Here is a 115,343-nt window from a genome sequence, read left to right as displayed (position 1 = left end):
TTTTGTACTCTTTATCAAATAGATTATTCACGTAGCCGGTAAATAAATACTTGTCATTGTGCGTGGCAAATGAAATCCTTGCATTTGCCAAGGTGTAAGCCTCTTGATTCAAGTGACCACGTGCTTCAGATTGTGGATCAATAAAGTAATACTGTTTGGCTTGGTAGCGAGCATCTGCACCAATAATCACCTTACCGTAGCGTACAGGGATACGATAATCCGCAGCAAGCTGTGCCGTTACATGCGGCGCACGTACTAATGATCTACCACTCAAATCTGCCCCGCCGTTCACTACCTGTAAACTATCATAATCTGCATCTAACAAGCCTAGGCTGGCATTGACATGCAAATTCTCTAGCGGCAATGCCTCCACCTCAAACTCTGCACCGTTTACAGTGGCTTTTTTCGCATTCTGCAAATAAGAAACTGTAGTTCCTGCATTAGCGTTAAAGCCAACAACATTCACCTGTACATCTTTATAGTTGTAATGGAACAAGCTGGTATTGAAGTTTAAACGCCCACCTAGCCACTCTGATTTGTAACCAAGCTCATAAGCATCTAACTGCTCCGGCTTTACCGTATTGACCGCGGCTAGATTAGTGGCAGCAGTATTAAAGCCGCCAGACTTCTCGCCATGCGAGTACTTTGCATATACACGGTCGTGCGGAGTGATCTTATACTCTGGAGTAATATCGTAAGTAATCGCGTTCCAGGTCTTGGAGTTTTTAGCGCTAAACGTGCCTGAGCCTGCTGGACCTGCTGATGCATATCCACCAGTATAGGTGCTCCACCACTGTGCCAGATTGCTCCATGAGCCTGTGCCGGTCGAGCCTTTTCTATTTAGCTCATATTCCTTGGTTTCACGCGTCCATCTCAAACCTAAGGTCGCATTGAGCTGCTCGGTAAAGTTATAAGTATTACTGCCGAACAAGGCAAAGCTCTCTGCATTATGCGTTAAGTCTGATTTGTTATAAGTTGCACCCGGTGGCGCACCAGCCAATCCCGGCACGGTGGCAGATGGTAATTTAGCACCTTGCGTACTAAAATTCACATTCTCATTAAAGTAGTGAGCACCCGCCAACCAGTTCCAACGGTCTTCTTTCGGTGATGCTAACCTAAACTCTTGTGAAAACTGATGGCTCTTGCCATCGGTATGCGATCTGGAAATCTCAAGTGGCGTAAAGTCGTTATCGGTCAATATTTCAGACTGAAAATCTTCATAGCCGGTGATAGAGGTTAGCGCCAAACGACCCAGCTGCCATTTCAAATTCAAGCTCACGCCATTTTGCGTGTTATCACTATAATCAGGCGCATTGGTGCTGACATGCGTAATGTTTTTACTTGGCGCGTAGCCGTTGCGCAGCACACCATTAGCTGCATAACTTCTGGTAGTGGTAATCGCGCCATCCGTTTCATATTTACGGTAATGCACGTTTAGCAGCGCCTCTACATCAGGCGTTAAAATAGCCAGCAACTGCCCACGAATCGCCCCTTCTGATAAGCCGCCATCATTACTGCCGGTAAACTGGTTTTTCAAACGACCATCTTGGTCTTCTTGTAAAAACGACACGCGGCCAGCTAAGCGCTCATCAATAATCACGCCGCCTACGCCCCCTTGTACGATTCTGTCGTTATAGCTGCCATAATCCACTTTCACATAATTATCTTTGGTATCGGTATTAAACGATGGTTTTTTTGAAACGACACTCACCGCACCGCCAGTCGTGTTTTTACCCCATAACGTGCCTTGTGGGCCGCGTAGCACCTCTACACGCTCGATATCAAATAAGGGAAAGCCTGTAGCACTGGCATTACTGATATAGACTTCATCCAAATAGAACCCGACCGGGTTTGATAAATCATATTGCTGCTGGCCTGCCCCTACACCGCGAATCCACCAACGTGGTCGCCCATGCTGCTGTGTTGCAGCTGACGCATTGGGCACATAATTCAGCACCTCACTGGCTGAGCGCCCCACCCCTTGATCAAGCAAATCTTTACCGCCTAAAGCTGTAATCGCTGTTTTTACTTCCTGCACACTCTCCTCACGCTTTTGTGAAGTCACCGTCACAGAAGGTAGCGCTACACCTTCTGCTTTGGACTTATCTTCAGACTGGGCGGATACAACCTCCTCAGCATAAGACAGATTGGCATTAAGGACCGTAGCCGCACTAATTGCTAATGCTAGTGATACATTTTTTACCAGCGGCTTTAACTGGAAAATAGCCTGACGCGGATGGGCGCCTTTAATTTCTTTACTTCTCATTGAATACTCTCTTTAACTGTGATTAAAATTTTCATGGCATATATGCCTTAACAGTTATAGAGAGTGCAGAATATGTGCCAAGTCTAAATCACAGAACAACCTGTTGATTTAATTGAACATAAATAGCAACCAACCAATTGGCACATGATTATTCTTGTTGTATATGCAGCAACAATTAAAACAGTTGCTTGTTAATAAACAGCCGATATTGATGGTTTATGGCTCAAGCTCATATGAAAAAAATGGCTGAAAAATCTATAAAAAAAGCGGTGCATCCGAAGACGCACCGCACACATATCAGGAGAACCGCTTTGCTTAATACTGCATTAGCGTACGCTGCGCCAACGCAGCAGATATTGACGTAGATGAGACAGACTAGCGTTCATCAGTAAACCGGTCAAACCGATACTGACCACAGCCACAATCACAATATCCATTCTTGATGACTCCTGCGCCATCAGCATCAACCCACCAACACCAGGGCCGGTAGAAAATAGCAGCTCAGAGCCTACGGTAGAGACCCAGGCAAAAGCTAATGCATGCATAAACCCGGTCATGATTGATGGCGTGGCAGCAGGCAATAAAACATGTACTAACAACTGCAAACGGTTAAATTTAAGCACCGATGCTACTTCTACATACTTACGCTCTATGCCTCGCATGCCCTCAAACGTATTCAGCACGATGGGATAAAATGCCGCAAGACTGACAATCAGGATTTTAGAAAACAGATCATTGCCAAACCATAAGGCGATTAACGGGATTAATCCCAGCAACGGTACCTGTCGCAAAGTATGATACAGCGGTCCGATTAATTTATTGGCAAATGGCGACACGGCCATTAAACCACCCACCATCAGGCCGAAAAATCCGCCTATGAGCAACCCAATTACAGTAGTCTGTAAAGTTGCCACGAGATTAATCAACAACTCTCCGCTTTGAATCAGCTCGACAAAACCGCCGCCGATTTGGCGTAAAGGCACAAAAATATAGGTATAAGCATCCCCCTGCCGCGACATAAACTCCCACATCACGGCTACTGTAGTCGGCAGTAGCAGCCCTCTCAAATGCGTAATCCTCGATGAAAACTGATTAATTATACTCATCATTACCTCTGCTAATTAGTTAGCTTTGTTTCCAGCGGCCAAGATGCGTCTCTACAGAGCGCAAACTGCGGTCTAGCAAAAAGCCGATCACCCCAGTGACCAACACCCCCACCAAAACAATATCTATTCTGAACATCTGCCTACCCATTTCCATCATTTGCCCTATGCCGCTGTCTGCCGCTATCAACTCCGCTGCCACCAGCACCATCCAAGAACGCCCCAGCGCCAGACGCAGCCCTGTCAGTATCGGTGGTACCGTCGCAGGCAGAATAACCTGCCGAACTAAGCTTACGTGGGATAGTTGATACACTTTAGACACTTCGAAATAACTGCTTGGAATGTTTTTAACCGCATCATAGGTGGCAAGTGTAATTGGGAAAAAGGCTGCTTTAGCCACCACCACAATCTTGAACGTCTCTTCCACCCCAAAAATCATAACCAACATAGGGATAAAAGCGATAGTTGGCACCTGTCGTAAGGCATTAAAGGTAGGTGCAAAAAATGCATCTATAGGCTTAAACAGCCCCATCAATACACCGAATACTAAGCCTAGCAATGAGCCGATAGCGAAGCCCAACACCAGACGATACAAGCTGTCATGCAGATGTGATTGCAGCTCACCATTACCCCAAAGCTCGTGCGCAGTTTGATACACACCAGCGGGTGAAACTAAAATCTGCTCCGGAAATATGCCTGCACTGCATACCCATGCCCATGCAAGCAACAGCACAGCAGGCGACACAAAAAACAATGCATTAGTATGCAGACTATTCGCTATATTCCTTATCCTTGTCATGGCTAAGCCCCTCTAAACGCAGGTTTCCTCGGTTGCCAGTAACCTTCAAGCTTAAGCTCCTTGATTGCTGCATTTAAAAAGCGCGCATCAAACAATTGCTTGGTATTAATATCCTTGCGAATAAGGTTGGCCTGTCGGCTATATTGAGCAACATTGGCATAGTGATCTAGCACTAGGTCATCAAACAGTGGGCTCCAGCGTAGCTTCCATGATACGGAGTCATCTGAATATTCACGTCTGAATACGTTTTCAGGCTGGCCATTTTGATTCGCAATCTTCAAATACTCATCCAGATGTGCTTCTTGCGAGGTCCAGTACACTGCTCTCACGTAAGCAGTAGCAATAATCTGCGTGATAGCAGGGTTTTGCGCAATAAAGTCTTTGGCGCCCCATAACTCAGCTCGCATTTTCCAATCTTGTGCCGCGCTCTTGGTGGACCAAATAATCTTGCCTACTTTTTTATCCTCCAGCTGATAGGCATCGCTCAACGTAACAAAGGCATCTACATTGCCGGCAGCTAAAGCAGCGGCGCCAGCACCCGGATTTAAGTTAGATATTTTGAAATCTGAAAATTTGAACCCGCTTGCTGCCACATAGCGGGCAAACGCTATTTCCCAAGGGCGGCCGCGGTGCAAAGCAATGCGTTTACCTTTTAGGTCAGCCAGCGATTTTGCACTGGAATTAGGCGGCACCACCAGATACACATTATTACCTCGCCCACCTGGCACCACAATGCGCGTTTCTATTCCGCCAGAGTTAAGGATAATCGATGGCAAATCGCCATAACCAGCAAAGTCTATACTCTTATTAGCAAAACCTTCGTTAATGGTCACACCCACAGATTGGGCAGTAACTGGCACCCAGGTAAGGGTTACGCCTTGCTTTTTAAGCTCTTCTTTTAGCCAGCCCTGCTCCTCCACGATAGCAGCCGTGCCGTTAAAACCTATCTTGCCATTAACGTTGTAGGCTACGGTTGCAATCCTGACCTCTTTAGCAGGGTCTGCATTGGCATCGGTGAACAGGCCAAACATAAATGCCAAGCCCACCAACAACCACGCAATAACAGGGGTTCTATTTTTAATACTGAAATTCATTTTGTTCTCACATTCAAATACAAAAATTAGCCAGAGACTCTTAATACCAAGCCTATCAGGCAATAATCGCCTAGCGCTTGCTGATCACAGCATCGTAAGGTCTGGTATCAATCCAATCATTCACATTGAATGGCTTAGGAATAAATTCCCAACGGTGCAGAAAATTCACAAAATCCTGCAATCCATCAATAGACGTCTGTGCAAAATCGGTTTGCAGACGCAGATGTGCATCTGCGCCATACGCTACACTTACCCAATATTCACTACTGTTGGTTTCTTTAGCCAAGAAGCGACGTGTTTCATCAGGGTGTACATGTGCCCAATCTTCAGCGCGAAGCACCTGTTCCACGATACGCTCAGCCGCATCAAAATGATTTTCAATTAGATGAGTATCCACACTCAAAGTACGTGGTGTACCATTATTGGAACGAATCAACGGCTCAGGATGCGCTCCAGTATCAATGACCGTCACAAGATTTAGCTGACTCGCTAGTGCTACTGCGCTTGCCCCTTTGAGAAAAATGGCATCCACCTCACCACGTAGCAAACCTATTAATTCGTCGTTACGGCTGCCTGACTGGCTGCCGAAGATGTAGCTACCATCCGCACTTTTTTTAGCTGGCGCGTCGCTGTAGCCAATGCCAATCTCGTAATCCACAATCTCAACATCGCTTACCGCCAAGCCGTCTAAACTAAGTGCATTTTCTAATCCGCGTAACGCTTGTGCACGAACAAAATCAATCTGTACATTTACCCACCTAGGCAAACCAAACTTTCTACCTTTTAAATCTTTAACATTGCGTATACCAGAACTAGGCGTAGTTAAAATCAGCTGAGCCTCATCTGCCCATGACAGACCAATTACCTTGGTTTCGCGACCAATAGCACGTGCCCATATCGCTGGGATATTACCGCCATGCCGGACTGAATTAGCTAAAGTATGGTCAAAGTGCGATTCGCGTACTGATTGATTATTTGACTCACGCAATGATTCAATCTTGGTAGATTTCGCGCGAAAACTCTCCTCTAACCAGCCTTTTTGCACGGCTATGCCTAATCCTGTTGGCACAGGGCAACGTGTATACCAAAGTGTGTCTAATGCTGTACTCATGATTTCTCCCTAAATATTTAATGCGTGGACACACGCAAAACTTGATTAGGATTGAGCACGCTTCATGCCAACAAATAAAATATATACGAATCAATAACATATATAACAAAAACTTAATTTACGAGCCAATCTGCTGATTACACCGCAGAGCATATGCGGCAACAGCAACAGTGCTGTTGCCTAAGCAGCAGCCTAAGCATGCACACGGATCCAAATACATATGCTGCCAATTCAACAGCAATCATTTATCGACTGTTGCTTAAGCAACAAATAAAAGGCTTAAAAATACACATAAATTACTTAACTATATGTTTATAAACATAAGTTTATTTTGGCATGGCGTTTGCAGTATAGATTCAGAGCCATTCGTGGCAATTGTTTATTGGTATGGAGAATTTAAGGCATGACAACATATAACGTGGCTATAGACTTTAGCAAAAGCGCAGCACCTTTTAACAAGGTGAATATAGCAACAGATTCCCCTGCTGCACTTCATCCTCATAAAAACCTGATCACCACCAAAACTAATAAAACGATAAATAAAGAGTCTTTATTGATTCAGGACGTAGTAAAAAGCTACCAACTGCAAAATACGACGCTTAAAGTGCTTGATGGCATTAACCTTGAGATTATTCCAGGTGAGTTTTTATCTATCGTTGGTACCAGCGGTTGCGGAAAATCTACCTTACTTAGGTTAATCGCTGGTCTAGACACACAGTACGCAGGGTCCATTATCTATCAGGGCAAACTGATAACAGGCACAGACCTAAGCCGCGGCATTGTGTTTCAGGAGCATCGCTTATTCCCATGGATGACTGTGGAAGAAAATATAGACTTAGCTTTTTCTGCCACGGATGTACCTAAACATGAGCGTAAGCTGCGTGTTCAGCAGCAGATTAACGTGGTTGGCTTAACCGGCTTTGAAAAAGCCTACCCCCATCAGATTTCTGGCGGTATGTCACAGCGTGTGGCTATTGCCAGAGCATTGGTGCTAAAGCCCAAACTGTTGCTGTTGGATGAGCCATTTGGCGCATTGGACGCACTGACTAGGCTGAAGCTGCAGCAGGAGCTGCAACGTCTGTGGGAACAAGAGGGCCTCACCACCATATTAGTCACGCATGACGTTGAAGAAGCCATATTTTTGGGTGACCGTATTGTGGTCATGGAGTCCCACCCTGGCCGCATCAAGCGTATCGTCCCTGTACCACTTCCTCGCCCACGCGACCGCTCTTCGTATTTATTCCAAAATATCAAGACTGATGTCATGTCTGACTTCTCGATGACAGGGGTGGAGTAATGCTGGCTGCAAATCATCACCCTTGGCAGAAGGATTAATATGTCTACATTAACCAGATCTTCAGTCGCATTTGCCAGTGCTGACATAGAGGCAACGACCGCCTATGACACTGAAACAATAATGTATCCGCACCTCACTGCATACGACTTTAAACCAGATGCTGTAATTGAGCATACGGCCATTAATAAGCGCCATCTATTGGCATTAGGCGCACTCGCGGCGCTCTTGCATGGCGTAGCTGTGATTGCCTATCTGAACTACCAGGCAACACCGGCAGTGCAGCAACCAAAGCTGAATAAGGTGGAGATTGAATTTATCAAAGCCAAGCCACCAGAAGTGATTGAGCCGCCTAAGCCACCGCCTCCACCGCCCAAGATGGTTAAACCGGTAACACCACAAGTAGCAAAACCTGCGCCTGCATTACGCACAGCAGTCGCTCAGGAAAACGTACCAGCCGAGGCTATCACTATTCCAGAGAACCGTCAGGCACCAGTCACTGCGGCACCAATAGTGGCGGCCCCGCCTGCACCAGAAGTCCCAACGGTAAAGGCAGAAGAGCCAATTACTGAGGCAACAGGCAACGCTGCTTATTTAAATAACCCACCGCCAGAATACCCTGCGTTTGCACAGCGCCAGGGCTGGGAAGGCAAAGTTCTGCTACGCGTGCATGTGCTGGCAAACGGCAAGCCGGACAAGGTGGAAATAAAACAATCCAGCGGTCGCAAGACTTTGGATGAATCGGCAAGCAATGCCGTTAGAAACTGGATATTCATACCATCCAAACGTGGTAGCACTGCCATTGATGGCTGGGCGACCGTCCCTATTGAATTCAAACTAGCTAAATAAAGGTAATCTTACTATGTATAATTTTTCTGACACTTCTACCTCCATTGTTGTACAAGCCGTGCTATTAACACTGATTGCAGGGTCTTTTGTCACGTGGACTTTAATCTTGGCCAAATCTTTACAGGTATGGTTAATCCGCAAGCAAAATGTTAAATACAGAGCAGCATTTTGGAGTGCGCGTAATTTCCAATCAGCCGCAGACCTGAAAGACCACAACGGCCCTGCCTACCGGGTGGCTACTGTAGGTTTTAATGTATTAAAAGATATTGACTCCAACACTGCCAATGACTTACAACATTTTGGCGATAGACAAGATGTACTGGAGCGCGCATTACGCCAGCAAATTCAGAAAGAGCGCGTCACCAGAGAGAGCGGTCTAGTAGTGCTAGCGAGCATAGGCAGCACAGCACCATTCGTTGGTCTGTTCGGCACGGTGTGGGGCATCATGCATGCACTCTCTGCCATCGGAAAAACCGGCTCTGCCAGCTTGGATGTAGTGGCGGGCCCAATAGGTGAGGCATTGATTGCAACTGCAGTAGGCATTGCAGTTGCCGTGCCCGCAGTATTGGCTTATAACTTTTTCTTACGCAGATTAAAAACCAGCAGCAATAATCTGGATGACTTTGCAGAAGACTTAATTACTTTGTCACGCAAGGCAACTTTCAGAAAAAATAATGACGCAACCGCTAACCAAGGCGAAAAAGCGGTGGTACACAACCTGAAAGGAGCGGTAGCATAATGGCTTTTTCCTCCCAAAGTGATGGTGATGACGTGTTAAGCGAAATCAACGTCACTCCATTAGTGGATGTGATGTTGGTGCTGCTGGTAGTATTTATTGTGACTGCACCATTGCTCAATAATGCAATCACCGTTAATTTACCCAAAGCGAGTGCAACCAAACTAGCTGACTCCAGCACACCGGTCACTATTAGTGTGAATGCAGAAGGCAACGTTTACATTGATAAACAGGCTGTGGCGCTAGCAGCACTGGAGCCAGAGTTAAAATCAAGATACAACAGCAATCCGGACCAAACTTATCATTTGAATTCAGACGAGTCTGTTAAATATGGTTCAGTTGCAAAAGTCATGGCAGCGATTGAACGCTCTGGTATCACAAAGCTTGCAGTAATCACTCAAGCAAACTAGCCCAACAATACTAACAATCCACAAAAAAATAAAAGCCCATGCATTTCTGCATGGGCTTTTTTCTATGTTGAGTACATTTAAAGTTTAAGCAGCAAGTGCTTGTGCCGTTTTGCTTTCTAGTAGATTAAGCGCCTGATTAACCGCGGTATTAACACGCGCTTCAATCGCCTCGCTATGTAAACGGTAATCGATAAACTCATTATCACGCGCATAAATGGCAGTAGGTGCCGTGGTCACACCAAAAAAGCTAACCAATGGTCTTAACTGATACTCCAGCACCAACGCATGCTGGTCGGTGCCACCAGTAGCAGCCAACACTGCAACCTTACCAACTAATAACTTTGGATCAAGTAGATCAAAAAAATGTTTCAATAGTCCGGTATAGGATGCTTTGTACACAGGGGTGCCAATGATAATTAAATCAGCCTCAGCAATCGCTGCATAAGCATCAAACAACACTTTAGGGAAATCATTATAAGTAACGGTACTGCCTAGCTCTGGTGCAAATTGTGCAATATCAATCAGTGTATGTTTAGCATGTACTTTTTGCGTTACGTTGTTAAGAATATTTTCTACCAATGCTTTGGTACGAGACGGCGCGCTGAGGCTGCCGGAGATAGCAACAACTTTCATTTTTTAATCCTTTGCGAAAAAAGCGTCAATTAAGTAAAACTTACCTATTAACACCAGCACGATTCATGCCTGCAATTAATGGCTAAAAATAGCGTTTATACTAGAATTCTTGGTTAAAAAAGAACACCTCTGCTTGTTATCAAGCAGAGGTGTTGCAAAGTGAACAACACGTTAGCTAACTATTGAATCACGCCAAACTGTTTCAGCAAGGTACGTAATATGTTTCTACTAATACCTAGCACCCGTGCGGTTTGCACCTGATTTTGGCGGCAATATGCATAAGCAGATAACACTAACTTGCGATTTACCGTTTCATATAAATGCTCAGGCTCAGATTGAATAATTTCGTTAAGCGCTTTATCCAAGGTGCACACTTCATTGCTTGCATATTGAAAAGCGTTGCCCGCAAACGCGCCAGACGCTGAACCTGCTGCCGCCTGTATCGCTGGCAAATTTAAATCGCGCGGACGTAGCTCATTACCATCACTCACCAATAACGCACGATGAATAACATTTTCAAGCTCACGAATATTGCCAGGCCATGGGTAGTCATGCAGCAGCTTGATGGTTTCGGATGCTAATGTCGGCTGTTTTGTATGCAGGCGATTTTTGTAGATGGACAGAAAGTGCTCGGTCAACGGCAAAATATCACCAACTCTATTACGCAAAGGCGCAATCTGAATCGGCACTACATTAATCCGATAGTACAAATCTTCCCTAAAGCGGCCGGCTTTGACTGCATCTTCCAAATTGACATTGGTCGCAGCTACCAGCCGCACATCAATAGGCGTGGCTTTTCTAGAGCCGACACGTACAATCTCTCGCTGCTGAATAACGCGCAATAATTTAACTTGTGTAGATAGTGGTAAATCACCAATCTCATCCAAGAACAAAGTTCCGCCATTAGCACTTTCAAACCACCCCTGCTTGCTGGATACAGCACCGGTAAACGATCCCTTCTCATGCCCAAACAACTCACTCTCTACCAAAGACTCAGAAAATGCACCGCAATTAATCGCGGCGAATGGGCCATGTTTACGCGGGCTTAATGCGTGCAAGTGGCGCGCCACTAGCTCTTTACCCGTGCCGGTCTCGCCCATAATAAAAGCAGTAACATCACTAGGGGCAACCCGTTCGATCAATGACAGCAACTTGCTTGACTCTGGGTCTTCAAACACCAACGCACTTGCCCTAATTGAAAGGCTAACCTGATTGAGATTTTTAAAGGTGATAACAGGCGGGCCGCTTCTTGCCTTATATTCAGCCTCACCATATTCGTTAAATTCTATATGCCCCATAAAGTACCCCTAATGCAATTTAGGCTGGATAATATAACGGCATATATATAACTTTTAATATTTAAAACTTATATATTAAAAACTAACAATTATAAAGAACTGCGAATCTGTTTATCCTAGCCATGCTCAGACAATACTGCCCATGCACACTAATTTTTATCTTCATCAAGCTTATGACTCATTTATTTTACAGCGGGCCGGATAAGAGTAATATTCGAATCCATATCATCAGATAATATGGTTCTGCCAATAGTAAATGCGCTGCACATTTTTCTCAGCGCCAGCCTGATTGACCATTTAACAACAGCATCAGCTTTATACTTACTCACCCACATTTATACTTAGGACAACTCCATGAAAACAAAAAATACCTTAATTAAAAGTTTTGCCCTCACCGCTCTAGTATTCAGCATGAGTAATGTTTATGCAGAGGATGCAACTGAAAGTGATAAACCAGTCACTGAACAAATTGTGAACACCCTCACCAAACTATCAGGTGGGCCACACAAAGGCTATCGCGCCAACCACGCCAAGGGCATTGTGGCGCAAGGTGAATTTGTACCGGCAAAATCGGCAGCTAGCCTCAGCAGTGCCGCGCACCTGCAAACCAAAGCCAGCCCTGTCACTGTGCGTTTTTCCGATGCGACAGGCTTGCCAACCATCCCGGATGCCGATGGTAACTCTTTCCCTAAAGGCATCGCCATTCGCTTTCAACTTGCAGATGCAAGCTATACCGATATTGTAAGTATTTCTACCAATGGCTTTCCGGCAGCCACGCCTGAAGACTTTTTAGGGCTACTCAACGCCATTGCAGCAAGTGGCGCGGGCGCTGCCAAACCAACACCAATAGAACAATTTTTAGGCTCGCATCCTGCAGCGCTCAGCTTTGTACAAATGCCCAAACCAGCACCGGTGAGCTTTGCCACAGAAGCTTATTACGGGGTAAACGCATTTGCATTTACCAATGCCCAAGGCGAAACCCAATATGGGCGCTACCGCATCACCCCTATCAACGGTACAGAGTTTCTAAGTAAAGAGCAGTCTACAAATGCCGCCCCCAACTATTTGGTGGACGAATTGCCACTACGTTTAAGCAAAGCACCAGCTAAGTTCAAAATCAGCGTGCAGTTAGCGGCTAAAGACGATGAGGTGAATGATCCAACCGTGGTGTGGCCAGAAAATAGAAAGCTGGTAGAACTGGGTACACTCACGCTGAAAAATATAGATGCCAATGGCGTAGCATTTGAAAAAGCCACCATGTTCAGCCCGCTCAATTTAGTGGACGGCATCGCCGCCTCTGATGACCAGATACTATTAGCACGCCCAGGAGCATATGCAGTGAGCTTTGGCAGACGATTCGGTCAGTAGTATTGCGCTAAAACTGAGGGTTTAATTAAATGAATAAATAAACCCTCAGTTACTTAACTTTGCTTATGCATAACGCCACTGAAATAAGATCTATTTCTGATAAAAGTTAAATCGGTTACGCCCTTGCGCTTTGGAATCATATAAAGCGATATCCGCTTCTTTTAACAGCTCTTTAATACCGACAGGATTTTCCGGGTCGTAAACCGAAACTCCTATGCTTAAATGTATCGTTATTTCTTTATCTAACACTAACCAGGGGCTGGCAAACACCTCGGTGAGCTTATGTGCAATAGAGTGCACATTTTCTAAAACTTTAAACTCTTTCAATAGCACAATAAACTCATCGCCACCGACTCGGCTCACAGTATCGGTATCACGTAGCGTAGCCTTGATACCATTAGCCACGGTTTTAATCACCTCATCTCCAAAATCATGGCCATAGGTATCATTGATTTTCTTGAAATAATCGATATCAATAATTAAAACCGCCATCATTTTGTGCGAGCGGTTACAGGAGTGATAGGCAATATCCATGCGATCCTGTAGCAGTCTACGATTCGGCAGGTGGGTCAAACTATCCAGCATGGCCTGTTCAGACAGCCTACGCATGGCGTGAATCATGCGATAAACCGCCGCGCCACAGAACAGGCTAAATAAAAATCCAAGCAACTGGTAAACAATAAACTGATCGGTAAAGGCGTTGGAGTGGTTTTTAATCGCCCACTCCCATTTGCCATTGGGCACGACACTGGTCTGCTTATAGGTGTTTTTATCTGCAAACAATTGCGGATCACCATAAAACACCGTTTTACTGCCATATGAACGAATCGCGAATTGGTGATTTTTGGGCGTATTTTTAAATGCCGCCGACAAAAACTCATCGGTATTGATCACCGTAGACATGATGCCCCAATACTCGTCATCCAAATATATCGGGTAGCGGTAAATAAAACCCCGGCCACCTTGCAATAAATCAACCGGGCCATCAAACACCCCTTCGCGGCTGTCCACCGCCTGTTTCACCTTGGGCCATTGTTTGGGTATATCGCGGAAATCCTTACCAATGATTTGTGAATTACTCTCTTCCGGGTACACGTAAGTAATTTTGTAGCCTACGGCCACACCCAGATTACGCACATGTTTGGAGCGCTGCCATAAATCTTTGAGAATAAATTTAATTTTCTCTGGGCGCAGATCATCGCGGTAAGCCGAAATAAAGCTCGCCATGCCATTAGAAATAAACAGCAGTGAATTTAACTCACGATCCACCTCAGTCCACAGCAGGTTGCCATAAACAGAGGACTTCAGCGTTTCATCTGCCTTTAACTTTTGCTTTTGCAGATTGAGAAAATGATTAAGAAAAAGGAATACCACCAGCGTAGTGACTACAGCGGCTACGAGGCACTTGAGATTCCATTTCTTATCTGAACTCATTAATTTCATCTGTATCAATGGCTTATATATGCAATAGCATTAGCAACAATGGCGTGTAAGGAACGCTTGGGGGCTGACAATCTTTCATCTGAGGCTAGACTCAGATTTGATTGGATATTTACTGACATATTAGCATCACTAAAGAATTGTTTAACGAATTGTTGCCTGTTCCCGGCTAAAACGCATCTGGGCACACTCAAACCATTATTGTCACAGGATTAAGTTAGGTTGGGCTATTGTTCATTTAAATGAAAAGTAATTTGTCATCTAACCATCTAGTGCACAACATTTCATCTCCGTATAGTGGGAACCGTTCCAGCAACAAACAAATTAAACACTAAAACATTATTAAAAAAGGAAATGAAAATGAACAAACCATACGTACGTCTAGACCGCGACAACGCAGTAGTATTACTAGTAGATCACCAAGCAGGCCTGTTATCTTTAGTACGCGATATTGAGCCAGATCGCTTTAAGAACAATGTATTGGCATTGGCAGATTCTGCTAAGTACTTTCAGTTGCCAACCATCTTAACGACTAGCTTTGAGAATGGTCCTAACGGTCCGTTGATGCCTGAGTTAAAAGAGATGTTCCCTGATGCGCCTTATATTGCACGTCCTGGCCAAATCAATGCGTGGGATAACGAGGACTTCGTGAAGGCGATTAAAGCCACAGGTAAGAAGCAGATCATCATTGCCGGCGTGGTGACCGAGGTGTGTGTAGCATTCCCAGCACTGGCTGCGATTGAAGAGGGTTTTGAGGTGTTTGTGGTGGCGGATGCTTCTGGCACATTTAATGAAATGACGCGTGATGCGGCATGGCGCCGTATGGAAGCTGCCGGTGTTCAGTTCATGACTTGGTTTGGGGTGGCTTGTGAGTTACATCGTGATTGGCGTCGTGATATTGAGGGCTTGGCGACTTTGTTATCTAACCATATCCCTGATTACCGTAATCTCATCACTTCTTTTAACGCGCAAAGCACTAAGAAATAGTTATTAAAATCAGAAGGGGAATACCCCCTTCTGCCCCGCTTGTTATTTATCTCAATTAACTCGCCATTAAACCAGCATCTTAGAATTTTTAAATCATGAACAACATAATCAAAACTTCTGGCGCGGTACCAATTAGATTAACTGCAGCAATGATGGCTGGTGTCATCACTTTTCCGGCCATGGCCGCAGATTACAGTGTTGTTGATCACCAGCAGCATGAAACCCAGTTCGTTCATCCCCATGAATCAATCCTTGCAGAAGACGTACCGTTTGGCGCACCAAACGCTAAACCACCACCTTATACTATCTTGCGCTACACAGAGCGCTATTCTTATCTGGCAGACCCTGCAAAACGTAACGACCCATTTGATGCATTTAAATACATCCCGTTAGACCCTGAAAATACTGAAAGCTACCTTTCTTTCGGCGGAGAAATCAGAGAGCGCTACGAGCAGTCTCACAATCAAGCCTTTGGTATTAAGGGCGCAGACAGTGACCATTATGGCTTACAAAGAATCATGCTGCATGCGGACGTGCATGCAAATGAACGCCTACGGTTCTTTGTGCAAGGAATCTCCAGTGTGCAGTTTGGCGGCGAGCAAAAGTTAGACGTGAACCAGAACCCGCTAGACTTACAGCAAGCCTTTGTTGACTATACCTTTGGCGACCCAAGCCCAAATGGGAACAGGCAAACCATTCGTGCAGGCAGGTTCTCCATGAGTTACGGCTCTGGCAGACTGATTGCCACCCGAGCGGGGCCAAATACGCAACTTAAATTCGATGGTTTACAGTTTATTCATTCTAACGAGGGCAATAAGAAACTATACGGATTTATTACCCGCCCAGTAAAAGAAGATAGATACGAAGCAGATAAGCCAAATCAAGCACAGACCTTTAGTGGTATCTATGCCAGCACACCATTAAGCGCCACATCTGGCGCCAGTGTAGACGCTTACTACCTCAACTACCGTAATGAAGAAGCCGCTTATGTAGGTGCCAAGGGTACGGAGAATCGGCATACCTTAGGCCTTCGCTGGTTTGGCAAGAACGGCCAATGGGATTACGACTGGGAAGCCGTGGCTCAACTAGGCGAGGTGGGGGACAAAGAGATTCGCGCCTGGACATTCGCCAGCGACACCGGTTACACCTTTAAAGACCTTGCCTGGCATCCACGCTTGGGTGTCAAAGCCGATATCGCAAGTGGTGATAGCAATAAAAAAGACGGCAAATTAGAAACCTTCAATCCATTATTCTTTAAAGCTAACTACTTCAATGATGCCGCGTTTTTTCGCCCAGCCAACTTGGCGGACATTCACGCCTCGCTACAAATGCAGCCCAGAGAAGACCTGACCATCACATTTGGCAGTGACTTTATCTGGAAACACAGCAAGCAAGATGCAATTTACGCAACCACTGGGCGTGTACTGTTACCAGCTGCAGATGCATCCAAATATGTAGGCACCGCATTAGAGGCCGCAGCACAATGGAAAATTAACCGGCATGTGGTCGCTACCGCATCCTATGTGCATATGTACACAGGAACGCAGGTGGACAAAGCTGGTGGCGGTGATATTGATTACCTCGCTACTTGGGTTAGTTTTATTTGGTAGCTTCTTACAAAATTAGCACTATTTCGCGCTAAGGCATGTAATAGATTGAGAATGTTACGTTTAGTTAAGTAGTGCTGGCTTAGCAGCTATCACCCGCAGTGAATACCACTGCGGCACCGCCGTTCCAGCCCAACATTGCTGTCATGCTATACTCGCTGCAAACTTTTAATAGATAGCGTTTAGCAAAAGCAATGATTCAATATAACCCTAAAGACTGGATTATTTTTATCTTCCGTTTTCACGAATCGGATACCTTTAGGCGGCTTATCCCCATGATGATATTCATAGGACTTTACGCCGGTGGCATTGCCTACCTAGAGTTAGAGTTGTGGCAACTATCCGATAAAAGTCATGTGAAGAATATCCCGCTCATGCACACCACGGTTGGTTTTGTACTGTCACTATTATTGGCTTACCGAACCAACACCGCCTACGAGCGCTGGTGGGAAGGCAGAAAAGCATGGGGCGCGTTAGTCAACAACAGCCGCAATTTGGCGCTAAAGCTCTCCGCTTATCTTTCGGAGGAAAGTGACCGCAACTTCTTTAGAAAAGCCATCCCGATCTATGCATCTGTGCTCTCTAAACATTTAGCCAATGAAGAAGTCAGCCTAACACTGTTTGAAGGCTTAGATTTAACCATAAACCATCACACCCACAGCCCTAACCAAGTGGCTAAAATCCTGTTCCAAAAAGCCAATGAGCTCTACACCACAGGGAAAATAACCGGTGACCAGCTCTACCTCATTAAAGACGAACTTGATTCATTTACCGGCGTTTGCGGTGTCTGCGAACGCATTAAAAACACGCCGATCCCCTACTCTTATAGCGCGTTTATTAAAAAATTCATCTTCTTTTACGTGATGACACTACCATTTGGATATGTATTAAGCTTGGGCTATTACGTGATTCCGATTGTCGTGTTTATTTTCTATGTGCTTGCTAGCTTAGAACTGATTGCCGAGGAAATTGAAGACCCATTTGGTAATGACGATAACGATTTACCTACCAAGAAGATTGCAGAAAATATTAAAAAACACGTGGAAGAACTGCTGTAACGACCAATTGTTAACGTTCAAGCACCATGTCTAGCCTTCTTAGCTACAAGGCTTTGGCAGGAATCACTAGATTAGAGTGAGCTTAATTCTATAAATCTAGGTACGAATATACCCAATAATAAATGGTAATAACACGGCGCTCAATACGCCATTTAAGCCCATTGCCATACTCGCATACGTGCCAGCTTCATCATTAACGCTAAACGCACGGGTAATGCCTAAACCATGTGCCCCCACACCAATCGCAGTGCCGCGCATCCACCAATGTTTGATATTGAGCGCGTTAAAAATATACGGCGCTAAAATAGAACCCAACATCCCTGTAATCACCGTAAACACCGCCGTGAGGGTGGGTGAGACATGAATGCGCTCGGCAATACCCATAGCAATGGGCGCGGTGACAGATTTTGCATACATGCTGCCAACTATCGTACTACCAGCACCCATGCTTTTCGCGATAACCACCCCTACAAAAATCGACACCGCACTGCCAATGGTTAATGCTAGTGTAATGGGGAATAACTTACCTTTTAAATCATTAAAGCCTCGATAAATGGGCACGGCTAATGCCACCGTTGCTGTACCCAATAGAAAATGCACAAACTGCGCGCCTTCAAAGTATTTTTGGTAAGGCATGTTCATCAAGGAAATAATGCAAGTAATCAGCAACACCGAAATGGCGACAGGGCTAAATACAGGGTGGCGATTCACTTTAACGTAAATCATGTAACCTAGCTGGTAAGTCGCTAACGTGAGCACCAGCGCAAATAATGGATCGCCCGAAAGATACACCCAAATTTCAGAGATTGGTAAGCGGTTATTCGTCATGGGTCGCTTTCCAGAAAAGCTTAAGCACCAATGCGGTGACGGCAATAGTCAGCACCACGCTCACTAACAACGCCAAAGTGACCGCTAATCCATGCGTTTTGAGGTCGGGTAAAAACAACACAACGCCCACAGATGCAGGCACAAAGAGTAAACCCAAGTGTTGACGGAAAGTATCAGCCACCATCCCCAACGGCTGGTTAACCTCGCCTTTAATGACCAAAAAGCTGAGTAATAACAGCAAGCCAATCACTGGCCCCGGAATATCAGGAATAAAGAATCTGGAGATTAACTCGCCCATCCCTTGCCAGATTAAGATTTGTACTAGACCGTCTATCATTGTGGAGTTTTTCTTAAAAACAATTTTAGGTCGATTGTAATGGGTAACTGCTTTTTTTCAATTACTTATATAAAAAACAGCCTACCATCTTATTAAGATTGATCAAACATTCTTACGAGACATACTGAACGGCCATGACGCTGAGAAGAACATGATCCATGCGATAAGGAGCAGTTCTTTATTTGGCTACTTTTGAACAAGCTAAAGAAGAATGTCACTGAAGGGCGAAAGTGAATGGTGAATATCTAATGTTAAGCGTGAGCATATAGATGCCCACGCTAGTTGGCTTAATGACAATTTTGGATTTAATCAAGCAAGTCCAAACGTTTTTCTTAATCCTTTCTCAACTGGGGCAGCTGGCATAAAACGACGCAATTTAGCCAAAAGTGACGCTTCGCCTTTAGGCGTATGACGCATCTTCCATGCACCTAAAGAAGCTTTAACTATTGTGTCTGCGACTTGATTTGGCATCGGCGCCTTTTGTACGTTGTTTTGAATTGCTTTCGAAACGATACTTAGCTCTTTACTGTAGTCAGAAATTCTCTCTACAGTTTGTGGCGCATTTAAATCCAAATTAGTTTTAGTAAAAGATGGTTCGATCAATGAAACGCGGATGCCAAACTGGCGTACTTCGTGGTCTAGAGACTCAGATAGTCCTTCAATGGCATGCTTAGAAGCCGAATAGAGCGCCATGTAAGGCGCAGGTAGAAAACCCAACACTGAACTGACGTTGACAATTCGGCCTGAACGCTGATGACGCATATGTGGCAACACGGCCTTAATTGTGCGCAATAGTCCGAAAAAGTTAGTGTCGAACAGTGACTGTGCTTCCGCCATCGATGTTTCCTCAGCGGCTCCTAGCAGGGTTACGCCTGCACTATTCACCAGTACATCGATACGCTTAGCTTGAGAAATAATCGTTTCGATTCCTCTGGTTATCGATGCTTCGTCTCGTACATCCATTTCGATAAGCACGACACCGGGAATAGCTTGAGATTTACTCAGGTTACGAACGGTGCCAAATACTAGACAGTTCTGCTCAGCCAATTTTTTAGCGACAGTGCGCCCAATACCTGATGATACGCCAGTGACAAGAACTACTTTGGAGGGTGACATGATTATTCCTTTCTAATGGGTGGGTTTGACGATAGATGAACTGCTAACTGGGGCTGGTTTAATCTTGAACCAGATGGAATACATGGCCGGTAAGAACATGAGCGTAAGAATCGTTCCCGCAAACGTCCCACCAATCAGCGTATAAGCAAGCGTTCCCCAGAAAACTGAATGCGTCAGCGGTATAAATGCCAGGATTGCGGCTAAGGCAGTTAAGATCACTGGTCTTGCACGTTGCACAGTCGCTTCTACAACCGCATTAAAAGGATCTAACCCCGCTTCTTCGTTTTCACGTATCTGTCCAATCAAAATAAGTGTATTTCGCATTAGGATGCCAGATAGTGCAATCAAACCAACCAAGGCATTGATACCGAAAGGCTGCTGGAACAGCAGGAGCGTCGGTACCACACCGATAAGCCCTAGCGGACTGGTCAGAAACACCATGACCATGGCCGCAATCGAACGCACTTGCAAGATGATAATCAGCAGGGTGAGCGCGATCATTATCGGGAACAGAGGCAACATTGCCGTGCTAGCCTTTTCTGACTCCTCGATAGAACCGGCCTGCTCAATTCTGTAGCCAGCAGGCAACTTATCAATAATCGGTTGCAACTGCATCAACATAGCACTCGACACATCCGGTGGTTGCAAACTTTCGTCGATGTCGCCACGGACAGTAATGGTCGGCGTGCGGTCTCTGCGTCTGAGTATAGGGTCCTCCATTTGCACTTCAACCACACCTACTTGTGTCAATGGAATGCGCTGCCCTGCCGATCCGATCAATGTAAACCCACTGATTTTGGCCGGATCAATACGGATATCGCCAGCAGCGCGCCCTACTACCTGCACAGAACGAATATCCTCACGCACCTCAGTAATGGAGACGCCACTTAACAAAAACTGCAACTGCGACGATACAGCGTTTGAGGTCAATCCCACGGCCTGAAGTCGGTCCTGATCCAGTTTGAAATACAGAGTTGGTACTTTTGTACCCCAGTCTGTATTGACCGTGCGCATCATAGGGCTGGCGCGCATCACACCTGCGACTTCATTTGCAATTAAGCGCAACTGGTCTGGGTCAGGACCCATCACACGGTAAGCCACAGGATATGGTGAAGGCGGTCCGAATACGATTTGGGTAACACGCACCTGTGCCTCAGGCGCTAACCCATCCGCAATAGCGCGACGCAACCTTAGCTTAATGGCTTCCCGCTCTTTGTCATTACCCGCGAGCACCACAATCTTGGCGAATGAGGGATCAGGCAACTCAGGAGACATTGCCAAAAAGAATCGAGGTGCGCCTTGACCGATGTAAGCGGTCACTACCCTAGCTTCCTGCTGCTTAGCTAGCCAAGCTTCGACCTTGGCTGTTGCAGCACTTGTTTGCGTAATGGAGGTGCCATATGGCATTTGTAACTCAATCAGCACTTCAGGGCGATCAGAGGTAGGGAAAAACTGTTTCTTCACCACTGCCATGCCAAGGATCGCTACAACAAAAAGACTCACCACCGTGCCAGCCACCACCCATTTACGGGCAATGATGTGCCCCAATATTTGGCGGAATCGGTTATAGCGAGGCGTGTCATAAATGGCATCGTGACCGCCTTCAATCTTCTTGAAATCCGGCAAAAGTTTGACACCAAGATATGGAGTAAATACCACTGCCACCACCCAGGATGCGATAAGCGCGATGCCGACAATCCAAAACATGTTGCTGGTGTATTCGCCAGCTGTAGAGCGAGCAAAACCGTTGGGCATAAAACCAACCGCTGTGACCAACGTACCGGAAAGCATGGGGGCGGCAGTATGGCTCCAAGCATAAGCAGAAGCTGCAACGCGGCTGTAGCCCTCCTCCATCTTCACCACCATCATCTCGATAGCGATAATGGCATCATCCACCAACAACCCAAGCGCAAGAATCAGTGAACCCAGCGTAATGCGGTCGAAGTTTTTGCCAGACGCAGCCATAATGATGAACACGATAGCCAATGTCAGTGGCACCGCTGCAGCCACTACGAGGCCAACACGCCAGCCCATGCTAACAAAACACACCACCATCACTACAAGCAAAGCCACAAAGAACTTCACCATGAACTCATCTACCGCTGAACTGATGTTGACAGACTGATCGGTCACTTTAGTCAGCGTCATGCCCAAAGGCAGTTCAGTGTTGATGTTAGACACTTCTGATTCAAGCGCCTTACCCAAATCAAGGCCATTCCAATCGTTTCGCATCACCACGCCAAGTAAGAGCGTCGGTTCTCCGTTATTGCGCACTAAAAAAGTGGCGGGGTCTTCATAGCCACGCTCAACGGCTGCAATATCCGATAACTTCAAGGTACGGCCTTTTGCAACGATTGGGGTTTGTCGAATTTTCTCCAAACTCTCCAACGCACCATCAACGCGAACAAATATTTGTGGGCCTTTAGTCTCAATAGAACCAGCTGGTGTCAGAACATTTTGGTTGTTCAGAGCAACAAAAATCTCTTGCGGGGTAATCCCCAAGGTAGCCAAACGGTCATGGGAGAATGACACGAAAATGCGCTCGGACTGCTCGCCAATAATATTGACTTTCTTAACGCCTTTTACGTGCAGCAATTGCTGACGCAGTTTCTCAGCTTCGCGTACAAGCAGTCGCTGTGGCTCGCCTTTGGCTTTCAGGGAAAATAGAGCAAATGTTACATCCGCATACTCATCGTTGAGCATTGGGCCAATGACCCCATTAGGCAATTTTTTAGCTTCGTCTCCGAGCTTTTTACGTGCCTGATAGAACTCTTCTTTCACTTCAGAAGGTGGAGCACTGTCTAGAAACGAAACCATGGTGAAAGCTAAACCAGGGCGTGTGAAGGTTTCCGCACGGTCGTACCACTTGAGTTCTTGCAGGCGCTTTTCCAATGGCTCAGCGACCTGATCCTGCATCTCCTGAGCCGTTGCACCTGGCCATGCTGTCACTACCGTCATTTGCTTGATCGTGAATGGCGGGTCTTCAGCACGCCCAAGTTGAAAGAAAGCAAGTATGCCGGCAATCGAAATCAAAAATATCAGAAACAGCGTGATAGCGCGTTCGCGCACCGCAAGTGCGGATAGGTTAAATCCGCTCATTTTTCTTCTCCACTTTTCAAATCAGCACCGAGGTCGCTATCAGTCGCCACCCTCACTTTTTCACCTTGGTGCAGAAGGTGAGCGCCAAGCGCAACGATTTGCTCATTCAATTTAAGGTTACTGTCTATGCGTGCTGATTCCTCACTGATGCTGATTAGTTTTACTGGACGCCAGCTCACATGTAATGGTTTACCTTCAACCACCCAGACGCCTGACTCTTTACCTGAATCGAATATCGCTCCGATAGGTACTTCAATACTAGTGGCAGCTGTAGAACCACTTTCATTTAGCTGAATTGTGACCGTCGACCCCAGTGGCGCATCTGCCAAGCCTTCGCTCAGTGTGTATCTGGCTTCATATGTTCGAGAAAGCGCATCTGCGGATTCAGAAAGCTGCCTGAGTTTAGCTGGTACGGTTTTGCTGCCATTGCCATATAGCTTTGCTTGTGCCACTGTTCCTAATGCTGGTCGTAAGGTTTCCGGTAAATGCACAATGGCTTCACGCTTACCGGCATGCGCCACACGCGCCACCGCCTGCCCGGCGTTCACTACTTGCCCGGGTTCTGCCAGCGTTTCAACCACCACACCATCCGCATCGGCAACCAATACTGCATAATTAGATGCATTTTTTGCTACATCAGCTTGTGATTCAGCTGCTTTTAATTGTGCTTTTGCAGAATCAGCCGCCGATTTTATTTGATCATAGACGGAAGCGGAAACTGCCCCTGCTTCTACTAAGCCTCGGTGCCTTATTTCATCCTCGGCAGTTTGGTCTGCACGCGCCTTTGCGGCCATGACAACCTCTTTCTGACTTAGCGCTGTTAACTTGAGGTCATTGGGATCAATACGAAACAATGGTTGGCCACGCTTCACTTGCTGCCCTGAATCAACCAGGCGCTCCAGTATTTTTCCCGAAACACGAAATGCCAAATCACTCTGAACCCTAGCAGCAACGACACCGGTAAAAGAGCGCGAAGCTTCAGAGGCGACATTAACCGTTGTCGTTTTAACTAAGGGAATTTGAGTGCGTGGGTCATCAGGTGTTTTTTCACTGCACGCGAACAGTGACATTGCGGATAGACCAATGACACTGGCTGAAATAAGTTTACGGCTAAGCATACGAGTTACTCCCTAATAGTAGTAACTCGCATTCTGATACTAGTGACTAAATATGTCAATAGTCACTAAATAATTTATGGGGACAAACTTCTTAATATTAAGTTAGAGAGAATGATAGGGGCATGCTCAGCCAAGTGCAGATTATGCTGGAGCAATAATGGATTGCCATATGGCTGTATAACCAAATAGATTGCATTCACGGTTTCATCGACCGGAGTCTTACGCTCAAACTCTCCCGTCACACGTCCTTCATGCACGATTTCTAAAATGATTTTTTTAATTTGTTCATGGTAATTAGTGCAAGACTGCCATTGCTCACCCGCTGCTGATGCAGCAATATCATAGAGCTTACGATCCTCAAAGAACAACTGTGAACTTGCCTCCACAACCGCTTTAAACATGCGTCTTAGCCGCTCTGATGCTGTGGGAGAGCCCGCCATCGCTTCATCTACTGCTTTCAAAATAGCACTCAAGGTGTTGGAACAAATCACCTCACCTATCGCTTGTTTTGTAGCAAAGAATTTGTAGATATAGGCTTTAGAAAAGCCGATGGATTTAGCGAGATCGGAAACGGTGGTCTTTTCATACCCATAACGGCTAAAGTACTCAGCCGCCGCTTCCACTATCTGATCGCGGACATTATGTTCCGATGGACCACGTAAGTTGTTTTCTAGTTTTTTAATCATATTTGTAGCATACATTGACTTTGGGGGATTGACAATAAGTGACCGTATTGTAATATAGTCACAACTTTAATTGATAAGTTCAAGGATTATTATGCCTACCTTTCGTTTTATTCCACTTTTATTAAGCGCTGGAATTCTCAGCAGCTGCGCCGTTGGGCCAGAATATAAAAAAGTGGACGCATCGTTACCTGATCATTATCTAGGGCAAGTTGCGCTGGATAACCGTAAAGCCACCACGAATGCTGATTTTGCGAAATGGTGGGAGGGATTTGGTGATCCGCAATTAACGCAATTTGTAGCACTAGCATTAGCGCAAAACTTCGATATTGCGCAGGCACAAGCCAGAATCCAGCAGGCAAAGTCCGGACTTAGTGCCGCACATGCAGCATTAATCCCCTCTGGCAATATCAGTGCTCAAACCATTCGCAACCATCAGTCATTGGAGTCCCCATTAGGACAGCTTCTCAATGCAACCCCCGGCTATAACCGAGATGCCAATCTATATGAGGCGAACTTTAACGCTAGCTGGGAATTGGATATTTTTGGCGGGTTAAAGCGTGAACAAAACGCTGCCTTAGCTGAATATCAAGCAGCAAAGGCTGGCGCTGTTGCAACGCGCTTGGCGGTGGCGGCGCAAACGGCTGATACTTACATCACCATCCGTGGCTTACAATCTCGTTTAGATATTGCAAAAAAACAACTCGAAACACAGCAGCAACTCGTGACTAAGGTCAATATACTCCATTCCAGAGGGCTAGCTCCTAAGCTGCAAGTACAACAGGCGGAAGCGGCGGTTGCCCAAGTTGAAGCGACTATTCCCGTATTAGAAGCTGGTCTTGATGTGGCGATGAATGCGCTTGATGTGATGCTAGGCGCTGCGCCCGGCAAATACAGATCTGAACTAAGTACATTTAAACCTATTCCAGCTGCGCCTCAAATTGCATCTGTAGGCTCTCCAGCCGATTTGTTGCAACGTAGGCCAGACCTCATCGTTGCAGAACGAAAATTAGCCATCGCCAATGCAAAAATTGGTCAAGCCATCTCTGAGTACTATCCCAAGGTGGCTCTCAGCCTCTTGATTGGCAGTGCAACCGCCATTTCTGGTGGCAATTTATTTAGTAGCGCTGCCAATCAGGCCGCAGGCGTGATTGGCCTACGTTGGCGCTTGTTTGATTTTGGCCGCATTGATGCACAAATTGACCACGCAAAAGGTCAAGAAGCAGAGACTTTGGCAGCTTACCGACAATCAACACTACGCGCGGCTGAAGATGTAGAGAACGCCATTTCTGCATTAGTGAAGCGTGAGCAGCAAACAGCATCATTGGCGCGAGGAGAGCAATCAATGAGTCAAGCGCGTGAATCATCCTTTATCGCGTATCAAAGAGGTGTAGTGAGCTTAATTGAAGTGCTACACGCTGATGAAAATTTATTGAAAATTTCAGATGCAAAAGCCCAAGCACAAACTGAATCTGCCAGATCAGCTGTTGCTGCATTCAAGGCGCTTGGTGGTGGATGGCTGCCAACTGAGCTCCAAACATCGGCAATTAAACAACCCTTAATGATGGCAACGGCGGTGGAGACTAAGTAAGCCAACTGGCTCATGCTGTTTATATTGACCTGACCATTAGCCAGATAAGAACTTGAGCCTAATAAATAAGAAAAGCCGCTAATTAGCGGCTTAACATGCGTTATTTTACTCAGAACGCCGTTGAGAAAAAGGCCATATTAATACCCGCCTCGTTCGCGGTAGCCGCCATCATGATCATGGTCTCTGTATCTATCTCTGTCACCATCTCGGTCTCTGCCATCACCGCCACGACCTCTATATCTGATTTCTTTAGGGTAATGGCTGCGAGGTAAGTCTAACCAAGGCCCTGCTCGTGAATTTGAATAACGCCAGTAGTGGTTATCGTAATAATAGTAATAGCCTTGTTGATAATAGTAAGGCTCAGCACCAAACTCCACAACGACAGGCAAAGCCGGTGCTACGACCACTCTATCTGCGGGAGTAACCACACAGCCAGCAACTAACAAGATTGCAAGTGGTAAAACAATACGCATTTTGGACATTTAACTTCTCCTTTCGGGCGAGGCATTAAAATCCATCATCACTAACCATCCACCCTAACAAGCCTGCGAAATTAAAACCACATCTAAAAATTTCTATGACAACCTTTAGATTTCCTACTTAATAATCTATTTGAATGCCCAAACAGGAGATAGTTTCTCACAACAAAAAATGCGATAGATTTGGCATATTAAGATACGCTCTCTACTAGGCTGCCATGCCCGCTTACGCGGGATATACTACTTTGGCTTAACAGGTGCAGCATCCACATAGCCCTAAAGCCCCTTGTCTTCCGCGTCTATATTTTGTTAAATGCTGGGAGCTTTCGGCAAGCGACTGCTTGAGCAAAGCGAGTTTTCACATAAGAACAATTGCTTTAGCAATTCGTGATGATGGGATGACCTTCACGGTTATAGCTTGCCACCCAGTATTTAACGAAATATAGGAAACAAGCGGTAGGGGGTAGCCTTTTCTTTGGTTTCTTTCTTTTGGCTAAGCAAAAGAAAGAAACTCGCCGATGGACGAAAAGGAATAGTGAAAATTTAGAGTGTTACGCGTTGGCATAATATGCCCACCTTATTTGGCTAACAAAGATATTCGGCGTGACATACACTTCAATTGTTCACACAAATGTACGTAGAAAGGTTAACGTGAAATCGTTTAAATTTAATAACATGCACCGTACCGTAAGCTGCTATACCCGAAGAGGATTATTGGTGTTGATCGGATTCGTTCTTGTTGTAGGTTTATTAAAAGGATTTTTTTATTTACTCGTACTAACTCTGTCCTCAGGATTTGAGAAAGAAGCCGAGATGCGCGAAAAGTTCAGTAATCGATTGCCTGCTATGCAACGACTGGAAGAAATGCAAAGGGTTGATCGTAGTTTGTCAATTATGAATCCAGAGTTCTATAGGATTGTGCCAGAATCCCAAAAAGGAATAGGTGAACGTAATGTGGGTTTGAGCAATGATCGGTGGGTTGAATATCGCCTCCTGCTGGAACAAGCAGAGATTCAGAGTATAAGAAGCAAAGTTCGGGAAAAACCACGTGTCCTCTATTTTTTGGTTAACGAACTTTCTGGTTATGCGTACCTAGAAACTCCCCCTGAAAAGAAATATCACAATCTTAGGGCGTGCAGAGATGATGGAAATTTATATACTTGCTACGTTTATCTCCGTCCATCTTGGTATTTATATTTTTTTAGTGATAAAAAACAATGTTGGCTGACTTAAATGGAGCTACTTAACAATAAATAAAAACAATAAGTTATAAATTTGGTATTCAACATAAGCTGCAAGCTATATACCTCATAAACTGCAAGTTTCTTATGAAATTGACGCATAAGCTGCTAGCAGTTCTTATCTCATAAGCAAACGTTGCACGGCCCTGGTTAGTTCAATGGCGGATGAGACTCATACACATCATCAATAGATGTATTCCAGCATAAGATAATGCATTAATATGCATATAAACTTTTACTATTAAAAACTGGTAAAGCATATGCAAATTATTGGGTTTAACAATTGGATTCTGTCACAAGCAAATAGAAATGATATGGTCGGAGATTTTGCTCGTGATGTTAAGAGAGATACTAAATTTCCTAATGACAATGCCTCAAAGGACTCATGGTTATCACATTTGCGACATAGGAATGCTTGTCGGGCAGCAATAGATGCTTTTGAAGTTGCTTGGACTGAATATAAAAACGAGTTTTAACCTAGTAACATAGCCTAAGCCTTTAATGATTGGTTATCCATTTTACTCATCGTCCTTGAGTTGCCCTCTAAGGAATTTGCCTGTAGCGCCTTTTAATTCGCTTCTTTCAAAAAGCTTGCCTTGGAATTGAAAATGGCGATCTATACGAACGATAAGCAGCCGCTCAAAGTCACCTTGACTCTTAACTAGGACATGATCGCTGGTTTTCTCAGGTGAGATGGTTTTTACCTCTACAAGCCTGCCATCAATTGTTCCATCCGACCCTGCTCGATGAGTTCCATGGCGACGCAGCCCAAACTTGATTTCAGCGTAAATTTCTCCGAGCTCGCCCCAAACCTGTAAATATCTACCAGTGTTTTCAAAGTGACGCTCTGCACAGTCAATCAAATCATGAAATATCTCAGTTTGTTCAAGGGTGCTAAATGGAAATCCATCTCTACTCTTAAAATGCTCTATTTGTTCGCTTTCGAGTTGCGAGTCGACCCACTCTTTACTTATATATTGCCATTCCCACGGAGCTAAGCCAGAGCCAGCTGCATCAGCTATTTCCTCTGAACTATAGCCTTGCTCATGCATTTCGTATAGGAACTCCCAATCGCTCATGTTTTTTCCTTTTTTTCAATTTCTTTAGTTACTAGCCATTGTATCGGCTATCGCGTCTTCCCTAACGAGAGGTTCCACTACAAAATCAATAAATGCTCTTACTAGACTTCCCAGAATTCAGTAGACATTCAATAATGTCGAAACTGAACTGGAGAGTAGTCAATTGAAATGGAAAGTTAAATGCCCTTAGACACCTTGTTGTCCTTTTCAATGTTAGCGTACTTACGGGTACTTGAAGTAGGTAGGTGCTGCGTATATGCTCGATCTAGCCCAGTGTATTGCGACATCAGAACCACTAGAAGAAAAAAGCCAGGCTGACCGCACAGCAGAGCCAATAGTTTTGGGAGTGCAGCTACTTTTCAGTGGACTAACCCAAAAACATGGATCATGGCGATAGGTGCGTTTAGCACCTATGCGTCTCCATCTAGTGGCCATTTGTAATTGTTGGAATAGCAACGCTTTCGCTTAGCTATTGTGGGAATGTGGGCAACCTTTGGATCGAGCTTGCGACATGTACTACAAAAGAAGAAAAATCTTATAGCGTTTAACTAGAGTATGGCGGGGTTGTTAGTTCTGTCACTCTATCCAATATTCAAAATATGAATAAGATAGAAGATATGTTTCCAATCACAGCACTTAAATAAAAAGCCTCCTATTTACACACGGCATTAACCGACTCTATAGACCGGGTGCGGAAAGTAAACAAGTGACTATAAACAAGATTTATATCTAGAAATCAAAATAGATAAATATACTTCCAGGAACTATTTCTAGGTAATCATCAATAAAATGAGGGATGGAATAGTCCTAAACCAACCATCAGAAGTGATACCATTATAACCGCGAATATAATGACCCATCCAAAGGCCAGTAAGATCCCACATTTGTCGCTGACAGCAAAAGCCAAAATTGATCTGATATATCCACCCCACCAACTGTGACCAATATTGTTATTTAACCAACGGTCAATTCGCCAAAAATTCACCATTATTAATAGGATTCCAATAACTATTGGCATACTTAAAGCAATTTGAGTCCAGTACTTTAAAATTATCTGCACATAGCCCAATGAACCGGTATCTAATGCAAACATAAACTTCTGGTCATGCGATACACATGATGAGTCGTACGTCAATCCATCGATACACGGCACTTGAAGCAATTGAGTCATTGCAATTATCAGACCGAATAAAGATAAAATTATATTTAGTAAAGTTTGTTGCAAATCAGACTTATTATTTTCCAAGCTCTCTTTATCTCTAAGTTTTAGATCTAATGATGTTTTTAGAATGCCGGTATCAATCCAATTGTCCTTTCTAATTAAATCCCCATACTTATTCTTTGCTATATTTTGGAAGCTATCTAAGTATGACAATTTCCCCAAAGCATTTAATATGTCCTGTTGATGCGTTGCATTACGATAGCTAAACACCACAGACCTATGAAGGTTACGTAATGTTTTTACTATCCATAAGTCGTTATCCTGTTTATCAGGATAGGGCACGACAATTGCATCATCGTCATATCTATGGAATTTATGTGCGTGAATCAAATCCTTGAGGAAAGAATAAGATTCAAATACTATCGAATATGATATTTCTTTATCTAAGCTTTGCTCTAAGTTTAAATCGATAAAACCATCCCGACTAAGTTCAAAATTCACTTGAATAAAAAAAGACTTTTGTTTCCAAATTTCTAACAATTTATCAATCTGATTTGAATCAAAAACATCAGCTTTGATAGTCTCAATTAATTTTTTTTCTTCTTGAGTTAATTGAGTTTTTGGATAAGTTATTACGTATCCTCTCAAAATCTCATTTTGTTCCCATCGGCGCTCTATATTGGCTTTTAGTAGGTAATAAAATTTACCGTCTCGATTGGGAAATGCCCCGTCTGATAGATCACGCTCTTGCAATGAATAAATCCAACCATTATCTTCATTGGCAATATGATTAAATGTGTGGGGAGCTTTGGCTCGATTGGGGATTTTCGAACCTCGAATATTACTGAATGACAAATTACCGGAGACGTTTGGAATCCACGCTTTATACAACATATTTTTCCCATAAAAAAAGAGGGGCTAGCCCCTCTATTTAATATAATTATTATTTACGGCTAATGAGGAAAAACAGCTTTAAGACCCTCAGAAGATAAAGCTGATTGAGAAATATATTTTTTATTCTTCGCATCAAATTTTAAGCCTCTAACAATCCTAAAATCACCGCATTCATCTGAAGAGTTTTTCAGATTACCATTAAAAACGTTGATTGGTGATCCTTGTAAACGGCGAGCCTCATTGAACTCTTCTGGGTTAGCCCTAAGAATTTTAACGACGAGCGCTACCGCGACAAGTAAACCTAATGTCGAAAATAAAACTAGTAATATGGCTAATGCTGATGTAATCATTGATCGTTCCCCTGAACTCACAACTTTAAAAAAGTTGCGAATTATACCCTATCAAAACATTACAAACAATAAAAAATACACAAGAATTTGTTGTGATACTACACAATTTTTTTACAATGTAAATGATTTGTAACTTAAATAGCAGTATAAGTTCGTTTAACTTTATTTAGTATACAACTTTTGTTTTAATAAAAATTAATTAAAGAACTTATTTTTCTAATCTGCATTCATAATTCAAATATTTAAATTACATTCAAATCCAACAAGTCTCGCATTCAGCCTTTATTTGGTCATGTCTTGATAAATCCTTTCTTGATTAGCTTTTTAATAGTACAAGGATGTTTGTTAATTTTCTGATTATTGGGAGAAGAAGTTTGGGGGCCTCCAAAACAATTAGCACTCATATACTTTATTCTTTGAGGAGAAATAGATGTTCGACGCTTTACACCCAATAAAACCGGACTTGATATCGCATGAGGAATATCTTAAATTCGCTGTAGCCTTAAACTACACAAAACCGAACGATGCGCCGCCGGCGCGTTGTCCAGTTTGTATGCGACAAATGAAAGTAAGAGCTGGTAAGAAAAAAGCTGACGGACACTTCTACCATGATGACAGTCTATTTTGCCCAACTAAAGACCCTGCCAAAAGGCCTTATCTTAACTTAGCGCCTAGACTGCCTAATGAAGCTGCAGTTCGTGCAAATAGATTGTTTACAGAGAACAATATTGAGCAGATATATTCAAGGGTAAAAGCCATTACGTCATACTTGGATTTTAAAGAGTTCATTGAAATACTGGAGGAAGCAAAGAGGCTTAATGTTTATGGCTATGCTAATTTGATTCCTGATTACCTGCCTTACATTTTTGTTACATTGATTAACTTTCTTCCAAGCAAAAGTTTCAAGAAAAGTAGGCAATTAAAGTTTTGCTTTTTCTATGAAGATAAAATACGCACTTACGACGAGCTTTGGATAAACAAAGGCTTTTCATCGAATTTGATTCGCGTCTCATACAACAACGTTACAACTCAGAAAGTTAAAATAATTGAAACAAGCACGGATTATTTAACTGAAACACCCGTGACTCTATCCCCTGCCCAAAAGGATTGGTGCTACAAGGTGATGTAAGGCCTCGGCCATTGAAATGCTATAAAAAAGCCGAGACAATTAATTTTGAAAAACCCTTAATATCGTACCTATAAAAAGTATATTATATCGTATAAGAAACTTTTTATAGGTACATCATGGCTAAACGAATACCCCAAACAAACCCAATTAGCATTGATGCTTTAGACATTATTAGCTATTGGGGAAAGGTGATATCTGCTCAGCGTAAACTAAGAGGTATCTCATTACGTGATTTTGCATATAGAGCCCACATTAGTCTAAATACGTTACAAAGAATTGAACGTGGAGAACATTCAGTGCTTGCGAGTAACTATCTGAATGCCTTAGCTGTATTACATGTCATGGATAGAGTTTTTAAAAGCCAGGATGAGTCGCTGCTAAAAACTAGAGAAGATGTGCTACGCAATCTACCCCCTAAAGATAACGAAGAGTACTTCTAAGCAGTTTAGGAGGCAGTATGTTTTTCTGAGACTCAACCCTAAAAAGACCTCATTAATGTGCAAAATCGCTCCCATAGTCACTTGTTTACGTCCCGCACCCGGTCTGCAGAGTCGGTAAATGCCGTGTAAATTAAGTGGCTTTTTGTTTATACACAAATGTAAATTTATTGTGTATAGGGAGTGATTAGGGCATCTATTGACTCAACCCTATCCAATCGAATAATTTGAATCTTTTTATCTGCATGAACTACACACCCATAATTTGAGCATGCGAAGGTATAACCCTTAACTAAAGCGCCGTTGCTTAAATGTAACTCCTGCAGTTTGTAATATTTTTCAGGATTTTTGATGTTGCGATTAGCAATTTATTTTCCAAGCTTTTCGGCTTCCATTGCTAGCACAAGAGTAGTGCCTAAAAAAATAAGCAAACTAAGTACAGCTATAAGTGAATAGCCTACCCACTTCATTGTTTTTTCAGTCAAATGGTGACCTTTTGCCTTATCAACTAAATTAAGACCTTTACTTCGTTGGGCAATCCAAGCTACCACACGCTTTATAAAACTTATTTTAGAAGCCTCATTCAAGTTGTAAGTCATGCTTAAGGCAACTAGCAGATACAGAAATAATAAAAGTAAATATTGGATGCCTAAAAGCATGTAGGCAGTAAAGCCTTGCACCAATGTGTCTTCTAAAGGTAGTTGAAAAAGATCTGCTGGAACACCAAGAGCGCGTAAGTAGCTTTCATGGAATAAAGCACCATGAAAATACATAAGCGGAGTTATAGCAGCAGCTAGAGTTGTGATGTATTTAAGCATTTTTATTGTTTTTTAGATAACGCGGTCGTGACTAAAAGATTACTTAAGACTAAAAACCTCAGTGAACTCTTTACGATAAAATTCCAACCCCAAAATAGCTATTGCAACTGGATGGAAATCCTTAATCTTTTCGTTCAAATGATAAGTTGGCGGGTTGTACCATTCCCCTCTTGTTTTGAATCTAGTCAGGTATGGATCACCCGGTAATAAAGCAGGGAGCCAGTCTACGCTCTTATCTGGAGACTGAAGGTCTAGAGTTAATACGCCATCTTCAAAAGATACTGACGCTGAATTCAATTGAATTTTCCGTCCCAGTCTATCAGCTAAAGATACTTTTATTGATCTATCTACAGTTGCACTTACAGCGTGTGTTTCGGCATCTCTTGCATGTTTTAAAAACCTAAGTAAAGGGTCTTTTTTTCGGAGAGTTGAGTTGTTTGATATCCATCGCTGGCATTTTCCACCAGTCTTTTTTGCATAATTGCTTGCAGTTTCCCATGCTCGTTCGATTCGAAACAAATAATCTTGCCAATGCCTCTCAAACTCATTGAAATCGGTTGTTTTAGACATAGCCTCAATTGCAGATTGAGCAATATTAATATCTTTATCAGTTGGATTCATAAAATTAATGTGTAATTACGGTAGTAATTATTAAATTGTCTCATCATATTTCAAATCATGATTTAGTCGTGCTCTAAATAGTTGATTAAGTATACGAGTAATCAGTATCTTCTTTATGATTACGCACTCCCAGAGTCTGGATTTATATCATTTAGAGACAGAATATTAGTCTAACTATTATGCGGCTATCTCAAATAAGCCAGATATGCAAAATTGGTCTATGCCTAGCAATACTAAATCGCTCCTTTCAATCCAATTCACTTCATTCTTAAACAAATCTGCTTGCGGTGTTTTATACAAATGAATCCCTAAATCTTGGCATAAATTAATTACCGACCTAACAGTAAGTGACTTCAAATTAGCGACTTCTTGGCAAGAGATGTATTGATCACTAAAGCTCAGCAAGGTGTTTTCCACTAAAGTCATTTCTGAGTTAAAGAACTGATACTGCAACGCCTTTGTGTTCACTAGTGCAAGCAATCCTGCTCGGTTAGTTTGCAAACTTTCAATAGCAGCCTCAAAAGATACACCTCCATTCAGCCTCTGTTTAATTTGTTCTAAATGTCTTTTCGTGGTGAATTTATCAAACACCAAGCCACTTGGCATTTCAGATAAAGTGCCAAGTGGAGTGATGGCTCTATTCCTCACATCAACTATGAAAGTGGCTTTAACATCAGCATTCACTTTCATACGCATGATTTGCGCCATAGTGATGTGACGTTTATCTACAAACACCTTTTGCAGCTGGCAATCACCCATCAAATCTTGCTGTAAAACTTCTACATCCTTCTCATGAAATAGTTCAATAGGTAATGTTAGGTATTTAGCCTGGCAATACCCTCTAGCACGATAGACCCTCAGTATCTCAACAGGTAAATCTAAGCGTTGCGCTGCCGTTTTCAGGCTTAATCTTTTACCTTCAGCAAAAGTAAATTGCTGTTGTGGCGACAACTCTATCAATTTGCGTGTTTGATTAAGCTCGGTGCTTGTGACTTGCACCAAGCCTTTGGCAATGAGTTTTCTGGCGGTTGCTGGTTGTACGCCAATCATCTTAGAAAACTCGTATATGCCCATCCCATGTGTTTTTGACTCATTTAAGGCGGCTTCACTTAACAACTTAGGATGCACCGAAGCTTGGCGCCACCGCTGATGACCGAACTGTACAAACGCATCACGCATAAATTGCAGGTGACTACTCTGGTCAATATTCTTGAAGAAAGACTCATAAAAAGAGTTGAACTGACCACGCAACCCACTCAAATTAAGATTGGCTGTAGGCGCATGTACGGCCTCTAAATAATCATGAAACTTGTTTGGCCAATCAGACAGTACTTCAGCGGTAGTTTGTAACGCTTGCCAATCAACCTCGTACTCATTGCTTGCAGGCTGCTGCTTTTGATTGAATAAACCAAAACGGTAGATAATCGAGAGCAATGTTTGTATCGACAATTGCTCTATCGCATCAATCGAAAAACCTAACGCTCGCATCTCATCATGCGGTAAAGGCTGCTTCATTAACTTAGCATGCAGAATGCCAAGCAGAACAAGCATTGCTGGGTGCTCAATATTCTGAGGCATATGCGCCGACAAGTCCTCACCGCAACTGCAGGTGGTTAGGTTACGACGATGCCAGTTCAGAGGGCTACTGCAGCTCGGACAAGACAGTATTGTTTTGCAATGGTGGTGTGGGCAGGCCAATGCATATTTCAGCTCATGAAAGCTTTCAATAAAGCCTTTTTCTTGTACACACTGCAAGCAAAATCCTGCATTCTTACTCCTAGTGTACATGTATGGAATAGCGTGCCTCATGACAGGTAAATGCTTAGCAGGAGTAGTTTCGTCTAAATAATCCAATCCGGCTTCAATCAATGACTCTGTCGTTCTTCCGTAAAGCGGTGCCAACTTGTCTAAAGGAGGCCTTGCCGAACGTGCTTCATTGTCAGACATCTCGGCGTAAGCAAATATCTTTGATGGGCTGGAATAACCATTAAGCGCTGATGTTCTTAATATAAAGCCCTGTAAAGCCTCCCCCTTTGCAGGGGAAGGTGTAATAGCAAGCGGTTGTTTATCCATCATGCTTAAGCCGCCAGTACGCTTGCTGCACTAGGTAAATCAGATTTGCGTGATCGAGTGGCACGAGGTTTAGAAACTTCAGGACAAGCAGTTCCAACTTGCTTTGCCATTTCTAGCAGATACTCTACGGGACTTGCATCAAAATCCTCTGAAAATGGATTCATCATAGGTGTCACTTCATCCATCCATACGGCTTCTTCATATGCCTTTGCAAGATCATGCATGGTGATAATCTGCGTGTTCGCCATCTGCGCATTCAGGCAGGCGATGTACAGTATCTTGGCAATGTAGCCAATCAAACCTCCAGTCGCACAGAAAAACCGAAACGCGACTTCCTCAGAACCAAGCTCAGGAAAATCATATCGACTTAACCCAAGTTGAAAAGACTCCAAACAATCCATAAACTCTTCGCATTGTTCGGCAGTACCCCATACAAATCTAGGCATATGAATCGGCGCCAAGAAGCGACCACGCAACTGCTCATTCTGGTTAATGACGGCCATGCAATCTGGTAAGCCAGCCACAATGATCATCAATCCCGTACGGTCAACAAAGTTTTTAAGCCAATCCGATAAATAATGCTGCACTTTATGCGATACCTTATCGTAGAAGTGCTGGAACTCGTCAATGATTAGGGTATGCGTTTGTGCTTGCTTGAGTAGGATGTATAGCTGCTCGGTCTTCTCTGTCTCGGAACCGCGTTTAAACCAAAGTGGGTCACCAATCTCACGTAGCATAATCTCTACTAGACCTTTTACTGTTGGTTTAGCAGGTGTCTTAATGGAAATCATCGGTATGATGACACCATCTGCAGTACGGACTTTAGAATATTTCTTGCTTATATACTCAAGCAGTCTTGATTTGCCGGCACGCGAATCACCAATCACCGCAATACAGATAGGCTCTTGATAACTTTGTGCTGCTAATAAGTGATTTTCGATACGATCTTTAGCTTTATTGAACATGTGGTGAGGCACCAATATTTGATCAACAGCCACAGGGATATAAGTTGTTGTGTCCATGACATTGTCCTTTGCAAATGATTAAGCACGTTGTTCAATAATTGGAACGTACTTCTGCCTGTTTCGAGTGATAGGCACGGGGTTACTATTTGCACTCACTTTTGAGGTAGCTGGGGCAGGCAATGGCTTCGTAACATCTGCTCCTGCTTTCTCCCTTCTCTTAGCGTTGGCTGCTTGATTGGTGTCCTGGTGGCGCGCAACTCTACTATTTGATTTACGGCGTTTCAGTTTTAGCTCTTGCTCAACAATTTCGCGTATCTCGGTCTTAGCCAATGCATAGCTATACACGTCAACTTTCTTGAAGTGTTTCTTGGCATAGCTACGGCATATATTGTGTAACCACAGCGTCAATCCGTTTGCATATTCATGATTGAGCGCAGGGACTTCGATATAACCCTGATTGCCTTTTAGAATCACATACAAGTGACCAACATCACTTTCATCCACCCGAATATCTACGGTTAAACTTTCACCATATTGACGTCTCAATTTCATCAATTCCGGTGAGTTGTAGAGCAGGTTGTTAATCTCGATGCCTTGGTGTGTAACCTTTTTAGCTTCTACTGCTTTACCTAACAGCACATCCAATTCTGCAGGATTATTTGCTAACGCAATATCTTCTGGATTAATGCTGCTAGCCCAAACGACAGCTGGTGTCTGCCGATCTAAACTACGATGTGGCTTTTGGTGATAACAATCTGCAATCCATTTATGAATAATGCGACGCAAAGTACTCAGTGTAACAACCGCATGCTTAGCTGGATCATAGTCATCTTTCTCAAAGATGTTGCTAAAGGTTGTGCCAGCGATACCATGACTAACATCGTCATTAATGCTGCGATTGAAGCGCTCAACCTTGCCTTTGAACCAAGGTGTTTTGCGAGGGGTGTAGATAATCTCAACTCCGAATGCAAAACATGCCTTTTCTAAGCTAACGCTGTGAAACTCCAAACCATTATCTACATACAATTGCTCCATCACACCATGTGCTTCCCATGTGTTTCTGATATCAGGAAACTGCTGCTGTAAATTAGTCTTAGGTAAGAAAGCATGCTTTAGGCATTTGCCTACCGTCAGAAAACTAGGTGGTTCAAAGCCAATGTAGATGCCTAAAATACAACGCGTATGACTATCAATACAGATAGTGAGCCAGGGTCGACCAAGTGGAATATGTGAATCATCATCAATCACAAACAAATCTAGCTTGGTATGATCAATTTCTGCAGACTCAAGCGGCTTCTTAGTAACTAAATGTCTCATTTTGCTTCGATAGATGCGATTTGCAGCTAAACGGCCATAACGGGCTGCACATCGGTCAAAGGCAGGTATGAGATTAATCAATCGTTCGATCAACCTTCTTTTGGGACGAGGTAGTTTCATAGTCATTGGGAGCTGTTTGTTTTCACGCTCTATCATAACCACCACTTCCTCCACAGTTTCTTCTACGGTACCGCGCTCACGACGCATATAGATACGATCTATACAATCTTCTGCGATTTCAATTACCTCTATTGGATAGCGTGGCACTCTGTTGCCTTTCCGTTGGTGTTGCTCTCCTAATGCGAAAACGTCTTTGCCATGAGTGATATATTTTTTCTTCCAAGCACATACACTTACCCAATGTGGCGCTTTCTCTGGTAGTTTTATTTTCTCCCAAACCTCCTGTATCGCTTGTTTCACAACACCTTCTGTACTGGGCAGATTCTCAATTGCTTTAGCATACATGCGCTTAACTTTGGCTTTATCCCAAGCAGCACCTTCAATCTGACGATTAATCTTTACCGAAATATTTTTAGTCGTGTTCTCTTTCTTCAAAACGTCATTATCATCTTTGGTGAATACCAACTCTCCGCCGGAATAACGCTCTTGAAGTGATTTAGTACTGAACTCATGGATTCGACCCGTTCTAACTTCCTGCACCTGCCAAATACCTGCTGCGATTTCTCGATTAAGTTGGTATTCACGTCCATCCATATCAAACGTTGTATTTTTACAAAAATATGCGATTGCCATGATGATGCCTCCTAAGAGTGAGCCGTAAAGTTGCTATGAATTGAAGTAGCAGAGCTAAGAGGTTGATTGAAGTCGATACTTAGTTTTCCTTCCAGTATCAGGCGGCTGACATTGCGTAATGTTTGTGGAGATTGTTGCTCGAACGCTTCCCAAGACATGACCGGATTATTGTTAAATATGCGCCTAATTCGCTCTTGCTCGATAATGGGAACAGGATGACGTCCTAGCTTGTTCAAGCGCTTAACGTTATCAAGCCTTGGCTGTTTGGCCAGATTTTCAGCGAATACAACAAGGTAGCTGTATCCATACTCAGGCAGAAATGTCTTTAAGAATTCTGTCCGCTCTGCAACTTCCACACTGTTTGCATCAACTTCAGTTTTAACTTCCCAAAACTCTCGACGATGGCTTTCAACCACCATGAAGTCAGGATAATGCCGGCGATGCTCACCGTTCATTTTGTATATGATTTCGCACGGTTGCTCATAAAAAGAAATTACTCGCGGCGATGCATCGAGGATACGCATTGCATTGCCTTCATGAACGGATTCCCATTGCATCATGCGTTGCATCTTCCAACTCGGATACTTACCAGTGTTGCGTGCGTTTGAACGTTTTACTATTTTGCGGCTACGGACTTTTCCATCTTTCGGAAAGATGATTTGTATTTCTGGTACTGCTATTAATTGATTCATTGTTAACTCCTAATTTGCATCAAATGGAGTAACTCAGAAATTTAGGCGTAGGGAGTCCTATCTAGCTAATCAGTATTTTTTACTAATTAGAAAGTTTAGGGTACAAGGGGGCCAAGACTATCGTCTTAAATTTGACAAAACATACTGATGTCGTAGAATGTAATTAACTAGTGGGGACTAGGAGTTCAAGTATTACACTCAACTGACTCAAGTGCATTCCGCTTGGGTCTTTTGCATTTTAGTAGCCTGATAATTTAGGCTACTCACTCTTTAAGCTTCTTTTCTTCGGTACTTCCTTTCAAAAATGACAGTTGTTAAAACTGCCGCATAATCAAACTACCCATAAAAATAATTTCCGGGTAATCTGAAAACAAAATTAGCATAGTTTTTTAATCACGCAAGTTTTGCTATAGCAATAACAATTAATCTATTTTCAATAAAAATGCAATTGTTAATTTAATGTAACTATATGATTTATATATATAAATATTAACCACTGGTTAATCTAGGAACCTATAGTTATAAAAATAGAATCTGAATAATGAGAAAAGCCGCTGATTAGCGGCTTAATTTGACAAAATATATTTCTTTGATTGATTAAAATATTTTATAACTACGAGCTATTTGTACGCCTTGCAAGAAATTCATTAGCACTGACAAATCTGTCATTTCAAGCCCGACTGTAAATTTTGATAAGCCTAATATTTTTAGTCGAGCGACAACTTCATTCACCGCTTTTTTAATAGCGGTTTATGAGATAGCACTTTTTAGTGATTGCCAATTATGTAGAATGGTTTACATTAATTGAAAAAATGATTGACAATGTATAGCAACGCGGCAAAATGCATACAAGTGTTAGCCCGTCTGTAGCCCTTGAGACACAGAACCGGCCGAACAGCACAAGAATGAATAGGTTTTGTGTGAGAAACGTAGCACAGTGAGGTCGTCGGAGACAGCTACGTACCAATGGTCCCTTACAACGCACCAAACAGAAGGCCTCTGAAAAGAGGCCTTCTGCTTTTCAGCTCTCGGCCCTAAGCTGACGGTCGACTTTAGCCAAAAACTGACCGTAATCGGCATTAACCAGCCACTCAATATTGAAACAAATCTTTAATCTTTGAATTTTATTTCTATCTGCTGTGATAAGCATAAGTAAGTTTAAAGGTTATTTTATAAAAGTTTTTTTGATACATAAATTAAGAGTTAGGTATCAAATACAATATATAAATTTTTAAAGTTAATCGCCTAGGGTCTTGGTAGTTATTTGCTATCGTAATATATTGATTGCTAAGTGTACAAAAAGGTAATCCCAGTATTTATGAGACTTAGCACCAATATACTTTATGTTAGATTGAGCATTGCATTAATTGCCTTTGCAGCAAACTCAATCATCTGCCGCCTTGCTTTAGTTGACCAGCATATAGACCCAGCCTCTTTTACTACAATCCGGCTTACAGCTGGTGCAATAACCTTATGGCTCCTCGTGCGGATCCGTTATGAACGTTCTGATTTCGCGGGCAATTGGATTTCTGGTTTAGCTCTCTTCATCTATGCTGCTGGTTTTTCTTTTGCATATGTTTCTATGTCTGCTGCTACTGGCGCGCTCCTATTATTCGGCACGGTGCAAATGACTATGCTGGCTTACGCATTGAAAAAAGGACACAGGCTTCAATTGTTACAAAAGGTGGGGGTTGCGATATCCACCCTAGGATTGATTGCGTTGCTTTGGCCTAGTGTTGAAACGCCGCCAGTGATTGGTGCTTTCTTTATGGTTATTTCAGGTGTGGCATGGGCCATCTACACGATCATCGGGACCAATTCGATCTCTCCAATTTTAAATACCGCCGGTAGTTTTTATCGAGCTGCATTTTTTGCTCTGCTGTTGATTCCAGTTTTAATCATGCATTCACATCTGGATGCCTTAGGAGTCATCTATTCAATCGTTTCAGGTAGCCTTACGTCTGCTATCGCATATGCAATTTGGTATAGTGTTTTGCCTAGCTTAGGCTCAACGAAATCCGCGACTTTGCAACTGCTTGTCCCATTGATTACTACGGTAGGTGGTATTTTATTGCTAGATGAATACCTGTCTGCACAAATAATCGTTTCAGCATTTTTAATTCTTGTGGGTCTGTGGCTAGTCGTTTCTGAAAAATACAGCAAATAGGCATCTGCGAATGCCTATCAACTGCCTTTATTTCCACTTGATGTGATTCTTACTAAGTATCAATACTTGGTCTTGCTAGAAGTTATGGAGCATCAGCGTTATATAGTAATGCCATAAACTAGTTTGTCACTAGTTGTGAAACTAATCCACTAGTGAGCTCATGAGTAGTGATTTGTATAATGTTAACGCTCTGGTTATTGCCTTTGGGTCATTTTTAGCTTTCGCTAGAAGCAAAGATCCTTCTAAGGTTGAAATGTAGAGATCACCCCAAGATTGGACATCTATTGAAGAGTTTGCTGTAGCGAATGCTCTCTCTAACATTGCCATAAACTCCGTCCGCCAGTTGTCAAAATACTGTGACGCAGATTTAAATAATGCCTCATTACTTTCAGCCAACTCCATTGTAAATATGGCTAACATGCATCCCTTTTGCAATACAGGGTCTTTGTAAGCTTCAATTGCATTACTTAAATATCCCTCTAAATATTTAACAGGATCAGTTTCATTTCTATACGCTGCAGATAATTGCCTTTCTTCAGCATCATTCCAGAACTTTGCAAGCACGGCTTCACCTAACGCCTCTTTGTTGGCAAAGTGGTGGAAAAATCCTCCTTTAGTAATGTCTGCAGACTGACAAATTGCATCAACTGTCATCGCTGAAAACCCGCGAGCTAATATCAGATCCTGGGCACCTTCTAAGATGCGCTTGCGGGACAGAGTTGATTTTGATTCTTTCATAGTAATACCTTTAAACAAAAGCTAATTTTAGTAGTTGACAAATATTACCATAAGAATATCATACCAACTAGTCGGTATCTTTCAACTAAAGGAGTTTAAGATGAAACAGAAATTAATGATCTTAGGTTTAATGTCTTCAGTATTGATTAGCTTTCAGCAAATTGGCCATGCAGAGGTGGTAGATAAGTATTGGGGGACGCTGAAACAGACTTATTTCGCCAATAAAACTTTGGAAGAAAATAATGCAATTAGCATCAAAGCTCCTTTGCGTGCTGAAAGTGGAGCACAAGTTCCATTCGAATTCAGCGTCCAATACCCTCAGGATCAAAGTCAGTACATCAAGTCAGTTACCATCATTGCTGATACCAACCCAGTCCCTCTGACGGCTGTATATCATTTCTCACCAGATTCTGGAAAAGCAGCAATCAATACTAGAATTCGCATGGAGAGTGATGCATACATTCATGTGGTTGCAGAAACGAGTGATGGGCGCTTTTTCATGAATAAAGTGCCTATTCGAGCAGCTGGCGGTTGTGGCGGTAGTATTGGTGGTGACGAATCTCTTGCTAGGCAATCTGCAGGCAAGATGAAGCTTTCTGTAAAAGAGGATAATACCTCTGCTATAAAACAAGCCCATCTTTTGATTAAACACCCTATGTACACAGGCTTGCAGCAAGACTTGGTATCTTTAGGCTATCGACCTGCATTCTTCATCAACAAAATCGTAGCAACATTCGAGGGTAAAACAGTATTTGATGCGGATACCTACATTGGCGTAAGTGAAGATCCAAATATCCAATTCCCTTTCAAAGCAGATAAATCTGGAACACTTACAGTTGTTATTCAAGATAACGAAGGTAAGAGCTTCACTACAACTACCGAAGTTAAAGTGAACTAGATTATGAAAGCGCTTATTTCTGGAATTGGATTAGTCATCGCGCTCGTCACTGTGCCTGTAAGTGCGACGCCGCTACCTATGAACAAAATTGCAGAAGGTGTCTATGTGCATATTGGCACGCATGGCGACTTTGATAAAGATTATCACGGTGACATGGCTAATATCGGGTTTATTGTCGGCACTAGTAGTGTTGCAATCGTAGACACCGGCGGGTCTTACAAAGTTGGCACTGAGTTGCGCGAGGCAGTCAGGGCGGTTACCGATCTACCTATCCGCTATGTCATCAATACGCACATACATCCTGACCATATCTTTGGAAATGCTGCATTTGCTCAAGATAAACCAGAGTTTATAGGACACCATAACCTGCCTAGTACGCTTTCACTCAACCATGAATCTTTAATGCGCGCTTTACTGGACGTTCTTGGCCCTGACGCAAATGGAAGTGAAATCATCTTACCTACCAAGGTCGTTAATAATGTAATGGATGTTGACTTAGGCAATAGGAAGCTTCATTTACAAGCATGGCCTAAGTCGCACACTAATACAGACCTTACCGTTCTTGATGAAAAGACTCAAACTTTTTGGACTGGAGATTTGCTTTTTATCACCAAAACACCATCTTTAGACGGTGACCTAAAAGGTTGGATTAGTGTTAATGAAGGTCTTAAGGCCGTTCCGGCAAAAATGACTGTTCCTGGTCATGGTGATCCAACTAAAGATAAGAACGGTATGTTAGATAGACAAGGCGCATATCTGAATTTATTACTGAAAGATGTGCGTGAGGCGATAAAAAATGGGGTAGATATGCAGAAAACCATTGATACCGCAGCACAAGCAGAGAAGCCAAATTGGGTGTTTTTTGACCTTATCAATCGACGTAACATCAATCACGCTTACCCACAGCTAGAGTGGGAGTAAAGATAATGTCTTTCAGTCACATTAAAAAAGCCCCCTTGTTATCTACACTGACGATATTAATGGCGATATGGATGCCTCTAACGGCTAATGCAGAAGAGAGCAGCACACATATACGTACGCTCGCCTCTTCTTGTGCTACATGCCATGGGGGGCAGCCAACCAATGAAACTGTTATTCCAAGTTTAGCTGGGTTGGATGAAGATTACTTCATTAACAAAATGAAAGACTATCGAAGCTCTGATAAAGAGCATGACGTCATGGTGCAACACGCTAAAGGACTTACAGAAACAGAAATAGAGCAACTAGCCACTTTATTTGCTAAACAGGTTAGAGCTTGTCCTTATTTTCGGAAGCATCCCATTAAAAAATCTCTGGAGTAATAATGGATCGTAGACACTTTCTTAAGGGTAGTCTGATAGGTTTAGGTGTAGTCGCTTTTCCATCATTCGCAATTGCAAAATCATCCTCGTCATATGGACATGTTGTGATTATAGGTGCAGGGTTTGGTGGCGCAACGGCAGCAAAATATCTAAGGATGTGGAGCGAAGGCAGAGTGAAAGTGACGCTAATCGAACCTAGGCCACAGTTCATTTCTTGTCCAACAAGTAATCAGGTATTTTCTGGTGCAATGAATATGCAAGGCATTACACATTCCTATGATCATTTGCGCGACAGTTCTGGCATTCGCATGATTCAAGGCATCGCAAGCCGTATTGATTCAGATCGTAGAACTGTGGAAGTCAATGGGGAGCGGATTTCATATGATCGTCTCATTATTGCTACAGGGATAGACTTTGACTATTCAAATTTGCCTACACTGACGCCTGAGCTGCAGGCAACAGTTATTCCTCATGCGTGGAAAGCAGGCCCTCAAACGGCATTATTGAAGAAGCAACTGGAATCCATGCCAGAAGGTGGAGTGGTAGCAATTACCATCCCTCCAGTTCCATACCGCTGCCCGCCAGGCCCCTATGAACGTGCATGCCAGATCGCTTTTTACCTAAAACAACATAAGCCACGTTCGAAGTTACTGATTTTAGATGCGAACCCTGCAATCACTTCAAAGCGCCCATTGTTTGAGAGAGCATGGAAAGATTTATATGCCGACATCATTGAATATCAACCTAGCAGCGCAATTGAGAATCTCAATGTTAAAACACTGAGTGTCAAAACAACATTTGACACTCACAAAGTGGATGTGCTGAATTTAATTCCACCTCAAACAGCCAGTAGATTGGCGCTTGATACAGGGTTGGGCAGTCAAGGAAGGCCTTGGTGTAAGGTCAATTACTTGAATTACGAATCGAGCAATATCTCAGGAATACATGTATTAGGTGATTCAGTCGATACGTCACTCCCCAAATCAGCTCATGTTGCAACCTCTGAAGCAAAAGTATGTGCGGCAGCAATCATTGCAGAGCTTTCTGGAGAAGCCATGGATCAACAGCCTGTTTTTGCCAACACCTGTTATAGCTTTGTCGATGACAAGCAAGCAATGCATGTTGCCAGTGTCTATAGATATGACCCAAAAGACCGTGATATGCATGCTGCACCTGGTGGCGGAGTTTCTGCTGCCCCTTCTCTTGAGGAAGGATTACAGGCAGGTATATGGGCTAAGAACATCTGGGCAGATGTTCTTAGTTAATGTTAAGCCAATATTTTTATATTAATCAAAGGAAATAAATCATGATGGATTGGAATAATTACAGAGATGAACTGATGAGCCGCGTAGGAGATTTAGCAGCACTCACGCCTGATACCGTGAAGGGCTATCAAATAGCAACAGGCGCAGGCGCGAAAACTAATCATTTAGATGCTAAAACTAGGCAATTAATTTCTCTTGCCGTAGCGGTCACTACTCGATGTGATGGTTGCATCGCCGTGCATGCTAAAGAGGCTGTAAAAGAAGGCGCAACTGAAGCTGAAATCGCTGAAGCGTTAGGCGTCGCTGTTGCAATGAACGCCGGTGCAGCGCTTGTGTATTCTGCACGTGTACTAGATGCCGTTAAGAGCCTTCCACATCATGAGTAAGTTATTCTCTTCATATAACTTGTCTGGTACTTTATTGCCTAATCGAGTCGTTATGGCGCCTATGACGCGTACAAGGGCGATTGATTTAGTTCCGGATGAGCTTACAGCACTTTATTATGCACAGCGTGCATCAGCAGGGCTAATCATTACCGAGGGGCTACCTGTATCTGACGAAGGTAGGGGCTACTTATACACCCCTGGTCTTCACACTGATGAGCAAGCAGCTGGATGGAAAAAGGTTACTGATGCAGTCCACGCAGAAGGCGGCCTTATTTTTGCGCAACTCTGGCACGTGGGAAGAATGTCTCATGTATCAATCCAACCAGGGAATGCTTCTCCTGTTTCGGCAAGCGAAGTGCCTGCTGTTGACACCAGTGTATTTGCGTGGGTAGAGCCAGGTGTAGGAGGGCCAGTTTTACCTAGTAAACCTAGATCACTGAGTACTGAAGAAGTGAAACGGGTAACTGATGATTTTGTAAAGTCAGCAAGACGTGCAATTGAAGCAGGATTTGATGGTATCGAGTTAATGGCTGCTAATGCCTTCCTATTTGACCAGTTTTTAAGTAGTAACATCAATACTCGACAAGATGCTTATGGTGGTTCAATCGCAAACAGAATGCGTTTTCTTTTGGAAACAATCGATGCTCTCTGTGCCGAAATTGGCAGTGAAAAAGTCGCTGTACGCTTCTCTCCCTTTGGACGTCTGTATGATTTCCGCCCGTTTGCTGAAGAAGCTGAAACTTGGTTAAGTATAGCAACAGCACTTAACGACAGGAAGTTAGCCTATGTACACCTGAACTATCAACCTAACATGAGCACCGCTCCAATCCCTGAGGGTTTTGCCGAAAACTTCCGTCAACTTTACCGTGGTACTTTAATGGCAGCTGGTGGTTTCAACAAAGACAATGCCGAAGCAGAGTTGAAAAAAGATAATGTAGACCTGATAGCATTCGGGATGCCCTTTATTTCAAATCCTGACTTAGTGGCGCGGATGCAACACGGTTGGCCCATTGCCGAAAGCGATCGTTCCACTTACTACGGTGTCATAGGTGCTAAAGGGTATACAGACTATCCTGTTTACGATCCCGCAACTAGTTAACTCATAGACATTATCAGCTGATAGCTTTTTATGAAAGCTGAAGTGTTCTTAGGCTCCAGACTTAGCAGTGTGAATTATCTTATTCATGCATGCTAAGTCTAGCCTACATATTGAAAATGTTAAGCTTGTGGCACTAGGTTTAGGATTGGGAAGAATGATTTGAATAGAGTGATTTCATGAAAATCTTGGTTCTTGGCTGTGGTGCAATTGGCGGTTACTTTGGCGGAAGGCTGCAACAAGCAGGCTTAGATGTCACTTATTTAGTGCGTGAACATAGGCAAAAATTTCTGCATGAAAATGGACTATCAATCACAAGTCCCTTTGGTGATGCGCATCTACAAGTAAAGACGGTAACAAAAGCCAGCTTGAGTGGTATTTACGATCTCATTCTTCTCACCTGTAAATCGTATGATCTAGACGATGCTATAGAAACTATAAGTCCTGCTGTTAGTAATCAAACCACGATTATTCCACTGCTCAATGGCCTGATCCATTTTCAAAAGTTAGATGAAAAGTTTCATACTGAACGGGTGATGGGTGGGTTTTGTTATTTAAGTGTGACGATGGATGAAAAAGGGAATATCCAACATCTATCACCCTCACATTCATTAACATTAGGAGTGCGCCATAGCAGTCAACATTCATTGCTGGAGTTACTGTCGGAGAGATTGTCACATGCTAATTTTAATGTGAAAGTAAGCGATGATATTTTGGCTGACTTATGGTCAAAATTTACATTTTTATGTGCTGCTGCCGCAGTAAATTGCATGATGCGTGGCAACATAGGCATGATTATGAATACGCAGTTTGGTCGCCAAGTTATTATGGGTATTCTGGATGAATGTAATACTGTTGCATCAGCCTATGGCTATCGTCCACTTGCGAAAGATAAACAATTGGCGCTGGATCAATTGACGAAAGACAACTCGTCATTTGAAGCCTCAATGTATAAAGATATGAAAATCAACCATCGAACTGAAGCTGACCATATCGTTGGCGACATGGTTAAGAAAGGGCTGGAAGCAGGTGTACGTACTCCATATTTGCTAGCTGCATTAACCAACCTAGAGGTGTACGAAAATTCCCTAAAAACTGAAAATCTTTAGTATTTTTTACTTTATCAGCATTACCATCGATCTTTAAGATGTTGCTGGCAATTTAATCTTCTATTTTTTTGTCCTAAAATAAATTCCAGCAACTAAATCTACTTTAGCGAGGCTACGTTTGCTCAGTACTCACTCCTTTTCATTTACTGTAGTGACTTATCCTTATCGCCTAATTCAGATTGTAGTTCTGCTAGCACTTGTTCAATAACATTGGATTTTTTCTTGTAATAAGTCCACTTGCCAATTTTGGTTGCTTCGAGAAAACCGGCATTGTGCAGGGCTTTTAAACACAAAGATGTTGCCGGTTGTGACAGGCCAATTTTGTCCTGAATCAGACTTGCACATACACCATGAACCTTATAGGGGTACAGTTGGGAGTACTCCTTAAATGCCTGGTCAGGATTGTCCAGCCACGCCAGAATCGTTCGACGTGTTGGGCTAGCCAGCATTTTCATTGCTTCATTTAGATCCATGGTGCTCCCACCTAATAATTTGCTTGGTGGGGCAAGCCCACTCTCTAAGTCATTATCTGCGTACTAAAGGGGTAATCCACGTACCCAGACTCTCCACCTCCATAGAGGGTATCATATTGTACCGAATTCAAAGGTAGGCCATACAAAATCCGATGTGGCAAGTCTGGGTTTGCAATAAAGGTGCGGCCAAATGCATATAGGTCTCCATATCCTTTGGCATGCACAGAGGTAGCCTTCTCCGCGGTATATCGACCTGCATAGATAATAGCTCCTTCAAAGGCCTCACGCAGTTCTTTCCTGAATGACTCAGGTAGGTCAGGGCTGTTATCCCAATCGGCTTCAGCTATCGACAAGTAAGCAATCTCAAGCTCATTGAGCATTTTTGCTGCCCCAATATAGGTTTCATGTGGGTCGCTTTCCACCAAACCTAGATAAACCCTATCTTCGGTAGTCGTTTCAAATAAAGGTGCAAACCTGACACCTACCCGATCATTTCCAAACACGTCAATGACTGCCTGAGTTACTTCTTTTAGAAAGCGTAGACGATTCTCCAATGAGCCGCCATATTCATCTGTGCGATGATTGGTATGCTCAGAAATGAATTGATTAAGTAGGTATCCATTCGCAGAGTGAAGTTCTACTCCATCAAAACCTGCTAGCTTTGCATTTTCTGCAGCATGGCGGTACAGTCCTACCAACTCCTTCACCTCAGCATTTGTTAGCTCGCGGGGCATGCTAGGCTCTGTTAATGCACCTTGTCCAGGTCCTGTCTCAATAAATACCTTCACAGACTTAGCTTGTATTGCTGAGGGGGCAATAGGTGCAGCTCCATCAGGTTGCAGGTTATGATGTGACACACGACCTACATGCCACAATTGGCAGAAAATAACCCCGCCTTTAGCATGTACGCTCGTTGTAACTTTCTTCCACCCCTCTACCTGCTCATCAGAATGAATGCCTGGGGTCCAAGCGTAACCCTGGCCACGAGGTTCAATCTGAGCCCCTTCAGTTACCATGAAGCCTGCCGAAGCACGTTGGCCATAGTAGGTGGCCATCATATCATTTGGCACATTCCCAGGCTGTGAACTGCGGCAGCGGGTCAGTGGGGGTAGGACTATCCTGTTAGCAAGTGTTAGATCACCCAATTGTACGGATTGAAAGAGCGCTGAAACTGTCATATTTGCCTCGATAAGTGAATAATATAAACATTGTTACATTTAAATATGTAAATGTATATGCTTGAGTTTTTTAATGAGCAGGTATTAATATCTGGTAGACGCTATAAATAAACATCTAGTAAGCAATCACCTGAATAAATTGTTTAGTTAAATCTAGTTTTTCCTTGCGAAGATGGAGTTAAATCTGCATGGGGGCGTCTTATAGATAGCACAGCGAGACACTACTTACCCCATTAATTCAACTATGTTTCCAGACGATATTAGTCACTGACAATTGATTTAGCAGCCATGCCTTACTTAAAAGTGCTCAGCTAGATACTTCACTGGACTTATCACACAGAAAGACATTGGCTGCTAGGTTACAAGTTAGTTACTTAAGACTATCCTTCTTGAACTTCCAGCTTCGTTACCATGCGGATGGCTCTAGAGAAATTAGCATAGTTCGCTGAGGTTTTGGTTACAATCTTGTGCAGCTCTTCGACCTTTTCTTTTGAAGCATCAGTATGTAGCCTAACAACGTAGCTCACCTCGTCATAACCTGGATTGACATTCTCGTCCATTCCTAGCGCGCCACGAAGATCGAGCTCGCCATCAGTCTCAATTTCTAGGCTATGGATAGTAATGCCCATTGCTGCAGCGTTAACTGCATAGCCAACAGATAGACAAGCATTGAGGGCAGACATTAGTAACTCTTGAGGATTAGGCGCAGAGTTTTGGCCAAGGAATTCCGTCGGTTCATCTGCTGCAATTTCAAAGTGTCGTTGGTGTTCTGTCCCAAGGAATGAGTAGCGACTGACGGTAGCCACTGTGCGGGTTTGGTTTTCCCATTTTGTTTTAACATTAAACTTAGCGCTGCGTTTAGACGCATTCTCAGCTCCTGCTACATTTTGCGCAATTCCTTGCAAAGCTACGAGGTCAATACCATTTAATGTGTTACTCATTTTGCTACTCCTTTTAGTAATTACGCTTTCGCGTTTGAAATAAGTTTTAGCAAATTTACCTATGGAATTTTGCTAAATCTGAATTTACGTGTTGCTACCAATCAATAAAACTTAACGCTTAAAGCTTAGACTGCACACCCATCGATGCCACAGCTTTGCCCAGAAACATCATCCAGAAACTCAGGGGCATCCTTTGCTGCTCTAAGCAAAGCACTTTCAAAGTCATCCACTTCGCGCGCACCTGACAGCGGGTAGCCGTTATTGAATATGAACAAAGGCACACCATTAGATAGTCGATTTGCTTTTAACTCATCTTGAGCAATTTCAGATGCAATTTGAGGAGAGTCAAAATCTATCTCACTTTCAGAAATACCCAAGTCTTTAACAAGCGAAATCAGCACATCTCTATTGAATATATCGATTCCATCGGTGGTATATGCTTGGAAAATTCTCTCAACGGCTGTGTTTTTATCCGCTATCGATGAGATGCTTTTAACAAGCGCATGTGCATCACTTGTGTCACCAAAACGCATGGTGTCAAAGTTATATTTCAAACCCTCTAGGGCGCCGCGCTCATCGATCATGGACAACAACTTTTCTGCTGCCGTAATACTTACAGACTTACGTATGATGGCTTGTTTGAAATCTTCTGGCGCTGCGCCTTTGGCAAGTCGATAGGATTTAGGTGTAACAATCACATCGACTTCTCCCGCCAACCTAAACACAGCCTTTTCAAAACGTCGTTTTGCGATCCAACACCACGGACAAGCGAAATCTGACCAAATCTCTACGTTGACTCTTTTCATAAAAACTTCTCCTATTTAGTATTTAAAATCTTTAACTACCTACTAATCGGTAGTTTTTTTGGGTTAAATTTAAGGAATCAGGCCAATGTGGACAATGATTCCTTAAAAATGGCCAAAGCGACACTCGTCAACTTTGGTCTTGTTTATTATGTTTGTATAGCTATCTAAATCTATTCAATAATCAGTTGAATAATATTGTCACTGATTGCGTCATTTTCTTTCGTTGCCCAGTTGATAAAGCTGGCGCCTTCTAGAATACTCAATAGCAAGAAAGCTTTCTGTCTACTTTTAAAATCCTGCGAAAGCTCTCCATTAGCCACTCCCTTGTCAAGAATCGATGTTAGCCATTTCAACTGCATATCAAAAAAATGTTGAGTGATTGTTTGTAAACCTGATGGTAGTGCTGCCATCTCGGCTGCCAACGCCCCACATAGAGGTAATAAACCGCCTTCACTGCTAGCACGAAAGGCTAAAACATAAGCATTCAATCGTCCTTGCAAATCGTTATGCGTATTCTCAATGCGTTGGAACTCAACTCGCACCCTTGCGATATATTCTTCGACAATTGCGATTCCCAACTCTTCCTTCGTGGGGAAGTGATGATGAATACTTGCTTTCCTGATTCCAATCATTTCTGACAAGTCGGCGTAGCTAAACGCCGCGTATCCCTTGGTGCGCATCAGGCCTTCTGCGGCCTGAACTAATGCGTCCCGTGTTCCTATTGCCATACTTACTCCTAATTGCCTGTATTGAGTCAGAAAGACCATAACGCCTGACATTAGCAGAAGACTGCCAAATAGTCACTTGTCAGTCAACTTTAGGTCGACGAATTATTCAATACATCCTAATTTAAGTACCATCAGGATATAGAGCCACATACGGTCCTTCTTTACTTACTTACCGAGCTTACGCGAGGCCATTATGCCGCCATCTACATCCCACACAGCACCGGTCACCCAGGAAGCCTTATCGGATAATAGGAAGATAATACTTTCAGCTACGTCGCGCGGTGTACCATTACGGCCAAGCGGATGGAAGTCATTGAAACTTTCCAGTGCGCTATCCAGATGCTCGCTAGGGATGAATCGTTCGAAGATCTTGGTTTCAACCATGCCTGGAGCAACCGCATTAATACGAATGTTGTTTCCTGCAAGTTCTGCAGCCACATGCTTCGTCATGGCTTCAAGGCCGATTTTCGCCATTGAATAAGCAGATGCGTGAACGGTTTCAATGGCTTGGCGAGCGGCAACGGCTGTGACATTGACGATTGAACCTGGCTTTTTCTGCGCAACCAAAGCACTTGCAACCTGCTTTGTAATGAAGAAGATTGCACGGTTCAAGTTGAGAAAGTTGTCATAGTCTTCAGGAGAATGCTCCAGAAATGCTTTTGGATAAAAAATGCCAGCAGAGTTCACCAGTAGATCGATGTCACTGTGCTCAAGTGCCAGTTTCTCAATGAGCGCCTGTACACTACCAAAATCAGCCAAATTAGCAGTCAATGCGAATGCATTACCTTCGCCTGTAATGGCCGCAAGTTGCTGACGAGCTACTTCGGCCTTTTCTGGGCGATTCCCGATTACAACGACGGAGCCTCCTTCATTAGCAACCATCACTGCGGTCTCTAGACCAATACCACTTGTCCCACCTACGACCAACAGTTTGCGACCTTCAAAGTTTTTGGTTTGCATTATTAGTTCCCCTATTAACGGTTAAAAGACCCACCTACCAACTAGTAGGTAGTTATAATATACATACCAAATCAGGATGTCAAGTGTTTGAGATTTAAGCTAAGTTATAAGCAATTTTGTGCTGGTTTACGTTAATAATACTTATCAACTTGTTAAAGGTATCGATAAAGCGTATTGCGATTTTGGTAACAGTAGGCTTACTTTTCATAGTAGCATTGAGCTATTAAGAGGATAGGAAGAACTCCTGTGCAAACAATGGATTCACATACAAATATATACGAAGGAAAATCAACTAAATTTGCCATCATGGTGGGCAATGTTGAGCATTTTAAAGCTGCAGTTTTCACGGCAGACCAGCTGCTAAAAATCGGGGAAAACTTTACGATTGAAGTTGTTGCTGTGGGGGAATTGGTTAAAGATATTGCTGATGACACGTCTCTTTTTGAGGACATCAATAAGGCGGAAGCATTAGGGTTAAAGTTAACAGTGTGTGAGGTTGCTATGGCTTCTAATAAAGTATCAAAAAATAAATTAGACAAGCGAATGACAACTATTAGGAATGGTTGGATACATATGTTTGAATTGAAAGACAAAGGTTATAACACCCTCAGTACCTGACTGCTGTGAAAAGAATTAAAGATAATTGCGGAGGGTGAAGTGTTATTTCAGTGTCCGCTTTGCGCCGTAAGCCCCAATTGTCAGCGTCTGCTTAGATGTATCACCATTATCTCCGGGCGTATGACGGCTATTAAGTAAGCACATCGCAAAGATGAATGAGTACCCTATGCCAGAACCTGTCAATGGCGACATATCTCCCATTTACTCATTCAACCTTTATTTCAACGGTAAATATATATCCGTAATCAACTCGTGTTCAGAGGTATCTGGTAGCAAGTTCAGATAGTGGAAATACAGCGGGAAATCGCGTAACTCCTCTCCACTCTCTGGCAACCAGTCCCGATACAAGTAATAGGCACAGGTTCCTATCCTGTCGTGTGAGCCATGGTGGCGTATAACCGCGCATCGGCCACGTGGGATTATCTTGTTGACCACCCCTTGTGGGTTGTCAGGCACATCTTCCGATACCGAACCACAGATATCGAAACGAAATTGCTCCGGATCCGTCGTGTCGGGGTTGTCATAAGCAATTCCGAAACTCTCGCTGGACTTGACTGGAGACAAGCCGCTTGACTTGCGCCACTCGATGAATATTCCGACCGAATCATTGATCAATGCGGGAGTGCCTCGATGCTCCAGAACAGCCACCTTGGTTTCTTCAAACTCTATGATATTTACTTCCATGCTTTGTTTCCTTTCTCTATTGGGTAATTGATATCGTTCGTTCCATGGTTCCCATGCAGGGCTTCGTCGAAATCCAGAAGGGGTTTGCCCAAAAGCGTTCTTGAATGCGCGGGAAAACGATTCTGGATTTTCAAAACCGGCATCCAATGCAATGTCGGTAATCATCTCTATCTTGTTGAAAGCAAGTCGATAGGACGCCCGTTTGAGCCGCATCAACTGGATATATCTAAAGACGCTTATTCCGGTGTATTCGGAAAACTGCCTGTGAAAGTGATATTTTGAGAAACTCGCTACTTGGCTCACCGACTCCAAGGTCAGTACCTCACCAAGGTGTTTGTCGATGTAATCGAAAACCCTGTTGAACCTTGTCTCGTAAGCGCTTGCCTTCGACATATTCTCTCCGTGCATCCATGAATGAGACGAAACTATACGCTGTCGCAAAGTGCATGTCCTGACTGAGATTGCGCTTTCTATTTTACCTACGTTGAATCCTCGATTGAGGATACGAATGACCGGTTAGGGCCGATTGCTGAAGTTAGAAAAACTTAACTGAACGGCAGTTGTATCACGCTAACATGCCTAAAACGTGTTAATCCGCAAAGCTGACAGTCAACTTTAGACTGTAAACCACTTCCATCGACTCATGGCTGACATTGCCTTCAATAAAAATCAGTCTTTCATGAAGTAAGTGTTTTCACTGTTTTACAGAAGGTACGTCGATAATCAGATGGAGATATACCTAATTGAGCTGAAAATTGCTGCCTCAACGAAAGGGGTGTGCCAAAGCCTGCTGTGCCAGCAATAGCTTCAATTGACATGTCTGTGATTTCAAGCAACTGCTGTGCTCTAGCAACACGCTCAGCATTCAACCACTTGATAACTGTCGTGCCGGTAGTTTCCCGAAAGCGGCGAGTAAATGTGCGTCGACTCATGCAAGCAACTTCAGCTAACTTCGCAAGCGAAAGAGGTTCCGGCAAATGTTCTCGTGCCCATTCCAGCACACCGGGCAGTCGGTTTTCGCTCGGCAATTCTGGTATCGGGTGCTCTATGTATTGCACTTGCCCCCCTTGCCGATGCGGTGGTGTAACCAACAACCTGGCGGTACGGTTAGCGATATCTGCGCCATGACGTTGACGCACTAAATGCAGGCAGCAATCAATGGCAGCAACAGTGCCCGCAGAAGTCACTATATTGCCATCAGCAACATATAGCTCATCAGGGCGGAAGTGCGTGAGCGGAAATTGCTTGGCAAATCTGTCTCGTGCTATCCAGTGTGTTGTAGCCTTCCTACCATCAAGTAACCCAGCTTCTCCTAAGACAAACGCGCCCAGGCACAGCCCTACAATCAGCTTTCCCTGAGTGTGAGCTTCGTTAAGCGTGTCTATCAGATCTTTTGAAGCAGCTGCATCTGGCGCATCGCTCCAGGCAGGCACAATAATGATATCTGCATCATGCATTGCATTTAAACCATCTTTTACTTCGATCATGAGGCCTTGATCGGTTCGGACCAATCCTGACACCTGCGCGCAATAGCGCACGTCATAACTTGGTTCATCCGATATGGCATTGACGCCATTGAAAACAATGCCAGGTACGGATAGATGAAATAGGCTTACGCCTTCAAAAGCCAAAACTGCAACGCGGGAGGGTGTCATAGCAAATGAAGCCCATAAAAGAATGGCCCAATACTATCGAAAGTTGTCAAAATGGTCAATTGTTGGTACATGACCTCACGCGCATAATGCTTTTAAGCTGAAATTGTGCCATTAAGGCTCCTTGGTCAATTAACGTGTTGGAATAAGTGAGTGAACAATTTAATTTTTGGTCAATGCCGTGGCGCAGCACCAGAGCCACTGTCCATTCTTTATTTCGCTATCGCAGGTATGTCTTACTACCACTGCTGGCGAGGCCCGCTTAAAAACTTTTTACCTATGAACCTGAAAGGACGTATCCATGAGCAAGCAAGCAGTTATTGTTGTAGACCTTCAGAACGAGTATTTACCGACTGGCAAGTTGCCATTAACGGGCATTGAGTCCGCATTAGAAAATGCTGCACGTATTATTGGAGATGCGCGCAGCAATGACATTCCAGTAATTCATATTCGCCACGAGTTTATCACCCCTGGCGCGCCATTCTTTGTGCCAGGAAGCGATGGAGTTTTGATTCACTCAACCGTTGCTCCCTCAGATGAAGAGCTGGTTATAGTCAAAAACTATCCTAACTCCTTCTTGAAGACCGACCTCAAGAAAACTTTGGATGAGAAAGGTATTGAGGAAGTAACCGTTGTTGGCGCAATGAGCCATATGTGTATTGATGCAACAGCACGGGCAGCTTCAGACTTTGGCTACAAAACTACGGTAGTACATGATGCATGTGCTACGCGAGATTTAGAGTTTGGTGGAAAGATTGTGCCTGCCGAGCAAGTGCATACTGCATTGATGTCAGCACTGGAGTTTGGATATGCAAAGGTCTTATCTACCGAAGAGTATTTGGCCAAGTAAATATTGTTTGTAATTTAATGCAAGGCGTGACGGGTCTTAAATCCGCTTTAGCAGTCATTAATGACCAACCCTACGCTTTAATTAAAACATGACCGCCATAACTTGGTAGTGCACGATTTCAAATTTCTATGTCCATAAAAAAGCCTGAATTATCAGGCTTTTCTACTAGTGCTTTATGCGGTTGGTGCTAGCGGCTTATGGGGTAAAACTAGTCACTTATGGAGTGTCGCACAAACAAAAAGGAGCCTAAGCTCCTTTTTAATTTAACCACACTTACTTTCACCACAATTCAAGCAAGTTAAACACCCATCCATAATAATGCTGGCTTTGGTATTACATTTTTTACAAAGCTGCGCACCTTTTGGGAAGCCTTCTTCATTTACTTCTTCGCCTGATTTCGCGTGTTTTTCTAGGTATTCCGCTTTTTTCTCTTCTACCAGTTTTTGTTGGTGTTCATCTAGGCCTGGCTTTTTGAGCATGCCGATTTCTTGTAGGTGCTGCTCTACTACTTCACCGATTTCTGCCACTAGGCTAGGCACAAATTTGCCGCCTTTTTTGAAGTAGCCACCGCTTGGTTCAAATACGCTTTTTAGCTCTTCTACCAAGAAAGTCACATCGCCACCTTTACGGAACACGGCTGACATAACGCGTGTTAACGCAACTATCCATTGAAAGTGCTCCATGTTTTTGGAGTTGATAAACACTTCAAACGGGCGGCGGTGCTCTTGTGGCGTGCCTTCGTTCATCACTATATCGTTAATGGTGATGTAGAGCGCGTGCTCAGTCACTGGTGTTTTAATTTTGTAGGTGTTACCTACTAATTTTTCTGGGCGGCCAAGTGGCTCACCTAGCTGTACAACGTTGGTCGCGGCTTCAGCTACTTTTGCTTCTGCAGCTTTAGCTTTGTCTTCTTCTGACACTAGGTTGTAGCTAACAATTTTCTTTTCAATTTTAATCGCCATGTTTGGTCTCCTGTGGGGTCTTTTTGGCTTTCCCGTTCCGTATATTGTTTGTTGTTTAGCTTTAAGTCACTGGATTCTGACTTTCATCGAAATGACGACTTATTGCTATTTAAACTAAAATTCAATCAGTAAAACGTAGCGAGCGATGCGAGTGCTAGGCGAAAATCAGTTTTGAACCGGAGTGTACAAATAGTACATGAGGATTTAAAACTGATTTTTAACAACGCAATCGCGAGCGCAGCCGTTTTAATGATTAGAATTTTCCGTAGTAGCCTTCTTTTAATGCATCATACAGATTAGCCGCTGAGTGAATCTCACCATCATACTCAATCTCGTCGTTACCTTTAGCTTCAATCTCAGTGCCGTCTTCTAAGGTAAATTTGTAAGTGGTGCTTTCTAAGTCTTTTTCTGTCACCAACACGCCTTGGAACGCTTCAGGGTTGAATCTGAAAGTTGTGCAGCCTTTTAAGCCTTTATCGTAGGCGTATAGATAGATATTTTTGAAGTCTTCAAAGTCATAATCGGTTGGCACGTTAATGGTTTTTGAAATTGAGCTATCAATCCATTTTTGTGAAGCCGCTTGAATATCCACGTGCGCTTTGGCCATAATGGTTGAAGAATCCAGGAAGTAATCTGGCAACTGCTCTTCTGGTTTGTCGCTGAATGGCATCGCATTTGGGTTAATCAGCTCACGGTACGCTAACAACTCATAAGAGAATACGTCTACTTTCTCTTTTGATTTTTTACCTTCACGAATCACGTTACGTGCATAGTGGTGCGCGAATGATGGCTCAATACCGTTACTTGCATTGTTAGCTAGTGACAGTGAGATAGTGCCAGTTGGCGCGATAGAGCTATGGTGTGTGAAACGTACGCCTTTAGTAGCGATTTGGTTGCGTAAGCCTTCAGGGAACTGCTGCATGTAGCGGCTGTATTTACCCAGCAATACTTTACCTGCGATTTTTTGGCCAACTTTAATGCCATCTGCTGCCATTTCTGGGCGCTTTGCCAGCATGTCTGCGGTGATTTCGAATTTCTCATCCATGATAGGCGCTGCGCCTTTTTCTTCAGCCAACTGCACGCCCACGCTCCAGCCTTCTTCTGCCATCACGCGTGTCACTTCTTCAGTAAACTTGATAGAGTCTTCTTCACCGTATTTCATTTTCATCATGGTGAGGCTAGAACCTAAACCTAAGTAGCCCATGCCGTGGCGGCGTTTACGCATGATTTCATCGCGTTGTTGTTGCAGTGGCAAGCCGTTGATTTCAACCACGTTGTCTAGCATACGGGTGAAAATTGCTACCACTTCGCGGTATTCTTTCCAGTCGAAGTAAGCTTCATCTGTGAATGGTTTTTTCACAAAACGGGTCAGGTTAACTGAGCCTAGCAAGCATGCGCCATAAGGTGGCAATGGTTGCTCGCCACATGGGTTGGTAGCGCGGATGTTTTCGCAGAACCAGTTGTTGTTCATTTCATTGACGCGGTCGATCAAAATAAAGCCTGGCTCAGCAAAGTCGTAGGTTGAGGACATGATCACATCCCACAAACGGCGTGCTTTAATAGTTTTGTACACGCGGCAAGCCACTTTACCGGCATCTACGCCGTCAGTTTTGGTCAGATATTTGCCTTTGATTGGCCACTCGCGCCATACCACTTGGGACTCATCATTAACATTCAGGTTGTCGATGATGGATTCTTTTTCTGTCACTGGGAATGCCAGTTTCCATTCAGCGTCCGCTTTTACTGCTTCCATGAACTCTTTGGTGATGAGGCATGACAAGTTGAATTGGCGTAAACGGCCATTTTCACGTTTTGCTTTGATAAAGTCAGTCACATCTGGGTGTGAGATATCAAACGTTGCCATTTGCGCACCACGACGGCCACCCGCAGAAGAGACGGTGAAGCACATTTTGTCGTAGATATCCATGAAAGATAGCGGGCCGCTCGTGTAAGCACCAGCACCAGCCACAAACGCACCTTTTGGACGCAAGGTTGAGAACTCGTAACCAATACCGCAACCTGCTTTAAGGGTTAAACCTGCCTCGTGCACTTTGCCTAAAATATCATCCATGCTGTCTGAGATAACGCCAGAAACAGTACAGTTAATAGTAGAGGTGGCTGGTTTATGCTCTAACGCACCTGCGTTAGAAGTAATACGGCCAGCAGGGATAGCGCCGCGGCGTAGTGCCCATAAGAATTTCTCATGCCATTCAGCGCGTTTTTCTTCTGTGGTTTCTACATCGGCTAAAGCACGCGCTACGCGTAGATAAGAGGCATCCATGTCAGCATCAACATTTTCGCCCTGCTTAGATTTCAAACGATATTTTTTATCCCAAATATCCAGTGAAACAGGCTGAACAGGAATCTCTTTTTCAACCTCTGTACTTGAATTCTTAGCAGTATCTACAGCTTTTAGCATTATTTAACCCTCTTTTTAGTAGACTTAAATCAACGATAAAACAATGAGATAAGTCTGTATTATTTAACGGCAACGTAGTTGAAGATGGTAAGCACACACTAACTTTTTCACACCACCACAACTAGGCATTAACCACTATATATTGTGTTTTTTTAGTAATTTAATCATTCTGTAGTGGTAGGTCAAGCGGTTTTTCGATAAATATTTTTATCTAAAAGTGTAAATTCCGCTTGCCAAATTTCAAGGCCGCACTGGCGCTGGCTTGGGGCAAATCGGCTAATTAAATATGAGTAGGTGCACTTAAAAAACCATATGAAAAAATTTATGCGAAAATACAACAACTCAATATTGCACCTGCCCAACACCAATAAACAAAATGACGCGCAACCTCTATACCTGCCTGCTTTATCTATTGCTGCCGTTTACGCCGCTCAAATTACTGTGGCGCGGTAGAAAGCAGCCCGAGTACTTACAGCATTGGCGTGAGCGTTATGGCTTTTATCAAACTCCGGTGCAAAAGCCCGTGATTTGGCTGCATTGTGTTTCGGTTGGCGAAACACGTGCTGCAGAGCCGCTGATCAAAGCCTTATTAAGCCAATATCCAACGCACCAATTACTACTGACGCACACCACACCCACTGGCCGTGCTACCAGCGAGCAGCTTTTTGGAGATAGCGTGAGCCGCGTTTATTTACCCTACGATGTGCCATTTGCCGTTGCACGCTTTTTACAGCACTTTAAACCGGTAGTAGGTGCGCTGATGGAAACCGAACTATGGTTTAACCTGATTGCAGGCTGCAAACAACGCGATATTCCAGTGCTACTAGTCAATGCCAGGCTTTCAGAAAAATCTGCCACAGGCTATGCCAAATTAGGCCAGGTATTACGCCAAGGCTTACAAAACCTGAGCGCGATTGCCGCCCAGACCAGTGCCGATGCCAGCCGCCTACAAAGCTTGGGCGCAACCGAAGTGAGCATTACCGGCAATATCAAGTTTGACGTTGCACCGCACGCCACGGCACACAGCTTAGGTGCCCAGTTACGCCAGCTATTAGGCACAGCACGCCCAGTATTTTTAGCCGCCAGCACGCGCGATGGCGAAGAAGAGCTGATTCTGGAGGCAGTGAATCTAGCTAATATCCCCAACCTACTCACCATTATTGTGCCCAGACACCCGCAGCGCTTTGATGCAGTGGCCGGGCTATTAACAAAAGCCAGCCACCCCTACATGCGCCGCTCTACGCTAGACGGCGCGACAGTACCCAACGAGGTTGATTACCTATTAGGTGATTCCATGGGGGAAATGTTCACTTACTATGCTAGCTGTGATGTGGCTTTTATTGGCGGCAGTTTACTACCACTAGGCGGGCAAAACTTGATTGAAGCCTGCAGCATGGGCAAACCTGTGCTGGTAGGGCCGCATACATTTAATTTTGAAGAAGCAACCAAGATGGCGATAGCTGCCGGCGCGGCCAATCGGGTGCAAAACGTAGAAGAATTAAGCCAAAAACTACAGCAATTATTTGCACATAGTCAGCAAAGGCAAGCCATGTGCGATGCCAGCCTGCAATTTAGCGAACAAAATCGTGGTGCAACACAAAAAACCTTAAACGTGTTGCAGGCATATATTACTGCTTAGACTAGCAACCCGTATTGTTTAGTAAACAGAGGTGCCGTTAGCGAATCAGCTTACTGATTGCCTTAAAGGCATCGCCCTGCGCTACCCCTAGCCACTCAAACACTAAAGACTCGGTATTGGTAACGATACAGCCAGCGCTGCGCATACGCGCGATTGCATTGGCTTTATTGGCTGGGTTGCGCGAGATGATGGCGTCTTCCACCACAAAAACCTGCTTGCCTATGGCGATTAAATCTAACGCCGTTTGCAGTACGCAAATATGCGCCTCCATGCCCGCCAGCGCCACCTGTGCATGATCACGCGTTAATTGACGGCTAAATTTAGGTTCAGCCAAACAAGAGAAGCTTACTTTCTCAACCGTATGGAGATGCGGGCTAAAAGCAGACAGCTCAGGCACGGTATGGCCCAAACCTTGGGGATATTGTTCAGTAATAATCGCGGCCACGTTGAGCATATTGGCAGCTTGCAGCAAGATACCGCAATTTTTAAGCACGGCCTGCATGTCGTTAGCAGCCATGACTACGGCTAACTTGGTTTGCACGTCCACCACAACCAGCTGGCTTAACGCAACGTCCGCCTTGTGCTGGACACTCATATTAATGTGCTCCCACTGCTACCAACTGCTGGTTTATATCCGCTAAATCCACCTCGGCCACTACGCCAGAGGTTGCTTTCAGGCGGATGATATTCACCAAATAGCTATACCGTGCCTGTAATAAATCACGCTTGGCGCTAAACAATTGCTGCTGCGCATTCAGCACATCGACACTGGTACGCACACCTACCTCATAGCCTAACTTGGTAGAATCGACTTGGCTTTGACTGGACACCAGCGCTTGCTCATAGGCTTTTACCTGCGCAATACTAGAGCTTAAATTAAGGTAAGCGCGCTGTGTTTCCAACTCCGCACTGCGGCGTGCAATTTGCACATCGTCTTGTGCTTTTTGCTGATTGAGCACGGCCTGGCGCACGCGTGAACTCACCGCACCACCTTGATACAGCGGGATTTGTAACTGCAAGCCGACGACCGCGGTTTTGAGCTCACTGCCGATACCGTTCGCGCTACCATTGGAATAATTGTTGTTATAGTTCGCCACTGCATCCAAGGTAGGCAAATGGCCTGCGTTCAAACGCTCTACCTCTTGCCCGGCCAGCGCTAACGCATCCTGCTGAATTTGCAGGTTTAAATTGTTTTGGCTGGCAACCTCTAACCACTTATCCACACCTTGCGTCAGGCTCGTGGTCGCCATATCTGCTTTAACAGTCGCTAGCCGCTGCGCATATTGCCCGGTAATGGCCTGCACCGCACGCTGTGCAATTTGGTGCTCATTCACCGCCGCAATCTCTTGCGCAAACACTAAGTCATAACGTGCTTGTGCCTCGTTCACATCGGTAATGGTGGCGGTACCTACCTCAAAATTAGCCTTGGCCTGCTCTAGCTGGCTGAGTATGGCGGCCTTTTGCGCAATGATTAAGTCTATTTTGTCTTGCGCCAGCAATACGTCAAAGTAGGCCTGCGTCACGCGCAAAATCAAATCTTGCTTGCTTAGATTCAGCTGCTTATCTGCCTGACTTACTTTCACCTTACTTTGGTCAATTTGGACCAAGCTATCTTTACGGTAAATCGGCTGTCGCGCCTCTATGCCATAGCTATAGCCTTCATAGTTGGTACGCCCTTGCACTCGAAACGGGCTGGCGCCGGATAAGTATTTAAGATCAGACTGCGTGGCGGTAGCGGCTGCATTTAAATTAACCGCGGGGCGATACAGAGCCTTAGCTTGCTCTATACTTTCTTGCGCCGCCTGATTGGCGCTCAAAGCCGAGGCCAGCGTGGGGTCGTTTGCCAATGCTTGCTGATAAACCTCTATCAATGAATAAGCTTTGTCATCCGCATGGACAAAGTTCACCCATACTGACCACAACACCATGCACTGAATAAAGGCTTTAAGCATAGAGATAACGGCTTAATAAATAATAATTAGTACAATTAAAAAGCAAACTTGCTAGCTTGTGGCGCATTTTCCAACACTGGCAAGCAGGTTTCAAAAATCGTTTCATGGCGGAAGGAAGTTTCGCCCACGCGCTCGGTCACGGTTGCTTCCATAATTGGCGACTCACCCACTACAGCAAATAACCTGCCGCCAACATTGAGCATTTTTTCTGCCGCCAACGGACGCAACGGCAAAGAGCCAGCAAACACAATCACATCATACGGTGCGGCAGCTGCAAAGCCATTTACACCATCAGCTACGTATAAAGTCGTGTTATGGATGCCCTGCGCCTGCAAACGGTATTGCGCTGCATTAGATAGCGTTGGATAAATTTCAACCGCATGTACATGCTGCGCCAAAGTAGCCAGCAACGCAGCCAGATAGCCGCTACCGGTACCCACTAGCAATACTTTATCGGTCTTTTTAATATTTAGCGCCTGCAGAATGCGTCCTTCCAACTTAGGTGACAGCATGGTTTGGCCTTCACCGATAGGCAGCTCCACATCTGCAAAGGCTAAGCCCACTTGAGACTCTGCAACAAACTTCTCACGTGGCACTGCATCTAGCACCGCTAGTACCACAGGGTCTAACACTTCCCAAGTACGAATCTGCTGCTCAATCATGTTAAATCTAGCTTCACCGATGTTGAATTGAGCACTTTCTACTGCTTTAGCTGTTTGTGTCATCTTGATCACTCTAATTGATTACTTCTGAATTGGTTATGTTGAAGTGGTTAAGTTAAGTAGGTTTTATTTAATGTTGATTATAACGCAAGTGCTTATTGGCTAAGGTACTTTTACGCTAATGCCTGCGTACTAGCTAATGCCGTACTGGCTCAGCTTGTACCACAAGGAGCGTTCGCTGATTTCCAGTAATTTTGCGGCCTTACTTTTGTTGCCATTAGTCTGCGCCAGTGCCTTGGCAATGAGTTGCCGCTCTAACTGCTCCACCGCATTCGGTAAGCACAGCGGATTTTGCGGCGCTTCGGCAGTATCTGCATTATGGCCTAAGGCAGTGGCATCGATGAACTCACCATTACTATTCAGCATTTCTGCTGGCAGATGCTGCGGCTGTATCTGTTGATTACCACTGATGATAGCTGCGCGCTCCAGTACATTCTCCAGTTCGCGCACATTGCCTGGCCAGTCGTATTGCATCAGCACCTGCACTGCCTGCGCTGAAATATCTACGCGACGTTTAGCTAAAAAGTGAGTGGCCAACAACTCGATATCAGACTTACGCGCCTTCAAGGCAGGCAAATCAATACGGAAAACGTTCAAGCGGTAATATAAATCTTCGCGTAGCTTGCCGTCTTTAATCGCATCACGCGGGTTGCGATTGGTGGCCGCCACTACGCGAATATCCACAGCAATCGGGCGATTACCGCCCAAGCGCTCGATCACGTTTTCTTGCAGTGCACGCAGCAGTTTGGCCTGCAGCTGCATCGGCATTTCCGTTACCTCGTCTAGAAATAAGGTACCGCCATCGGCTAGCTCAAACTTACCGATACGCTCTTTCACAGCGCCGGTAAACGCGCCTTTTTCGTGCCCAAATAACTCGGACTCCAGCATTTCGTGGGGAATTGCCGCACAGTTCACCGCCACAAACAATGCATTATTGCGCGGAGAGGCGGCATGAATGGCGCGCGCCACTAGCTCCTTACCGGTACCGGTCTCACCCGCTACCAGCACGGTTGCTTTTTCAGGCGCTACTTGGCGGATAGACTCCGCCAAATGCTGCATCGCTGGGCTATTGCCGATTAAACCAGTCGTGTCAGCTTTATCTTCACGCAGGAATCTGTTTTCTACCACCAAACGTGAGAATGACAACGCACGCTTAATCGCCAGCTCTAGTTCGGCTAAATCAAACGGACGCAGAATGTAATCGGATGCGCCATTTTTCATGGCATCGATTGCAGAGCCAATCTCGCCTTGTGCCGTCACAATAATCACCGGCAGCTCAGTATCGGTCTTGCGTACCTCTTTCAGCAGCTGCAAGCCATCCATGCGCGGCATATGTAAATCGGTAACCACACAGTCCACCTGTTGCGCATTAATCACCTCCAGCGCCTCGCGCCCGTCTCTGGCGGTTAGTGGCTGATAACCTGCTTGACGCAGGCTAATCTCCAGCAAACGCAACATGCTGGGTTCATCATCTACGGCTAATATGTATTTGGTGCTGTCTGACATAATCTCACTTTACTGTCTTTACTATACTGGCCTTAGTCTGGCACTGCTTCATTGAGCAGCTGTCGCTTCGGGAGTTCGATTCTAAAATCTGCGCCACTGCTGGCGAGGGTACTTTTCTCTACCGTGAGCGTGCCAAAGTGAGCAGTTACTATCTGCTTGGATACTGCCAAACCTAAACCAATGCCACCAGGCCGCTGCGTAAAGAATGGGTCAAATATCTGCTCTTTCTGCGCCTCGGTCACCCCGGCCCCGTTATCTGCCACACTAATAATGACATGATCTGGCGCATCCGTGATAGAGGCAACCACTTGGCCGCCCGCAGGTAGCACCTGAATCGCATTCAACAGCAAATTGAGCAGCACCTGTGTCATCTGCTCGGCATCACACTCCACCAGCACACGACTCTGCGCCTCGTCGTCAGAAGGCTTAGGTAACACCACAGCCAGGTTAACATCTTTTTTATTCGCCTGCATACGCAGCATGGCCACTGCGTGTTCTAGCATAGGCACCATGTCATGTACAGCAAACTCAGGTTGGCGTGGACGCGCAGAATCTACCAGCGTAGATACCAATTTATTCAAACGCTCTGTTTCCATCTGAATAAACGCCACCACCTCTTGCCCTTCCGGGCTGAGGGTTTTTTCGCGCGCCAGCACTTGTGCCGATGAACGCAATATACCCAGCGGCGTTCTGATTTCATGGCTCATGGCCGCCGCCATTTCACCTGCCACCGCTAGCTTGGCGGCACGTGTCAGGTTTTCTTTTGACAAAGTCAAATCATCCATCATTTTGTTAAATGCTCTGGACAATGCGCGCACCTCTGCCGGCCCACCCACTGTGGGTGGCGCCCCATTGGTAGCACGCATAAAGTGATTAGCGTAATCCGTAAGCCTAGCCAAAGGCCGAGTAATGCGCGCCGACAATGGCGCAGCAAAAGTGGCAGCTAGCAAGCCAGTAATAATCAAGAGTAGTATAAACATGTAGCCCATGCGGTGCACTGGTGCCATCACCACAGAACGATATTGCGCAATTGACACTATCCAATTAAATATCGGTGGCTCGGCGGTAGGCTGTAAGACAGAATCGACAGAAATGTCATGGGCCGCCACGATTTTTTTCCAGTGCTGCGTTTCTGCCAGCACCCTTGTTTCGCGCTGCGCGTCATCCAGATTAATTAAGGCCGCTCCACTACCCTGATTGGTTGTGCTTTCTAGAATCCTGGTCACTGCACTCCAATCAAAAATCACCCATAAGGTACCCACTTTATGCTGATTTTCATCCAAGATATCGCTGGACATCGGCAGTTGCTGCTGATTAAGCTGATACAAACGTACCGTGCGATTGGCAAATGAAATCTGCAACCATAGCGGGGTAGCGTGATCAGGCTTGCCTATATCCGCTGGCTGGCTGGAGGCCACGATCACATTGTGATTATTCACGACGTATAAAGACCGGTAAACGCCGTGGTAGCTCACTTTAAGCTCATTGAGAAAGTTAGATAAACGCTTGTCAAAGTCACCGATGACCACTTCATCCATCACCTCCAAGTGGCTCCAAGAGGCAAGGTTCTGCAAACGCTCAAACATCAGATTATCTACCTGACGCGATGCTGCGTTAGCCCGTGTTTGCATATCGCGGGCGATTTCTTCTCGCAATACGGTACGCGCTTCGTAAAATGTAAGCAATGTCACGATTAGCATCGGTAGCAATGCTGTCATCAAGAAACCCAACAATAGCAATTTCTTGACTGACATTGATTTTACAAATGATAGATTCAAAGTAGTGAGCCTGTGCTTAAGCACCCATATTTAACTGCGTGTGTTTAACTGCTTGTATTGACAGCATAGTTAATTGCGGCCTTGCTTAGCGTGTTGCCATGCTAGCCACGGTTATCGCATATAATCCGCTTATGCTTTTAATTTCAAAAATTATCGCTGATTTTAGCGCCTGGAGCATCCATGCCGCTCATCAATAAACTTCGTATCGGTAAATTCCGTACCGGCAGTGTAGCCCTGCTATTGCTGCTGTGCAACCTTGCCTATGCAGAGGCGCCAGCTACCCCCACAACCAGCTTACTGGATGGCTTTAGGCTGGGCGGCTACGGCAGCGCTGGTATTGCGGTACCGCGTACCGCAGAAACCACCGCCGCCATTAATGAAATCAGCCTAATTTTGACTTGGGAGAGCGAAAGCCGCTTCAGGTTTTTTAGCGAACTAGAGTTAGAAAAGCCGCTTACCTGGGATGATGATAACAAGCTACACAGCAAACAAAGCAATATTGATTTAGAGCGCTTTTACCTAGATTACAACCTATCAGACAACATCAATCTACGCGGCGGACGCTTTCTCACTCCCACTGGCCGTTGGAACCAGCTACACGCCTCACCGCTGGTTTGGACCAGTTCACGCCCCATGGCAACCAGCAGGCTGTTTCCAACCGCCATCAACGGCATCATGAGCTACGGCGCCATACCGCTGAGTACCAGCGCGCTGGAGTACTCGGTGTACATAGAAACACTAAAAGACCAAGATATAAGCCACGACGAATTAAATTTCAAAAATACTAAAGGTGCGCGCATTGCGTTTGGCCAGCAGGCGAATATAGGCATTAACATCATGTCGTTCGAAGAAAAGAATACCACTAGCACTCGTTACCACATGCTAGGGCTAGACTTCATCACCCATTACCGCGACATTGAAATATTGGGCGAGGCATTTCAGCGCTGGGATACACATAACAGCAACAGTGGCTATGGCGCTTATCTGCAAACCGCTATCCCATTACCCGTCGGCACCAACTGGTATGGCATTACACGTATTGAAACCTTTCAGCGTCCTGACGAAGGTCATCAGCAACGCTGGCTGCTTGGCGCCACTTGGCGCGTTAAGCCCACTCAGTTATTGAAACTAGAGTTTACCGGTGGCAGTAACGACCAGCCTGAGTCACCACGCGGCTTTTTAGCTTCATTTGCGGTGCTGTTCTAATGCGCTTGCTGCTTGCCCTCTTGCTAGCAACAAGCAGCCTGTGCCTGACTATGGCTAGCTATGCCGCAGATAAAACCGTGATTGCGGTGATTGTAGCGAACGATAATCCAATCAAAAGTATTGCGGTGGGCGAGCTCAAACTCATTTATTGGCGCAAAAAAACTTACTGGTCACATGGCCAACGCATACACCCGATTAACCTACCACCTGACAACCCAGTGAGGCTACACTTCTCTACCAGTATCTTAGGCAGCTTGCCCAACACACAAAGCGACTACTGGAATGGCTTATATTTCCATGGCGTGTCACCGCCTCATGTGCTGTATTCGGACGAAGCCGCCATTCGTTACGTGCAGGAAACCGCTGGCAGCATTGCCTACGTGGATGCCTGCAAACTGGATACCCGCGTTAAAGCCGTGCTGTGGATACTGCCTAATGGTGAGACCAGCACCGATGCTGCCGCCATTAAATGCAATTAGGCAATGCCATCACATGGCGCCTATCTAGATTGTATCTACCCACACCCTACTTATCTCGCATCTATCCACAACATATCTATCCGTAGCACTCTATCCGCAAGCTAAGCTAGGTCAGTCACTGCAGTGAGCAATCGTCGCATGCTCGCTAGAAAATACGCCTCCAAGCGGCACCAATCCAGCAACAAAATGTCGAAGAAGCAATAGAGCTACGATAAGACTAGCATTGTTAAGCTATTGTTATTAAATGGTTATCAAGTTTATTCACCATCGGTGCAATATTTACATGCTGTCAATCTTTAAATCCTAAAGTTACATACCATTTTTGCATGCAGCTTGATGTATTAACCGGCATAAATTAAGTATCAGTATGCAATAAAAACAAGGCATCAGCAGCTCAGGATAACTCGTAACCATATGATTATTAAATATATATTTACATGTCAACCAACACATATTGGTAATAGCACTTCATCACAGCCATGCCTAGGCACATTACTTGCGTGAAGTTAACCACGTGTAGCAGTGATCAGTTTAGAAATAATCTATGATGAATTGAAAGTGAACGACAACATGCTGAGCCTAAGTTTGAATGTAAGCCCATTATTTTTTAATGCAGAAGCTGCGTATAAAACTCGCCCTTTTGCAGCAGCCAAGCGCCACCTTGCCAGCGATATCAAAGCGGCCTGCGTTGAGGTAGACGCACCAGACCGCAGAGAGGTGGAGCAGTTTATTCATGATGTATTTGCGCACACCTACGGCGCTGACATCCAACACTTTATGCCGCAGCTCATTAGCCTGCGCGGCGAGAATAATCAGTTAGTCGCGGCATTTGGCATGCGCAAAGCTGATGCAGAACCCTTGTTTCTAGAGCACTATCTGGATGCGCCGATTGAAACCATGCTCTCTAACCGCTTTAACCGTGTTATCACCCGCCAGCAAATTACCGAGATTGGTAATTTAGCCGTATCCAACCCGCGTAATGCCGGCGTGTTAATCGCACATGTCATCCAATACAGCTTAGACAATAACGTTGAATGGTGTGTAGCCACCGCCCACCACAGCCTGCAAAATGGGCTGATCAAAGGTGGGCGCGATGTTTATGCGTTACAAAGTGCCGAAAAATCGCGCCTCACGCCTGCCGAGCAAACTACTTGGGGGCGCTATTACGATAACTCACCACAAGTAGTGGCAGTGAGAGGGATAGCCCAGCTATAAATGCTATGCGAGTAGATAAAATTAACGCTGCTATCGCAACACATGCCGGCCACAATGGCAATAAAATCGCTCTGCGCGGCGCGAACAGCCAGCTCAGCTATGCCGAATTGCAAGCCGAGATTCAAGCACAGCAACGCATGTGGTGTGAGCTAAACCAGCAGCCCACCATTGCCTTGGCGTTAGATAACCATCCCGCTTGGGTGGTGCTGGATTTAGCTGCATTAGCAAGCAATATCCCGCTGATTCCACTTCCGTTCTTTTTTTCAAACACACAATGGTTGCACGCTATTGCAGATGCCGGTGTGAATATCGTAGTCACAGACCATCCGGAGCTGTTTGAGCCATTACTAAGCAACAACATTGCAAGCCAACTACAGTGGACAGTGGCCGGAAAAACACTCACGCAATTTGTATTAAAATCGCCAGCAAAAGCAGCCTTACCAGCAAACACTGCCAAAATCACCTACACCTCTGGCTCCACAGGCACTCCTAAAGGCGTGTGCCTCAGTACAGACAATATGATGAATGTAGCAACTTCGATTGCCGATGCTACCAAATTAACGTCAAACGATATCCATTTAAACGTACTGCCACTCGCCACCTTATTAGAAAATGTAGCTGGCGTTTACGCGCCATTGCTTGCCGGTGCCTGCTGCGTATTGCTACCTGGCAGCGACATTGGTCTAACACGCGCCACAGGGCTAGATATTCAAAAGCTGCTCAATGCATTTGTACAAACGCAAGCATCTACGGCGATTTTTACCCCAGAGCTACTGAATGCGATGGTGCATCAAATAGAAGCAGGCGCTAAGCTTCCCAACAACTTGCGCTTTTTAGCGGTAGGCGGCGCATCTGTATCACCAGCGCTACTTAAACGTGCACAGCAAGTCTCTATACCGGTGTATGAAGGTTACGGCCTTTCTGAATGCGCCTCAGTGGTAGCGCTCAATACGCCTGCATTTAATAAAACTGGCTCTGTGGGCAAGGTTTTGCCGCATCTGGACATAAGCTTCACGGACGAGCACGAAGTCGTCGTCAACGGCAATGCTTACTTAGGCTACGTAGGCCAATCTGCCACACAAGCATCGCAGATTTATACCGGAGACATTGGCTATATTGACGCAGACGGCTATTTAGTGATTTCTGGCCGTAAGAAAAACATATTTATCACCTCATTTGGACGCAATGTATCCCCAGAGTGGGTGGAGCGAGAGCTGACAATCTCGCCTAGCATCGCACAAGCAGCCCTGTTTGGCGAGGCAAGACCATGGAACACCGCGATTATCGTACCTGGCAGAAATAGCTCGATGGAGCAGATTAAAGCCACCATACAAAGCATTAATGATGCCTTGCCAGACTACGCCAGAATCACGCAATGGCTGCCAGCCGACGAACCATTTACGCTAAACAACCAACAGCTGACGGCTAATGGCAGAAACCGCAGAGACGCCATTTGGCAACATTACCAGCAAAAAATTAATGCGCTTTACGAAAGATAATGCATATGAACTTTTACCAAAGATTACTACAAGCAACAGAAAAAGAACGCCATGAGCTCCTGAGCCTACCGCTCATTACTCAGGGTGCTACCGGCAAGATTTCACGTGAAACCTATGTGGGATTTTTAACCCAGGCTTACCACCACGTAAAGCACACCACGCCGCTGCTCATGGCGTGCGGCGGTCGCCTGCCTGCGCATTATGAATGGCTACGCACCGCCATCGGTGAGTACATTGAAGAAGAAATGGGGCATCAAGAATGGGTGCTTAATGATATTGAAGCATGTGGCGGTGATAAAGAGGCGGTGCGCAACAGCGCAACAGCAAACCATAGCGCCAGCTTCGCCACCGAACTCATGGTGGCGTATGCCTACGATATGATTAACCGCGTCAATCCGGTTGGCTTTTTTGGCATGGTACTAGTATTAGAAGGCACCAGCACTGCAGTAGCCACGCACGCAGGTGAAGCACTTATGCAATCATTAAACCTGCCGAAGAAGGCCTTTAGCTACCTACTCTCTCATGGTTCGCTTGATATCAGCCATGTTTCATTTTACGAGAGCTTAATGAACCAAATCATCAATGCTGAAGACCAAGCCATACTGATTCACAGTGCTAAAACATTTTATAGATTGTATGGCAATATTTTCCGTACAATAGAAGCCGAATACATGCAAAATTGAATAGGGTTACTATGCAGCTAAAAAACAAATGCATTCTACTCACTGGCGCCACTGGCGGTATAGGCAAACATCTGGCACTCATGCTGGCACGCAAAGGTGCAAAGATGATTTTAGTTGGGCGCGATGGCAATAAGCTCGCCGCATTAAGCCAACAAATTCAAGACAAAGGCGGCAACGCCAAAGTCATTATTGCCGACTTTGAAGCCGCAGACAGCGTACAGCAAGTCGCCCAGCAAGCCCTGCAAATGTTTAATGGTATCGATGTGCTGATTAACAATGCGGCAATTCTGGATTTTATTCAATTTGAAGACCAAAGTGCGGAACGCATAGCGCAAATGGTACACACCAACGTCACCGCGCCAATTCAGCTTACCAATGCGCTGTTACCGCACTTTAAGTCTAATAATCAAGGTCAGCTGGTAATGATAGGCTCTATTTTGGGCTCACTGGGTTTTCCGCACTATGCTACCTACTGCGCAACCAAATATGCAGTTCATGGCTTTTCACAAGCCTTACGCCGTGAGTTGTGCGACACCAATATTGGCGTTACCTATATTGCCCCGCGTGGTGTCAACACACCGATGAACGACGCAGCAACGCTAGCGATGCTGGCTAAAACTGGCGGTAATATTGATGATCCGGAAAAAGTGGCGGAAATTATTGTGAAAGCAATCGAACATCAAAATCAGGAAGTATTTATTGGTCAGCCAGAAACGTTTTTCGCCTGGCTTAATGGCGTATTGCCAAGGGCGGTTAACCTAGGCCTAAAAAAACAAGCAAGACTGGCGCGTGAGTTTGCTGCAAAAAAATAATGAAGGGTTAAATTGCAACGCGATGGTGAATTAAACGTAAAGCACGACAGGAAATACGGTTGCCGCCAACACCAAAATCACCCACTCCATGCCCCAGCGCTCTAAATGACCAGTGAAATGAAAAAAGAGCGCTGTAATCGCCACAAGGTAATAACCGATATAGATAGCTAATGCCATAATTTCACCAATACCATTTTAAGTTTGAGTTAAATACGATACGTACACTACAAGTGTACCAAAAAACACACACAACCACTGATTTTTAAGCATTTCGCAGCCGCAATCCAGCATGCATTGATATAAAGCCGCCATCCAATAACCGCTATGACAGGCGCAACAGTAGCCACACCAACTCACTTAAACAGTTACGGCAATCTCGCCACTTACTTTAATCTGCAAGTTACACCAATTAAACACTTGACTTAAACACTTGGTTTTATAGCAAATTTAGCGTATATTTCGCTAATTGCTAGGGGTCTGCGTTTTTAAACAAATGGTTTAACAAAATGCAGTGAGATATACCCTTCGAACCTGATGCGGGTCATGCCGCCGTAGGAAAGCATCAATCCGCTTTCCTACAAATAAATTAAGTAAGGGCACGCAGCTTTTCTGCTCCTTACGTTCTTTGCTAGGAGCCACACTTGAACGCCACCGATAAAAATCTAACCAAGTTTCTTAATGAAACTGCCTCTGTTGATGAGAGCGCAACCACCCCTTTTGCTAAATCACGCAAAGTATATGTTGAAGGTTCACGCCCAGATATCCGCGTACCATTCCGCGAAATTTCATTAAGCGATACCCCTTCTGCGTTTGGTGCAGAAAAAAACCCACCTGTAGTCGTTTACGACACATCAGGCCCATACACAGACCCAACCATCAGCATTGATATCCGCAACGGCTTGCCAGCTTTGCGTACCGGCTGGATTACGGAACGTGGCGATGTAGAACAATTAGATGGCCCTACTTCTGAATTTGGTCACCAACGCCTAGTTGACCCAGAGCTTTCAGAAATGCGCTTCAACCTGCACCGCAAACCATTGCGCGCAAAAGCTGGCGCTAACGTATCGCAAATGCATTACGCACGCCAAGGCATTATCACCCCAGAAATGGAGTTCATTGCCATTCGTGAAAACCAACGTCGCGAAAACATGAGCGAGCTGTTGCAAACACAGCACCCAGGTCAAGACTTTGGTGCCAACATCCCGAAAATGATTACGCCAGAATTCGTGCGTGATGAAGTTGCTCGTGGCCGCGCGATTATCCCGGCTAACATCAACCACCCTGAAATCGAGCCGATGATTATTGGCCGTAACTTCTTGGTTAAAATCAATGCCAACATCGGTAACTCAGCACTAGGCTCTTCTATTTCTGAAGAAGTAGAGAAAATGGTATGGAGTACACGTTGGGGCGGCGATACCGTGATGGATTTATCAACAGGTAAAAACATCCACGAAACCCGTGAGTGGATCATCCGTAACTCACCAGTGCCTATCGGTACCGTGCCTATCTACCAAGCTTTGGAAAAAGTAAACGGCAAAGCTGAAGACCTGACATGGGAAATCTTCCGCGACACATTGATTGAGCAAGCAGAGCAAGGTGTGGACTACTTTACTATCCATGCAGGCGTACGCTTGGCTTACATTCCAATGACTGCAAAACGTATGACCGGTATCGTGTCACGCGGTGGTTCTATCATGGCGAAATGGTGTTTAGCACACCATAAAGAGTCTTTCTTGTACGAGCACTTTGAAGACATCTGCCAAATCATGAAACAGTACGACGTTTCATTCAGTTTAGGTGATGGCTTACGTCCAGGCTCAATCTACGATGCTAACGATGAAGCACAATTTGCAGAATTGAAAACATTGGGTGAGTTGACACAAATCGCTTGGAAGCACGACGTACAATGTATGATCGAAGGCCCAGGCCACGTACCAATGCACCTGATTAAAGAAAACATGGAACTGCAATTAGAGCATTGCGGTGAAGCACCGTTCTACACATTAGGCCCATTAACCACTGACATCGCACCTGGTTACGACCACATTACTTCAGGTATCGGCGCAGCCATGATTGGCTGGTACGGCTGTGCAATGCTGTGCTACGTAACACCAAAAGAGCACTTAGGCTTACCAGACAAAGAAGACGTACGTGTTGGTATCATTACCTACAAAATCGCAGCACACGCGGCAGACTTGGCAAAAGGTCACCCAGGCGCGCAAATTCGCGACAATGCTTTATCAAAAGCACGTTTCGAATTCCGTTGGGAAGACCAATTCAATCTGGGTCTAGATCCAGAAAAAGCTAAGGAATTCCACGACGAAACCTTGCCACAAGAAGGTGCAAAACAAGCACACTTCTGCTCAATGTGCGGCCCACATTTCTGCTCAATGAAAATCTCGCAAGACGTTCGTGATTACGCAGCTGAGCAAGGTGTTTCAGAGCAAGAAGCGCTGACCAAAGGCATGCAGGAAAAAGCCATCGAGTTCGTGAAAAAAGGCTCAGAGGTTTACCAAAAAGTGTAATAGCAATTCTTCACTCCCGAGCAGTCGGGAAGTTAAGTAAAAAAGCCAGCGCAATGCTGGCTTTTTTATTGCCAGTCGCCACACGCTCATCGCTTTACATTGCCTAAACATCGCTGCATCAAGCAAATAAATATGCCTGCGTTTACTCTATACCATTTTTAATACTTGAATTACGCATCCACTTGAGCAATCATTGTGCATACTAAATAATTGCTCATACTTAAGACTCTACCTAAATATTTCTCAAAACAACTTCTATCAAGGTATTTTGTGGCAAACAATATTGAAACTTGCACCGTTAAAGAATTTAGGCAAACCCTGCTATGGCCGGTGCAACTCATCACGGATGCTAGCCAAGGCAAAATCCAACGTCCTTGGGATATTTTAAAAAACATCAGTGATACGCCTTGGCGCGAGATTGAAGATGATTTCTCCATGGCGGCACAATGCTTAAGCGAGTTACGTTACCAAGAGTTTGTAACGTTTATGCCATATGCACAGCGTTTTTTATATGGAGAAGGTAAGCACGGCAAAGAAGCAGGCGGCTATGGCGAGTCCCCCATTCATATTTTTACCCGTAATGATGTTACACAGGTTCGCATTACGCTCACTCACGACACCGCCCCTATACTGTTAAAAGTAGCGCATATTGAGTTGTATTTCTTCTACGATATTGATATTGCCTTTTTAGCACTAGAAGTCACCGGCAAAGATATTCAGCTAAAACACGCTATGGACACGCTCTACCGTCTAGGGCGCACCTACCCCAACTATTGGGAAGAGTCTGGCGATGCCGGCCATTGTGCCAAAAGCATAGAATGGCTAGATAGCAATAATCAAGTGCTTTCCAGCTCCGATTATCAAGACAAGACGCGCTACCTGGCATTTGTGAAGGATAACCACGTACCTTGCGTATCCTTGCATTGGGAGTTCTTAATGCGCCCGCTGGTACAGCACTACTCCAGCCAGGTGGGAGAAATTCGTTACCGCGAGATAGAATACCAGCGCATGCCTTTAATGGGCTACTTTGCGTTTGAGAGTATTACCGAACTGACCCGTGGTGATTTAATCCGCTTGGGTTTGGTGACACAGCCGTGGGACTCTAACTCACTACCGTTTACTGAAGATTTTTTAGCCGACTTTGAAAAGAAATATTGTTATGACCGCTACTGGGATAACCAGAAGATAGATCCCTGGAGCACCACGCGCATTATGTGTACCGGCCAAAACTTCGTGGTGGTTGGCAGTCAGCAACACCGTGTCTTTACTAACAATAAAACCGGCATTAAAAACAATTATCAAAACCAATACTTCTTACTATTTTTAATTGCGCACTTTCAGAAAGCGGCATTACTCATGCTGTCAGACCGTATGGTGCAAGCCATTAGCCGCTTAAACCTTGAGAGCGAGCAATCCATCAAAAGCTTTAGGCAAAATATACGCAACGTAATGGGTGTGTTTCTGCGCTTTACCCATCGCTATTGGTTTGAGAGCATTTCTGACCAAGCCGTTTCCAAAGACTTGTTCAACATGATGCACAAACAACTAGGCACTGCCGATCTGTTTGAAAAAACCCGTCGGCGCATTATGGATATGGCTGAGTATTTGGAAGGAGAAGAAATTAAGCGTCAGGCAGATACCGTGGTGCGTCTAACGGTAGTCACCATTTTTGGTCTTATCGGCACCATGACCAGCGGTATTCTGGGCATGAATATTTTCGATTTTACCCAAATCTCCACCAGCTCAAAACTGCTATATTTTATGGGTATTTTTATACCAGTAAGTGCCCTCACCTTTTATACAGTGATTAAATCACGCAGGCTCTCACTCTTTTTAGATGCACTTTCTAATGAAAATGCTGGCTTGAAATATAAATTAAGCAAACTGAAAAAGGTTTGGTTTGGTAAGGTTGAAGACTAACCAGCTTGAGCATTGATGTGCATATGCCACGCCTCTATAGCAATTTGATAAAATTGCTTGCAACCGATGCTGGGCGTAATCACAAGGAAATACATTGAAATAAGCATTACCTAGTGATACTCATTACCGCCACCACCTCGATGATCACGCATGCTATCTCCTCCCCGATTATTGTCACCACTCCACTCTCTGCCCCGCCTGCCCCTTGGCTCATTTGTTGTATTATTTCCATCCTGACCAGTCTCTTGCTGAGGCTGTTGACGACGATACTGTCGTTGCGGCTGCCTTTCTTGAGTTGCACCCTGCTCTGGCCTATACACATCTACGCCATCTTGCTGATCGCGTTGGTCAACTCTTGGCCGCGTCCTTTGATCCTGAATTTCAGGACGGCCTTGTTGCGGCATTGGCGGTGCTGACCGTTGTACGTCTTCATCACGATTTATATATGCCCCTGAATTGGGAACGTTAGCCTGACTAGGTGCTCGCACATCATCACCCTGCTGTGGATTGCTATTTTGTCTCGGTATACGCTGCCTTTCTTGCTGGATAGATCCCTGCGGTGGTGCAGCCTGCTCCTGATATTGCTGTTGCACTACAGGGTCACGCGGCTGATAATGATAATTTTGCTGATGGATTTCATACTGCTGCTCTACTTGTCTAGGGTAGCGATCCCCTGAGTACTGTTTTTGATAAACCGGCGGTGGCGCAGGTTGTGGCGCAGAACGGCGATCCCATCTATCCCAGCCACGTCTATGTTGACTCCAATCATGCCCCCAACGATCACCCCAGCGCGGTGGGGCATCACCCCGCCAGCCGATAAAATAAGCAGGTGGTCGACGATAATAGCGAACCGGAACACGTAGAATGAATACCGGAACAAACTCAGGCTCTACGATCCACCACGGCCCGTTATACCATGAACTGGCGTACCAATAATCATCCTGATAAACCCAGTAAAGGCCATCGTAAAAGAATAAGTTCGCCTGTAGCCGTGGGGCGTAATAGACAGGATAACCGGGAACCACCACTAACTCAGGATACGCTGGGAAGTTAATGCCGATGCTAACGTGAGGGAGTCCGATACCTATGCCCACCTGAACTGCAGCAGAAGTCACGGAACTCAGTAACACCCCTAACACGATTAATAAATAACGAACCCTTTTCATCCTTATCACCTCCAAGTCCAGACAAATTGGACTATCAGGTCGAATATCAGTTCGACCCATCACTGTATAGACAATTGCTTGATTTAATAAATACAAATACTTAGTGATATTTTGTTAAAATAGCTCATTCATCTAAATTTGTACTCACGCCACTTTGACCACACTTAAAATCACCAAAAAACCTAGCGACACCACTGCTACCACTAAAGCACCGGTGCGCCGCTCAACCACGATTACGCGTGACCGTAGCGTTGCTCCGGCAAAACCACAACGTCCGAGTGCACCTGAGGCAAGCTCGCCTATGCGTGCCAGCGATGAGCAAAGAGCGCCGCGGCAATCTGCGGATAGGCAAGATAGGCCGAGACAAGACAGACCATATACAGACTCAGCAAGACAAGATGCGCCACGTCAGCGGAACCACCGCCACGATGGTACGTTGCACTCAACTTCCCGCGAGCAAACGCCTGATAGCCGTGCGCCATCATCGCGCCCGATTAACCCAGATGCTCGAAAACCAGACGCGCGCAAATTAGAAAGCATGCAAACCACACGTGATAGAGCAGACCGTGAAGGCGCCTACCGCAACCCACCACGCCGTGGCGGTAAAGTGCGCGATGGCTTTGTGGCCAGTGAGTTTGATAAAACCCGTACCAATAAAGAAGCATTTGCCGCCAAAGCTAATGCTAGCCAGCCAGATTTGCCACGCTTATCTAAAGTGATGGCAGAGCGCGGGCTGTGTTCACGCCGTGAAGCGGATGAGTGGATTAGCAACGGCTGGGTAAAAGTAGATGGTGAGATCATTGAAACATTAGGCACACGCATCAAGCCTGATGCCGAAATCATTATCAGCAGTTATGCACAGGAGTATCAGGCTGAAAACGTGACGATTATTCTGCACAAGCCTGTGGGTTATGTGAGCGGTCAGGCGGAAGATGGTTATCAACCGGCTATCGTGCTGGTACACCCAGACAACCAGTGGGAAGACGACCCTGAGCTGCACAAGCACAACCCCAAACAATTTCACCGCGGCATGCTGCAAGGCTTAGCGCCAGCTGGCCGCTTGGATATTGACTCCACCGGTATGTTAGTGCTCACTCAAGATGGCCGCATTGCGCGCCACTTGATTGGTGAAGATTCTACGGTAGAAAAAGAGTATCTGGTGCGCGTCACCGGTGAGCTGAGCGATGCCGACATGAAACGCTTAAATTACGGCCTAAGTTTAGACGGCGAAAAGCTGAAACCAGCCAAAGTAAGCTGGCAAAATGAAGATCAATTACGCTTTGTGCTGCGTGAAGGCAAAAAACGGCAGATTCGTCGCATGTGCGAAATGGTGGGCTTGCATGTCGTTGGCTTAAAACGCATTCGCATGGGCAGCATTACGTTAGGTAAGTTACCGGTAGGACAATGGCGCTATTTACGCAGTGATGAGCGCTTTTAATGTAGCATAGCTTAATAACTAATTATTGATAGCGAGGTTTCATCATGGGATTATTTGATAGTTTAGCTGGCGCAGTGTTAAGCAACATGGGCGGAGATAAAGGCGCCATGCTGCAAATCGCCATGGATTTGTTTAAGCAAAATGGCGGCTTAGAAGGCGTGCTCGCCAAATTTAATGACGCAGGTTTTCCTGAGCAAGCGGCATCTTGGATTAGCAAAGGCAATAACTTGCCGATTTCTGCCGAGCAAGTAACAGAAGTGCTGGGCAGCGACAGCATTGCCGGCATTGCCGAAAAGCTCAATCTCTCGCCTGATAACATCAGCGAAAAAATTGCAGAATACTTGCCACAGGCGATCGACAAAATGACACCAAATGGTGAAGTAGACGGCAACTCTGGTAATTTATTATCAGCCGTCATGGGGATGCTAAAATAACAGCTCCACAATAGAAACGGCGCTTAAGCGCCGTTTCTATTCAATATTCAGATGCCTAGCATCAGAATGCCTTGCATTAACCTTTGCTCATAAGCTCGGTTACCGCCTATCTAATCACTTTACTTATCAAAATCAGCTATGGATATCTTGTTACTACTGAAAGCCGCATTACTGGGCATCGTTGAGGGTGCAACCGAGTTTTTGCCTATTTCCAGCACCGGGCATTTAATCTTGGCCGGCGACCTGTTGAACTTCATGAACCATGAAAAGCGCAACGTATTTGATATTGCCATACAGCTGGGTGCCATTTTAGCCGTGGTGTGGGAATACCGCGCTCGCTTTACCAACACATTTGCCGGTATAGGACGCGACCCGATTGCTAACCGCTTAATCATTAATCTGGCCATTGCGTTCTTACCGTTAGCTATCTTAGGTTTGGCTTTTGGTAGCATTATTAAAGCCCATCTGTTTAAACCCGTGCCGGTCGCTCTGGCCTTCATTATCGGCGCGTTTATTATTTTGTGGGCAGAAAAACGTACACATACCATCACCATAGAAACGGTGGATGATATTCGCCCAGCAGATGCTTTAAAACTGGGGCTGGCACAAGCGGTGGCGCTAATTCCAGGCATGTCGCGCTCAGGCTCTACCATCATCGGCGGTTTATTTTTTGGCTTATCGCGCAAAGCAGCCGCGGAATTTTCATTTTTCCTCGCTGTCCCAACCCTAGGCATGGCCTCTATTTACTCCATGTACAAAGACCGTGCCCTACTCAGCATGGACGACATGGGCGCTTGGGCAATGGGGTTTATATTTTCGTTCATTAGTGCCATGATTGCGGTTAGAGCGCTTATTCGCTACGTCAGCAACCATGACTTTACGATTTTTGCATGGTATCGCCTGGTGTTTGGCGGCATCGTACTGCTAACAGCTTATACAGGTTTAGTGGACTGGACTGTGCACTAAACTGTGAACTAAAAACGACAATATGAACGTGTAGTACAGATGGTGACAATCATCGACTCATCAATAAGACTTAATAAGGTGACATCATGAAAAAATTATTGAAATACGGTCTTTATGGCTTTGCCGGCGTGCTTGCTTTGCTGGTGTTGGCTGTTGCCGTCATCGCTGCCACATTCAACCCCAATGATTACAAGCCGCTCATCATCAAGCTAGTGCAAGAGAAAAAACAGCGCACACTGCATCTTGAGGGCGATATCAAACTCGCTTTCTGGCCAAAAATTGGGGCGGATCTAGGTAAACTTTCCATTTCTGAACACAACTCTGAGCAAACTTTCGCCTCGATTCAGGGCGCAAAAGTGGCGCTGGCACTGCTGCCTTTGCTGAAAAAAGAGCTAGTGGTAGATACCATCTACATTGATGGTGCCCAAGCCAACATTATTAAATATAAAGACGGCACCACTAACTTTGATGACTTGCTCAGCAAGGACGAGGAAGAGTCTGAGCAAATTAAATTTGATGTAGATGGCGTTAAGGTCACCAACTCTGCCGTGACTTATAGCGATGAAGGCACAGGTGCAAAATATGCACTATCTAAATTTAATTTAAGCGCGGGTCATGTTGCATTAGCACAGCCATTTGATTTAGCCACAGACTTTAGCGCAACTGCAAACCAGCCTGCTGTGGCAGTGGATGTAAAACTAAAGGGTAATTTTCTGGCAGACCCGGAAGCTAAGCACTTTGCCGCAAAAGGCTTGGACGCCACCATTAAAGGCGACGTAGCAGGCGGAAAAGATGTCACCGTCAGTATGAGCGGTGATGTTGATGCCAAACCGGAAACACGCGAGTTCTTGATTGACAGCTTAAAGTTAGCCTTAACCGGCCAGTTTGACGGTGCCAAAGTGGCACTAGACCTAAATGCACCGGCACTGGTTGCGCAAAAAGACGAAGTCACCAGCAAAAAAATCAGCGTGAGCTTAAGCCAAGAGAAGGCCAGCGACAGCTTTAAAGCCAACTTGGTACTGGCTGATATCAAAGGCTCGCCTAAAGCATTACAAAGCAGCGGCATCAGCGGCGATATTAGCGGCACTCAGGGTAAACGCAGCATTAACGGTAAGTTTTCATCTCCGTTCCAGGGCAACCTTGAAAGCCTGATTTTTGACCTACCTAAGTTTGCCGGCAATATCGACATTAAAGATCCGGCGATTCCTAACGGCAGCGCCAAGGTGAATTTTGATTTAAGCCTGCATGCAGATGCCGAACAAGAGCAAGTACACAGCAAGTTCTTGATGAATGTGGATAACACTAAACTCAATGGTAACGTAGCGCTCGCTAACTTTAAAAAACCCAATATTCAGTTTAATTTAACGGCAGACGCCTTAGACTTAAACAAGCTTTTAGGTGCCAAACCAGCGCAAAAAGCCGAAACCAAGCAAGCTAGCACTGCCAGCCAAAAACCTGCAGACATGTCGGCGCTGGGCAACTTGCTGTTAGACGGTAAAATCAATATCGGCCAAATTAGCTACGATAAATATCGTTTATCTGGCCTCAATGTTAACGTGAAAGCCGATGGTCAAAAACTAGCACTGACCGGCCTCAACGTGAAATTTGACGACAGCCAAATCAAGGGTGGCTTAGGCATTAGCCAGTTTCATAAACCGTTGTACAGCTTTGACCTCGACATTGACCAGCTCAATCTGGATAAATACGTGATTGCCAGCGACAAACCGGCAACGGAAACCAAAGCTAGCACTGGCGCCAGCAGCGCCGATGCGCCGCTGGACCTGAGCGCGCTGAAAGCATTGAATGCCAATGGCTCTATCCGTATTGGCAACTTAAGATACGGTAAAACCAAGGCATCCAACGTGCGGGTAGATTTAAAAGCGGCGGATGGCGTGGCGACCATTGCCCCGCTTTCTGCAAATTTGTATCAAGGCAGTATGAATGGCTCGCTTAAGGTAGACGCGCGCAGCACACCCAGTATCGCCTTTAAGCAAGATATGAAGGGCATTGCCATTGGCCCGTTACTGGTCGATGCCATCAATAATGATATGTTGGACGGTAAAGGCGCGTTGAGCCTAGACGTCACCGCCTCAGGCAATACAGTAGGCGCGATGAAGAAAGCACTCAATGGCACATCTTCACTGCAATTGGCGGATGGTGCAGTCAAAGGTATCGACATTGCTGGCACCATTCGCAATGCCAAATCTAAAATCAATATTTTCAAAGACAAAAGCAGTATAGGTGCTGACCAAACGCAAAAAACTGACTTCAGCGAACTCACCGCATCATTTAATATTAAAAATGGCGTTGCCCACAACGAAGACCTGGCCATGAAAGCCCCGATTTTGCGCCTAGCCAAAGGTGATAGCCGTGGTGATATCGATATTGCCAACGAGAACATTAACTATCTTGCCAAACCTACCATTGTTAAATCGCTTAAAGGCCAAGGCGGGGCAGAGCTTGATTCGCTCGCTGGCGTATCTATCCCGGTTAAAGTGACCGGTACCTTCTCTGCACCTAAATACGGCATTGATTTTGCTGCACTGGGTACCGCCATTGCAAAATCTAACCTGATTGATAAAATCGGCGGTGATAAAGCAGGCGCGGTAAAAGCCTTGGTCGGCGGCGAAGGCAACAAAGTGGATGCATTAAAAGGCCTGCTCAACAAAGACAAACCAGCCGATAAAGCCACTGCACCGGCAGACGGCGCGGCAGAACAGCCAAAATCGGCTGAGCAGCTAGCCAAAGAAAAAGCGGAAGAAAAACTTAAAAAAATGTTTAAATTTTAAGCAAAGCACTGCGTATAGCACTACACACAGCACTTGACCCAACTTTCACTACTATTTAAGTACGCGATTCATGACTGACTTTGCCAACCGCCTGATTTCTTGGCAAAAAATACACGGGCGGCACGATCTGCCGTGGCAAAACACCACCGATCCCTACGCAATCTGGGTATCAGAAATCATGCTGCAGCAAACCCAAGTGGCGGCAGTGATTGGTTACTACAGCAAGTTCATGACCAGCTTTCCAACCATTGCCGATTTAGCTAATGCCACACAAGATGAAGTACTGCAGCACTGGAGCGGCCTAGGCTACTACTCCAGAGCGCGCAATCTGCATCATGCCGCACAAACCATTATGGATGAGCATGGCGGGCAGTTTCCACAAGACTTTGACACGATACAAACCCTGTCTGGCATTGGCCGCTCCACCGCAGCGGCCATAGCCTCGTTTGCCTTCCATCAAGTACAAACCATTTTGGATGGCAATGTGAAACGGGTGCTGGCTAGGCACTTTGCCATCTCCGGCTGGACCAGTTCGCCCAAAGTTGAAAAAGCACTATGGCAGCTGGCAGAGAGCTTATTGCCGCAGTCCGACATGGTGGCCTATACCCAAGGCCTGATGGATCTTGGCGCCACCATCTGCACTAGAAGCAAGCCCAAGTGTACTGCCTGCCCCTTGGTAAGCTCTTGCCTCGCCCAGCAACAACAGCTCACTGCAATATTACCTACACCCAAGCCTAAAAAGAGCATCCCGGAAAAGAACACCACCATGCTCATTTTGCGCCAAGGTGATGAAGTCATGCTAGTTAAACGCCCTGCTAGCGGCATATGGGGTGGGCTATGGAGCTTTCCGGAGTGGGATGATAGCGTGCATCAGGATTACACAGCAATCGCACGCAATCAATTTGGTGTCAGCACTACGGTAGATGCACCATTGGCCAGCATCAGCCATGTGTTTACCCATTTTAAGCTGCATATCAAGCCGCAGCCGCTCAGTGTTAACCAGCATGCGTTGCAAGCACGCGAAGCCAATGCCATCTGGCTAACGATTGAAGATGCGCTGGGAGCCGCCATCCCCACGCCAGTACGCAATATCCTGTTAGAACTAAGCAGCACTGTGGCTGCATGACACATTTCTTGCCCTATTACCTAGCAAGGCGTAGGATTAAAACTATAACAACCATCAATTAAATTGAATCTAACGTTCAGATAGCAGTCAGACCACTCTCAAACAACAACGTATAAGGAGAAACATAAATGAACAACAACAATTTACCTTCACCAGTAGATGTTTCTAAAGAACAATTGATTGCCGACTTCAAAGTAGTCATTGCAGATGCAGAGGCTTTATTGAAAGCAACCGCTAGCCAAGGTGGCGAAGCAATGGCTAACTTGCGTGCAAAAACAGAAGAATCACTCGCTGTTGCCAAAGAAAAATTAGCCGATGCACAAGAAGTATTAGTAGCAAAAACCAAAGCCGCAGCACGCGCCACCGATGACTATGTCCACGACAAACCTTGGCACGCAGTAGGCATCGCGGCTGGTGTAGGCTTGGTCATTGGCTTACTTATTGGTCGCCGTTAATTGTAATGAGTGACAGCAATAGTAATGATGGGCTGTTAGGCTCACTGAAAAGGCTCACCAACACCTGCATCGGGATTGTGCACACGCGTCTTGAGTTGCTAAGTACAGACTTAGAAGAAGGACGCGAGCGTCTAATCTCTTTACTGGCGATGACCTTTGTTGCCCTCTTCTGCCTGTGCTTTGGCATGGTGCTGTTGGCTATCCTGATTGTGGTGTTATTTTGGGATACACATCGCCTGCTGGTGTTGAGCCTGCTCACAGGTTTGTTTATTGTCACCGGCGGCATGATTGGCGCAATGGCAATGCGCGCGCTTAAATCCATGCCTAGGATGTTCGAAGCCAGCTTAGCCGAGCTGGTAAAAGACCATCAAGAAACTAGAGATTAGGAGCGATTTGTGAGCCCTAAGCGCGCAACCATCGCCGAGCGCCGCGAGAAACTAATCCAAAAAGCGGCGTCTCAACGTGCTTTACTCGCAGAGGATATCGCCCCCTTAGGCAAACCATTAACCGTGGCCTATCGTGGCTTTCAGCTTGTGCGCTACGTCAGGCAGCACCCGATTTTAATGCTGGGTGTCACCACAGCGATCAGCGTGATTCGCCCGGCACGTGTGCTTAAATGGTTAAAAACCGGCTTCTCTGCACTTAATCTGGCACGTAGCGTTAGTAATATCTTAGTTAAGAAATAGAAGCGTTAGAAATTATTAAAGTTAGAAAATAAAAAAAGCGGCCATCAGCCGCTTTTTTTATTACATCACCTAATATTCGATGCCTAAACTTATCAGAGCTTCAGCATCAATATAGATCAAATAGCCTAATCAGCTATCTTATTTTTGATCCCAAGAATCTTCCCACATACAGTGTTTGATTTTGTTACGGTTAGCAATCAACTCATCAATGCTAGGCTCGTCGTTCAATGCACGTTTGATCGCCAATTTAGTTGCATCGTAGTTGTTTTTGTACATATCAGCTTTGTCCAAAGTACCTGCTTTTTCCAACTCGATACAACCTGGATCGATCCATACCAAGCTGATGATGCATAGGTCGTTTGCTTGCTCTTTAGGAATAATGCCTTCGATTACACAGTCCAAGATTGCATCAGCAGTTGCCGCTTGTACCACGCCACCGAACAAAGCTACATCAGTGCTGCCTTTTAATGTTACTTTTGGTACTGTCATACATACTGGGCGTACCATTTGGTTGATATCACGTACTGCAAACATTGCAGTATGGCCTTTGCTTTGTGCCATTAAGTTTGCAAACGCTTGGCCTACTGGGCCATCAACCGCGCCAATTAAGATTTCTGGCATCGCTGCGGTAACGTCTTTACCTTCTGAGTAAACAGTGGCTTCGCCTGCTTTGAAAATGATTTTTGACATGAGAAATCCTTGAGAAAATAAAACGATGAAAATATGAATAAAATCAATTATGAATAAAATTAATGACGCTATTCTATAAAGTAGGATTTTATAGAATAGCCCTGCTTTAAGCAATTTACATACAAATAAACCCCTGCTGTCGTGTATAAGTCATGGTCTTGTGCTCCGACTTAAACCAATTAAACCACCTGTTACTCCTGATTAACGCACTAATCTGGTGCGCCAAACTAGTGCATAGTGTAATATCACTAAAAAACTGCTTCTAAAAATATACTTAAAATACTCTTAGGTTCAATCGCTTGGATAAACTCAAACAATGGCTACGCGGCTTTGTGCCAGAGCGCATTGCCGTTAATCACCAAGAGCGCTTACGCGCCGGCATTGGCGCTTGCATTGGCATCCTTTGCACAGGCCTCATCACCATCTTAATTGAAGGCGATGCGAGTACACTTCCCTATTTAATTGCGCCGATGGGCGCCTCTGCGGTGCTGCTATTCGCCGTCCCATCCAGCCCCTTGGCGCAACCGTGGTCTATCATTGGCGGCAATACTACAGCAGCGCTAATCGGAGTAACGTGTGCCATGTGGATTGCGCACCCAGCTACAGCCGCAGCGGTTGCAGTCAGCCTCTCCATTGTGGCTATGTTTTCATTACGATGTATACACCCACCCAGCGGTGCAGTAGCGCTCACCGCGGTGCTCGGCGGCGCCTCCATCCATGCACAGGGCTATTGGTTTGTGTTGACACCGGTTGCACTTAACTCGTTTATCCTGCTGTTGGTGGCGATCTTATATAACAATGCCACACGCCGCCCTTACCCGCATCTAGTAGCGAAACCTGCCCAGCAGTTAACCAAGGATATCCCGGCTGAAATGCGCTTTGGCTTTAATACAGAAGACTTAAATGCCGTATTAAAAGAGTACAACCAAGTGCTGGACGTCAGCCGTGACGACTTGCAAAGCCTGTTACAACAAACGGAGATGCACGCCTACCGACGCCGCTTTGGTGAAATCATTTGTGCAGACATCATGTCCAAAGATGTGGTCAGCGTTGTGTTCGGCACTTTGCTTGAAGACGCCTGGCTATTGATGCGCCAGCATCAAATCAAAGCGCTACCGGTGATTGATCGAGCGCGGCGTGTAGTGGGTATCATTACCCAAGCTAATTTTATGCAACATGCCAATTTAGAGGTGTATGAGGGCTTTGAAACCAAGCTAAAAAGCTTTATTCGCAGAACCCATACCCTGTCTTCGCACAAGCCAGAGGTGGTCGGTCAAATCATGACCTCGCCAGCAGTCACCGCTACAGCAAACATGCATATTATTGAGCTGATTCCGCTCATGTCGCAAACCAAGGTGCATCACCACATTCCCGTGGTGGATGATGAACGCCGTCTGGTCGGCATGGTGACACAGTCCGATCTAGTATCTGCCCTGTACCACGGACGCGTAGCTAATTTACGTACCTTGGGCTTATCCTCTTAAGGAGTAATTTTTGAATTAAAACGTAGTACCAGCACCCATGCTGGAGTATGTTATCACCCGATTACGCCCATTCTCTTTGGCACAATACAGCGCTTTATCTGCGGCTGTCACCATATCGGCAAATTCTAAACCGACCATACTAGAATCGGCAACGCCTATGCTCACGGTAATGTTAAGCTGCTCTTTGCCCAAGGTGAGCGTAAACTCGGCAAAAGCCAAGCGCAGACGCTCAGCCAAATCTAATGCCTCACTCTCAGTGGTAGAAGTGAGCAACATACAAAACTCCTCACCACCATAGCGTGCGAAGTAATCCTCCGCGCGGATAGATTTTTGCGCAATATCAGCGATAGCGCGCAGCACTTTATCGCCAGCCGGATGACCATAACGATCGTTAATAGATTTAAAGAAATCAATATCTATCATCATAATCGCCAAGGGTTCGCCGGTACGTATACAACGCGCTCTCAGGCGCACTGCCTCCTCTTCAATGCGTCGACGGTTCATCGCGCCAGTCAACGCATCGCGTGATGCCATTTGATACACATCGGCAATCAGCCGATGGTTCAGCATCAATAACAAACCAAAAGCCACACTAAACTCGAGTAAACTCGCAACCACAAATGGCAAAGTATTAATTGAGGTATTCACATGCAAGCCTACCTCAGCATCTGGAGACAGCAGCATCAACACAGCGCGCGTGAGCATTAATAACGCCAAAGCCGCAAATGAAGCACCGGTAAACCAATAGGCAAGCTTTTGCGAAGCCTCTATCTTAACCAGCAACGCTCGAGCACACACCGTATAAATACTAAAAAACAATAGCGAGTTAACAATCGCGCGCATACGTGTATCTGGATTGATCACACTAAACCAAATGCCTTGGCAGATAGTCATGGCAACAAATAAGATTAGTATTCCCCAAGGAATCGTTTGTTTTTTAAACGCTAGAATCCCTGTTAATTGTAAACAGGTACCCACTGCGAATAAAGTTAACCCAACCACAGCAGCCCATTGGTGCCCGGGTGTGGTTTGCCCATAAAAGTAGGCAAGACTAAAACCCAAACTCATACATAGGTTAGCAATCGCCCATTGCCTCACGCCACGTATACTGCCAACGCGCAAACTGGCCAATTCAAACAGGCAAAAAAACATAAAAGCCAACATGGAAAACATCACCATGACCGTACGCACGTCTAAACCCATGTAACCTCCTAATAGCTATCAGTATTATCTATTAATTACTGATATTTAAGAAATTTATCGCAGGATTAATTCACTGATAATATTACGTAAAATCATGAGGCTGTATTCATTAAAGCACATATGCCTAGGCCGCAACTGTTCGGTATGATTCGAATCATACAAACACGACATCAATCTTGATGTAAGTAAACCAATAGGAGAATCATTATGTGGACAACACCAGCTGCAACAGAAATGCGTTTTGGCTTCGAAGTTACTATGTACGTAATGAACAAGTAATACGCGCTAGCCAACTTATGGTTGGCAAAAAAAGCCTAGTCAGTAATGACCAGGCTTTTTTTATGCCCGGATTTTTATATTTAGTATTTGATTCTGGTTTTTGATAACGAGTGCTTTCTCGTTCTGGCGGTCGCCACCACCTGAATCAGCCAATGTGCGCTGCATATCCCGGTGCAAGATACCTGCGTCCAAGTAAGCCTCGCTACACACTTTAAAACCAAATTTTTCATAAAACGCAATCGCATGCACTTGCGCGGATAGCGTGATCACGGGTTGCGCCTGCTGCTGGTAATAGTCTATCGCCCCCTTAAGCAGAGCTGCGCCCACGCCGCCCCCACGCCAAGGCTTTAATACCGCCATACGGCCGATACTGCCATCGCCTAACAACCTGGCACAGCCTATTACCTCTCCAGCCGCGCTGAGTGCTAATAAATGCTGCGCTGTTTCATCCAAGCCATCCCATTCCAGCGCCACTGGCACGTTCTGCTCAACAATAAACACCGCTTCACGCACTGCCATCAATTGTGGCGCATGCGTTTGCCAGCTTACTTTCTCAATATTGAAACTGTCTTGCAATGTTAACCCCTTGCTAGCGTTAGCAGTAACAGGCATTATGCAACCTTGGTCTTTAATTAATGATTAAGGTTTTATATGCAAAAATACTTAGCAACTGCAGCACGCGTTTTATTATCACAACTGTTCTTGGTTCAGGTGATCGTGCTGATTATTGGTTTTACTAACAATCCAGATGGATATCAGCAATATCAAGCCACTTTAGGTAGCATGGGCTTGCCTGGCATTTTTGCCCCTCTCATCATTTTAGTAAACTGTATCGGTGGCTTAGCTTTATTGCTAGGTTACAAAACCAAAGCTTTTGCATTGGTCATGGCATTTTATATCGTGGGTTTAACCCTATTACTCAAATTGCCTCTATTGCAGTACTTAGCTATTGCTGGCGGTTTGCTGCTGTTACACGCAAACCCAAATACGGCTTTGAGCTTAGATAACCGCAGAAAAAGTACTTAATTAAACCAGTGCTTAAACAGCATTGCTTTTAATCCAGTATCAGCAAGCGGCCTCATTGGCCGCTTTTTTATTCCCACTCCAGCATCGGGTATATAGTATTTACATTACGCCGGTTTGCAATCTCAAACAGTTGCCATTTATCACGCTCACTCTCAGCGGCGGTATCCATGGTTTTCTCCATGCTGATGTTGCGCTTAATATTGGCACGCACATCACTCAATAACACGCTTAAATAACGCTCGGCATTGCTTAACGCGGTTTTCCAATCCTTAGTCACCGGCCCATGTCCTGGTACTACTTGTTGTGCGGGACTAGCCTTTAGTTTTATTATTTCCGCGATTAAACCCTTGATATCAGCCTCCACTACTGGCGTACGCGTGATAAACAGCAAATCACCCGCAAACAAGGTGCTAGTTTTACGGTCCAGCACGGTCAGGTCGGTATTGGTATGGGCTGGCGGATGCGCGGTTAATACCAGTACGCGGTCACCTAAATCCAGTTCCATGGTGTCTTTTACTGCCAGCGTAGGCTTCACCAACTCACTGCCTTTAGCATCGTCATGCAAAAAACGCTTATTCAATTTGCTGTACTGCTCACGCCGCAAATCCATGGCATGACCTAATTTCTCATGACCAACAAACTCAGGCTTGGCTTCGCCAGCAGCTGTAGATAAAAATGCCGCATTGCCGTAAATATGGTCAGGATGCACATGAGTGTTAATCACATACAACACCGGCAGCGATGTTACCTTGCGTATCGCCGCATGCAACTGCTCACCTACTTTTAAGCTGCCACCGCTATCAATCACTGCCACGCCCTTGCTGCCGATGATAAAACTGATATTACAGATATCCCCCTGATAGCCAGTATCGATATCCAAATGCTGCCCATGATGCACATAAATACCATCAGCCACTGTCTCCAGCGCAAAACTCTCTGGCTGGATTTGCGCATGAGTACAGCTCATTATTGAAAATAAGCTCATGGTTATCATTAAAATTCTCATGAATGATTCCTTGCGTTAAAGTTAGCGATTAAAATAACTGTGCTCTACATAATTATTTGATGCAATCATCTGTGACGACTATAGTTACAGTTAATGGTCACAGTTAAACGTCAACAGCAGTGTTACTTAGGATATTACTATGAATCAAGATTCTTCACGCTACACAAAACTCGCGGTTATTCTGCACTGGTTAATCGCACTGGTGGTAATTGCCATGTTTGCACTAGGTTGGTATATGACCGAGTTGCCGAAAGAGGCCGCTAAGCAAACTGCTTTTGATTTATTCGATTTAGGTGTTTACACCTGGCAGCTTGCCGAGGAAGTCAGCCCCAGAAACTTTTACTTTAATCTGCATAAATCCATCGGCGTTACCTTGTTAGCCCTGATTGCCCTGCGCGTACTCTGGCGCATTACGCACCGCCCGCCGGCCATGCTTGCCTCTTACAAAGCATGGGAAAAGAAACTGGCTACTGGCGCTCACCATCTGCTGTATTTGTTAATGGTAGCGATGCCGGTAAGCGGCTTAATTATGGCCATGAGCGGCAAGTATGGTGTTAAATGGTTTGGCATCGACATCATTGCCGGTTTAGATAACAGCACGCTGCGTGACGTGTTCAAAGAAACGCATGAAATTGTCGGCGCTATCTTTCTTACCGTCATCATAGTGCATGTTTTAGGCGCATTGAAACACAAATGGATTGATAAAGACGGCACAATGAAACGCATGTCTTTGTAACATGTATTTGTAAGTAGATACATTAGTCATAAAAAAGCCCGCATGATGCGGGCTTTTTTATTGCGCAGACAAGCTAATCACGCTTTCTAGTCGCGATCAAGCTCAGCAGCATACTGGTACCCAACACCGCCACCACTACGCCCAATGACACCGCCACTGGCACTTTAAACCATTCCACTATCAGCATTTTTGTACCGATAAAGATTAATACCAACGCTAAACCAAATTTGAGTAAGTGAAAGCGCTCAGCCATATCGGCCAATAAGAAATACAAGGCACGCAAACCTAATATCGCAAAAATATTAGAGGTAAACACAATGAATGGGTCGTCCGTCACCGCAAAAATCGCCGGGATACTATCCATCGCAAAAATTACGTCTGAGAACTCGATCAGCACCAATACCAAAAACATGGGCGTAAACCAGCGTACACCATTTTTCGTAATCCAAAACTTATCGGCATGAAACTGCTCGGTAATACGCATATGTTGGCGCAACCACTTTAGTAATGGATTAGTGGCTAAATTAGGCTCATGGTCGGCAAACACAAACATCTTGATACCAGTGATCAATAAAAATGCGCCAAACACATACAGCACCCAGTGAAACTCCGCAATCAACCATGCCCCGACCAATATCATCAGCGCACGTAAAATAATCGCTCCTAGCACCCCGTACACCAATATGCGCTTTTGATATTCCAGCGGCACGGCAAAATAGCTAAATATCATCACAAACACAAAGATGTTATCCATGGCCAAGGTCTTTTCAAGCAAATAGCCCGTCAGGTACTCCATTGCCCTGGCATCGGCAATCTCCCTGCCACTGGTATGATCCAGCCACGCCCATAGCGCTGCGCCAAACAGCATGGCCAAACTAAACCATACGACTGACCAAATCAGCGCCTCACGCGCCCCTACCTTGTGTGCGCCTTTGCGTCCTAATGCAAACATATCAATCGCCAGCATTACCACTACAAATACGCCAAACCCGGCCCACATCCACCAAGCACCTACCGACTCTAATTCACCCATGTGCTTCTCATTTAATTTATCGGTTAATCCATCGGCATTGCGCTAACGCTGCCGAACATAAATAAGGCTGAGAAATATTGTTTATATCTCTCAGCCCCGCTTTATTACTGTCTTAGTTTATTACTGTCTTGCTTTCACATTGGTCACCTTGTAAACGGCAACCGCTCTACTTATTGTGCTTCACGCAATGCGGCAATACGCTCATCCAAACCTGGGTGACTAGCAAATAACTTAGATAAACCACCTTTGCCGGATATCCCAAACGCCGCCATCTGCTCAGGCAATGCTGAAGGCTCGTGCTGTGCCTGCAAACGTTGCAGCGCCGCAATCATCTTGTTTTTACTTGATAATTTAGCCGCACCCGCATCTGCTCTAAACTCACGTTGACGTGAGAACCACATCACAATCATAGACGCCAAAATACCCAATACAAATTGTGCAATCATCATGGTGATAAAATATGCAGGGCCAGTACCGCGCTCAGTTTTAAACACCACCTTATCTACCACATAGCCAATCACGCGTGATAAGAACATCACAAACGTATTCACCACACCTTGAATCAAGGTCAGCGTTACCATGTCGCCATTGGCAATGTGCGATACCTCATGCGCCAGTACTGCCTCAGCTTCATCTCGCGTCATGGCGTTTAATAATCCGCTGGATACGGCGACCAAAGTGCTGTTCTTCGTCATACCGGTTGCAAACGCATTCACCTCAGGCGTATCAAAAATAGCCACTTCCGGCATCTTAATACCCACGGCATCCGCCTGTTGACGCACGGTTTTTACCAGCCAGATCTCAGTCGGTGTGCGTGGCTCTTCAATCACTACCGCGCCAGACATGCGTTTCGCTGTCCATTTAGAAATAGCGAGCGAGATAAACGCACCGCCAAAACCCATGATGGCTGAGAAAACTAATAGATTACTTAAATCTAGGCCGTTCGCATTTAAATATGGCTCCACCCCCAAGATACGCATGGTGATAGAAAGCACAAAAACGATGGCCAAGTTAGTTGCCAAAAAATATAAGATACGTTTCATACAGTCTCCTTCGGTTGAATCAATGCCCAATTAGCCCAAGACTTGGTAAACCAAAACCTGCTTAAATCAAGCATGATTATCATGCTGCTACTTTAGTATGTTTCAATATTCAATAAAAGCAGAATATTTCTGATTGATTATTCGTTTTTTACGAGCTATTGTTTGTTTATTATGATTAATTACAAACAATTCCATTACTTTTGGGCGACGGCAAAGGCCGGTAGTATCGTCAAAGCCAGCAAGCAATTACATTTAACGCCACAAACCATCAGCGGGCAAATCGCCATTCTTGAAGCCTCGCTTGGTGTGTCATTGTTTAGAAAAGTCGGGCGTGGCATTGAACTCACCGAAACTGGGGAGCTAGCACTCACTTACGCTGACGACATATTTCAAACTGGCAATGCACTAGAAGAGATGCTACGCGCAGGCTCCAAAGAACGCTCTCGCCTATTTAGAGTAGGGATTTCCGATGCCGTTCCCAAATCTATCGCCTATCACTTGTTGGCACCTGCGATGTCATTGGCAGAGCCGATTAAAATCATTTGCCGTGAAGGTAAGCTAGAATCTTTACTTGGTGAACTCGCCATCCATAGATTAGATTTAGTGCTATCTGACCGCCCCATGCCGAGTGAATTTGATATTAAAGGCCGCAGCAATGCGCTGATGGAATGCGGTTTAAGCTTTTTTGCTGCCAACTCTTTTCAGGCATCGAATCTAGCGTCATTTCCACATTGTTTAAACAACGCACCGTTGCTAGTGCCTGGCGAAGACAGTGCCGTACGTAAACGCCTGATGTTATGGCTCAACACCTTGCGTATTCAGCCACAAATTGTAGGGGAGTTTGATGATAGCGCCCTGATGCGCGCCTTTGGCCAAGCTGGGGTTGGCATATTCTGCGCGCCGTCTATTATTACAGATGAAGTTATTTCCCAGCACAATGTCACCAAAATTGGCGAAACTAATGAAGTCGTCGAACGGTTTTACGCAATATCCGTAGAACGTCGAGCCAATCATCCCGCAGTTGTCGCCATTAATACAGCACCATCAAAAATTAGCTGATGACTATCAATCAGTTAGAACTTATTATTTTTGTAAGGCTCATATTCAACACTGTTTTTTCAAACTTAATAATAGGTTGAACATGCGTAATCTAATACTTTATTGCTTGGCTTTTTCTTCAATACTTGCCCTTTCATCAAACAGTGCCTACGCCTGCTTAGATGATAAATCTATTCAGCAATTAGTAGACAATGAAAAAGCGTACCTCATCTCACGTAACGTAGCCACAATGACAGATGCCATAGAGGACAAATTGTTACTAGTGCAAGTACAGCTTGCAATAAAGCAACAAGATGATAACTGTCAGGTAGTGATTACTTATACATTAGCCAACGAAGATATTGCTGAAGCTAACCAATTAATGAATGCCAACCCAGCAAAGCGGATTATGCTAGCAGGCCAAGGCTACGAACTGCCTAACCAACCCACACTAGCTGCCACGGCTGGTGTTGAGCCAAAGACTTTATCGATTCAACCCAAGGACATATTACAAAACGCGGCACTGGGGAAAAATCGCGCTTCCGTGGAGTTACTGTATGCAACGCTCGCACAAAGCAGAGCAGCAATAAGCACTAACGGTAAAAATATTGAGCCATGGTCTGCAAGCTTATTGGAACAAGAAAGAAATTTATGTGAAAGCCAATACACAAGTGACAGCAACCCAAATGCTTGTACATGTAAAACCGATGCGATGAGTAAAAAAATCAGTCCGCGCCAGTTAAATTACATCAAGTATCTAGCAAATGACCCATACGCTTCTGCCACTGGCGCGCTATCCAGCTACAAAGATTTATCAGAGCAAATCAATTTTGAGTGTAAATTAAAAAAACGCGGATAAAGACAGGCTGAACTTCCATCATGGCATCAATACGGCATTGGGTCTGTAAAATTAATCTCGTTTTCTTGGCACCATGCAATCAATCCATCATCTGAAGCACGCTCCTCAAACGCATACCACTTCTCTACCAAGCCTTGGTACTGCAGCATATCTTTAAATCGACGGTAAGCACCACGCTTGCGGAATAAACTTGCGACAAAGTTGTATTCGTGCGGTAACTCCTGATCAATAAAAGACAACGCTAGGCCCTGACCTAGCTTTAACGAATTTTTATGCGGTACTTCTAGGTATTTTTCTGAGGTTGCTAGGTCAGGCGGCACCTCTTCTTCCAAGTCATGTACGCTAGATGTCCAATAGATGGCACCGGTCTCTTTATCGATATAAGCTTGATGCTGTGATGGCGAACCCGAGCTTACAAACTCAAAGGCATTTCTAATTTCTGTAAAGTTAACACTAAGCATAATCCATTACTCATCGTTGTATTTAGCCGGACTAGTACCCTGCGCTTCTAAAATTCTAGGTAGGTTGATTTCTATCCAATCCACCAGCAGTTCCACCTGTTTTGCTAACTCCTCACCTAGCGGCGTTAGGGAATATTCCACATGCGGCGGTACCACCGGATAAGATACCCGCAGCACAAAGCCATCCACTTCTAAGGTTTGCAGGGTTTGTGCCAGCATTTTTTCACTCACGCCGCTTAATTTACGACGCAAATCACTAAACCGATGCATACCTTGTAATAGCGCAACCAGTACCAACCCGCCCCAGCGGTTGGTCACATGTTTAAGTATTTCACGCGATGGGCATTGGTCTGAAAACACCTCGCCGCGCAGCATACGCTCAGATAACGTAATTGCTTGTTGTGTAGTCATGATACTTACCTTTTTGTACGTACTTACTAATGGTAAGTATATAGATTATGATGCGTTACACCAACTCATTTATCGTAAAAGAAAGGTTTTATTATGATCGTTATTACCGGCGCAACCGGCCAATTAGGCCGCCTAGTGATTGCCGCACTTTTAAAAACAACGCCTGCATCCAACATCGTAGCTGCTGTTCGCAACCTTGATAAAGCCAAAGACTTGGCCGATTTAGGCGTACAGGTACGTTATGCAGATTACAACCAACCAGCATCATGGGATGCCGCACTGGCCGGTGCCAGCAAAGTATTGCTGATTTCATCCAGTGAGATCGGCCAACGCTTTGTACAACACCGTACCGTGGTTGATGCTGCAAAAAGAGCCAATGTTCAGCTACTAGCCTACACCAGCGTATTACATGCAGATACCTCACCATTAGGCCTGGCGGCAGAGCACCTAGCCACCGAACAATACCTTGCCAAGGCAGATGTGCCATTTGCGATATTACGCCATGGCTGGTACACCGAGAACTACACTGGCTCCTTAGCTGCCAGCATTGCCCACGGCACACTTTATGGCAGTGCTGGTGACGGAAAGATTGCCTCCGCCAGCCGTGCAGACTACGCACTAGCAGATGCCACAGTCCTCACCACAGAAAACCAAGCGGGAAAAATATATGAGTTAGCTGGTGATAGTGCTTACACACTTACCGAGCTTGCGGCAGAAGTATCCAAGCAAACCGGAAAAACCATCCACTACGTCAACCTGCCAGAGCCGGAGTATCAAGCACTACTAGTCAAGATCGGCCTACCAGATGCTTTTGCCCACCTTATCGCAGATTCTGACACCGGCGCATCCAAAGGCGCACTTTATGACAACAGCAAACAGCTTACTCAACTAATAGGCAGAGCAACTACGCCACTAGCAGAACTTGTAGCAGCAGCGATATAGTTTAGATTAGTAATTAATTTTGATTAAGTTAAAAAAGTGGCAACCACTTATGGTTGCCACTTTAGTCAAAGTTGAATATTAAGTTTACTGTAGTTTATCAATGTTCAATGACACTTAAATTTGTGCCTGCCCACCATCTACAAAAAACTCAGTACCGTTAATGAAACTGGCATCGGGAGATGATAAAAATGCGACTGCTTTCGCTACTTCATATGGGTTACCCACTCGGCCTAGTGGCACCTGGGAGCCCAAATAATCAAGCAAGCCTTGTTGTTGCTCAGGATCGTTACCTGCTAGCTCAACCAGACCCGGCGTTTTGATTGGACCTGGGCTCACTACATTGACACGAATGCCGCGATCTTTAAGATCTAGAATCCAGCTTCGTGCCAGATTTCGAATCGCTGCTTTCGATGCACTATAGATACTAAAAGCGGCTGTACCTTTTACGCTGGTTGTAGAACCCGTCAATACGATTGAGGCACCATCCTTAAGCAACGGCAATGCTTTCTGCACAGTGAAGATCACCCCTTTAACATTGCTGCCAAAAATATCTTCATAGTGTTCTTCGGTAATCGCACCCAACGGCAACATATTACCGCCGCCCGCATTTGCGAATATCACATCGATTTGAGAGTGATCTTGTTGGACTGCATCGTACAAGCGGTCAATATCAGCTAGTTTCGACATATCGGCCTGAACTCCTTTTACCTTCCCGCCAATTGATTTGATAGCGGCTTCAAGCTCAGCTGGTCTGCGACCAGTGATGTAGACATTAGCACCTTCATTTGAGAAGTGTTTAGCTGTTGCCAGACCAATGCCGCTCGTACCACCAGTCACCACCACAACTTTACTTTCAAATTTTCCTGACATGATATTTCTCCTTAAGTAATTAAATTTAACGTTACTGCATGGATGAAATATTGCCAGTGAGCCAATAAATGCACTAGACTGCTTTAATGAGTTTAATTGTTCCAAAAATGAGACAATATGCGCGATATCAATGATTACATACTCTTTGCCGAGGTGGTTAATGGAGGTAGTTTCGCTGCCGCTAGCAGGCGCGTACGCATTCCCAAATCGACCATCAGTAGAAGAATTGGCCTGTTAGAAGAAAGACTGGGCGCGCGCCTAATAGAAAGATCCACCCGACGATTTCGCGTAACTGAAATCGGGCAATCTTTTTATGAACGATGCAAGGTGATCATGCTCGATGTTGAACAGGCTGATTCCATAGTCTCTGAATCTTTGAGTGAGCCTAAAGGATTGGTGCGATGCAGTTGTCCTCTTGGTTTGTATGAAACTTTATCCCCTATCTTTTCATCATTTCTTTTGAACTTCCCTCACGCCAGATTACAGCTGGTTGCTGGGGATAATCCGGTGAATCTGATTGAAGATCGAATTGATGTGGCCATCAGGATAAGGACCGTATTGGATACTGATGGATCGTTAGTGATGAGAACCCTAGGCCACTCCGAGCGAGTACTTGTCGCCTCACCAAATTTGGCTAATGGTATCGATCAATCCAGACTGGACAATTTGTCAGAGCTACCAACCATATCCACGTCTGACCAAAATAGCACCATCGAATGGCAATTTCATCATGCTTCATTAGGGACTAAATCTATCAGACATGAGCCAAAGTTGAGTTGTATCGACTTTGCAACAGTGAGAGAGGCTGCTATTGCGGGTATTGGGATTGCTTTACTGCCTGACCATACTTGTAGCCACGATTTACAAAATGGAAGGCTAGTTAGAGTTTTTCCTGAATGGAAAACAACCATGGGGATACTGCATATCGTATTCACCACTCGACGTGGACTACCACCCGTAGTGCGTGCGTTTATCGATCACTTAGCAACTCAAGTCAAAGGCAGCAACGTATCTCGTTATCCTATGTTCTGAGTTAAGCAAAAGATCCTTGGTTATCTCACATATAAAACCAGACCGGCTGTATCCTTAGGGATGGCACAATCTATATCTGAATCGCCACTAGTTTACTAGACGTTTATTAACTCCCACCAAGAGCTTTATATAAATTCACCTGATTTTGTAAAACTAGTTGGCGAGTTTGTAATACTTGTGACTGCGCGTCTAGCACGCTACGCTGAGCATCTAGTAACTCTAGGTAAGTGACCAACCCTTGATCTAGTTTTCGTTTCACTAGTTGTAGGCGGCTACTCTCTAAATCACTCAATCTTGTTCTAGCAGAACTTTCCTCAGCAATTGCCTCCCGAGCAGATAGTACATCCATTACTTCACGAAAGGCAGTTTGTATGGTTTTTTCATAATTAACGACTTCAATGTGCTGCCTAGCATCAGCTAGATTTAAATTGGCTTTGTTTCTGCCATAGTTAAAAATTGGGATAATGAGTTGTGGGCTAAAAGCCCAGTAATTGCTCCCAGTATCAGAAAATAATTTAGTAAACTCCGAGTTGACTAAACCCACATTGGTCGTTAATTGCAAGCGAGGGTAAAACGCTGCTCTTGCTCCACCAATATTAGCATTGGCAGATTTGAGCTGATGCTCCGCTGCACGAATATCTGCTCTTCTAGTTAATAGACTAGAAGGCATACCAATTGGCGCTTCGCCAACTTTTAAATCTTCCAGCGGTTTAATTGTTAAAATTGTGCGTTGTGATGACTCTCCCAGCAGCAAATACAGCGCATTTTGCGTAGTAACAAGCTGGCGCTGCCATTGGGCATGCTGTGCCTGCACTTGCTCAACCTGTATTTGTGCTGCTTTTAAATCAAGCACTTGATCAATACCTGCATCAAAGCGCCGCTGGGTACGCTGTAAAATTTGCTTTCTATCATCTAGCGTTTGTTCTGCAAGTTTTAGTTGTGCGTGTATGGTCAGTAGATTGACATACTGCGTTGCAATCTCTGTCACCAGTGTTGCCTGAATTGCCTGCTGGTTTTCTGTAATCGCCAGATATTGTTCCAACGCTGCTTGCGATAAGCTTTTGACACGACCAAATACATCAATTTCAAAATCAGAAATACCTACACCAGCTTTGAAGAGTTCAGCTTCAAACGCTTGGCTGGAGCTAAATACCGTTTTATTACGATCGTAATTTAGATTGCCTTGTATCGTTGGTAAACGATCTGCATTTTGAATGCCATAGAGCGCCTTGGCTTCATCTATACGCAATACTGCTGTTTTCAGGTCACGATTATGCTGCAAGCCAACTTGAATTAATTTCTGTAAGTCAGCATCAGGAAAATAGCTCTGCCAAGTTAGCGGTGGGGCTTCAGTCACCGCGTCATTGGCTGGCTGCCCAGGGTAGCTCTCAGGCACAGGGGCGGCAGGCCTCAAATACTCAGGAATCAAGGAGCAACTACTGATGGCAAGTGCCAGCGCAACTACGGCAGGAATACGGTAATGCTTCATGCAAAATCCTTACGGGTAGATTCTGGTTTGTGCATCCAGCGTCCAACCACAATAAAAAACAATGGAACAAAAAAGATGGCCAGCAAGGTGGCAGCAATAATGCCACCTAGCACGCTGGTTCCAATAGCAATCTGGGCACCAGACGCAGCGCCAGTTGCAAATGCCAGAGGCATCACGCCAACACCAAATGCCAATGACGTCATGACAATCGGGCGTAAACGCTCTTTCGCCGCTAGCAAGCTAGCCTCAAGCAGTGGCATACCTTGCAATACATGCTCACGCGCAAACTCAACAATCAGAATGGCGTTCTTTGCAGATAAACCTATCGTCGCAATGAGGCCGACTTTGAAGTAAATGTCATTAGGTAGCTCACGCACTGTCACACCTAATAAAGCACCTAACACGCCCAAAGGTACGACCAATATCACTGCAAACGGTATTGCCCAGCTTTCATATAAAGCCGCTAATACTAGAAATACCACCATAATAGACAAGCCGAATAACAACGCGGCCTGACTGCCTGATTGCTTTTCTTCTAGCGATTGTCCAGCCCATTCAAAACCAATCCCCTTGCCCAGACTTTGCACCATTTTTTCCATCGCATGCATAGCATCACCGCTACTGTAGCCTGGCGCTGCACCGCCGTTAATATTAAAGGATGGGAAGCCGTTAAAGCGTGTGCGCTGCGGTGTGCCCATGCCCCACTCCAGAGTGATGATTGAGGATAAAGGCACGAGACTACCATCAGCCGCTTTTAGCCTGATTTTTTTAACATCCTCCAATGTTTGGCGCTGTTTGCCATCTGCCTGCACAATGACACGGCGCACCTGACTACCATAAACAAAGTCACCAAGATAATTAGAGCCAAGTAGTGTTGCTAATGTCTCGTTAATTTCATCTAGAGAAATACCTAGCGCACTGGCTTTGGCACGATCTAAATGCACATTTACAATTGGTGCATTGTATAGTCCCGCAAACAACACATTGGTTAACTCTGGGTGCTTAGTGGACTCTGTGAGTAACTGATCACGCGCTTCTGTCAGCTTTTCAATCCCTACGCTGGCGCGGTCTACCAATCGCAAATCGAATCCACCTACACTGCCAAGTTCAGGCAGAGGCGGTGCGTTCATGGCAAAAATGCTCAGGTTAGGTCGACCGAAAAACTGCTGATTGACCCGATCTACAATCGCTTTTACTTGTTGCTCAGCCTTGGGACGCTCTTGCCAGTCTTTAAGCGTGATAAATAACATGCCACTATTGGTACTCGTGCCATAGAAGCTAAAACCACTTACTTCAAAGATATTTTCGATCGGCTCATTTTTTTGAATGTAGCTACTGATGTCACCAAGCACTTCTGCCGTTTCGGCCAAGGTGGCACTCTGTGGTAGCGACACCATTACCATAAAGTTACCTTGATCTTCTTCTGGCAAGAATGCACCTGGAAGGCGTGCAAACAGCCAGCCAACCAAAGTGACAATGAGGGCAAACACCACCAACCAGCGTAATGGCTTATTCAGTAGGCCACCTGTGAGGCGTGTGTAACGCTCAGTCATACGCTTAAAGCTACGATTAAACCAGATAAAAAATCGCGCTTTGACTTGAGGCTCGTGTCGTAATAATGTTGAACACAGTGCAGGCGTTAGTGACAGTGCTAAAAACGCAGAAAAGGCTATCGATACCGATAATGACAATGAGAACTGGCGGTAAATATTACCTACAGCGCCACTGAAAAATGCCATCGGAATAAATACCGACACTAGCACTACCGTAATGCCAACAACCGCGCCACTAATTTGCGACATAGCTTTTACTGTTGCATCGTAGGCAGATAAACCTTCTTCGACAATAAGGCGCTCTACGTTTTCTACTACCACGATAGCGTCATCTACTAAGATACCAATTGCCAGCACCACACCAAACATGGTCAATACGTTGATGGAGTAACCCAGCCAGTACATCACGGCAAATGTACCCATTAGGGCAATTGGCACTACGATAGTTGGAATGAGCGTGGCGCGTAGATTCTGCATAAACAGATACATGACCAAGAACACGAGTATCACTGCTTCGACTAAGGTCTGAATCACTTTTTTAATCGAAATCGACACGAAGGCCGAGGAGTCGTATGACAGTTGGTACATGACATTAGGTGGAAAATATGCCTGCATTTTTGCCATCGACTCTTTAACCCGAGCAACGGTTTCTACCGCATTAGAGCCTGGGGATAGCTTAATTGCCATACCCGCAGCATTCTTGCCGTTCACTTTAGAACTAAAGGTGTAATCGCTACTGCCTAGCTCTACTCGTGCCACATCTTTTATGAGTAGCGCAGAACCATCGGCTTGCGTGCGTAACGGCACATTGGCAAAATCTTCGACAGTTTTTAGAGTTGCTTCCGCCTCCAGAGAAACGCTAAGCGGTGATGCTTCTGGGACGCCATTAGCGCCAACTTGCCCCAGCGTTAGCCGTGTGTTGTAACTACGTAATACATTGGAAATCTCACTAACGCTTACATTCAAACCAGCCATCTTTTGTGGATCTGGCCAGATACGCATGGCGTACTCAGGACTAAATGATTGCACCTTACCCACGCCTTGCACGCGTTTTAGGGTTGGGATCACCGTAGAGGATGCTAATTCACCGAGGTCAATCTCGCTGTAACGGTTATCCTCAGAGGTTAAAGAGACAATTAACTGGAAGCTATCTGCTGACTTCTCCACATTAATTCCGCTACGACGTACAATTTCCGGTAATCGTACCTCTATGCTTTTAAGTCGGTTTTGCACATCGACTGCAGCTAAGTCAGGATTAGTTCCTTGTCGGAATGTGACACTGATTGAGGCTAAGCCAAAATTACTGGTGGCCGACACATACATCAAACCAGGAATGCCGTTCATCTCGCGCTCTATAATTGAGGTGACGGTTTCCTCCACTACCTTGGCAGAGGCACCAGGATAGCTTGCAGCAATATTCACCACTGGTGGTGCAATATCAGGATACTGTGCAATTGGCAATTGCTTAATGGCCAGCACGCCAGCTAATACGATTAAGATCGCAATCACCCAAGCAAAAATGGGGCGATCAATAAAAAATCTACTCATGAAGCGGCTTTCGTTGTTTTTTCTGATGTATCAGTCATCGTCACCACTTTTGGGGTAACTTTAGTGCCCGCGGTTTGCGTTGCGGCATTGGTTACGACTACTTGATCTCCGGGTTGTAAGCCTTGCTCAACTACCCACTGCTTACCTGATAAACTTCCTGTCTGCACTTCTCTCGACTCTATAATTTGTTTTGAATTGACTACCCAAACACGCGTAGAAAACTGATCACGCATCAATGCATCTCTAGGAATGAGAATGGCATTAGGGTTAGTCGCCTGACGTATTCTTAAACGCACGTAAGCACCTGGCATTAATTCCTGCTGTGGGTTATCAAAGATAGCGCGCATCACCACTGAGTCAGTGGTTTGATTTACAGAAACATCAGAGAATGAAAGTTTTCCAGCATTTGGATACAGGGAGCCATCTGGCAGCAATAATTCAATTTTAAATTGACCGTCATTGCTTTTAAGTTGTCCACCACGTAACGACTTGCGCAACACAAATACCTCTGACGAAGACTGCGCAAAGTTCACATAGACCGGGTTAATTTGCTCCACTGTCGTCATATGCGTCGCCTCATCTTTTCCGACTAGCGCGCCCTCAGTGACTAGCGCACGGCGTGCTACACCATCAATAGGTGATACCACATTGGCATAACCAACATCTAGTTTTGCACGATTAAGTTTGGCTTGTGCCGAAGCTACTTCAGCTTTTGCCAGCTGCACTTCAGCCTTAGCTGCACCGTAGTCGCGTTGGCTAACTGACTGATCGCCTACTAATGCTTCGTAGCGAGCTAGCTTGTCGTTAGCATTCACTAAGTTTGCCTCTGTTTTTGCCAGCTCAGCATCAGACTCTAGCTTTGTTGCCAGCAGTTGCTCTGGATTTAGCGCAAATAGTGGCATACCACTTTTTACAGCCTGCCCTTCCTGATATAAGCGCTTGGATACAATTCCAGTCACGCGTGCACGGACCTCTGCAATTCGATAAGCCTCTACACGCCCTGGCAACTCTACATCCCTAGGAATTTCAGCATACTGTACCTGGATAACATCTACTTCTGGCGCACCGATTTGTGTGGCGGCAGCACTTTCTTGTTTACTACATGCAGCTAACCCCAGCTGCAAAAAAAGTGATACAAAGATAAGAATTGATCGTAATTGGAATAGCGACATACAACGGCCTTAAATGACAGAAAGACCATTCTATCGATAATTATTTAATTAATCAATCACGACTGATTAATTATTATTTGCTATAATCATACAACTCAACTCCTATGCATGATTATCGCTATGGCTAGAAAAACCAAAGAGGATGCTCAAAAAACCCGTGACCAGATTTTGGATGCTGCGGAACTAGTGTTCTACAGTAAAGGGTTTACGCTCACAACAATGTCTGATATTGCAGAGGCCGCAATGCTATCGCGCGGTGCAGTGTATGGACATTACAAAGGCAAGTTAGAAGTCGCCATCGCCATGGTAAAACGCGCGCTTGACCAAGTTAAGCCATTTCAAAATGATATGGCATTGAGCCCGCTGCTCAATTTAAAACAATATTGCATGCAAGAGATTCGTAGCTACATTGAACCTAGCTCTATACAGCGTGTGTTGTTTTTTCTATACATTGGTATTAACGACACTCCTGACTTATTGCACTTACGCTATGCTTGGGAAAAGCAGCGAATTGTGCAAATTGAAAAGTTGCTTAAAGATTCAATAGCAATAGGTGAGCTAAAGCTGAATGATGACTTCGAATTGATTAGTCTTTATTGTCAATCAATTATTGAAGGGGTATTTAGCATCGTGTATTTCGGTAACTTACCTGATACTCAGCGTTGGCAGAAAGCAGAGCAATTATGCGAATTTGGGTTGCAACGACTATACAAATAGCTTTTTTATTAAGCACTCTAAACTATCTAGCTTTTTAAAAGATCTTAAATCAAGAGGCAATTACTTAACACTTCTGTCTCGAATACCTGTGATTAAATCACTGTTTTTTCTTTGTTATGAAATGTATAAAGGGCTTAATAGAGCCCCTTATACAAATTAAGAAAATGACTTCTTAAAATTCAAAAATCTAGAAATCAGTGAGAACCTACAAAACTAAACATCCAAATTACCCACTCCCAGTGCGTTACTTTCGATAAATGCACGTCTAGGCTCCACATTATCACCCATCAAGGTAGTAAATATCTCATCCGCTGCAATCGCGTCGTCAATTTGTACTTTGAGTAAGCGGCGCACAGTTGGGTCCATGGTAGTTTCCCATAACTGCTCTGGGTTCATTTCGCCAAGACCTTTATAGCGCTGAATATTCAGGGTGTTTTTCGCTTCGCCTTGCAGCCAATCCAACGCTTGCTTGAACGTAGAGATGGTTTGCTCTTTGTCATTACGTTTAACAATTGCTCCCGCACCCACTAAGCCGTTGAGCATATTGGATGTTTTTAACAATTGCCTGTAATCACCGCTGTTCAAGAACTCAGCATTAATCACGCAGCATTGCAGATTACCGTGCACGTATTTGTTGATTTCTAGGCGATAAGCATTGGTTTCTGCATCAAACGCTACAATCACTTCACTACCTACTGCACCTAAAATTGGGCGTAGTTTCTCTGCAATCGCGTTAGCGCTAGCTTCTGTGCTTAAATCAATTTCGCCTGCATCTTGAATCGCACGCAGTACGCTCTCGTCATACAGTGAAGAAATACGGCGTATTACCGCTTCAGTCAGCACAACTTGTTTGGCAATTGCAGATAATGCCTCATCTTTGAGGATACCGGCGCTAGTTTTCGTGTCCAGCTCAGCGTTTTTCAACGCAGATTGCAACAGGTAGATATCTAACTCCTGCTCATCTTTGAGGTAACGCTCGTCCCTACCCTGTTTAACTTTGTATAACGGTGGTTGCGCAATATAAATATGGCCACGTTCCACCAATTCCGTCATTTGGCGGTAGAAGAAGGTGAGCAACAAGGTACGAATGTGCGCACCGTCAACGTCTGCATCGGTCATGATGATGATGCGATGATAACGCAACTTCTCAGCACTGAAATCGGCTTTACCTATGCTGGTACCCAGCGCTGTAATAAGCGTTGCGATCTCTTGTGAGCTCAGCAATTTATCAAAACGTGCTTTTTCTACGTTTAAAATTTTACCTTTTAGCGGCAAAATGGCCTGGTTTTTACGGTCGCGACCTTGTTTAGCAGAACCGCCCGCAGAATCACCCTCGACTAGGTAAATTTCACAAAGTGCTGGGTCTTTTTCTTGGCAATCAGCCAATTTACCAGGCAAGCCCATGGTATCCATCACCCCTTTACGGCGGGTAATTTCACGTGCTTTACGGGCAGCTTCACGCGCACGTGCCGCTTCCACTACTTTACCGCAGATAATTTTGGCATCCGCCGGGTTTTCTTGTAAAAACTCAGCCAATTTTGCGGCAACGATTTCAGACACCACTGGCTGCACTTCACTAGACACCAGTTTATCTTTGGTTTGAGATGAAAACTTAGGATCCGGCACTTTCACCGAGAGTACGCAGGTGATGCCTTCACGCATATCATCACCGGTGGTTTCAACTTTGGCTTTTTTAGCCAGCTCACTTTGCTCGATATACTGGTTTAAAGTACGTGTCATTGCCGTACGTAAGCCGGTTAAATGGGTACCACCATCGCGTTGTGGGATGTTATTGGTAAAACATTGCACAGTTTCACTGTAAGAATCGTTCCATTGCATGGCCACTTCAATGGTCATGCCATCTTTTTCACCTGATGCGTAAAAGGTTTTAGGATGCAGTACTGTTTTACTACGGTTCATATACTCAACAAAGCCTTTAATGCCGCCTGAATATGCGAAGTTTTCGCTTTTACCGTTACGCTGGTCTATCAGCTCGATTTTTACGCCATTATTCAAAAATGACAGCTCACGAATACGCTTCGCTAGAATTTCAAAATGGTATTCAACCAGCACAAAGGTTTCTACTGAGGCTAAAAAGTGTACTTCTGTGCCTTTTTTATCAGTCACCCCTGTTTCTGCTAGAGGCGCAACAGCTTCGCCACGACGAAACTCCATTTGATGCACTTTACCGTTACGATAAATTTTCAGTTTTAACCAATCAGATAAGGCATTTACTACGGAAACACCTACACCATGCAAGCCGCCTGAAACTTTATAAGAGTTTTGGTCAAACTTACCGCCAGCATGCAGCTCTGTCATCACAATTTCAGCGGCAGAGCGTTTTACCGCTTTAATATCATCTTGCTTAATATCGGTAGGAATACCACGGCCATTATCAGACACACTGACAGAGTTATCTGGGTGAATGATGACTTTGATATCATCGCAATGACCAGCTAATGCTTCATCAATGGCATTATCCAGAACCTCAAACACCATATGGTGCAAGCCTGAACCATCTGACGTATCACCGATATACATGCCCGGGCGTTTACGTACGGCATCTAAACCCTCCAAGATTTTAATACTGGATGAATCATAATCTGGTGATATTGCGTTGTTTTCACTCATACTTATTTTCTTTACTCTAAATTTATCTTTAAATTCAGTATTTTTCGCGTAGTAAAAATACTGAAGCTTGTTTCACGTGAAACACTAGGTTAGATACGCATTGGCATCACAACATATTTGTAATCTGGGTTATTTGGCAAGGTAATCAAGCAGCTACTGTTTGCATCAGCAAACGAGAAAGTCACTTGCTCACTATTGGTATTGTTAAGTACATCAATGAGATACGTCACATTAAAGCCAATATCCAGTGCATCACTGCCATAAGCTATTTCTAATTCTTCTTCTGCCTCTTCCTGGTCGCTATTGGTACTGATTAGTTTTAAATTATTGTTGCTTAACACCATGCGGATACCGCGATATTTCTCATTCGATAAAATCGATGCACGTTGCATTGCTAACAATACACCTAAACGCTCTGTGGTAAATGTATTTTGATGACCAGTAGGTATGACACGATTGTAATCAGGGAACTTACCATCAATTACTTTTGAAATCAGCCTAATATTACCAAAACTAAAGTTAACTTGGTTATTGGCAATTTCTACATTGACATCTTCTTCACTATCATCCAATAGCTTAATTAACTCGATTACCGTCTTGCGTGGCAAGATAACATCTTGTTTTTCATAGTTTTCTTTTAATTCTGTAGAAGTAAAACTTAAACGATGACCATCGGTACCTACAATATTTAAACGATTGGCTACCACTTCAACCAATAAGCCATTCAAGTAATACCTGATGTCTTGTTGCGCCATAGCAAACTCTACTTGCTTCAACAACTCTTTAAGCTGTCTTTGCGGAATAGTAATCACCGTACCTTGTGATTGGGTTTTAGTCATCACTGGATAATCAGCTGCCGGTAATGTCTGTAAATTAAAACGGCTCTTGCCCGCTTTCACAGTAATACGGCTGTCATTAGTCGCCATATTGATATCAGAGTTATCAGGTAATGATCTGCAAATATCTAATAATTTCTTCGCTGATATCGTTGTTGAGAAATCATTACTGGTAGCACTGTCCACAGATAAGGAAATTTGCATTTCTAAATCAGTCGCCGTGAGATGAATTTTGTTTTGTTTAGCTTCAAGCAATAAGTTAGACAAAATCGGTAGCGTATGTCTCTTTTCTACAATGCTAGTAACTGAAGTTAACGGTTTTAATAACGTTTCTCGGTTGATTTGTATATTCATCTCTTTAACCTAAATAATATATATATAAAATAATAACAATAATAATGTTGCATTTTTTTGTGCATAACTACTTTTTATTTAATATTTTCAATAGCTTGCAACAAATTTTTTTATCTTGGTAAAAGCATAATCTACTGTGGGTCAATTGTTGATTATTTTTCCAAAATTTCTTAATCACAACCTTATGCTAATTTTATCCACAACATATCCTTAACCCCATTGCAGAAAATTAAGCTGATTTTTACTATTTAATCCCTAATTACTTGCACTAAAAACCCAATATCTCTGGCAATGGTGGCGTCATTTTGTCTTAATTGATCAATCTCATCGCAGGCATGCATCACCGTGGTGTGGTGTCTGCCACCAAATGCCTCACCAATTTCTGGGAAACTATGATTGGTTAATTCACGGGATAAAGCCATGGCAATCTGTCTAGGACGGGCAAAATTACGCGTTCTTTTTTTGCTATACATCTCTGCTACTTTGATTTTGTAGTAGTCAGCAACGGTCTTCTGTATGTTTTCCATAGTGACCTGGCGACCACGTACTGCGATTAAGTCACGTAAAGCGTCTTTGGCGAGGTGTACGTCAATGGCGTGACCTGTGAACTTAGACATTGCAATAATGCGGTTTAAGGCCCCTTCCAGCTCGCGTACGCTAGATCTGATTTGCTTAGCGATAAAAAATGCAACGTCCTCAGGCAGGTTGAGATTTACCGCTTCTGCCTTTTTCAGCAAGATTGCTACACGCATTTCTAGTTCAGGTGGTTCTACGGCTACGGTTAAACCCCAGCTAAAGCGGGTTCTTAAGCGCTCATCTACGTCGGCAATCTCTTTAGGATAAGTGTCACAGGTAATGACAATTTGTTTTTTTGCTTCAATCAGCGAGTTAAACGCGTAAAAGAATTCTTCTTGCGTACGTGTTTTTTTAGCAAAAAACTGAATATCATCAATCAGCAATAAATCCAGTGAGTGATATTGGCGTTTAAATTCATCAAACGCTTTATGTTCATAGGCCTTTACCACATCAGATACATAACGCTCGGCGTGCAAATAACGAATCTTCGCATCAGGGTTATGTAGTCTTAATTCGTTACCGATTGCTTGCAGCAAGTGGGTTTTACCCAAACCCACACCGCCATAGATGAACAGCGGATTGTAGGCACTGCCGGGATTTTCGGCTACTTGGATCGCTGCTGCGCGTGCTAATTGGTTAGCACGGCCGGTGACGTAGTTATTGAAGTTAAATGTAGGGTTTAAATTTGAAGTGTCTGTTTTTTTAACAGCGCTTGCCGCTGTTTTCTTAGTTTTAGCTAATACTTCAGTTAAATTCTGTTTAATGCTCTCAGACCTGATTTCTTCAGCGGGTAGTTTTGCTTCAAGCACAGTTTTAGCTACTTTTTTCACTGGTTCGGCCGGAGCTGGTTTGGCTGTAGCGTCGCCTAGCACTAATTCAATTTGAAGATCAGGCTGATGCTCCTCTGCAAATTGTTCAATTTTTTTCAAAAATCGATCTTTAACCCACTGCATCACAAAACGATTAGGCGCAAAGATGCGCACAGCATCTCCATTAACTTCCGTTTGCAGCGGTTTGATCCAAGTATTGAATTGTTGTGCTGAAAGTTCTTTCTGAAATTTAGAAAGACAAGCAGGCCAAAAATTTTCCATCTGTAATGATATACCTTAGTTTGTACAGTTATTTTTAACTAATGTATTGAAATAACAACGATTGTATGAATTGGTAACTTATTGTTTTTATTTTATTTTTTGGTAAAATTGCGTACAACTGAACGCTAATCTATCCACTGCATTTTAGCTGGTTTGTCACAACTTATCCACAGCCATTTTCAAAATTAACGAATAAAATTT

The 115,343-nt window shown here is 44.7% G+C and carries 106 protein-coding genes and 1 riboswitch (1 of these 107 running past the window's edge); of the genes, 49 read left to right on the top strand and 57 right to left on the bottom strand.

The annotated features are described in order from the left end of the window. The 5 genes from MMOL_RS00525 to MMOL_RS00505 form a co-directional block, all read right to left on the bottom strand. A protein-coding gene (locus MMOL_RS00525) for a TonB-dependent receptor (RefSeq protein ID WP_012777475.1) crosses the window boundary here: on the bottom strand, positions 1–2,266 show its 5' portion. The gene continues 104 nt to the left of window position 1, outside the view; the window shows 2,266 of its 2,370 coding nt (coding positions 1–2,266); it begins with the start codon at positions 2,264–2,266; its stop codon lies off the left edge, out of view. Between the two features lie 326 nt (positions 2,267–2,592). Continuing rightward, the gene (locus tag MMOL_RS00520) at positions 2,593–3,375 is read right to left on the bottom strand and encodes an ABC transporter permease (protein WP_202943668.1); all 783 of its coding nucleotides are present in this window, start codon (positions 3,373–3,375) and stop codon (positions 2,593–2,595) included. A 16-nt stretch (positions 3,376–3,391) separates the two neighbouring features. Beyond that, complete coding sequence (locus tag MMOL_RS00515; protein ID WP_012777473.1) at positions 3,392–4,168, bottom strand: ABC transporter permease; 777 nt, start codon at positions 4,166–4,168, stop codon at positions 3,392–3,394. A gap of 2 nt (positions 4,169–4,170) precedes the next feature. Continuing rightward, on the bottom strand, positions 4,171–5,262 hold the full coding sequence (locus MMOL_RS00510) for an ABC transporter substrate-binding protein (protein WP_012777472.1): 1,092 nt from the start codon (positions 5,260–5,262) through the stop codon (positions 4,171–4,173). Positions 5,263–5,332: 70 nt separating this feature from the next. Further along, on the bottom strand, positions 5,333–6,373 hold the full coding sequence (locus MMOL_RS00505) for an ABC transporter substrate-binding protein (protein WP_012777471.1): 1,041 nt from the start codon (positions 6,371–6,373) through the stop codon (positions 5,333–5,335). A gap of 403 nt (positions 6,374–6,776) precedes the next feature. Here MMOL_RS00505 and MMOL_RS00500 point away from each other — a divergent pair, with 403 nt between their 5' ends. Genes MMOL_RS00500 through MMOL_RS00485 form a run of 4 tightly spaced genes read left to right on the top strand, consistent with a single transcriptional unit; the run spans position 6,777 to position 9,662 of the window. After that, entirely contained in the window at positions 6,777–7,670 is an 894-nt protein-coding gene (locus MMOL_RS00500) for an ABC transporter ATP-binding protein (RefSeq protein ID WP_012777470.1), read from the top strand. A 39-nt stretch (positions 7,671–7,709) separates the two neighbouring features. After that, positions 7,710–8,516, top strand: coding sequence for an energy transducer TonB (locus MMOL_RS00495; protein WP_012777469.1), 807 nt, complete (start codon positions 7,710–7,712; stop codon positions 8,514–8,516). 13 nt (positions 8,517–8,529) lie between these two features. Beyond that, positions 8,530–9,255, top strand: a complete 726-nt coding sequence (locus tag MMOL_RS00490; RefSeq protein ID WP_012777468.1) for a MotA/TolQ/ExbB proton channel family protein — start codon at positions 8,530–8,532, stop codon at positions 9,253–9,255. Then, a complete protein-coding gene (locus tag MMOL_RS00485; protein ID WP_012777467.1) occupies positions 9,255–9,662 on the top strand; it encodes an ExbD/TolR family protein in 408 nt (135 codons plus the stop codon). The genes MMOL_RS00490 and MMOL_RS00485 overlap by 1 nt, the downstream gene beginning before the upstream one ends. An 84-nt stretch (positions 9,663–9,746) precedes the next feature. On the opposite strand, the gene MMOL_RS00480 is transcribed toward MMOL_RS00485, so the two are convergent. Beyond that, the gene (locus MMOL_RS00480; RefSeq protein ID WP_012777466.1) at positions 9,747–10,295 is read right to left on the bottom strand and encodes an NAD(P)H-dependent oxidoreductase; all 549 of its coding nucleotides are present in this window, start codon (positions 10,293–10,295) and stop codon (positions 9,747–9,749) included. 179 nt (positions 10,296–10,474) lie between these two features. Further along, positions 10,475–11,593: a sigma-54 interaction domain-containing protein gene (locus tag MMOL_RS00475; RefSeq protein WP_012777465.1), complete on the bottom strand. Its 1,119-nt coding sequence runs from the start codon at positions 11,591–11,593 to the stop codon at positions 10,475–10,477. A 354-nt stretch (positions 11,594–11,947) separates the two neighbouring features. Here MMOL_RS00475 and MMOL_RS00470 point away from each other — a divergent pair, with 354 nt between their 5' ends. Beyond that, a complete protein-coding gene (locus MMOL_RS00470; RefSeq protein ID WP_012777464.1) occupies positions 11,948–12,961 on the top strand; it encodes a catalase family peroxidase in 1,014 nt (337 codons plus the stop codon). Between the two features lie 90 nt (positions 12,962–13,051). Here the strand turns inward: MMOL_RS00470 and MMOL_RS00465 are convergent, their stop codons facing one another. After that, complete coding sequence (locus MMOL_RS00465) at positions 13,052–14,404, bottom strand: sensor domain-containing diguanylate cyclase (protein ID WP_012777463.1); 1,353 nt, start codon at positions 14,402–14,404, stop codon at positions 13,052–13,054. A 357-nt stretch (positions 14,405–14,761) separates the two neighbouring features. Between MMOL_RS00465 and ycaC the strand changes: the two genes are divergently transcribed. From ycaC to MMOL_RS00450, 3 genes are all read left to right on the top strand, one after another. Then, entirely contained in the window at positions 14,762–15,388 is a 627-nt protein-coding gene (gene ycaC, locus MMOL_RS00460) for an isochorismate family cysteine hydrolase YcaC (RefSeq protein ID WP_012777462.1), read from the top strand. Positions 15,389–15,483: 95 nt separating this feature from the next. Further along, entirely contained in the window at positions 15,484–16,998 is a 1,515-nt protein-coding gene (locus MMOL_RS00455; RefSeq protein ID WP_012777461.1) for an alginate export family protein, read from the top strand. Positions 16,999–17,189: 191 nt separating this feature from the next. Then, positions 17,190–18,053, top strand: a complete 864-nt coding sequence (locus MMOL_RS00450; RefSeq protein WP_012777460.1) for a bestrophin family protein — start codon at positions 17,190–17,192, stop codon at positions 18,051–18,053. 96 nt (positions 18,054–18,149) lie between these two features. Here MMOL_RS00450 and MMOL_RS00445 read toward each other — a convergent pair whose 3' ends face one another. The 6 genes from MMOL_RS00445 to MMOL_RS00420 all read right to left on the bottom strand — a co-directional run bounded on the left by MMOL_RS00445 (position 18,150) and on the right by MMOL_RS00420 (position 25,237). Further along, complete coding sequence (locus tag MMOL_RS00445; RefSeq protein ID WP_012777459.1) at positions 18,150–18,881, bottom strand: LrgB family protein; 732 nt, start codon at positions 18,879–18,881, stop codon at positions 18,150–18,152. Then, positions 18,871–19,218 carry a CidA/LrgA family protein gene (locus tag MMOL_RS00440; RefSeq protein WP_012777458.1) on the bottom strand — a complete coding sequence of 116 codons (348 nt, stop codon included), beginning with the start codon at positions 19,216–19,218 and terminating at the stop codon, positions 18,871–18,873. Before MMOL_RS00440 ends, MMOL_RS00445 begins: the two co-directional genes overlap by 11 nt. Before the next feature lie 309 nt (positions 19,219–19,527). After that, positions 19,528–20,334 carry an oxidoreductase gene (locus MMOL_RS00435; RefSeq protein ID WP_012777457.1) on the bottom strand — a complete coding sequence of 269 codons (807 nt, stop codon included), beginning with the start codon at positions 20,332–20,334 and terminating at the stop codon, positions 19,528–19,530. Between the two features lie 12 nt (positions 20,335–20,346). After that, entirely contained in the window at positions 20,347–23,433 is a 3,087-nt protein-coding gene (locus MMOL_RS00430; RefSeq protein ID WP_012777456.1) for an efflux RND transporter permease subunit, read from the bottom strand. Then, positions 23,430–24,551 (bottom strand): efflux RND transporter periplasmic adaptor subunit, encoded by a 1,122-nt coding sequence (locus MMOL_RS00425; RefSeq protein ID WP_012777455.1) that lies wholly within the window; start codon positions 24,549–24,551, stop codon positions 23,430–23,432. The genes MMOL_RS00430 and MMOL_RS00425 overlap by 4 nt, the downstream gene beginning before the upstream one ends. Before the next feature lie 74 nt (positions 24,552–24,625). Beyond that, the gene (locus MMOL_RS00420) at positions 24,626–25,237 is read right to left on the bottom strand and encodes a TetR/AcrR family transcriptional regulator (protein WP_041928504.1); all 612 of its coding nucleotides are present in this window, start codon (positions 25,235–25,237) and stop codon (positions 24,626–24,628) included. 91 nt (positions 25,238–25,328) lie between these two features. Here MMOL_RS00420 and MMOL_RS00415 point away from each other — a divergent pair, with 91 nt between their 5' ends. Beyond that, on the top strand, positions 25,329–26,825 hold the full coding sequence (locus MMOL_RS00415; RefSeq protein ID WP_012777453.1) for an efflux transporter outer membrane subunit: 1,497 nt from the start codon (positions 25,329–25,331) through the stop codon (positions 26,823–26,825). A gap of 137 nt (positions 26,826–26,962) precedes the next feature. Here MMOL_RS00415 and MMOL_RS00410 read toward each other — a convergent pair whose 3' ends face one another. Beyond that, positions 26,963–27,307 (bottom strand): hypothetical protein, encoded by a 345-nt coding sequence (locus MMOL_RS00410; RefSeq protein WP_012777452.1) that lies wholly within the window; start codon positions 27,305–27,307, stop codon positions 26,963–26,965. Between the two features lie 672 nt (positions 27,308–27,979). Between MMOL_RS00410 and MMOL_RS00405 the strand changes: the two genes are divergently transcribed. Both MMOL_RS00405 and MMOL_RS00400 read left to right on the top strand, forming a co-directional pair. Then, entirely contained in the window at positions 27,980–28,537 is a 558-nt protein-coding gene (locus MMOL_RS00405) for a hypothetical protein (RefSeq protein WP_012777451.1), read from the top strand. Positions 28,538–28,805: 268 nt separating this feature from the next. Continuing rightward, positions 28,806–29,021 carry a sterile alpha motif-like domain-containing protein gene (locus tag MMOL_RS00400; protein ID WP_012777450.1) on the top strand — a complete coding sequence of 72 codons (216 nt, stop codon included), beginning with the start codon at positions 28,806–28,808 and terminating at the stop codon, positions 29,019–29,021. Between the two features lie 42 nt (positions 29,022–29,063). Here MMOL_RS00400 and MMOL_RS00395 read toward each other — a convergent pair whose 3' ends face one another. The 3 genes from MMOL_RS00395 to MMOL_RS00385 form a co-directional block, all read right to left on the bottom strand. Next, a complete protein-coding gene (locus MMOL_RS00395; RefSeq protein ID WP_012777449.1) occupies positions 29,064–29,624 on the bottom strand; it encodes a hypothetical protein in 561 nt (186 codons plus the stop codon). Positions 29,625–30,405: 781 nt separating this feature from the next. Next, positions 30,406–31,680 (bottom strand): hypothetical protein, encoded by a 1,275-nt coding sequence (locus tag MMOL_RS00390; protein WP_012777448.1) that lies wholly within the window; start codon positions 31,678–31,680, stop codon positions 30,406–30,408. Between the two features lie 59 nt (positions 31,681–31,739). Beyond that, entirely contained in the window at positions 31,740–32,030 is a 291-nt protein-coding gene (locus MMOL_RS00385; RefSeq protein WP_012777447.1) for a hypothetical protein, read from the bottom strand. Positions 32,031–32,460: 430 nt separating this feature from the next. On the opposite strand from MMOL_RS00385, the gene MMOL_RS00380 reads away from it, so the two are divergent. Beyond that, positions 32,461–33,159 (top strand): hypothetical protein, encoded by a 699-nt coding sequence (locus MMOL_RS00380; RefSeq protein ID WP_012777446.1) that lies wholly within the window; start codon positions 32,461–32,463, stop codon positions 33,157–33,159. Positions 33,160–33,275: 116 nt separating this feature from the next. Continuing rightward, positions 33,276–33,599 carry a helix-turn-helix domain-containing protein gene (locus MMOL_RS00375; protein WP_012777445.1) on the top strand — a complete coding sequence of 108 codons (324 nt, stop codon included), beginning with the start codon at positions 33,276–33,278 and terminating at the stop codon, positions 33,597–33,599. 365 nt (positions 33,600–33,964) lie between these two features. On the opposite strand, the gene MMOL_RS00370 is transcribed toward MMOL_RS00375, so the two are convergent. The 6 genes from MMOL_RS00370 to MMOL_RS00345 form a co-directional block, all read right to left on the bottom strand. Then, positions 33,965–34,414 (bottom strand): hypothetical protein, encoded by a 450-nt coding sequence (locus MMOL_RS00370; protein ID WP_012777444.1) that lies wholly within the window; start codon positions 34,412–34,414, stop codon positions 33,965–33,967. Between the two features lie 39 nt (positions 34,415–34,453). Next, positions 34,454–35,035 carry a hypothetical protein gene (locus MMOL_RS00365; protein WP_012777443.1) on the bottom strand — a complete coding sequence of 194 codons (582 nt, stop codon included), beginning with the start codon at positions 35,033–35,035 and terminating at the stop codon, positions 34,454–34,456. A 177-nt stretch (positions 35,036–35,212) separates the two neighbouring features. After that, positions 35,213–37,111, bottom strand: coding sequence for a TniQ family protein (locus MMOL_RS00360; protein WP_012777442.1), 1,899 nt, complete (start codon positions 37,109–37,111; stop codon positions 35,213–35,215). A gap of 2 nt (positions 37,112–37,113) precedes the next feature. Next, positions 37,114–38,130 carry a TniB family NTP-binding protein gene (locus tag MMOL_RS00355; RefSeq protein ID WP_012777441.1) on the bottom strand — a complete coding sequence of 339 codons (1,017 nt, stop codon included), beginning with the start codon at positions 38,128–38,130 and terminating at the stop codon, positions 37,114–37,116. Between the two features lie 21 nt (positions 38,131–38,151). After that, positions 38,152–40,143: a Mu transposase C-terminal domain-containing protein gene (locus MMOL_RS00350; protein WP_012777440.1), complete on the bottom strand. Its 1,992-nt coding sequence runs from the start codon at positions 40,141–40,143 to the stop codon at positions 38,152–38,154. A gap of 11 nt (positions 40,144–40,154) precedes the next feature. Beyond that, positions 40,155–40,835, bottom strand: coding sequence for a TnsA endonuclease N-terminal domain-containing protein (locus tag MMOL_RS00345; RefSeq protein WP_012777439.1), 681 nt, complete (start codon positions 40,833–40,835; stop codon positions 40,155–40,157). Positions 40,836–42,153: 1,318 nt separating this feature from the next. Between MMOL_RS00345 and MMOL_RS00340 the strand changes: the two genes are divergently transcribed. Next, a complete protein-coding gene (locus MMOL_RS00340) occupies positions 42,154–43,002 on the top strand; it encodes a DMT family transporter (RefSeq protein WP_012777438.1) in 849 nt (282 codons plus the stop codon). 141 nt (positions 43,003–43,143) lie between these two features. On the opposite strand, the gene MMOL_RS00335 is transcribed toward MMOL_RS00340, so the two are convergent. Next, positions 43,144–43,740: a TetR/AcrR family transcriptional regulator gene (locus tag MMOL_RS00335; protein ID WP_012777437.1), complete on the bottom strand. Its 597-nt coding sequence runs from the start codon at positions 43,738–43,740 to the stop codon at positions 43,144–43,146. A 100-nt stretch (positions 43,741–43,840) separates the two neighbouring features. Between MMOL_RS00335 and MMOL_RS00330 the strand changes: the two genes are divergently transcribed. The 7 genes from MMOL_RS00330 to MMOL_RS00300 all read left to right on the top strand — a co-directional run bounded on the left by MMOL_RS00330 (position 43,841) and on the right by MMOL_RS00300 (position 49,795). Then, positions 43,841–44,638, top strand: a complete 798-nt coding sequence (locus MMOL_RS00330) for a quinoprotein dehydrogenase-associated SoxYZ-like carrier (RefSeq protein ID WP_012777436.1) — start codon at positions 43,841–43,843, stop codon at positions 44,636–44,638. A gap of 3 nt (positions 44,639–44,641) precedes the next feature. Further along, the gene (locus MMOL_RS00325; RefSeq protein WP_012777435.1) at positions 44,642–45,559 is read left to right on the top strand and encodes a quinoprotein relay system zinc metallohydrolase 2; all 918 of its coding nucleotides are present in this window, start codon (positions 44,642–44,644) and stop codon (positions 45,557–45,559) included. Between the two features lie 5 nt (positions 45,560–45,564). Continuing rightward, positions 45,565–45,939, top strand: a complete 375-nt coding sequence (locus tag MMOL_RS00320) for a c-type cytochrome (RefSeq protein ID WP_012777434.1) — start codon at positions 45,565–45,567, stop codon at positions 45,937–45,939. Positions 45,940–45,941: 2 nt separating this feature from the next. Further along, positions 45,942–47,204, top strand: coding sequence for an NAD(P)/FAD-dependent oxidoreductase (locus MMOL_RS00315; protein WP_012777433.1), 1,263 nt, complete (start codon positions 45,942–45,944; stop codon positions 47,202–47,204). 41 nt (positions 47,205–47,245) lie between these two features. Beyond that, the gene (locus MMOL_RS00310; protein WP_012777432.1) at positions 47,246–47,590 is read left to right on the top strand and encodes a carboxymuconolactone decarboxylase family protein; all 345 of its coding nucleotides are present in this window, start codon (positions 47,246–47,248) and stop codon (positions 47,588–47,590) included. Continuing rightward, positions 47,583–48,689, top strand: coding sequence for an alkene reductase (locus MMOL_RS00305; protein WP_012777431.1), 1,107 nt, complete (start codon positions 47,583–47,585; stop codon positions 48,687–48,689). Before MMOL_RS00310 ends, MMOL_RS00305 begins: the two co-directional genes overlap by 8 nt. Positions 48,690–48,865: 176 nt before the next feature. Further along, entirely contained in the window at positions 48,866–49,795 is a 930-nt protein-coding gene (locus MMOL_RS00300) for a ketopantoate reductase family protein (RefSeq protein WP_012777430.1), read from the top strand. 143 nt (positions 49,796–49,938) lie between these two features. Here the strand turns inward: MMOL_RS00300 and MMOL_RS00295 are convergent, their stop codons facing one another. From MMOL_RS00295 to MMOL_RS00270, 6 genes are all read right to left on the bottom strand, one after another. Further along, entirely contained in the window at positions 49,939–50,268 is a 330-nt protein-coding gene (locus MMOL_RS00295; protein ID WP_012777429.1) for an ArsR/SmtB family transcription factor, read from the bottom strand. 44 nt (positions 50,269–50,312) lie between these two features. Beyond that, the gene (locus MMOL_RS00290) at positions 50,313–51,446 is read right to left on the bottom strand and encodes an alkene reductase (protein ID WP_012777428.1); all 1,134 of its coding nucleotides are present in this window, start codon (positions 51,444–51,446) and stop codon (positions 50,313–50,315) included. Positions 51,447–51,826: 380 nt separating this feature from the next. Next, positions 51,827–52,387, bottom strand: coding sequence for an OsmC family protein (locus tag MMOL_RS00285; RefSeq protein WP_012777427.1), 561 nt, complete (start codon positions 52,385–52,387; stop codon positions 51,827–51,829). Between the two features lie 125 nt (positions 52,388–52,512). Next, a complete protein-coding gene (locus MMOL_RS00280; protein ID WP_012777426.1) occupies positions 52,513–53,193 on the bottom strand; it encodes a DsbA family oxidoreductase in 681 nt (226 codons plus the stop codon). A gap of 170 nt (positions 53,194–53,363) precedes the next feature. Then, positions 53,364–53,921, bottom strand: coding sequence for a TetR/AcrR family transcriptional regulator (locus tag MMOL_RS00275; protein ID WP_012777425.1), 558 nt, complete (start codon positions 53,919–53,921; stop codon positions 53,364–53,366). 165 nt (positions 53,922–54,086) lie between these two features. Then, a complete protein-coding gene (locus MMOL_RS00270; RefSeq protein WP_012777424.1) occupies positions 54,087–54,881 on the bottom strand; it encodes an SDR family NAD(P)-dependent oxidoreductase in 795 nt (264 codons plus the stop codon). Between the two features lie 255 nt (positions 54,882–55,136). Here MMOL_RS00270 and MMOL_RS00265 point away from each other — a divergent pair, with 255 nt between their 5' ends. Next, positions 55,137–55,499 carry a hypothetical protein gene (locus tag MMOL_RS00265; RefSeq protein ID WP_420794742.1) on the top strand — a complete coding sequence of 121 codons (363 nt, stop codon included), beginning with the start codon at positions 55,137–55,139 and terminating at the stop codon, positions 55,497–55,499. A 216-nt stretch (positions 55,500–55,715) separates the two neighbouring features. Here the strand turns inward: MMOL_RS00265 and MMOL_RS00260 are convergent, their stop codons facing one another. Next, positions 55,716–56,576 (bottom strand): AraC family transcriptional regulator, encoded by an 861-nt coding sequence (locus tag MMOL_RS00260; RefSeq protein ID WP_012777421.1) that lies wholly within the window; start codon positions 56,574–56,576, stop codon positions 55,716–55,718. Between the two features lie 284 nt (positions 56,577–56,860). Then, the gene (locus MMOL_RS00255) at positions 56,861–57,838 is read right to left on the bottom strand and encodes a GlxA family transcriptional regulator (protein ID WP_012777420.1); all 978 of its coding nucleotides are present in this window, start codon (positions 57,836–57,838) and stop codon (positions 56,861–56,863) included. A 298-nt stretch (positions 57,839–58,136) separates the two neighbouring features. Here MMOL_RS00255 and MMOL_RS00250 point away from each other — a divergent pair, with 298 nt between their 5' ends. Next, positions 58,137–58,685 (top strand): cysteine hydrolase family protein, encoded by a 549-nt coding sequence (locus tag MMOL_RS00250; protein ID WP_012777419.1) that lies wholly within the window; start codon positions 58,137–58,139, stop codon positions 58,683–58,685. A 263-nt stretch (positions 58,686–58,948) separates the two neighbouring features. Here the strand turns inward: MMOL_RS00250 and MMOL_RS00245 are convergent, their stop codons facing one another. Further along, positions 58,949–59,647: a TSCPD domain-containing protein gene (locus MMOL_RS00245; RefSeq protein WP_012777418.1), complete on the bottom strand. Its 699-nt coding sequence runs from the start codon at positions 59,645–59,647 to the stop codon at positions 58,949–58,951. Between the two features lie 253 nt (positions 59,648–59,900). Then, on the bottom strand, positions 59,901–62,066 hold the full coding sequence (locus MMOL_RS00240) for an adenosylcobalamin-dependent ribonucleoside-diphosphate reductase (RefSeq protein ID WP_012777417.1): 2,166 nt from the start codon (positions 62,064–62,066) through the stop codon (positions 59,901–59,903). Positions 62,067–62,442: 376 nt separating this feature from the next. Here MMOL_RS00240 and waaA point away from each other — a divergent pair, with 376 nt between their 5' ends. After that, positions 62,443–63,705 carry a lipid IV(A) 3-deoxy-D-manno-octulosonic acid transferase gene (waaA, locus tag MMOL_RS00235; protein ID WP_012777416.1) on the top strand — a complete coding sequence of 421 codons (1,263 nt, stop codon included), beginning with the start codon at positions 62,443–62,445 and terminating at the stop codon, positions 63,703–63,705. 37 nt (positions 63,706–63,742) lie between these two features. On the opposite strand, the gene MMOL_RS00230 is transcribed toward waaA, so the two are convergent. The 5 genes from MMOL_RS00230 to MMOL_RS00210 all read right to left on the bottom strand — a co-directional run bounded on the left by MMOL_RS00230 (position 63,743) and on the right by MMOL_RS00210 (position 69,639). Continuing rightward, the gene (locus MMOL_RS00230; RefSeq protein WP_012777415.1) at positions 63,743–64,300 is read right to left on the bottom strand and encodes an isochorismatase family protein; all 558 of its coding nucleotides are present in this window, start codon (positions 64,298–64,300) and stop codon (positions 63,743–63,745) included. Position 64,301: 1 nt separating this feature from the next. Then, positions 64,302–65,657 carry a TolC family outer membrane protein gene (locus MMOL_RS00225; protein ID WP_012777414.1) on the bottom strand — a complete coding sequence of 452 codons (1,356 nt, stop codon included), beginning with the start codon at positions 65,655–65,657 and terminating at the stop codon, positions 64,302–64,304. 35 nt (positions 65,658–65,692) lie between these two features. After that, positions 65,693–66,382: a protein-L-isoaspartate O-methyltransferase family protein gene (locus tag MMOL_RS00220; RefSeq protein WP_012777413.1), complete on the bottom strand. Its 690-nt coding sequence runs from the start codon at positions 66,380–66,382 to the stop codon at positions 65,693–65,695. Positions 66,383–66,511: 129 nt separating this feature from the next. Beyond that, positions 66,512–67,885, bottom strand: coding sequence for a sigma-54-dependent transcriptional regulator (locus MMOL_RS00215; RefSeq protein ID WP_012777412.1), 1,374 nt, complete (start codon positions 67,883–67,885; stop codon positions 66,512–66,514). A gap of 32 nt (positions 67,886–67,917) precedes the next feature. Next, positions 67,918–69,639, bottom strand: a complete 1,722-nt coding sequence (locus tag MMOL_RS00210; protein ID WP_012777411.1) for a sensor histidine kinase — start codon at positions 69,637–69,639, stop codon at positions 67,918–67,920. A 204-nt stretch (positions 69,640–69,843) separates the two neighbouring features. Here MMOL_RS00210 and MMOL_RS00205 point away from each other — a divergent pair, with 204 nt between their 5' ends. The 6 genes from MMOL_RS00205 to MMOL_RS00180 all read left to right on the top strand — a co-directional run bounded on the left by MMOL_RS00205 (position 69,844) and on the right by MMOL_RS00180 (position 75,557). Beyond that, positions 69,844–70,869, top strand: coding sequence for a hypothetical protein (locus MMOL_RS00205; RefSeq protein WP_012777410.1), 1,026 nt, complete (start codon positions 69,844–69,846; stop codon positions 70,867–70,869). Next, complete coding sequence (locus tag MMOL_RS00200) at positions 70,869–71,348, top strand: type 2 periplasmic-binding domain-containing protein (RefSeq protein WP_012777409.1); 480 nt, start codon at positions 70,869–70,871, stop codon at positions 71,346–71,348. The genes MMOL_RS00205 and MMOL_RS00200 overlap by 1 nt, the downstream gene beginning before the upstream one ends. Before the next feature lie 558 nt (positions 71,349–71,906). After that, positions 71,907–72,563, top strand: a complete 657-nt coding sequence (locus tag MMOL_RS00195; protein WP_238524385.1) for a thermostable hemolysin — start codon at positions 71,907–71,909, stop codon at positions 72,561–72,563. Positions 72,564–72,568: 5 nt separating this feature from the next. Beyond that, entirely contained in the window at positions 72,569–74,062 is a 1,494-nt protein-coding gene (locus tag MMOL_RS00190; RefSeq protein ID WP_012777407.1) for an AMP-binding protein, read from the top strand. Between the two features lie 5 nt (positions 74,063–74,067). Next, positions 74,068–74,745, top strand: a complete 678-nt coding sequence (locus MMOL_RS00185) for an iron-containing redox enzyme family protein (RefSeq protein WP_041928597.1) — start codon at positions 74,068–74,070, stop codon at positions 74,743–74,745. A gap of 11 nt (positions 74,746–74,756) precedes the next feature. Further along, positions 74,757–75,557 (top strand): SDR family oxidoreductase, encoded by an 801-nt coding sequence (locus MMOL_RS00180; protein WP_012777405.1) that lies wholly within the window; start codon positions 74,757–74,759, stop codon positions 75,555–75,557. 30 nt (positions 75,558–75,587) lie between these two features. Here the strand turns inward: MMOL_RS00180 and MMOL_RS12160 are convergent, their stop codons facing one another. Beyond that, positions 75,588–75,734 carry a hypothetical protein gene (locus MMOL_RS12160; RefSeq protein ID WP_012777404.1) on the bottom strand — a complete coding sequence of 49 codons (147 nt, stop codon included), beginning with the start codon at positions 75,732–75,734 and terminating at the stop codon, positions 75,588–75,590. Positions 75,735–76,018: 284 nt separating this feature from the next. Then, positions 76,019–76,132: riboswitch (TPP riboswitch) on the top strand. Between the two features lie 66 nt (positions 76,133–76,198). Here MMOL_RS12160 and thiC point away from each other — a divergent pair. Beyond that, a complete protein-coding gene (thiC, locus tag MMOL_RS00175; protein WP_012777403.1) occupies positions 76,199–78,082 on the top strand; it encodes a phosphomethylpyrimidine synthase ThiC in 1,884 nt (627 codons plus the stop codon). A 270-nt stretch (positions 78,083–78,352) separates the two neighbouring features. Further along, a complete protein-coding gene (locus tag MMOL_RS00170) occupies positions 78,353–80,002 on the top strand; it encodes a hypothetical protein (RefSeq protein WP_012777402.1) in 1,650 nt (549 codons plus the stop codon). Positions 80,003–80,112: 110 nt separating this feature from the next. Here the strand turns inward: MMOL_RS00170 and MMOL_RS00165 are convergent, their stop codons facing one another. After that, positions 80,113–81,168, bottom strand: a complete 1,056-nt coding sequence (locus MMOL_RS00165) for a hypothetical protein (RefSeq protein WP_012777401.1) — start codon at positions 81,166–81,168, stop codon at positions 80,113–80,115. A 154-nt stretch (positions 81,169–81,322) separates the two neighbouring features. On the opposite strand from MMOL_RS00165, the gene MMOL_RS00160 reads away from it, so the two are divergent. The 8 genes from MMOL_RS00160 to MMOL_RS00125 all read left to right on the top strand — a co-directional run bounded on the left by MMOL_RS00160 (position 81,323) and on the right by MMOL_RS00125 (position 89,062). Next, on the top strand, positions 81,323–82,606 hold the full coding sequence (locus MMOL_RS00160) for a pseudouridine synthase (RefSeq protein ID WP_012777400.1): 1,284 nt from the start codon (positions 81,323–81,325) through the stop codon (positions 82,604–82,606). Positions 82,607–82,650: 44 nt separating this feature from the next. Beyond that, positions 82,651–83,040: a YidB family protein gene (locus MMOL_RS00155; protein WP_012777399.1), complete on the top strand. Its 390-nt coding sequence runs from the start codon at positions 82,651–82,653 to the stop codon at positions 83,038–83,040. 138 nt (positions 83,041–83,178) lie between these two features. Continuing rightward, on the top strand, positions 83,179–84,006 hold the full coding sequence (locus tag MMOL_RS00150; RefSeq protein ID WP_012777398.1) for an undecaprenyl-diphosphate phosphatase: 828 nt from the start codon (positions 83,179–83,181) through the stop codon (positions 84,004–84,006). 86 nt (positions 84,007–84,092) lie between these two features. Continuing rightward, entirely contained in the window at positions 84,093–86,795 is a 2,703-nt protein-coding gene (locus tag MMOL_RS00145; protein WP_012777397.1) for an AsmA family protein, read from the top strand. 70 nt (positions 86,796–86,865) lie between these two features. Next, positions 86,866–87,921, top strand: a complete 1,056-nt coding sequence (gene mutY / locus MMOL_RS00140) for an A/G-specific adenine glycosylase (RefSeq protein WP_012777396.1) — start codon at positions 86,866–86,868, stop codon at positions 87,919–87,921. A gap of 128 nt (positions 87,922–88,049) precedes the next feature. After that, positions 88,050–88,376 (top strand): ElaB/YgaM/YqjD family protein, encoded by a 327-nt coding sequence (locus MMOL_RS00135; RefSeq protein ID WP_012777395.1) that lies wholly within the window; start codon positions 88,050–88,052, stop codon positions 88,374–88,376. Positions 88,377–88,381: 5 nt separating this feature from the next. Further along, positions 88,382–88,762 (top strand): phage holin family protein, encoded by a 381-nt coding sequence (locus MMOL_RS00130; RefSeq protein ID WP_012777394.1) that lies wholly within the window; start codon positions 88,382–88,384, stop codon positions 88,760–88,762. Between the two features lie 9 nt (positions 88,763–88,771). Continuing rightward, positions 88,772–89,062: a YqjK-like family protein gene (locus tag MMOL_RS00125; protein WP_012777393.1), complete on the top strand. Its 291-nt coding sequence runs from the start codon at positions 88,772–88,774 to the stop codon at positions 89,060–89,062. A gap of 138 nt (positions 89,063–89,200) precedes the next feature. Here MMOL_RS00125 and fae read toward each other — a convergent pair whose 3' ends face one another. Then, the gene (gene fae, locus MMOL_RS00120; protein WP_012777392.1) at positions 89,201–89,752 is read right to left on the bottom strand and encodes a formaldehyde-activating enzyme; all 552 of its coding nucleotides are present in this window, start codon (positions 89,750–89,752) and stop codon (positions 89,201–89,203) included. Positions 89,753–90,051: 299 nt separating this feature from the next. On the opposite strand from fae, the gene MMOL_RS00115 reads away from it, so the two are divergent. Further along, on the top strand, positions 90,052–91,236 hold the full coding sequence (locus MMOL_RS00115; RefSeq protein WP_012777391.1) for an HPP family protein: 1,185 nt from the start codon (positions 90,052–90,054) through the stop codon (positions 91,234–91,236). Between the two features lie 15 nt (positions 91,237–91,251). Here the strand turns inward: MMOL_RS00115 and MMOL_RS00110 are convergent, their stop codons facing one another. Then, positions 91,252–92,439, bottom strand: a complete 1,188-nt coding sequence (locus MMOL_RS00110; protein ID WP_012777390.1) for a GGDEF domain-containing protein — start codon at positions 92,437–92,439, stop codon at positions 91,252–91,254. Between the two features lie 207 nt (positions 92,440–92,646). Here MMOL_RS00110 and pqqA point away from each other — a divergent pair, with 207 nt between their 5' ends. Continuing rightward, complete coding sequence (pqqA, locus tag MMOL_RS12270; RefSeq protein ID WP_012777389.1) at positions 92,647–92,718, top strand: pyrroloquinoline quinone precursor peptide PqqA; 72 nt, start codon at positions 92,647–92,649, stop codon at positions 92,716–92,718. Positions 92,719–92,778: 60 nt separating this feature from the next. Here pqqA and MMOL_RS00105 read toward each other — a convergent pair whose 3' ends face one another. Further along, positions 92,779–93,330, bottom strand: a complete 552-nt coding sequence (locus tag MMOL_RS00105; protein WP_012777388.1) for a GNAT family N-acetyltransferase — start codon at positions 93,328–93,330, stop codon at positions 92,779–92,781. A gap of 39 nt (positions 93,331–93,369) precedes the next feature. Here MMOL_RS00105 and MMOL_RS00100 point away from each other — a divergent pair, with 39 nt between their 5' ends. Next, positions 93,370–93,744 (top strand): DoxX family protein, encoded by a 375-nt coding sequence (locus MMOL_RS00100; RefSeq protein ID WP_012777387.1) that lies wholly within the window; start codon positions 93,370–93,372, stop codon positions 93,742–93,744. Positions 93,745–93,811: 67 nt separating this feature from the next. Here MMOL_RS00100 and MMOL_RS00095 read toward each other — a convergent pair whose 3' ends face one another. Beyond that, positions 93,812–94,750, bottom strand: a complete 939-nt coding sequence (locus tag MMOL_RS00095; RefSeq protein WP_012777386.1) for a quinoprotein relay system zinc metallohydrolase 2 — start codon at positions 94,748–94,750, stop codon at positions 93,812–93,814. Between the two features lie 139 nt (positions 94,751–94,889). Between MMOL_RS00095 and MMOL_RS00090 the strand changes: the two genes are divergently transcribed. After that, positions 94,890–95,486 carry a cytochrome b gene (locus MMOL_RS00090; RefSeq protein ID WP_012777385.1) on the top strand — a complete coding sequence of 199 codons (597 nt, stop codon included), beginning with the start codon at positions 94,890–94,892 and terminating at the stop codon, positions 95,484–95,486. Between the two features lie 73 nt (positions 95,487–95,559). Here MMOL_RS00090 and MMOL_RS00085 read toward each other — a convergent pair whose 3' ends face one another. Together MMOL_RS00085 and htpX are read right to left on the bottom strand one after the other, a co-directional pair. Next, positions 95,560–96,519, bottom strand: coding sequence for a TerC family protein (locus MMOL_RS00085; RefSeq protein ID WP_012777384.1), 960 nt, complete (start codon positions 96,517–96,519; stop codon positions 95,560–95,562). A gap of 170 nt (positions 96,520–96,689) precedes the next feature. Then, a complete protein-coding gene (gene htpX / locus MMOL_RS00080; protein ID WP_012777383.1) occupies positions 96,690–97,562 on the bottom strand; it encodes a protease HtpX in 873 nt (290 codons plus the stop codon). A gap of 171 nt (positions 97,563–97,733) precedes the next feature. Between htpX and nhaR the strand changes: the two genes are divergently transcribed. After that, entirely contained in the window at positions 97,734–98,621 is an 888-nt protein-coding gene (gene nhaR / locus MMOL_RS00075; protein ID WP_012777382.1) for a transcriptional activator NhaR, read from the top strand. Between the two features lie 82 nt (positions 98,622–98,703). Continuing rightward, the gene (locus tag MMOL_RS00070; RefSeq protein ID WP_012777381.1) at positions 98,704–99,459 is read left to right on the top strand and encodes a hypothetical protein; all 756 of its coding nucleotides are present in this window, start codon (positions 98,704–98,706) and stop codon (positions 99,457–99,459) included. Positions 99,460–99,485: 26 nt separating this feature from the next. Here MMOL_RS00070 and MMOL_RS00065 read toward each other — a convergent pair whose 3' ends face one another. Beyond that, positions 99,486–99,920, bottom strand: a complete 435-nt coding sequence (locus tag MMOL_RS00065) for a UPF0158 family protein (protein WP_012777380.1) — start codon at positions 99,918–99,920, stop codon at positions 99,486–99,488. A gap of 6 nt (positions 99,921–99,926) precedes the next feature. After that, the gene (locus MMOL_RS00060) at positions 99,927–100,331 is read right to left on the bottom strand and encodes a winged helix-turn-helix transcriptional regulator (RefSeq protein ID WP_012777379.1); all 405 of its coding nucleotides are present in this window, start codon (positions 100,329–100,331) and stop codon (positions 99,927–99,929) included. Between the two features lie 93 nt (positions 100,332–100,424). Between MMOL_RS00060 and MMOL_RS00055 the strand changes: the two genes are divergently transcribed. Beyond that, complete coding sequence (locus tag MMOL_RS00055) at positions 100,425–101,273, top strand: SDR family oxidoreductase (protein ID WP_012777378.1); 849 nt, start codon at positions 100,425–100,427, stop codon at positions 101,271–101,273. Between the two features lie 114 nt (positions 101,274–101,387). Here the strand turns inward: MMOL_RS00055 and MMOL_RS00050 are convergent, their stop codons facing one another. Next, positions 101,388–102,143 (bottom strand): SDR family NAD(P)-dependent oxidoreductase, encoded by a 756-nt coding sequence (locus MMOL_RS00050; protein ID WP_012777377.1) that lies wholly within the window; start codon positions 102,141–102,143, stop codon positions 101,388–101,390. 117 nt (positions 102,144–102,260) lie between these two features. Here MMOL_RS00050 and MMOL_RS00045 point away from each other — a divergent pair, with 117 nt between their 5' ends. Then, positions 102,261–103,175, top strand: coding sequence for a LysR family transcriptional regulator (locus tag MMOL_RS00045; protein WP_012777376.1), 915 nt, complete (start codon positions 102,261–102,263; stop codon positions 103,173–103,175). Between the two features lie 106 nt (positions 103,176–103,281). Here the strand turns inward: MMOL_RS00045 and MMOL_RS00040 are convergent, their stop codons facing one another. Genes MMOL_RS00040 through MMOL_RS00030 form a run of 3 tightly spaced genes read right to left on the bottom strand, consistent with a single transcriptional unit; the run spans position 103,282 to position 108,937 of the window. After that, positions 103,282–104,664: an efflux transporter outer membrane subunit gene (locus tag MMOL_RS00040; protein WP_012777375.1), complete on the bottom strand. Its 1,383-nt coding sequence runs from the start codon at positions 104,662–104,664 to the stop codon at positions 103,282–103,284. Beyond that, positions 104,661–107,765 carry a multidrug efflux RND transporter permease subunit gene (locus MMOL_RS00035; protein ID WP_012777374.1) on the bottom strand — a complete coding sequence of 1,035 codons (3,105 nt, stop codon included), beginning with the start codon at positions 107,763–107,765 and terminating at the stop codon, positions 104,661–104,663. Before MMOL_RS00035 ends, MMOL_RS00040 begins: the two co-directional genes overlap by 4 nt. After that, positions 107,762–108,937 (bottom strand): efflux RND transporter periplasmic adaptor subunit, encoded by a 1,176-nt coding sequence (locus tag MMOL_RS00030; RefSeq protein ID WP_012777373.1) that lies wholly within the window; start codon positions 108,935–108,937, stop codon positions 107,762–107,764. The genes MMOL_RS00035 and MMOL_RS00030 overlap by 4 nt, the downstream gene beginning before the upstream one ends. Positions 108,938–109,057: 120 nt before the next feature. On the opposite strand from MMOL_RS00030, the gene MMOL_RS00025 reads away from it, so the two are divergent. Then, the gene (locus MMOL_RS00025) at positions 109,058–109,654 is read left to right on the top strand and encodes a TetR/AcrR family transcriptional regulator (RefSeq protein WP_041928594.1); all 597 of its coding nucleotides are present in this window, start codon (positions 109,058–109,060) and stop codon (positions 109,652–109,654) included. Between the two features lie 213 nt (positions 109,655–109,867). Here the strand turns inward: MMOL_RS00025 and gyrB are convergent, their stop codons facing one another. The 3 genes from gyrB to dnaA all read right to left on the bottom strand — a co-directional run bounded on the left by gyrB (position 109,868) and on the right by dnaA (position 115,142). Next, on the bottom strand, positions 109,868–112,285 hold the full coding sequence (gene gyrB / locus MMOL_RS00020) for a DNA topoisomerase (ATP-hydrolyzing) subunit B (RefSeq protein WP_012777371.1): 2,418 nt from the start codon (positions 112,283–112,285) through the stop codon (positions 109,868–109,870). Between the two features lie 89 nt (positions 112,286–112,374). Further along, positions 112,375–113,475 (bottom strand): DNA polymerase III subunit beta, encoded by a 1,101-nt coding sequence (gene dnaN / locus MMOL_RS00015; protein ID WP_012777370.1) that lies wholly within the window; start codon positions 113,473–113,475, stop codon positions 112,375–112,377. 248 nt (positions 113,476–113,723) lie between these two features. Beyond that, entirely contained in the window at positions 113,724–115,142 is a 1,419-nt protein-coding gene (dnaA, locus tag MMOL_RS00010; RefSeq protein ID WP_012777369.1) for a chromosomal replication initiator protein DnaA, read from the bottom strand. Between the last annotated feature and the right edge of the window lie 201 nt (positions 115,143–115,343).

Source organism: Methylotenera mobilis JLW8, assembly GCF_000023705.1.
GTDB classification, from domain to species: Bacteria; Pseudomonadota; Gammaproteobacteria; order Burkholderiales; family Methylophilaceae; genus Methylotenera; species Methylotenera mobilis.
This window is presented reverse-complemented; position numbering and strand designations above follow the sequence as displayed.

Coding starts and splice junctions, on each gene's coding strand:
- MMOL_RS00520 (WP_202943668.1), bottom strand. CDS start 3,375: ATGATGAGTATAATTAATCAGTTTTCATCGAGGATTACGCATTTGAGA.
- MMOL_RS00515 (WP_012777473.1), bottom strand. CDS start 4,168: ATGACAAGGATAAGGAATATAGCGAATAGTCTGCATACTAATGCATTG.
- MMOL_RS00510 (WP_012777472.1), bottom strand. CDS start 5,262: ATGAATTTCAGTATTAAAAATAGAACCCCTGTTATTGCGTGGTTGTTG.
- MMOL_RS00505 (WP_012777471.1), bottom strand. CDS start 6,373: ATGAGTACAGCATTAGACACACTTTGGTATACACGTTGCCCTGTGCCA.
- MMOL_RS00500 (WP_012777470.1), top strand. CDS start 6,777: ATGACAACATATAACGTGGCTATAGACTTTAGCAAAAGCGCAGCACCT.
- MMOL_RS00495 (WP_012777469.1), top strand. CDS start 7,710: ATGTCTACATTAACCAGATCTTCAGTCGCATTTGCCAGTGCTGACATA.
- MMOL_RS00490 (WP_012777468.1), top strand. CDS start 8,530: ATGTATAATTTTTCTGACACTTCTACCTCCATTGTTGTACAAGCCGTG.
- MMOL_RS00485 (WP_012777467.1), top strand. CDS start 9,255: ATGGCTTTTTCCTCCCAAAGTGATGGTGATGACGTGTTAAGCGAAATC.
- MMOL_RS00480 (WP_012777466.1), bottom strand. CDS start 10,295: ATGAAAGTTGTTGCTATCTCCGGCAGCCTCAGCGCGCCGTCTCGTACC.
- MMOL_RS00475 (WP_012777465.1), bottom strand. CDS start 11,593: ATGGGGCATATAGAATTTAACGAATATGGTGAGGCTGAATATAAGGCA.
- MMOL_RS00470 (WP_012777464.1), top strand. CDS start 11,948: ATGAAAACAAAAAATACCTTAATTAAAAGTTTTGCCCTCACCGCTCTA.
- MMOL_RS00465 (WP_012777463.1), bottom strand. CDS start 14,404: ATGAAATTAATGAGTTCAGATAAGAAATGGAATCTCAAGTGCCTCGTA.
- ycaC (WP_012777462.1), top strand. CDS start 14,762: ATGAACAAACCATACGTACGTCTAGACCGCGACAACGCAGTAGTATTA.
- MMOL_RS00455 (WP_012777461.1), top strand. CDS start 15,484: ATGAACAACATAATCAAAACTTCTGGCGCGGTACCAATTAGATTAACT.
- MMOL_RS00450 (WP_012777460.1), top strand. CDS start 17,190: ATGATTCAATATAACCCTAAAGACTGGATTATTTTTATCTTCCGTTTT.
- MMOL_RS00445 (WP_012777459.1), bottom strand. CDS start 18,881: ATGACGAATAACCGCTTACCAATCTCTGAAATTTGGGTGTATCTTTCG.
- MMOL_RS00440 (WP_012777458.1), bottom strand. CDS start 19,218: ATGATAGACGGTCTAGTACAAATCTTAATCTGGCAAGGGATGGGCGAG.
- MMOL_RS00435 (WP_012777457.1), bottom strand. CDS start 20,334: ATGTCACCCTCCAAAGTAGTTCTTGTCACTGGCGTATCATCAGGTATT.
- MMOL_RS00430 (WP_012777456.1), bottom strand. CDS start 23,433: ATGAGCGGATTTAACCTATCCGCACTTGCGGTGCGCGAACGCGCTATC.
- MMOL_RS00425 (WP_012777455.1), bottom strand. CDS start 24,551: ATGCTTAGCCGTAAACTTATTTCAGCCAGTGTCATTGGTCTATCCGCA.
- MMOL_RS00420 (WP_041928504.1), bottom strand. CDS start 25,237: ATGATTAAAAAACTAGAAAACAACTTACGTGGTCCATCGGAACATAAT.
- MMOL_RS00415 (WP_012777453.1), top strand. CDS start 25,329: ATGCCTACCTTTCGTTTTATTCCACTTTTATTAAGCGCTGGAATTCTC.
- MMOL_RS00410 (WP_012777452.1), bottom strand. CDS start 27,307: ATGTCCAAAATGCGTATTGTTTTACCACTTGCAATCTTGTTAGTTGCT.
- MMOL_RS00405 (WP_012777451.1), top strand. CDS start 27,980: ATGCACCGTACCGTAAGCTGCTATACCCGAAGAGGATTATTGGTGTTG.
- MMOL_RS00400 (WP_012777450.1), top strand. CDS start 28,806: ATGCAAATTATTGGGTTTAACAATTGGATTCTGTCACAAGCAAATAGA.
- MMOL_RS00395 (WP_012777449.1), bottom strand. CDS start 29,624: ATGAGCGATTGGGAGTTCCTATACGAAATGCATGAGCAAGGCTATAGT.
- MMOL_RS00390 (WP_012777448.1), bottom strand. CDS start 31,680: ATGTTGTATAAAGCGTGGATTCCAAACGTCTCCGGTAATTTGTCATTC.
- MMOL_RS00385 (WP_012777447.1), bottom strand. CDS start 32,030: ATGATTACATCAGCATTAGCCATATTACTAGTTTTATTTTCGACATTA.
- MMOL_RS00380 (WP_012777446.1), top strand. CDS start 32,461: ATGTTCGACGCTTTACACCCAATAAAACCGGACTTGATATCGCATGAG.
- MMOL_RS00375 (WP_012777445.1), top strand. CDS start 33,276: ATGGCTAAACGAATACCCCAAACAAACCCAATTAGCATTGATGCTTTA.
- MMOL_RS00370 (WP_012777444.1), bottom strand. CDS start 34,414: ATGCTTAAATACATCACAACTCTAGCTGCTGCTATAACTCCGCTTATG.
- MMOL_RS00365 (WP_012777443.1), bottom strand. CDS start 35,035: ATGAATCCAACTGATAAAGATATTAATATTGCTCAATCTGCAATTGAG.
- MMOL_RS00360 (WP_012777442.1), bottom strand. CDS start 37,111: ATGATGGATAAACAACCGCTTGCTATTACACCTTCCCCTGCAAAGGGG.
- MMOL_RS00355 (WP_012777441.1), bottom strand. CDS start 38,130: ATGGACACAACAACTTATATCCCTGTGGCTGTTGATCAAATATTGGTG.
- MMOL_RS00350 (WP_012777440.1), bottom strand. CDS start 40,143: ATGGCAATCGCATATTTTTGTAAAAATACAACGTTTGATATGGATGGA.
- MMOL_RS00345 (WP_012777439.1), bottom strand. CDS start 40,835: ATGAATCAATTAATAGCAGTACCAGAAATACAAATCATCTTTCCGAAA.
- MMOL_RS00340 (WP_012777438.1), top strand. CDS start 42,154: ATGAGACTTAGCACCAATATACTTTATGTTAGATTGAGCATTGCATTA.
- MMOL_RS00335 (WP_012777437.1), bottom strand. CDS start 43,740: ATGAAAGAATCAAAATCAACTCTGTCCCGCAAGCGCATCTTAGAAGGT.
- MMOL_RS00330 (WP_012777436.1), top strand. CDS start 43,841: ATGAAACAGAAATTAATGATCTTAGGTTTAATGTCTTCAGTATTGATT.
- MMOL_RS00325 (WP_012777435.1), top strand. CDS start 44,642: ATGAAAGCGCTTATTTCTGGAATTGGATTAGTCATCGCGCTCGTCACT.
- MMOL_RS00320 (WP_012777434.1), top strand. CDS start 45,565: ATGTCTTTCAGTCACATTAAAAAAGCCCCCTTGTTATCTACACTGACG.
- MMOL_RS00315 (WP_012777433.1), top strand. CDS start 45,942: ATGGATCGTAGACACTTTCTTAAGGGTAGTCTGATAGGTTTAGGTGTA.
- MMOL_RS00310 (WP_012777432.1), top strand. CDS start 47,246: ATGATGGATTGGAATAATTACAGAGATGAACTGATGAGCCGCGTAGGA.
- MMOL_RS00305 (WP_012777431.1), top strand. CDS start 47,583: ATGAGTAAGTTATTCTCTTCATATAACTTGTCTGGTACTTTATTGCCT.
- MMOL_RS00300 (WP_012777430.1), top strand. CDS start 48,866: ATGAAAATCTTGGTTCTTGGCTGTGGTGCAATTGGCGGTTACTTTGGC.
- MMOL_RS00295 (WP_012777429.1), bottom strand. CDS start 50,268: ATGGATCTAAATGAAGCAATGAAAATGCTGGCTAGCCCAACACGTCGA.
- MMOL_RS00290 (WP_012777428.1), bottom strand. CDS start 51,446: ATGACAGTTTCAGCGCTCTTTCAATCCGTACAATTGGGTGATCTAACA.
- MMOL_RS00285 (WP_012777427.1), bottom strand. CDS start 52,387: ATGAGTAACACATTAAATGGTATTGACCTCGTAGCTTTGCAAGGAATT.
- MMOL_RS00280 (WP_012777426.1), bottom strand. CDS start 53,193: ATGAAAAGAGTCAACGTAGAGATTTGGTCAGATTTCGCTTGTCCGTGG.
- MMOL_RS00275 (WP_012777425.1), bottom strand. CDS start 53,921: ATGGCAATAGGAACACGGGACGCATTAGTTCAGGCCGCAGAAGGCCTG.
- MMOL_RS00270 (WP_012777424.1), bottom strand. CDS start 54,881: ATGCAAACCAAAAACTTTGAAGGTCGCAAACTGTTGGTCGTAGGTGGG.
- MMOL_RS00265 (WP_420794742.1), top strand. CDS start 55,137: ATGGATTCACATACAAATATATACGAAGGAAAATCAACTAAATTTGCC.
- MMOL_RS00260 (WP_012777421.1), bottom strand. CDS start 56,576: ATGTCGAAGGCAAGCGCTTACGAGACAAGGTTCAACAGGGTTTTCGAT.
- MMOL_RS00255 (WP_012777420.1), bottom strand. CDS start 57,838: ATGACACCCTCCCGCGTTGCAGTTTTGGCTTTTGAAGGCGTAAGCCTA.
- MMOL_RS00250 (WP_012777419.1), top strand. CDS start 58,137: ATGAGCAAGCAAGCAGTTATTGTTGTAGACCTTCAGAACGAGTATTTA.
- MMOL_RS00245 (WP_012777418.1), bottom strand. CDS start 59,647: ATGGCGATTAAAATTGAAAAGAAAATTGTTAGCTACAACCTAGTGTCA.
- MMOL_RS00240 (WP_012777417.1), bottom strand. CDS start 62,066: ATGCTAAAAGCTGTAGATACTGCTAAGAATTCAAGTACAGAGGTTGAA.
- waaA (WP_012777416.1), top strand. CDS start 62,443: ATGACGCGCAACCTCTATACCTGCCTGCTTTATCTATTGCTGCCGTTT.
- MMOL_RS00230 (WP_012777415.1), bottom strand. CDS start 64,300: ATGAGTGTCCAGCACAAGGCGGACGTTGCGTTAAGCCAGCTGGTTGTG.
- MMOL_RS00225 (WP_012777414.1), bottom strand. CDS start 65,657: ATGCTTAAAGCCTTTATTCAGTGCATGGTGTTGTGGTCAGTATGGGTG.
- MMOL_RS00220 (WP_012777413.1), bottom strand. CDS start 66,382: ATGACACAAACAGCTAAAGCAGTAGAAAGTGCTCAATTCAACATCGGT.
- MMOL_RS00215 (WP_012777412.1), bottom strand. CDS start 67,885: ATGTCAGACAGCACCAAATACATATTAGCCGTAGATGATGAACCCAGC.
- MMOL_RS00210 (WP_012777411.1), bottom strand. CDS start 69,639: ATGTCAGTCAAGAAATTGCTATTGTTGGGTTTCTTGATGACAGCATTG.
- MMOL_RS00205 (WP_012777410.1), top strand. CDS start 69,844: ATGCCGCTCATCAATAAACTTCGTATCGGTAAATTCCGTACCGGCAGT.
- MMOL_RS00200 (WP_012777409.1), top strand. CDS start 70,869: ATGCGCTTGCTGCTTGCCCTCTTGCTAGCAACAAGCAGCCTGTGCCTG.
- MMOL_RS00190 (WP_012777407.1), top strand. CDS start 72,569: ATGCGAGTAGATAAAATTAACGCTGCTATCGCAACACATGCCGGCCAC.
- MMOL_RS00185 (WP_041928597.1), top strand. CDS start 74,068: ATGAACTTTTACCAAAGATTACTACAAGCAACAGAAAAAGAACGCCAT.
- MMOL_RS00180 (WP_012777405.1), top strand. CDS start 74,757: ATGCAGCTAAAAAACAAATGCATTCTACTCACTGGCGCCACTGGCGGT.
- MMOL_RS12160 (WP_012777404.1), bottom strand. CDS start 75,734: ATGGCATTAGCTATCTATATCGGTTATTACCTTGTGGCGATTACAGCG.
- MMOL_RS00165 (WP_012777401.1), bottom strand. CDS start 81,168: ATGAAAAGGGTTCGTTATTTATTAATCGTGTTAGGGGTGTTACTGAGT.
- MMOL_RS00155 (WP_012777399.1), top strand. CDS start 82,651: ATGGGATTATTTGATAGTTTAGCTGGCGCAGTGTTAAGCAACATGGGC.
- MMOL_RS00150 (WP_012777398.1), top strand. CDS start 83,179: ATGGATATCTTGTTACTACTGAAAGCCGCATTACTGGGCATCGTTGAG.
- MMOL_RS00145 (WP_012777397.1), top strand. CDS start 84,093: ATGAAAAAATTATTGAAATACGGTCTTTATGGCTTTGCCGGCGTGCTT.
- mutY (WP_012777396.1), top strand. CDS start 86,866: ATGACTGACTTTGCCAACCGCCTGATTTCTTGGCAAAAAATACACGGG.
- MMOL_RS00135 (WP_012777395.1), top strand. CDS start 88,050: ATGAACAACAACAATTTACCTTCACCAGTAGATGTTTCTAAAGAACAA.
- MMOL_RS00130 (WP_012777394.1), top strand. CDS start 88,382: ATGAGTGACAGCAATAGTAATGATGGGCTGTTAGGCTCACTGAAAAGG.
- fae (WP_012777392.1), bottom strand. CDS start 89,752: ATGTCAAAAATCATTTTCAAAGCAGGCGAAGCCACTGTTTACTCAGAA.
- MMOL_RS00110 (WP_012777390.1), bottom strand. CDS start 92,439: ATGGGTTTAGACGTGCGTACGGTCATGGTGATGTTTTCCATGTTGGCT.
- MMOL_RS00105 (WP_012777388.1), bottom strand. CDS start 93,330: ATGCCTGTTACTGCTAACGCTAGCAAGGGGTTAACATTGCAAGACAGT.
- MMOL_RS00100 (WP_012777387.1), top strand. CDS start 93,370: ATGCAAAAATACTTAGCAACTGCAGCACGCGTTTTATTATCACAACTG.
- MMOL_RS00095 (WP_012777386.1), bottom strand. CDS start 94,750: ATGAGAATTTTAATGATAACCATGAGCTTATTTTCAATAATGAGCTGT.
- MMOL_RS00090 (WP_012777385.1), top strand. CDS start 94,890: ATGAATCAAGATTCTTCACGCTACACAAAACTCGCGGTTATTCTGCAC.
- MMOL_RS00085 (WP_012777384.1), bottom strand. CDS start 96,519: ATGGGTGAATTAGAGTCGGTAGGTGCTTGGTGGATGTGGGCCGGGTTT.
- htpX (WP_012777383.1), bottom strand. CDS start 97,562: ATGAAACGTATCTTATATTTTTTGGCAACTAACTTGGCCATCGTTTTT.
- nhaR (WP_012777382.1), top strand. CDS start 97,734: ATGATTAATTACAAACAATTCCATTACTTTTGGGCGACGGCAAAGGCC.
- MMOL_RS00070 (WP_012777381.1), top strand. CDS start 98,704: ATGCGTAATCTAATACTTTATTGCTTGGCTTTTTCTTCAATACTTGCC.
- MMOL_RS00065 (WP_012777380.1), bottom strand. CDS start 99,920: ATGCTTAGTGTTAACTTTACAGAAATTAGAAATGCCTTTGAGTTTGTA.
- MMOL_RS00060 (WP_012777379.1), bottom strand. CDS start 100,331: ATGACTACACAACAAGCAATTACGTTATCTGAGCGTATGCTGCGCGGC.
- MMOL_RS00055 (WP_012777378.1), top strand. CDS start 100,425: ATGATCGTTATTACCGGCGCAACCGGCCAATTAGGCCGCCTAGTGATT.
- MMOL_RS00050 (WP_012777377.1), bottom strand. CDS start 102,143: ATGTCAGGAAAATTTGAAAGTAAAGTTGTGGTGGTGACTGGTGGTACG.
- MMOL_RS00045 (WP_012777376.1), top strand. CDS start 102,261: ATGCGCGATATCAATGATTACATACTCTTTGCCGAGGTGGTTAATGGA.
- MMOL_RS00040 (WP_012777375.1), bottom strand. CDS start 104,664: ATGAAGCATTACCGTATTCCTGCCGTAGTTGCGCTGGCACTTGCCATC.
- MMOL_RS00035 (WP_012777374.1), bottom strand. CDS start 107,765: ATGAGTAGATTTTTTATTGATCGCCCCATTTTTGCTTGGGTGATTGCG.
- MMOL_RS00030 (WP_012777373.1), bottom strand. CDS start 108,937: ATGTCGCTATTCCAATTACGATCAATTCTTATCTTTGTATCACTTTTT.
- MMOL_RS00025 (WP_041928594.1), top strand. CDS start 109,058: ATGGCTAGAAAAACCAAAGAGGATGCTCAAAAAACCCGTGACCAGATT.
- gyrB (WP_012777371.1), bottom strand. CDS start 112,285: ATGAGTGAAAACAACGCAATATCACCAGATTATGATTCATCCAGTATT.
- dnaN (WP_012777370.1), bottom strand. CDS start 113,475: ATGAATATACAAATCAACCGAGAAACGTTATTAAAACCGTTAACTTCA.
- dnaA (WP_012777369.1), bottom strand. CDS start 115,142: ATGGAAAATTTTTGGCCTGCTTGTCTTTCTAAATTTCAGAAAGAACTT.